At 64.5% G+C, this 82,100-nt stretch carries 73 protein-coding genes and 1 tRNA gene (1 of these 74 running past the window's edge); 27 read left to right on the top strand and 47 right to left on the bottom strand.

What is annotated here, in order from left to right:
* Positions 1-71: 71 nt before the first annotated feature.
* Together LB565_RS12235 and LB565_RS12230 are read right to left on the bottom strand one after the other, a co-directional pair.
* On the bottom strand, positions 72-968 hold the full coding sequence (locus LB565_RS12235; protein ID WP_224584192.1) for an MBL fold metallo-hydrolase: 897 nt from the start codon (positions 966-968) through the stop codon (positions 72-74).
* A gap of 10 nt (positions 969-978) precedes the next feature.
* A complete protein-coding gene (locus LB565_RS12230; protein WP_224584190.1) occupies positions 979-2,028 on the bottom strand; it encodes a threonine aldolase family protein in 1,050 nt (349 codons plus the stop codon).
* A 491-nt stretch (positions 2,029-2,519) separates the two neighbouring features.
* On the opposite strand from LB565_RS12230, the gene gltB reads away from it, so the two are divergent.
* Both gltB and LB565_RS12220 read left to right on the top strand, forming a co-directional pair.
* Positions 2,520-7,256 (top strand): glutamate synthase large subunit, encoded by a 4,737-nt coding sequence (gene gltB, locus LB565_RS12225; protein WP_224584188.1) that lies wholly within the window; start codon positions 2,520-2,522, stop codon positions 7,254-7,256.
* 199 nt (positions 7,257-7,455) lie between these two features.
* Complete coding sequence (locus LB565_RS12220) at positions 7,456-8,910, top strand: glutamate synthase subunit beta (protein ID WP_224584186.1); 1,455 nt, start codon at positions 7,456-7,458, stop codon at positions 8,908-8,910.
* Between the two features lie 176 nt (positions 8,911-9,086).
* On the opposite strand, the gene LB565_RS12215 is transcribed toward LB565_RS12220, so the two are convergent.
* Both LB565_RS12215 and LB565_RS12210 read right to left on the bottom strand, forming a co-directional pair.
* Positions 9,087-10,304 carry a DUF459 domain-containing protein gene (locus tag LB565_RS12215; protein ID WP_224584184.1) on the bottom strand — a complete coding sequence of 406 codons (1,218 nt, stop codon included), beginning with the start codon at positions 10,302-10,304 and terminating at the stop codon, positions 9,087-9,089.
* A gap of 114 nt (positions 10,305-10,418) precedes the next feature.
* Positions 10,419-11,639, bottom strand: coding sequence for a lytic murein transglycosylase (locus LB565_RS12210; protein WP_224584182.1), 1,221 nt, complete (start codon positions 11,637-11,639; stop codon positions 10,419-10,421).
* Between the two features lie 237 nt (positions 11,640-11,876).
* Here LB565_RS12210 and galU point away from each other — a divergent pair, with 237 nt between their 5' ends.
* Positions 11,877-12,782, top strand: a complete 906-nt coding sequence (gene galU, locus LB565_RS12205) for a UTP--glucose-1-phosphate uridylyltransferase GalU (RefSeq protein WP_224584180.1) — start codon at positions 11,877-11,879, stop codon at positions 12,780-12,782.
* A gap of 223 nt (positions 12,783-13,005) precedes the next feature.
* On the opposite strand, the gene LB565_RS12200 is transcribed toward galU, so the two are convergent.
* A complete protein-coding gene (locus LB565_RS12200) occupies positions 13,006-14,808 on the bottom strand; it encodes an outer membrane beta-barrel protein (RefSeq protein WP_224584199.1) in 1,803 nt (600 codons plus the stop codon).
* 159 nt (positions 14,809-14,967) lie between these two features.
* Here LB565_RS12200 and LB565_RS12195 point away from each other — a divergent pair, with 159 nt between their 5' ends.
* Complete coding sequence (locus tag LB565_RS12195; protein ID WP_224584178.1) at positions 14,968-15,969, top strand: SIS domain-containing protein; 1,002 nt, start codon at positions 14,968-14,970, stop codon at positions 15,967-15,969.
* Between the two features lie 36 nt (positions 15,970-16,005).
* On the opposite strand, the gene LB565_RS12190 is transcribed toward LB565_RS12195, so the two are convergent.
* The 11 genes from LB565_RS12190 to LB565_RS12140 all read right to left on the bottom strand — a co-directional run bounded on the left by LB565_RS12190 (position 16,006) and on the right by LB565_RS12140 (position 28,903).
* Positions 16,006-16,470, bottom strand: a complete 465-nt coding sequence (locus LB565_RS12190; protein ID WP_224514558.1) for an NfeD family protein — start codon at positions 16,468-16,470, stop codon at positions 16,006-16,008.
* Positions 16,471-16,491: 21 nt separating this feature from the next.
* The gene (locus LB565_RS12185; RefSeq protein ID WP_224514556.1) at positions 16,492-17,442 is read right to left on the bottom strand and encodes an SPFH domain-containing protein; all 951 of its coding nucleotides are present in this window, start codon (positions 17,440-17,442) and stop codon (positions 16,492-16,494) included.
* A gap of 123 nt (positions 17,443-17,565) precedes the next feature.
* Positions 17,566-18,630, bottom strand: coding sequence for a ferrochelatase (gene hemH / locus LB565_RS12180; protein ID WP_224584176.1), 1,065 nt, complete (start codon positions 18,628-18,630; stop codon positions 17,566-17,568).
* A gap of 144 nt (positions 18,631-18,774) precedes the next feature.
* Entirely contained in the window at positions 18,775-20,898 is a 2,124-nt protein-coding gene (locus tag LB565_RS12175; RefSeq protein WP_224584173.1) for a bifunctional metallophosphatase/5'-nucleotidase, read from the bottom strand.
* A 190-nt stretch (positions 20,899-21,088) separates the two neighbouring features.
* Positions 21,089-21,460, bottom strand: coding sequence for a hypothetical protein (locus LB565_RS12170; RefSeq protein ID WP_224584172.1), 372 nt, complete (start codon positions 21,458-21,460; stop codon positions 21,089-21,091).
* 86 nt (positions 21,461-21,546) lie between these two features.
* A complete protein-coding gene (locus LB565_RS12165; RefSeq protein ID WP_224584170.1) occupies positions 21,547-22,992 on the bottom strand; it encodes a homospermidine synthase in 1,446 nt (481 codons plus the stop codon).
* Between the two features lie 132 nt (positions 22,993-23,124).
* Positions 23,125-24,060 carry a heme-dependent oxidative N-demethylase family protein gene (locus tag LB565_RS12160; RefSeq protein ID WP_224584168.1) on the bottom strand — a complete coding sequence of 312 codons (936 nt, stop codon included), beginning with the start codon at positions 24,058-24,060 and terminating at the stop codon, positions 23,125-23,127.
* Between the two features lie 39 nt (positions 24,061-24,099).
* Positions 24,100-24,762 (bottom strand): aminotransferase class IV family protein, encoded by a 663-nt coding sequence (locus LB565_RS12155; RefSeq protein ID WP_224584166.1) that lies wholly within the window; start codon positions 24,760-24,762, stop codon positions 24,100-24,102.
* Complete coding sequence (locus LB565_RS12150; protein ID WP_224584164.1) at positions 24,711-25,856, bottom strand: aminodeoxychorismate synthase component I; 1,146 nt, start codon at positions 25,854-25,856, stop codon at positions 24,711-24,713. Before LB565_RS12150 ends, LB565_RS12155 begins: the two co-directional genes overlap by 52 nt.
* 151 nt (positions 25,857-26,007) lie before the next feature.
* Positions 26,008-26,712: a proton-conducting membrane transporter gene (locus tag LB565_RS12145; RefSeq protein WP_224584153.1), complete on the bottom strand. Its 705-nt coding sequence runs from the start codon at positions 26,710-26,712 to the stop codon at positions 26,008-26,010.
* 352 nt (positions 26,713-27,064) lie between these two features.
* Positions 27,065-28,903: a M3 family oligoendopeptidase gene (locus LB565_RS12140; RefSeq protein ID WP_224584151.1), complete on the bottom strand. Its 1,839-nt coding sequence runs from the start codon at positions 28,901-28,903 to the stop codon at positions 27,065-27,067.
* A 159-nt stretch (positions 28,904-29,062) separates the two neighbouring features.
* Between LB565_RS12140 and LB565_RS12135 the strand changes: the two genes are divergently transcribed.
* From LB565_RS12135 to LB565_RS12125, 3 genes are all read left to right on the top strand, one after another.
* Positions 29,063-30,607, top strand: a complete 1,545-nt coding sequence (locus LB565_RS12135; protein ID WP_224584149.1) for a sigma-54-dependent transcriptional regulator — start codon at positions 29,063-29,065, stop codon at positions 30,605-30,607.
* A gap of 377 nt (positions 30,608-30,984) precedes the next feature.
* The gene (locus LB565_RS12130; RefSeq protein WP_224584147.1) at positions 30,985-32,841 is read left to right on the top strand and encodes a DUF882 domain-containing protein; all 1,857 of its coding nucleotides are present in this window, start codon (positions 30,985-30,987) and stop codon (positions 32,839-32,841) included.
* Positions 32,842-32,916: 75 nt separating this feature from the next.
* Positions 32,917-32,990 (top strand) — tRNA-Gln (locus tag LB565_RS12125).
* A gap of 50 nt (positions 32,991-33,040) precedes the next feature.
* Here LB565_RS12125 and LB565_RS12120 read toward each other — a convergent pair.
* Positions 33,041-33,931 (bottom strand): AraC family transcriptional regulator, encoded by an 891-nt coding sequence (locus tag LB565_RS12120; protein ID WP_224584145.1) that lies wholly within the window; start codon positions 33,929-33,931, stop codon positions 33,041-33,043.
* A gap of 218 nt (positions 33,932-34,149) precedes the next feature.
* Here LB565_RS12120 and LB565_RS12115 point away from each other — a divergent pair, with 218 nt between their 5' ends.
* Positions 34,150-34,896, top strand: coding sequence for an SDR family NAD(P)-dependent oxidoreductase (locus LB565_RS12115; protein WP_224584143.1), 747 nt, complete (start codon positions 34,150-34,152; stop codon positions 34,894-34,896).
* A gap of 9 nt (positions 34,897-34,905) precedes the next feature.
* On the opposite strand, the gene LB565_RS12110 is transcribed toward LB565_RS12115, so the two are convergent.
* The gene (locus LB565_RS12110; protein WP_224584141.1) at positions 34,906-35,544 is read right to left on the bottom strand and encodes a 2-dehydro-3-deoxy-phosphogluconate aldolase; all 639 of its coding nucleotides are present in this window, start codon (positions 35,542-35,544) and stop codon (positions 34,906-34,908) included.
* Positions 35,545-35,714: 170 nt separating this feature from the next.
* On the opposite strand from LB565_RS12110, the gene LB565_RS12105 reads away from it, so the two are divergent.
* The 3 genes from LB565_RS12105 (at position 35,715) to LB565_RS12095 (ending at position 38,474) form a co-directional block, all read left to right on the top strand.
* On the top strand, positions 35,715-36,632 hold the full coding sequence (locus tag LB565_RS12105) for a rhodanese-related sulfurtransferase (protein ID WP_224584139.1): 918 nt from the start codon (positions 35,715-35,717) through the stop codon (positions 36,630-36,632).
* A gap of 122 nt (positions 36,633-36,754) precedes the next feature.
* Positions 36,755-37,486, top strand: a complete 732-nt coding sequence (locus LB565_RS12100) for a tellurite resistance TerB family protein (RefSeq protein WP_224584137.1) — start codon at positions 36,755-36,757, stop codon at positions 37,484-37,486.
* Positions 37,487-37,712: 226 nt separating this feature from the next.
* On the top strand, positions 37,713-38,474 hold the full coding sequence (locus tag LB565_RS12095; protein ID WP_224584135.1) for an SDR family oxidoreductase: 762 nt from the start codon (positions 37,713-37,715) through the stop codon (positions 38,472-38,474).
* Positions 38,475-38,486: 12 nt separating this feature from the next.
* Here LB565_RS12095 and LB565_RS12090 read toward each other — a convergent pair whose 3' ends face one another.
* Positions 38,487-39,671, bottom strand: a complete 1,185-nt coding sequence (locus LB565_RS12090) for a pyridoxal phosphate-dependent aminotransferase (RefSeq protein WP_224584133.1) — start codon at positions 39,669-39,671, stop codon at positions 38,487-38,489.
* Positions 39,672-39,753: 82 nt separating this feature from the next.
* Between LB565_RS12090 and LB565_RS12085 the strand changes: the two genes are divergently transcribed.
* Genes LB565_RS12085 through denD form a run of 4 tightly spaced genes read left to right on the top strand, consistent with a single transcriptional unit; the run spans position 39,754 to position 42,728 of the window.
* Positions 39,754-40,440: a GNAT family N-acetyltransferase gene (locus LB565_RS12085; protein WP_224584131.1), complete on the top strand. Its 687-nt coding sequence runs from the start codon at positions 39,754-39,756 to the stop codon at positions 40,438-40,440.
* A 57-nt stretch (positions 40,441-40,497) separates the two neighbouring features.
* The gene (locus tag LB565_RS12080) at positions 40,498-41,493 is read left to right on the top strand and encodes a cation diffusion facilitator family transporter (RefSeq protein WP_224584129.1); all 996 of its coding nucleotides are present in this window, start codon (positions 40,498-40,500) and stop codon (positions 41,491-41,493) included.
* A 51-nt stretch (positions 41,494-41,544) separates the two neighbouring features.
* Complete coding sequence (locus LB565_RS12075; protein ID WP_224584127.1) at positions 41,545-41,751, top strand: hypothetical protein; 207 nt, start codon at positions 41,545-41,547, stop codon at positions 41,749-41,751.
* Positions 41,752-41,753: 2 nt separating this feature from the next.
* Positions 41,754-42,728, top strand: coding sequence for a D-erythronate dehydrogenase (denD, locus tag LB565_RS12070; protein ID WP_224584124.1), 975 nt, complete (start codon positions 41,754-41,756; stop codon positions 42,726-42,728).
* 64 nt (positions 42,729-42,792) lie between these two features.
* Here the strand turns inward: denD and LB565_RS12065 are convergent, their stop codons facing one another.
* The 4 genes from LB565_RS12065 to LB565_RS12050 all read right to left on the bottom strand — a co-directional run bounded on the left by LB565_RS12065 (position 42,793) and on the right by LB565_RS12050 (position 46,965).
* A complete protein-coding gene (locus tag LB565_RS12065; protein ID WP_224584122.1) occupies positions 42,793-44,016 on the bottom strand; it encodes a nickel/cobalt transporter in 1,224 nt (407 codons plus the stop codon).
* A gap of 103 nt (positions 44,017-44,119) precedes the next feature.
* Positions 44,120-44,788 (bottom strand): DUF1007 family protein, encoded by a 669-nt coding sequence (locus LB565_RS12060; protein WP_224584120.1) that lies wholly within the window; start codon positions 44,786-44,788, stop codon positions 44,120-44,122.
* Positions 44,789-44,866: 78 nt separating this feature from the next.
* On the bottom strand, positions 44,867-45,766 hold the full coding sequence (locus LB565_RS12055; RefSeq protein ID WP_224584118.1) for a LysR family transcriptional regulator: 900 nt from the start codon (positions 45,764-45,766) through the stop codon (positions 44,867-44,869).
* 2 nt (positions 45,767-45,768) lie between these two features.
* On the bottom strand, positions 45,769-46,965 hold the full coding sequence (locus LB565_RS12050) for an amidase (protein WP_224584116.1): 1,197 nt from the start codon (positions 46,963-46,965) through the stop codon (positions 45,769-45,771).
* Positions 46,966-47,507: 542 nt separating this feature from the next.
* Between LB565_RS12050 and odc2 the strand changes: the two genes are divergently transcribed.
* Positions 47,508-48,641 (top strand): ornithine/lysine decarboxylase, encoded by a 1,134-nt coding sequence (odc2, locus tag LB565_RS12045; protein WP_224584114.1) that lies wholly within the window; start codon positions 47,508-47,510, stop codon positions 48,639-48,641.
* 277 nt (positions 48,642-48,918) lie between these two features.
* Complete coding sequence (locus tag LB565_RS12040; RefSeq protein WP_411970641.1) at positions 48,919-49,482, top strand: GNAT family N-acetyltransferase; 564 nt, start codon at positions 48,919-48,921, stop codon at positions 49,480-49,482.
* A gap of 119 nt (positions 49,483-49,601) precedes the next feature.
* Here LB565_RS12040 and LB565_RS12035 read toward each other — a convergent pair whose 3' ends face one another.
* From LB565_RS12035 to flhA, 8 genes are all read right to left on the bottom strand, one after another.
* Positions 49,602-49,886: an SCP2 sterol-binding domain-containing protein gene (locus tag LB565_RS12035; protein WP_224514514.1), complete on the bottom strand. Its 285-nt coding sequence runs from the start codon at positions 49,884-49,886 to the stop codon at positions 49,602-49,604.
* A 195-nt stretch (positions 49,887-50,081) separates the two neighbouring features.
* Complete coding sequence (locus LB565_RS12030) at positions 50,082-50,612, bottom strand: hypothetical protein (RefSeq protein WP_224584113.1); 531 nt, start codon at positions 50,610-50,612, stop codon at positions 50,082-50,084.
* A gap of 31 nt (positions 50,613-50,643) precedes the next feature.
* Positions 50,644-51,063 (bottom strand): hypothetical protein, encoded by a 420-nt coding sequence (locus LB565_RS12025; RefSeq protein WP_224584112.1) that lies wholly within the window; start codon positions 51,061-51,063, stop codon positions 50,644-50,646.
* A gap of 8 nt (positions 51,064-51,071) precedes the next feature.
* The gene (locus LB565_RS12020) at positions 51,072-51,641 is read right to left on the bottom strand and encodes a rod-binding protein (protein WP_224584110.1); all 570 of its coding nucleotides are present in this window, start codon (positions 51,639-51,641) and stop codon (positions 51,072-51,074) included.
* A 156-nt stretch (positions 51,642-51,797) separates the two neighbouring features.
* The gene (locus LB565_RS12015; RefSeq protein WP_224584108.1) at positions 51,798-53,324 is read right to left on the bottom strand and encodes an FAD-dependent oxidoreductase; all 1,527 of its coding nucleotides are present in this window, start codon (positions 53,322-53,324) and stop codon (positions 51,798-51,800) included.
* A 176-nt stretch (positions 53,325-53,500) separates the two neighbouring features.
* Complete coding sequence (locus tag LB565_RS12010) at positions 53,501-53,884, bottom strand: hypothetical protein (RefSeq protein WP_224584106.1); 384 nt, start codon at positions 53,882-53,884, stop codon at positions 53,501-53,503.
* A gap of 2 nt (positions 53,885-53,886) precedes the next feature.
* Positions 53,887-54,639 (bottom strand): flagellar biosynthetic protein FliR, encoded by a 753-nt coding sequence (gene fliR, locus LB565_RS12005; protein ID WP_140746540.1) that lies wholly within the window; start codon positions 54,637-54,639, stop codon positions 53,887-53,889.
* Positions 54,636-56,723 carry a flagellar biosynthesis protein FlhA gene (flhA, locus tag LB565_RS12000; protein ID WP_224584094.1) on the bottom strand — a complete coding sequence of 696 codons (2,088 nt, stop codon included), beginning with the start codon at positions 56,721-56,723 and terminating at the stop codon, positions 54,636-54,638. The genes fliR and flhA overlap by 4 nt, the downstream gene beginning before the upstream one ends.
* Before the next feature lie 122 nt (positions 56,724-56,845).
* On the opposite strand from flhA, the gene LB565_RS11995 reads away from it, so the two are divergent.
* Positions 56,846-57,145 (top strand): putative quinol monooxygenase, encoded by a 300-nt coding sequence (locus tag LB565_RS11995; protein WP_224584093.1) that lies wholly within the window; start codon positions 56,846-56,848, stop codon positions 57,143-57,145.
* 13 nt (positions 57,146-57,158) lie between these two features.
* On the opposite strand, the gene LB565_RS11990 is transcribed toward LB565_RS11995, so the two are convergent.
* On the bottom strand, positions 57,159-57,632 hold the full coding sequence (locus LB565_RS11990) for a MarR family winged helix-turn-helix transcriptional regulator (protein WP_224584091.1): 474 nt from the start codon (positions 57,630-57,632) through the stop codon (positions 57,159-57,161).
* A 62-nt stretch (positions 57,633-57,694) separates the two neighbouring features.
* Here LB565_RS11990 and LB565_RS11985 point away from each other — a divergent pair, with 62 nt between their 5' ends.
* The 9 genes from LB565_RS11985 to LB565_RS11945 all read left to right on the top strand — a co-directional run bounded on the left by LB565_RS11985 (position 57,695) and on the right by LB565_RS11945 (position 66,969).
* Positions 57,695-58,423, top strand: coding sequence for an NAD-dependent epimerase/dehydratase family protein (locus tag LB565_RS11985; protein WP_224584089.1), 729 nt, complete (start codon positions 57,695-57,697; stop codon positions 58,421-58,423).
* 230 nt (positions 58,424-58,653) lie between these two features.
* Positions 58,654-60,435, top strand: a complete 1,782-nt coding sequence (locus tag LB565_RS11980) for a chloride channel protein (protein ID WP_224584087.1) — start codon at positions 58,654-58,656, stop codon at positions 60,433-60,435.
* Positions 60,436-60,554: 119 nt separating this feature from the next.
* Complete coding sequence (locus LB565_RS11975; protein WP_224584086.1) at positions 60,555-61,223, top strand: helix-turn-helix domain-containing protein; 669 nt, start codon at positions 60,555-60,557, stop codon at positions 61,221-61,223.
* 38 nt (positions 61,224-61,261) lie between these two features.
* Complete coding sequence (locus LB565_RS11970) at positions 61,262-62,335, top strand: extracellular solute-binding protein (RefSeq protein ID WP_224584084.1); 1,074 nt, start codon at positions 61,262-61,264, stop codon at positions 62,333-62,335.
* 22 nt (positions 62,336-62,357) lie between these two features.
* Positions 62,358-63,227: an ABC transporter permease gene (locus LB565_RS11965; protein ID WP_224584083.1), complete on the top strand. Its 870-nt coding sequence runs from the start codon at positions 62,358-62,360 to the stop codon at positions 63,225-63,227.
* Positions 63,227-64,024 carry an ABC transporter permease gene (locus tag LB565_RS11960; protein ID WP_224584077.1) on the top strand — a complete coding sequence of 266 codons (798 nt, stop codon included), beginning with the start codon at positions 63,227-63,229 and terminating at the stop codon, positions 64,022-64,024. The genes LB565_RS11965 and LB565_RS11960 overlap by 1 nt, the downstream gene beginning before the upstream one ends.
* Positions 64,021-65,133, top strand: a complete 1,113-nt coding sequence (locus LB565_RS11955; RefSeq protein WP_224584075.1) for an ABC transporter ATP-binding protein — start codon at positions 64,021-64,023, stop codon at positions 65,131-65,133. The genes LB565_RS11960 and LB565_RS11955 overlap by 4 nt, the downstream gene beginning before the upstream one ends.
* A gap of 79 nt (positions 65,134-65,212) precedes the next feature.
* Positions 65,213-66,598, top strand: coding sequence for an NAD(P)/FAD-dependent oxidoreductase (locus tag LB565_RS11950; protein WP_224584065.1), 1,386 nt, complete (start codon positions 65,213-65,215; stop codon positions 66,596-66,598).
* Between the two features lie 2 nt (positions 66,599-66,600).
* A complete protein-coding gene (locus LB565_RS11945) occupies positions 66,601-66,969 on the top strand; it encodes a cupin domain-containing protein (RefSeq protein WP_224584063.1) in 369 nt (122 codons plus the stop codon).
* 56 nt (positions 66,970-67,025) lie between these two features.
* Here LB565_RS11945 and LB565_RS11940 read toward each other — a convergent pair whose 3' ends face one another.
* The 15 genes from LB565_RS11940 to fliF form a co-directional block, all read right to left on the bottom strand.
* Positions 67,026-68,669: an MFS transporter gene (locus LB565_RS11940; protein WP_224584061.1), complete on the bottom strand. Its 1,644-nt coding sequence runs from the start codon at positions 68,667-68,669 to the stop codon at positions 67,026-67,028.
* A 226-nt stretch (positions 68,670-68,895) separates the two neighbouring features.
* A complete protein-coding gene (gene fliQ / locus LB565_RS11935) occupies positions 68,896-69,162 on the bottom strand; it encodes a flagellar biosynthesis protein FliQ (protein WP_040989996.1) in 267 nt (88 codons plus the stop codon).
* 23 nt (positions 69,163-69,185) lie between these two features.
* Entirely contained in the window at positions 69,186-69,593 is a 408-nt protein-coding gene (flgD, locus tag LB565_RS11930) for a flagellar hook assembly protein FlgD (RefSeq protein WP_140632323.1), read from the bottom strand.
* 1 nt (position 69,594) lies between these two features.
* Positions 69,595-70,032 (bottom strand): flagellar biosynthesis repressor FlbT, encoded by a 438-nt coding sequence (gene flbT / locus LB565_RS11925; protein ID WP_224584059.1) that lies wholly within the window; start codon positions 70,030-70,032, stop codon positions 69,595-69,597.
* Positions 70,029-70,376: a flagellar biosynthesis regulator FlaF gene (flaF, locus tag LB565_RS11920; RefSeq protein ID WP_140746484.1), complete on the bottom strand. Its 348-nt coding sequence runs from the start codon at positions 70,374-70,376 to the stop codon at positions 70,029-70,031. The genes flbT and flaF overlap by 4 nt, the downstream gene beginning before the upstream one ends.
* Positions 70,377-70,407: 31 nt before the next feature.
* On the bottom strand, positions 70,408-71,457 hold the full coding sequence (locus LB565_RS11915; protein WP_224584057.1) for a flagellar hook-associated family protein: 1,050 nt from the start codon (positions 71,455-71,457) through the stop codon (positions 70,408-70,410).
* Positions 71,458-71,460: 3 nt separating this feature from the next.
* Positions 71,461-72,912 carry a flagellar hook-associated protein FlgK gene (gene flgK, locus LB565_RS11910; RefSeq protein WP_224584055.1) on the bottom strand — a complete coding sequence of 484 codons (1,452 nt, stop codon included), beginning with the start codon at positions 72,910-72,912 and terminating at the stop codon, positions 71,461-71,463.
* Positions 72,913-72,941: 29 nt separating this feature from the next.
* Positions 72,942-74,198 carry a flagellar hook protein FlgE gene (locus tag LB565_RS11905; RefSeq protein ID WP_224584054.1) on the bottom strand — a complete coding sequence of 419 codons (1,257 nt, stop codon included), beginning with the start codon at positions 74,196-74,198 and terminating at the stop codon, positions 72,942-72,944.
* A 91-nt stretch (positions 74,199-74,289) separates the two neighbouring features.
* Positions 74,290-74,958, bottom strand: coding sequence for a response regulator transcription factor (locus LB565_RS11900; protein WP_224514477.1), 669 nt, complete (start codon positions 74,956-74,958; stop codon positions 74,290-74,292).
* Positions 74,959-75,170: 212 nt separating this feature from the next.
* Complete coding sequence (locus LB565_RS11895) at positions 75,171-75,761, bottom strand: transglycosylase SLT domain-containing protein (RefSeq protein WP_263488449.1); 591 nt, start codon at positions 75,759-75,761, stop codon at positions 75,171-75,173.
* The gene (locus LB565_RS11890) at positions 75,691-77,055 is read right to left on the bottom strand and encodes a flagellar hook-length control protein FliK (protein WP_224584052.1); all 1,365 of its coding nucleotides are present in this window, start codon (positions 77,053-77,055) and stop codon (positions 75,691-75,693) included. The genes LB565_RS11895 and LB565_RS11890 overlap by 71 nt, the downstream gene beginning before the upstream one ends.
* Positions 77,052-78,482, bottom strand: a complete 1,431-nt coding sequence (locus LB565_RS11885) for a chemotaxis protein MotC (protein WP_224584051.1) — start codon at positions 78,480-78,482, stop codon at positions 77,052-77,054. The genes LB565_RS11890 and LB565_RS11885 overlap by 4 nt, the downstream gene beginning before the upstream one ends.
* Positions 78,479-79,897: a MotB family protein gene (locus LB565_RS11880; protein WP_224584049.1), complete on the bottom strand. Its 1,419-nt coding sequence runs from the start codon at positions 79,895-79,897 to the stop codon at positions 78,479-78,481. The genes LB565_RS11885 and LB565_RS11880 overlap by 4 nt, the downstream gene beginning before the upstream one ends.
* Entirely contained in the window at positions 79,894-80,520 is a 627-nt protein-coding gene (locus LB565_RS11875) for a hypothetical protein (protein ID WP_224584047.1), read from the bottom strand. Before LB565_RS11875 ends, LB565_RS11880 begins: the two co-directional genes overlap by 4 nt.
* A gap of 3 nt (positions 80,521-80,523) precedes the next feature.
* On the bottom strand, positions 80,524-82,100 hold the 3' portion of the coding sequence (gene fliF / locus LB565_RS11870; protein WP_224584046.1) for a flagellar basal-body MS-ring/collar protein FliF. The gene runs 70 nt beyond the window's last position; 1,577 of the gene's 1,647 nt are visible here — the last part of the coding sequence; its start codon lies beyond the right edge, outside the window; its stop codon occupies positions 80,524-80,526.

Below are 82,100 nucleotides of genomic sequence, written 5' to 3'. Positions count from 1 at the left end.
CCATCGAGGCAACCGAATGCAAGAACTACTTCGAAAACGCCGGATACGCTTCCGTCAAAACATGAAAGACTCTAGCGATCGGCTTTTGCCGCGAGAACAGCCGCGACGTTCTGCTGGTGAACGGCTTCGTAAGGCGCGAAATATTCGGCCGCTGTCGCGGCGAACATGTCGGCGCCGAAGGTCTTCAGGTCCTGCCTTGCCAGGTCCGGGTCTTGTCGGCAGGCAAGCAGCTTTCGGATATAGGTCTGTGTGGCGGCGATGAGGCTTCTGTCATAGCCACCTGCTTCGATCGCCTGCAAGGAACCGTGGTTGGGCAGGATCCGGTCGAACTGCCAGCCGGCCATGCGCTGGAGGTCGACCAGATGTTCGCTCAGGCGCTCCGGTTCCGAGACAAAGGTGACGGAGTCTTCCAGCGTGTCGCCCGCCAAAAGCAGGCCGGCGTCGGGCATCAGCAGCACCGTGCCGTCATGGCTGTGGATTTCGACCTGGCGCAGTTCGATCGGGATCGCTCCCACCGCCAGGCGGAGGCTGTTGTCGAACGTCCTGTTGGGCAGCACGAGCGGCTTGATCGGCGGATTGCCGCCTTCGATGTCAGTCCGGCCGCGTTCGAGCGCCGCGGCGGTGAGGCGGTTGGCGATGATCTCGCAATCCTTAAACACCTCGTTGCCGGCGATATGGTCGTCATGCCAGTGGCTGAGCACGACGCGTATCGAGGTCACGCCCATCTCCTCGAGGGTCCGCCGGATAAAGCGGGCATGGGGCAGGGAGATGTGCGTGTCGTAGACAAGCGCCTGGGATCCGTCGACGATCGCATAGGTGCAGATGCCGAGGGTATAAGCGCCGTCGTCGAGCCAGTTCGGCTCGTCCGACCAGATGCGGACGCCATCGACGCGGCCGTCATAGAAGCCCAGCACGTTCGGCGCCGGACGGACCGGCCGCATCGTCGAGCCGAGAGGCGGCAACGTCATGGCGGGAAACTCAGGCGAGCAGCTGACCGAGACGGTCGATCTCTTCCGTCGTGGTCGCGAAGCTGGCGACGAAGCGGTAGATCGCTTCTTTGTCGCCGAGATGGCCATCGAAACCCTGCGGAACGCCCCATTCGTAGAATTTGGCGCCGGCTGCCTGCAGCTTGTCGGCCGTTTCGCGGGTGAGGATCGCGAACACCTCATTGGCCTGCGGCAGCCAGGCGAGCTTGCCGACGGGCGCGTCCTCGATGATCTCGGCCAGGTGTGCCGCCATCTGATTGGCGTGCCTCGCCACACGCAGCCACAGATCGCCGGTGAGATAGGCCTCGAACTGGGCCGAGATGAAACGGGCCTTGGAGAAGGTCTGTCCGGCGCGCTGGCGCAGCAGGCGCAGATCTTTGCCGACGTCCGGATTGAGGATCACCACCGCGTCGGCCATCCAGCAGCCATTCTTCGTGCCGCCGAAGGAGATGATGTCGACGCCGCTCTTCCAGGTCATTTCGGCCGGGCTGACGCCGGTCGCCGCAATCGCATTGGCGAAGCGCGCGCCATCCATGTGCAGCGGCAGCTTATGGCGGCGGCTGACCTCGGCGATCGCCTTGACATCGTCGACGCTGTAGACCGTGCCGACCTCGGTCGCCTGGGTGAGGGTGACCGCCATTGGCTGGCCGGCGGGGGCCAGATCCTGCGAATAGCGCTTGATGGCCCGGTCGAGAGCCTCCGGATTCATGCGCCCCAGCGGTCCCGGCACCGGCGCCATGCGCGCGCCGCCGGTGTAGAAACCCATCGCGCCGAATTCGTCGACATTCATATGCGCCTCGGAATGGCAGAGCGCGATGCCGCCTATTCGGTTCAACGCAGCCATCGAAAGCGCGTTGGCCGCGGTGCCGGTCGCGGCGAAGAAGACCTGCACCTCGCGCTCGAAGATCTCGCTGAAGCGGCGATAGACGGCGCGGTCCAGATCGCCGTCGCCGTAGGCGACAGCGGTGCCGGCGGCATGGCGCGACAGGTTGGCGGAAATGTCGGGGTGGACGCCGGCCCAGTTGTCGGATGCAAAGAACATCGATAGGTCCATATCGTGATTGGCGAAAGCGGCGGGACTTGACCGCTTCGGCAGTCGAAGCGCAAGAGCCAATCGACGGCAAAGCGGTGAAGCCAGCGCGTCGCCTCGAAAGAGCCGGACCAAAGCTTGCGTTTCGGACGCTCGTCACGAAACTTTGTGTCGCAGCGCGCCCAAGTTTTTTGTGAATCGGTCTTGTGCGGCTTCTCGATTTCTGCCATAAAAAATTTAGGACAGTAGTGCTGTCTTATTTTGTCGCACAAAACAGGCTGGACTGGCGTATCATTGCTGCCATTCCGGCCATTGTCGCGCGCGGCGGGTAGACGGCCCGGCTCTGGCCTGTACGATACCGGATGCGAACCGGGCGTATAGCCGTATGGTTCGATGGATTTCGCAAGACGTGCAGCAGGATGAAGGGGAAGCACTCTCGCTTCCCAAGGCAAACCAGCGCCCTGAGACAGTCGGGGTCAAGGTGGAGAACGGAGGATAGGACGATGACGGAACTGACGCCATCTGCGATCAACGGCCAGGCCGCGCAGACGAAAGCGGCAGCCGTTAAAAATACCGTCCCGGCCAAAGAGCTGCGAACTGCCAACGGCATGACCGCGCAGGGCCTCTACGATCCGCGCAACGAGCATGACGCCTGCGGCGTCGGCTTCATCGCCAATATGAAGGGCGTGAAGTCGCACGGGATCGTCGAGGACGGTCTGGCGATGCTGGAAAACCTCACCCATCGCGGCGCCGTCGGCGCCGACCCGCTGGTCGGCGACGGCGCCGGCGTGCTGGTGCAGATTCCGGACGCTTTCTTCCGCGAAGAAATGGCGGTCGTGGGCGTCGAACTGCCGCCGGCAGGTCAATACGGCGTCGGCCACTGGTTCATGCCGCAGGACGCGGCGCTTCGCGCCCATATCGAAGAGATCATCGCCGAATCGGCGCAGTCGGAAGGGCTGCCGCTCATCGGCTTCCGCGACGTGCCGGTCGACAATTCGTCGCTGTCGAAGGCACCCGATATCGTGGCCTCCGAGCCGTTCCATCGGCAGGTGTTCATCGGCCGCACGGCCGACATCCCGGACGACGAGGAGTACGAGGCGCGGCTTTATCTGCTGCGCAAGGTGATCTCGGGCCGGATCTATGCCGAGAACGACAACAAGGATGTCGGCGCCTATTGCGTGTCGCTGTCGGCGCGCACCATCGTCTATAAGGGCATGTTCCTGGCCTACCAGGTCGGCGCCTATTACAAGGACCTCAAGGATCCGCGCTTCGAAACGGCGCTGATCCTGGTTCACCAGCGCTTCTCGACCAACACCTTCCCGTCATGGAAGCTGGCGCATCCCTATCGCATGGTCGCGCATAATGGCGAGATCAACACCGTGCGCGGCAACAACAACTGGATGGCGGCGCGCCAGGCCTCGGTCGATTCCGAGCTGTTCGGCAACAACATCTCCAAGCTCTGGCCGATTTCCTATGAGGGCCAGTCGGACACGGCGTGCTTCGACAACGCGCTCGAGTTCCTGTTCCAGGGCGGCTATTCGCTCACCCACGCCATGATGATGCTGATCCCGGAAGCCTGGGCCGGCAACAAGCTCATGGACGCCGACCGCAAGGCTTTCTATGAGTACCATGCGGCGCTTATGGAGCCGTGGGACGGGCCTGCGGCGGTGGTGTTCACCGACGGGCGCCAGATCGGCGCCACGCTCGACCGCAACGGCCTGCGCCCGGCGCGCTATATCGTCACCGACGACGACCGCGTCATCATGGCTTCGGAAGCCGGCGCGCTGCCGGTGCCGGAGGAAAAGATCGTGCAGAAGTGGCGGCTGCAGCCCGGCCGCATGCTGCTGATCGACCTCGCCAAGGGCCGCATCGTCTCCGACGAGGAGATCAAGTCGGAGATCGCGACCAGGCACCCCTACAAGACCTGGCTCGCCAACACGCAGCTCATCCTCGAAGACCTGAAGCCGGTCGAGCCGCGCGCGCTGCGCAAGGATGTCAGCTTGCTCGATCGCCAGCAGTCCTTCGGCTACACGCAGGAAGACACCAAGCTTCTGATGGCGCCGATGGCAACTACCGGCCAGGAAGCGGTGGGTTCGATGGGCACCGACACGCCGATCTCGGCGATGTCGGACAAGTCGAAGCTGCTCTACACCTATTTCAAGCAGAACTTCGCCCAGGTCACCAACCCGCCGATCGACCCGATCCGCGAGGAGCTGGTGATGAGCCTGGTGTCGTTCATCGGGCCGCGGCCGAACATCTTCGACCTCGTCGGCACGTCGCGTCGCAAGCGGCTCGAAGTGCGCCAGCCGATCCTGACCAATGGCGATCTGGAGAAGATCCGCTCGATCGGCCACACCGAGGACCGTTTCGACACCAAGACGATCGACATCACCTATGGCTCGAACGAGGGCGCCGCCGGCATGCAGGGCGCCATCGACCGGCTCTGCGAGCGCGCCGAGGCGGCGGTCGCCGGCGGCTACAACATCATCATCCTGTCTGACCGCCAGGTCGGGCCGGACCGCATCGCCATTCCATCGCTGCTGGCGACGGCGGCCGTGCACCATCACCTGATCCGCAAGGGCCTGCGCACCGCGGTCGGCCTCGTGGTGGAATCCGGCGAGCCGCGCGAGGTGCATCATTTCTGCTGCCTGGCAGGCTACGGCGCCGAGGCGATCAATCCCTATCTCGCCTTCGACACGCTGCTCGACATGCACAAGCGCGGCGAGCTGCCGGAAGAGGTCGACGAATACGAGGTGGTCTCGCGCTACATCAAGTCGATCGGCAAGGGCATCCTCAAGGTGATGTCCAAGATGGGCATCTCGACCTACCAGTCCTATTGCGGCGCGCAGATCTTCGACGCCATCGGGCTGAAGTCCGATTTCGTCGAGAAGTATTTCACCGGCACCGCGACGCTGATCGAAGGCGTCGGCCTGGACGAGATCGCCACCGAGACGCTCAGCCGTCACAGCGATGCCTTTGGCAGCGACCCGGTGCTGCGCAACAATCTCGAGGTCGGCGGCGAATACATGTTCCGCATGCGCGGCGAGGCGCATATGTGGTCGCCCGATGCGGTCGCCAGCCTGCAGCACGCCGTGCGGCAGGGCTCCTGGGATACGTTCAAGGAGTATTCGGCGCAGATCGACAGCGCGACAGCCAGAGCGCAGACCATCCGCGGCCTGTTCAAGATCAGAACAGCGGAAGAGACCGGCCGCAAGAGGGTCGCGCTCGAAGACGTGATGCCGGCGGCCGAGATCGTCAAGCGCTTCTCGACCGGGGCGATGTCGTTCGGCTCGATCTCCAGGGAAGCCCACACCACGCTGGCGCGCGCCATGAACGCCATCGGCGGCAAGTCCAACACCGGCGAGGGCGGCGAAGAAGCCGACCGCTATCTGCCGCTGCCCGGCGGCGGCAAGAACCCAGAACGCTCTGCGATCAAGCAGGTCGCCTCAGGCCGCTTCGGCGTCACGGCGGAATATCTGGTCAATTCCGATGTCATGCAGATCAAGATCGCGCAGGGCGCCAAGCCCGGCGAGGGCGGTCAGTTGCCTGGACATAAGGTCGACGCCACCATCGCCAAGGTCAGGCACTCGACGCCCGGCGTCGGCCTGATCTCGCCGCCGCCGCATCACGACATCTATTCGATCGAGGATCTGGCGCAGCTGATCTACGACCTGAAGAACGTCAATCCGGCTGCCGACGTCTCGGTCAAGCTGGTGTCGGAGGTCGGCGTCGGCACGGTCGCGGCGGGTGTTGCCAAGGCGCGCGCCGACCACATCACCATCTCCGGCTATGACGGCGGCACCGGCGCTTCGCCGCTGACCTCGCTCAAGCATGCCGGCAGCCCGTGGGAAATGGGCCTTGCCGAAACGCACCAGACGCTGGTGCTCAACGGCTTGCGTTCGCGCGTCGCGCTGCAGGTCGATGGCGGCTTGCGCACCGGGCGCGACGTCATCATCGGCGCGCTGCTCGGCGCCGACGAGTTCGGCTTCTCGACCGCGCCGCTGATCGCGGCCGGCTGCATCATGATGCGCAAGTGCCACTTGAACACCTGCCCCGTCGGCGTGGCGACGCAGGACCCGGTGCTGCGCAAGCGCTTCAAGGGGACGCCCGAGCACGTCATCAATTTCTTCTTCTACGTGGCGGAAGAGGTGCGGGCGCTGCTTGCCGAAATGGGCTACACCCATCTCGACCAGATCATCGGCGACACCGATCTCCTGGAAAAGCGCGATGTCATCCAGCACTGGAAGGCGCGCGGGCTCGACTTCTCGAAGATGTTCTTCAAGCCGGACGCGCCGCATGAGGCGCTGCACTGGACCGAACGGCAGAAGCATCCGATCGACGACGTGCTCGACCGCAAGCTGATCGAACTGGCGAAGCCGGCGCTGGATGCCAAGCAGCCTGTCACCATCGAGCTGCCGATCCGCAATGTCGACCGATCTGTCGGCGCCATGCTGTCGGGTGAAGTCGCCAAGCGGTTCAAGCACAAGGGCCTGCGCGAGGACACGATCAAGGTGAAGCTCACCGGCACCGCCGGCCAGTCCTTCGGCGCCTTCCTGGCGCGCGGCGTATCGTTCGAGCTCGTCGGCGCCGGCAACGACTATGTCGGCAAGGGCCTGTCGGGCGGCCGCATCGTCATCCGCCCGCCGGAAGAAGCCAAGATCGTCGCGGCTGACTCGATCATCGTCGGCAACACGGTGCTTTACGGCGCCACCGAGGGCGAGGCCTATTTCGCCGGCGTCGCCGGCGAGCGTTTCGCCGTGCGCAATTCCGGCGTGGCCGCCGTCGTCGAAGGTGTCGGCGACCATGGCTGCGAATACATGACCGGCGGCATCGTGGTCGTGCTTGGCAAGACCGGCCGCAACTTCGCGGCCGGCATGTCGGGCGGCGTCGCCTATGTGCTGGACGAAAAGGGCGATTTCGCCGAACGCTGCAACATGGCGATGGTCGAGCTCGAGCCGGTACCGGAAGAGGACGACCTGATGGAGAAGCTGCTGCATCACGGCGGCGACCTCGACCACAAGGGCCGCGTCGACGTGTCGGGCGACATGACCAGCCATGACGAGGAACGGCTCTATCAGCTGATCTCGAACCACGTGCATTTCACAGGTTCGGTGCGCGGCCGCGAGATCCTCGACGACTGGCAGAATTTCCGGCCGAAATTCCGAAAGATCATGCCGGTCGAGTATCGCCGCGCGCTGATCGAAATGGAACGCATGCGCATGAGCGTGGCGGCGGAATAGGCTTCGGGCGCGGCCGGGGAGATGAATTCCCGGCCGGCATCCTCACCAACAATCCTGACCCCGCGAGCATGACCCCGAAAAGTGGGAACCAGTTTTCGGCGAAGGTTATGCTCCAACAAGGTGCGGTTGCCATGGCAGCCTTAAGGGGTTAACGGGTGCGCGACAAAAAAGCGTGCCTTCGGACAGCAGGGACTGGACTATGGGCAAGGTAACAGGCTTTCTCGAGATCGACCGGCAGGTGCACAAGTATCAGCCGGCCTCCGACCGCATCCGGCATTTCCGCGAATTCACGCTGCCGATGTCGGACAAGGAGGTCGAGAAACAGGCCGCGCGCTGCATGGATTGCGGCATCCCGTACTGCCACGGGCCGACCGGCTGCCCGATCCACAACCAGATCCCCGACTGGAACGATCTCGTCTATAATGGCGATTGGGACAGCGCGATCCGCAACCTGCATTCGACCAACAATTTCCCGGAATTCACCGGCCGCATCTGCCCGGCGCCTTGCGAGGAAGCCTGCACGCTGAACCTCGAGGACATTCCGGTCGCCATCAAGACGGTCGAGCAGGCGATCGCCGACAAGGCCTACGAGACCGGGCACATCCGGCCCTATCCGCCGGAGAAGAAGACCGGCAAGCGTGTCGCCGTCATCGGCTCCGGCCCGGCCGGCATGGCGGCGGCGCAGCAGCTCGGCCGCGCCGGCCATGACGTGCATGTCTATGAGCGCGAAAGCCGTCCCGGCGGGCTGATGCGCTACGGCATCCCCGATTTCAAGATCGAGAAGCACTATATCGACCGGCGCATCGAGCAGATGCAAGGCGAAGGGGTGACTTTCCATTGCGGCGTCAATGTCGGCATTGACATGAAGGCGGCCGATCTCATCGATGAATTCGACGCGGTGCTCTATTGCGGCGGCTCCGAAACGCCGCGCCCGGCCGGCATTCCGGGCGGCGACCTCAGCGGCGTCTATGACGCGATGCCCTATCTCGTGCAGCAGAACCGCCGCGTCGGCGGCGAGCCGATCCAGTCGGTGGCCTGGCCATCGCACCCGATCATCGCCGGCGGCCAGCATGTCGTCGTGGTCGGCGGCGGCGACACCGCATCCGACTGCATCGGCACCGCTTTCCGCCAAGGCGCGGTGCGCGTGACGCAGCTCGACATCCGCCCGCAGCCGCCGGAGAAGGAAGACAAGCTGGCGGTATGGCCCTACTGGGCGACGAAGATGCGCACGTCCTCCTCGCAGGCCGAGGGGGCCGAGCGCGAATTTCAGGTGGCGACGCTCGAATTCATCGGCGAGGATGGCCAGTTGACCGGTGTGCGCTGCTGCGAGGTCGACGACAAGCGCAAGCCGATCCCCGGCACCGAGTTCGTCATCCGCGCCGATCTCGCCTTCATCGCCATCGGCTTTGCCGGTCCTGCGGGCGACAGCCTGATGAAGGAGCTCGACGGCAAGATCAAGGTCGTCACCGACAGCCGTCGCTCGAAGAATGTCGAGGCGAACGACCACGACTACAGGACCAGCGTCGACAAGCTCTATGCGGCCGGCGACGTGCGGCGTGGCCAGTCGCTGGTGGTCTGGGCGATCCGCGAGGGCCGACAGGCCGCGCGCTCGATCGACGAGGCGCTGATGGGATCGACGGTACTGCCGCGCTGAGACCGTTTAGAAATTCTACTCCTGCGGCCCGCTGATCTGCGCTTACGGCCTTCGCCGGCCGAAGCACTGACAAGTCTCCGCCCGATCGAGGTTACGGCCGGCGTAGGCCGGTTCTCGAAAACACCACCATCTGACTCCCAGGAGCGAATTTCAGAAACGGTCTCCGAGCCGAAGAGCTACCGATTGACGCCCGCCGCCGTGTCGGGTTGAGCGGCGGCGGTCGCCGGTGGCTTCGGCGGCCAGGAGAAATCGTCGGCGCGGCCGGCCGAAGCGGTCGGCGCCTTGCCTTCCTGGATCAGCTTTTCGCCAGGCAGATTCGGATCGGCCCTGGCCGGCTGCGCTGCGCCGAGCAGTTCGGTGCCGCCGTCGAGCGCCGGGTCGCCGAGCAGCATCGGCGCGGTGCGGTCGACTATGACGGGCGCGGTGGCCGGCTTGGGCGCTTCGACCGGGGCGCCGGCCGGCGCCGACACGGTCGTGACGCTTCCCGGCGCGGCCAGGCCGAGGATCTTTGCCAGCGGCTTTTCCGTGTAGAAAGCAAGCTTGCGCTTACCGGCCTTGGTGACGTTGATGCCGTCGTCGGAACGCAGGCGAACCGGCTGGCCGTTAATGTCCGGGCCGGAGGTGACGAAAGCGCCGTTCTCGTCGACGAAGCCGTCCCATACATCGACGAATTCGCCACCATGTTTTTCGGCGGCCGAGTGATAGATGTCGTTGAAGGCGAGCATGTCGGAGTTCATCTTCGATACACCGAAAGCCGGCATGCCGACCCACAGGAACGGCACCTTGGTGTCTTGCATGGCCTTGCCGAGCGCATCGGTGCGGCGCTCATATTCCTTGGTCCAGTTCTCCGAGCGCGGCTGCTCGCGCACGTCGCCGACCTTCATCTGCTGGCGGTCGTTGGAACCCAGCATGATGATCACGGCCGCCGGTTTCTCGGTTTCGATCAGCGATTTTATCTGGGCTGGCCAATTGTAGACGTCGTCGCGAACGAAGCCGGACGAACCGTTGGCGCGCGAGACGATCCTGACGGCGGGATTGTCGGCAAAGGCCGTGTCCAGGCCCTCGGCCAGCCCGCCCGCCAGAAAATCGCCGACCACCAGCACCACGCGGGCGTCGTTGGCCTTCTCGACGATCGGGGTTTCCGGCTCCGCGGGCGGGCGCGGCTTGGCTTTCTTCTTCGGTTTCGGCCTTGGTTTTTGAACTTCGATCGGCGGCTCAATGCGTTCGCTGCGGCGCGGGAACAGAAGGTCGCGCAGCGACCAGCCGCGGCTTTCCTCCTGCGCGAACGCAGGGGCGTGGAAAGCGCCGGCGGCAGTGACGACAAGCACGGCAAGGGCGAGAATCAGGACGGGCGCCCGGCGAATGCTCTGCCTGATACGCGCAACCGAAACCAAACACCTCTCCATCCCTTGGCGCATGACCAGACAGACATGGCAAAGTCATGCGCAAGCCGAAGCGCTACAGCATCCGTGCCGTCTTTGAAAAGACGCCTGATGTTTCCGCAGGCTCTACTGCTTGCGGAGCCATTTGAGCACTTCCAGGCTCGGATAGCCATCCTGGGTCAGGCCGACCTTTGCCTGGTAGGCCATGATGGCGGCCTTCGAGCCGTCGCCGATCTTGCCGTCGAACTTGCCGTCATAATAGCCGTGCTCGGAAAGCCGCTTCTGCAACTCCTGGCGCTCCTCGAAGCTGAGCTTGGTGAAGGGCCGCTGCCAGTCCTGCACAAGGCCGGTGCCGCCGGCGATCTCGTCGGCGAGCAGGCCGACGGCCAAAGCGTATTTGTCGGCATTGTTGTAGGCTTTGATGACAGAGAAATTCCTGATCATCAGGAAGGCGGGGCCACCCTGGCCATCCGGCACTTTCAGCGTCGCCTTGTCGGTCAGGTTCCTGAACGGCTTGCCGTTGGCCCTGACGACGCCGAGCGCCTGCCATTGGGCGATCGTCTTCGCTCCGCCGGGCAGTTTGCCGGCCGGGATAGTGACCTCATAGCCCCAGGTCTTGTCGGCCTGCCAGCCGTTCTTCTTGAGCAGATTGGCCGAGGTCGCCAGTGCGTCGGGGATCGAATTCCAGATGTCACGCCTGCCGTTGCCGTCCATGTCGACCGCATAGCGCTGATAGCTGGTCGGAATGAACTGGGTCTGACCCATCGCGCCTGCCCAGGAGCCCATCAGATGGCTTTCGTCGATGTCGCCGGTCTGCAGGATCTTCAAGGCCGCGATCAGTTGGGTGCGGGCATATTTCGAGCGCTTCGCATCGCCATAGGCGAGCGTGGAAAGCGAACGGATGACATTGCGCATGATGTCGTCGCGCTTGAGGATCTCGCCATAATTCGATTCCATCGACCAGATCGCGAGAAGGATATTGCGGTCGACACCGAACCGCGCCTCGATCCGATCGAGCCAAGGCTTCCATTTCTTCGCCATCGCCCGGCCGCTGGCCACCGACTGGTCATGTACGCGGTTGTCGAAATAATCCCAGGCGGGGGCGGTGAATTCCGGCTGGGTGCGGGCCTTTTCCAGTACGACCGGGTCGGGCTCGATGCCTCTCATAGCCTGATCGTAGACAGCGCCCGAAACGCCGCCGGCCACCGCGGTGGCGCGAAAACCCGCGACCCACTGGCGGAACCCGGCATCGGCGAAAGCAGGACCGGCGGGCATCAACAAGGCCAGCGCGAGGCCGGCGGCCGTCGCCAATGCCGTCAGGCGCCTCGCGGTGTTGCGAACGGACATCATTTCCTCCTTCGACAAATCAGGAAGGATCATTCAACGCCGAACCGGGTTAGTATTTAGTTTACCATAGGAGCCACCGGGAACGAAAAGAGGTATCGCGGCTTTTAGCTGTTACGTTCACTGCTCGCCGTTAATCCAACATTCCGGCGTGAAAATGATTCCGTCGTGAAAATGTTTGAGGGGATTGCGGAGCGTGCCGCCGAGCGGATAATTGGCCAAAACGCAGGGGGTATCAGCATGAAGCGCGTTCGCAAGGCAGTTTTCCCGGTCGCCGGCCTCGGCACGCGGTTTCTTCCGGCCACCAAGGCCATCCCGAAGGAAATGCTGACCGTCGTCGACCGGCCGGTCATCCAGTATGTGGTAGACGAGGCGCGCGAGGCCGGCATCGAGCATTTCATCTTCGTCACCGGGCGCAACAAGGCGGTCATCGAGGACCATTTCGACGTGCAGTTCGAGCTCTATGACACGCTCGCCCAGCGCGGCAAGGACGACCAGCTCGCGCGCCTGCAGCGGCTGCAGCCGGCGCCGGGAGAGACGAGCTTCACGCGCCAGCAGGTGCCGATGGGCCTCGGCCACGCCGTCTGGTGCGCCCGCGAATTGGTCGGCGATGAACCCTTCGCGCTGCTCCTGCCGGACATGATCATGCAGTCGGAAAAGAGCTGTATGAGGAGTATGGTCGAACTCTATGCCGAGACCGGCAACAACATCGTTGCCGTGCAGGAATGCGATCCGGCGGAAGCGCATAAATACGGCATTGTCGGCCGCGGCGAGGACGCGCATCACGGCTTCCGCATCACCGCCATGGTGGAGAAGCCGAAACAGGGCACTGCGCCGTCCAACCTCTACATCAACGGCCGCTACATCCTGCAGCCGGAAATCTTCGGCATCCTGGAAAGCCAGGAGCGCGGCGCCGGCAACGAGATCCAGCTGACCGATGCGATGCTGAAGCTGGAAAAACAGCAACCCTTCTACGGCTATCACTACAAGGGTCGCACCTTCGATTGCGGCTCGCCTGAAGGCTTCGTCGAGGCCAACGTCGCCTTCGCGCTGTGGCGCAGCGACATGAACGCAAGCATGGCCGGCGTCATCCGCACCCTGCTGGACGAGGTGCGGCCGGCGGAGCGCCGCGGCGCGGCGTTCTAGCCTATGCCGATATTCAGGTGAGGCCGGTCTGCCAATGGCAGGTTCTTGCGCTTCCGGTGCTCACCTACTTTGAGTACGCTCCGCTCCGGCCTTCGCCGGCCGAAGCCCTCATAAGTGTGTCCGCTCGATAAAGGCTTCGGCCGGCGCAGGCCGATACTCGGAACCCACCGTTCTCGACTCCGCTGACCTGAATCTCGGCATAGGCTTGGGCCGTTGCTGCTCTTCAGCGCTGGACCTTCAATCCGAGATAGACGCTGTTGGCCGTGTAGTCGCGTCCAGGCAGGTTGCTGGTCAGCTTCTCGGTCCTGACGCGGGTGGTAACCCCGGCATAGCGGTTCAGCCACCAGGTCAGCCCGGCCTCGGCGCTCAGGATCATGTCGTGGCCGTCGGAGCCGGTGTAATCGCGCCAATCGAGGCCAAGCGCCGAGTTCGCCGTCAGATTGGCGCGGATTTGGCGCTCGCCGGTCAGACGTCCGGAATAGAGGATGTCGCCGCTTTCGCCGGCGGTCGTGGTGGTCTCGACGTTGGTCTTGCCGGTGAGCCCGATGGTGGTGCCGCGCTCGGGCGACCATTTGAGGTCGGCATTGATGGACGGCCCGGCGATTGCCGGCAGGCGGCTGTCGTCGATCGCCTCGCGCAACCAGCCGACGGAGAATTCGCCCGATAGCTTCTCGCCCATGTCGAGCTCGAGGCCGGCGCGCGCCCCGAGCCGCTTCGAGGAGCGCTCAAAGCCGTCGGTATCGACACGCTGATCATAAACCCTGCGGCCGAGTTCGACTTCCGTGAAGGGGGTGAGCGCCGGCGAGATGTCATAGCCGGTGCGCAAAGTGGCGGTGTAGAGCGTATTGTTGCGATCTTTCTGCGATATCGTGGTGCCGTCGGTGAGCTCGGCATCGCCATAGAAGTCATGCGAGACCGCGCCGGTCAGCGTGTAGCGCATCTTGCCGACACTCTTTTCGAGACCGAGGCTGCCATCCAGGGTCTGGCGCAACGGCTGTTGGTTGACGCCGGCGATCGCGTCCGGCGAGGAAGCCGATTCCGGTGCTGCCTCATAGCCGAGCTTGGCGATGGCGCGCAGCTCGTTGCCGAGATCGACGTTGAGCTGGCCTTCGATGCGGCCCTGCGCATCGTTGATCTTGTCGCCCGAGACCGTGTTGCGGAACTGGCCGTAGCCGGTGATCAGAGCCGAATTCTCGCGCCAGTCGGAGGTCGCGGTGAAACGCAGCGCCGTCTCGGATAGAACCGCCGATTTGCCTGTGCTGCTGGAATCGGCATTGGAGGTCGCGGTGAAGCCTTGCTCGAGCGTCGGCCGGAAGAGAAAGGTGCCGACCTTGACGCCGGGAGCAGCGAAGGGATCCTCCTCCGGCTTGACCTTCCGGCCTTCGATGGATGCGGTGCGCTCCTGGCCCGGGTCGAGCTTCTGCTTGTCGACGCTGTCGATGGTCACGGCGCGGCGGTTGCTGCCGTCGTCGTCGGTCGCCGCGGTGTCGGTCTGGCCGCCGGTGGCGGCGGTCGCGGCGGTGGTCGTGCTGTCGGTGGCTTCGCCCGCCTTCTTCTTGGCCTTCTTCTTGTCGGCGGTCTTGGTGTTCGCCTTGGCGTCCGTCTTGGTGTCCTGCGTGCGCCGATTCGCAGTCGAGGGCCGGCGCGGTTTTGCCGGCGTTGTCGTAACGGCCAATGGATCCTCTGTTGCCTGCTGCTGGTCGAAGATGCTGTCCGTCGCGCCCGCCGTCTGATCATCATCGGGAACGGCGCCGGGGCTCGACGGCTGGTAGGTCGTCGGTGCCGTGTCCTGGGCGGCCGCGGCGGCCGGCTGGGTCTGATCCAGCGACCCTTGCGCCCGCAACTGCCTCGCCTTGCGCTGCTGGTCGGCGAGTATGGCCGATTCGGAGACCTCGCCGCGCAGCTCGGTTTCCTGCGAAAACGCAGGCGCCGGGCGCAGCAAGGCAAGCGCGCTTGCCGTCAGCAGCAGTGCTGCAACGGCAATGCCCTTCCGACCGATTTTCGTTTCAGGCTGGCCCCCGGACATCGTCACCACTGCTTGCGCGGCGCGGTTGCGCCATACTTACCGAACCGTAAATGCGGATGGTTAACGGAGGGTTGAGAGAGCCGCCTCAGAGCCCCTCCAATCCGAGGATAAGGCAATTCTGTTGGACAGGGGCGCGGCAAAGCGCTAATCGCTTCGCCTATGCATGCGGGGTCCCCAGAAAGAAAGCAGCCGGACAGGCAGGCTGCGATCGAATCGGCGCTGCGAACGGTGGCGACGGAGCAGGCGGGTGTGGCTGCCCTGGCCGCCGCGCTCGCAGACGGGCTGGCCGCGCCTTTTGCCGCCGCGATCGGCCTGATCTCGCGGATCGAGGGCCGCGTCATCGTCACCGGCGTCGGCAAGAGCGGCCATATCGGCTCCAAGATCGCCGCGACGCTTGCCTCGACCGGCACGCCAGCCTTTTTCGTCCATCCGGCCGAGGCCAACCACGGCGATCTCGGCATGATCGCGAAAGATGACGCCATCCTCGCTATGTCGTGGTCGGGCGAGAGCAAGGAATTGATGGGCATCGTCGCCTATTCAAGGCGTTTCTCCATCCCGCTGATCGCCATCACGTCCGGCGAGAACTCGGCGCTGGCGCGGGCCGCGGACGTCGTCCTGCTCCTGCCCGCTGTGCCTGAGGCCTGTCCGCATGGGCTGGCGCCCACAACCTCCGCCTTGCTGCAACTCGTCATGGGCGATGCGCTTGCCATCGCGCTGCTCGAGGCGCGCGGTTTCACGCCGGATCATTTCCGCACCTTCCACCCGGGCGGCCAACTTGGCGCCAATTTGACCCAGCTGCGCGAGATCATGCATGTCGGCGAAAGGCTGCCGCTGGTGCCATCGGGAACCGGCATGCGCGAGGCGATCCTGGAATTGTCGCGCAAGGGTTTCGGCTGCGTGGCGATCACCGGCGCCGACGGCGCGCTGGTCGGCATCATCACCGATGGCGACATCCGCCGCCACATCGCCAGCGACCTTCTGTCCATGAGTGTCGATCAGGTGATGACGAAGAAGCCGAAGACCGCAAGCCCGGAGACGCTAGTGGCGACGGCGCTGCAGACCATCAACACCTCCGCCATCACCAGCCTGATGGTCGTCGAGGGTGGACGGCCCGTGGGATTGGTGCATCTGCACGACCTGCTGCGCATCGGCGCGGCATAAGATGCATTGATAATTCAGGTGAAGCTGGTCACCTGCTCAAACCGCCTCGACGGTCAGTTCAAGATCAGTATCGGCGGCGCCGGTCACACGCACCTGCGTGCCGGCCGGCAGATCCGGGCCGGACACGCGCCATAGTGTGTCGCCGAGCTTGATGCGGCCACGGCCGTCCTTGATCGGTTCGGCCAGGGTCGCCATCTTGCCGATCATTTGGGCGCCGCGGCGATTGAGCAGCGGCTGGTCGGTTGGATCCTGCCGCCCGCCGACCAGCTTCGAGCCGACATAGGCTGAAACCAGCGATAGTGCGAGAAAGGCGAGAACCTGGATTTGCCAGGTCCAGAACCCGGCGTCCCAGATGAGCAGCGATACGGCGCCGATGATCAGGGCGGCAATGCCGATCCACAGCATGAAGATACCCGGCGCAACGACTTCCATTACGAGCAGGGCGATACCCAGAACCATCCAGTTCCACGGGCCCAATTCGGAAATAATGCGGTCGAGCATGTGAGTGTGCTCCTTAAGACATCAATTCTCGCTCGGGCGCACCACCGGCGGTCGGGCGGCCTGCCTTTGCGCGCCGGCCGTGCCTTCGTTCCTGAAGACTTCCTTGGCGATCTCGCCGATGCCGCCGAGAGTGCCGATCAGCGAGGAGGCCTCCAGCGGCATCAGCACGACCTTGCTGTTCGTGGCAGAGCCGATCCTGGTCAGAGCCTCGGTATATTTTTGGGCGACGAAATAGTTGAGGGCCTGGACGTCGCCCTTGGAAATCGCCTCCGACACGACTTGCGTGGCGCGGGCTTCGGCCTCGGCCGAGCGCTCGCGTGCCTCGGCATCGCGGAAAGCGGCTTCCTTGCGGCCTTCGGCCTCAAGGATCTGCGACTGCTTGAGACCTTCGGCAGCCAGGATCTGGGCGCGCTTGTTGCGCTCGGCCGTCATCTGCCGTCCCATCGATTCAATGAGATTGGCCGGCGGATTGATGTCCTTGATCTCGACGCGGGTGATCTTGATGCCCCATGGATGCGCGGCTTCATCGACGACGCGCAGCAGGCGCTCGTTGATGGCGTCGCGGTTCGACAGCAGCTCATCGAGATCCATCGAACCCATGACCGTGCGGATGTTGGTCATGGTGAGATTGAGGATGGCGTTCTGCAGGCCGGAGACCTGGTAGGCAGCCTGCGCCGCATTGAGTATCTGGAAGAACGCGATTCCATCGACGCCGACGATGGCATTGTCGCGGGTGATGATTTCCTGACTGGGAACGTCGAGCACCTGCTCCATCATGTTCATCTTGGCGCCGATGCGGTCGATGAACGGAACGATGAGATTGAGACCGGGGCTTAATGTCTTGGTATAACGGCCAAAACGCTCAACCGTATAGTTGTAGCCTTGGGGTATTGTCCGAATGCCCTTGAAAAGCACCAAAACGACAAGTGCAACAAGAACCATAATCGCAATGTCGAAACCGCTAAAGCTCATTTCGCTTCTCCCTCAAAGGCGGCGACCTCACGGAATCACTTAAGTGTGTTTCCGCAGCGTTACAATCAGGTGATCGTTAGCGAAGGCTTTTGCGCACCGGTTTCAGCCTGTCGGTGAAGCCGGTCACACCCAGCCGGAGAGCTCGCGCCGCACCAGTGCTTCGATTACGGCCATGCCCTCGGCACTGTCGTTGAGACAGGGGATGTGGGCGAAGTACTTGCCGCCGGCATGATGGAAGGTTTCGGCCGCTTCGCGGCCGATCTCGTCCAGCGTCTCGATGCAGTCGACGGAAAAGCCCGGATTGACGATGGCGATCGATTTCACGCCGTCCTTGGCCAGATTCTCGACCGTGATGTCGGTATAGGGCTGCAGCCATTCCTGCGCGCCGAAACGCGATTGGAAGGTGGTGATGAGCTTGTTCTCGTCCCAGCCGAGCCTTGCCCGCAGCAACCGCGTCGTCTCCAGGCAATGCGCCCGGTACGGATCGCCCTTGTCGGAATAGGGTTTCGGAATGCCGTGATAGGATGTGATCACCACCTCCGGCACGAAATCGAGCGTCGCGATGTGCTGCTCGATCGAACGGGCGAGCGCCTCGATATAGACCGGCTCGTCATAATAGGGCGGCACGCTGCGGATCGCCGGCGCGTTCCTGATCTTCATCAGCGCGCGGAACAATTGGTCGTTGGCGGTCGCGGTCGTCGTCGCCGAATATTGCGGATAGAGCGGGAAGGTCAGGATGCGCTCGCAGCCCTGCTCGACCAGTCTTTGGGCGACGCTTGCCGTCGAGGGATTGCCGTAGCGCATCGCCCAATCGACCATCACATCGGGCAGATCGGCGAGTGCGGCGGCGAGTTTCTGACCTTGAGCGCGGGTGAACGTGCGCAGCGGCGACTCGTTCATCTCCCGGTTCCAGATACGGGCGTAGTTGGCGCCGGACTTCTTCGGCCGGGTGGTCAGCACCAGTCCATACAGGATCGGATACCAGATCGCCTTGTTGAGTTCGATGACGCGCGGGTCGGAGAGGAATTCGCGCAGGTAGCGCCACATCGGCTTGAAGTCCGTGCCGTCGGGCGTACCGAGATTGACCAGCATGATGCCGATCTTGCCCCGCCTGACCGGCGCGGCGTCGGCGGACAGCGGACCGACGGCCTTTGCGGCTTTGGCATCGGTGGGGTTGGCAAGCGTCATCAACAGTCTCCGGTAGCGCCGCGAAACTAGCGATGCCCCGCCGGGTTTCAATGCCGCGTCTGGCCGCACCTTACCGCGTTACGATCTGAAAAAGGAACACCCGCCCGGTTGCCCGAGCGGGTGCCATGGATTCCGGATGATCGGTTACTTCGCGGCCGGCGGAATGGTCAGCGTCGCGCCGAGCGGCAGGCGATGCGGCTTGTAATCCTTGTTGGCTTCGGAGATGAGCTTCCACTTGCTGGCGTCGCCATAGGCTTTCTTGGCCAGGTCCCAATAGGTATCGCCGGCGGCGATGGTGTGGCTGGTTTCTGCCGACTTCGCTTCAGCGGACTTGGCCGGTTCGGCGGCGGGAGCAGGGGTTGCCGGGGCAGCCTCGGCAGGCTTTGCCGGTTCCGCGGCCGGCGCCGCAGGCGTCGTCTCAGCCGGCTTCGCGGTCTCGGCAGGCGCGGCCGGAGCGGTCTCAGCCGAAACGGCCGGCGGCGTGCCGGCAATGTCGCTGGAACCGGAAGGCAGAGCCGGCATAGCCGGTTCGCGGTTTGCCGGCGCAGCCTCGGCCGGTTTTGCTGCCTCGGCTGCAGGCGCCTGGGTGGTGGCGGGAGCGGTCTCGGCAGGCTTTGCCGGTTCCGCAGGCTTGGCCGGCTCAGCCGCCGCCGTCGTTGCCGCAATCTCGGTGATGCGGCCGTCGAGCTTGGGCGTGTAGGGCCGATGCGCGCCGAGATAGTCGGCCACCACCTGTTCGAGGCCCGGGCCGTAGTCATAGGCGTCCGTCGCCTTGTCGGCGAAGACCTTGTAGCCGTCGCCGCCCTGCCGGACATAGTTGTTGGTGGCGACGAGATACTGCTTGTCGGGATTGATCGGCGTCCAGGCGCCGTTCTCCATCACCTCGACCGATTTGACGCGCCCGGCATTGGGCGCGACCGACTTGTCGAAGGAATATTTCAGCCCGGCAACCTGCGGGAAACGACCGGCGCCGTCCTCGACCTGGCTGAGACCGCTTTCGAGGCCCGCAACCAGGTCCTTGCCGGAAATCTTGAAGGTGGCGAGCGTGTTCTGGAAGGGCAGCACGGTCAGCACCTCGCCCATGGTCACCGTGCCCTGGTCGATCGAGGCGCGCAGGCCGCCGCCGTTCGAGATGACGATTTCGACGCCCTGGCCCTTGGTGCGGTCGAGAATGGCGTCGGAGACGAGATTGCCCATCGCGCATTCGCGCGCGCGGCAATTCTCGCGGCTGCCGTCGATCGCCCTGGTGGTCTCGGCCACCTCCTTGTTCTTCAGAGCCTCGATCGGCGCGCCGAGCTCCTTGATGCGGGCAAGGACAGCGGGATCGGGCGTGATCGACTTGTCGAGATGGATCGGGGCGCCGCTGGCTTCTTTGACGACGCCGTTGTCGTCGAACACGACCTTGAACTCGCCGAGATATTTCGAATAGGACGCGGCCTGCACGACCGGCACCTTGTAGCCGTCGGGGTTGTCGACCATCGTCGGGTACGGTCCCTCGGCCTTCGGATCGGTGTTCGACAGAAGCGTGTGGCTGTGGCCGCCGACCACCACGTCGATACCCGGGATCTTGGCGATGACGTCGCGCTCGCGCCGATAGCCGATATGGGTGACCGCGATGATCTTGTTGATGCCTTGCGCCTTCAGCTTCTCGACCTCGGCGGTGATCGCCTTGACGTCGTCCGTGATGGCGATGTTCGGACCGGGCGAGGCGAGTTCCGGCGTGTCGTTGGTGACGGCGCCGACGATGCCGATCTTCTGGCCGCCGACCTCGACCACGATCGACGGCTTGATCTTGTCCTTGGCGCCGGACTTGCCGTTTGGCACGACATTGGCGCTGACTATCGGGAACTTCGCCTTGTCGAGGTAAGGCACCAGCGCGCTCTCGCCGTCGTCGAATTCGTGGTTGCCGAGCGTCACCGCGTCGGGCTTGATCTGATTGAGGAATTCCTCTTCCGCCGCACCCTTGTAGGTGGTGTAGAACAGCGATCCCTGGAAGCTGTCGCCGGCATTGAGCAGAAGCACGTTCTGACCTTCGAGCTTCTTGCGCTCCTGAGCGATCGCCGTGATCAGCCGTCCGGCGCCGCCGATGCATTCGCCCTTGGTCTCTTCGTCCGCCGAACAGGTCGACTCGTATTTGTTGTTGCCTTCGATGCGGCTGTGCCAATCGTTGAAATGCAGGATGTTCAGCGTGTAGTCGGCAAAAGACACGCCTGCCGACAGGCCGAGCGCCGAGGCCGACAGGGCCAGGATCGCGGCAATCTTCTTCATCTTCGTCTCCCGGATAAGCTGACTTCGAATATGCTTAACGCCCTCGCTTGACTGGAAAATAACAGTCAGCCTTAGACCATGTTCACATCGGGTCCTGGGCGATGCAAGCACAAATCAGGGAGATGTTTGCCGGCATAAAAAAGACGGCGGCTCACGCCACCGTCCCTGTCATTGAGACATTCGCCAGCCCTCAGGCCCGGCGCGTCAGCACGAAGTTCTGGCCGCTGGCGCTGGTGCAGTTGAGCTGGCTGGTGGAGATCATCAGGCAGTTGAAGCTGACCGGCGTCTGGCGGATCAGCGAGGTGCCGTGGATCTCAACCGAGGTCGGTCCGGTCATGGTGTAGCTGCCTTCCGACAGTTTCTGCCCGGTGTCGGTGGCGACGGTGGTGAAATTACCGGCCGTGAAGGTCGACAAGCCTGTACCCTTGGCGTCGATCCAGTTGCCCTCGACGCCCTTGGGTGCGGCGGCCGGTGGTTGCGAAGGTCCGGTGGTGGTGCAGGCTGCCGCAGCCAGAAGGCTTGCCGCGGCGCCTGCCGACAGCAGTTTGCGCGCAATGGTCATTCTGAAAATCCTCTCCTCAGTCCGCCGATACTCAATCGCCCGATTTCCGGGCGATTGCAAGGCGGTGAGAGCCGTCAGGCTGGCTGCTATCGGACCAGAATGTTGCGGAACTGCCACGGGTCGTCCTTGTCCAGGTCCTCGGGGAAAAGGCCCGGCCGGTCATCCAGCGGCGTCCAGTCGGTGTAGTAGCCCCTGACCGGCCCAAGATAGGGCGACTGCACTTCGAGGCAGCGCCGGTAGTCCATCTCGTCGGCCTCGACGATGCCGGCGGTCGGGTTCTCCAGCGCCCAGACCATGCCGGCGAGCACAGCCGAGGTCACCTGCAGGCCGGTGGCGTTCTGGTAGGGGGCGAGTTTGCGCGCCTCGGCCAGCGACAGCTGCGAGCCGTACCAGTAGGCGTTCTTGTCGTGGCCGTAGAGCAGCACGCCGAGCTCGTCGATGCCGTCGACCAGTTCGTTCTCGTCGAGCACGTGGTGGACCGGCTGCGACTTGCCGGCGGCGCCGAACATCTCATCCAGCGACAGCATGGCGTCGTTGCAGGGGTGGTAAGCGTAGTGGCAGGTCGGGCGATATTGGACCTTGCCCTTCTTCGACCGCACGGTGAAGAAGTCGGCGATCGAGATCGACTCATTATGCGTCACCAGCAGGCCGTATTGCGGGCCGGGCGTCGGGCACCAGCTGCGCACACGCGTGTTGGCGCCGGGCTGCTCCAGATAGATCGCCGCCTTGGAGCCTTGCTTGTGCTTCTTGCCGTTCTTCGGCATCCAGTTCTCATGCGTGCCCCAGCCGAGCTCGGCCGGCTGCAGGCCCTCCGATATGAAGCCTTCGACCGACCAGGTGTTCCAGAACACGTTCATCGGCTTCGGCTTCTTCGTGCGCTGGGTGTCGCGCTCGGCGATATGGATGCCCTTGACGCCGGCCTTCTTCATCAGCCTGGCCCACGCCTCGCGATCCTCCTGCGCGGGCTCGGAAAACTCGAGACCGAGATCGGTGGCGAGGTTGACCAGCGCCTTCTTGACGAACCACGAGACCATGCCGGGATTGGCGCCGCAGGTGGAGACCGCCGTCGGGCCGCCGGGCTTGTCTTGCTTTTCCTTGATCATCGCCTCGCGCAGCGCATAGTTGGTGCGGCTGGCATTGTCGGCCTCGGTGTCGAAATAGAAGCCGAGCCACGGCTCGACGACAGTGTCGATGTAGAGCACGCCGAGCTTGCGGCACAATTTCATCAGGTCCACCGAGCCGGTGTCGACCGACAGGTTGACGCAAAAGCCCTGGCCGCCGCCATTGGTCAGAAGTGGCGTGAGCAGCTTCTTGTAGTTCTTCTCGGTCACCGCGTCCTGCATGAAGGTGATGCCGCGCTCGTCGAGCAGCTTGCGGTCGGTGTCGCGCGGGTCGATGACCGTCATGCGCGACTTGTCGAACCTGAAATGGCGCTCGATCAGCGGCAGCGTTCCCCGCCCGATCGAGCCGAAGCCGATCATCACGACGGGACCGGTGATTTCACCGTAAACGGGCCAGTTTTCATTCGCCATTTTTTCGCACACTCCTTCAAACACGCGCAAAACCGGGGCCTTTTGCCCGACGGCCAAGCGCTACAACCACAGATCATTGTCATAAACCAGCGAAAAGCACCAATCGCCGGCCAGGCCTGCCTGGAACCTTGGTTAAGGCGTACAGGCCATGTCGCTGAGGAATTCGACCAGCCCATCGCGGTCGGCGGTCAGGCCCTTGTAGTCGAGTTGCTGCTGGTCGAGGGCCAGGAGCTGCTCCGCGAAGGAGGCGGCCAGTGCTGCCCGGTCCGGATGGCGGATGAGCAGCTTGAGCGGGTCGAGATGGATGCGGATGGTGAAGAGGATGTCGCGCGACAGGGGAAGCTTGCGCAGCGTCTGGCGTTCGACGCGGATGAAGGCATGGGCTTTGACGTCGCCGTCGGGGAAGCGGCTCGGGCGGTTCGTTGCGCGGTCGATGCGCTCGACATTGGAAAGCGGATGATAGAGCGCATCGTTGGCTTGGATCGACCAGTTGAAGCGCTCGACCGCCTGGCCCTGCAGGCCATCGAACATGCGGTTGATGAGATCTGCCGGCCGGGTGCCGGGGCCGAATCCAGGCACCGGTTCGTGGATCTCCTGCAACGGCTTGCCAAATTTCTCCTGCAGCGACCAGGACGACGGGAAGCAGAGCGACCCGGCGGCGAGCCGCCAGCCGCGCTCGTCGCGACGCATCAGGATCAGATCTTCCTGGACGAGCAGCGAGGCCTTTGCCAGCGGCGCCTCGCGCAGGGCAGGAAGCAGCCTGTCGATCGTCCCCTCGAAACCGATCGGCTCGACATCCACTCCGCTGCGGCGGTGCGTGCCGGGATGCGTGGCTTCGAGATGCGCGACGAGCAGGTCCAGCACTTCGCGCTGAGCGTCGCTTGTGCCGTCTTCCTCGACGAAGACCTTTCTCGGGATTTCCGCATAGAGCCGTTGCTTTTCGGCCAGATGCGGCAAAAGGAATTCATCGACCTCGATCCAGCGGTCGAAGTCGAGCGGCTTCAGCCCAATGGTGAAGAGTTTCGAGGAACCGTCATAGGGCGTGTGGGTCGGCTGGCGGACGGTCATGCCTGTTTGGGTATTATCCAGTTTATGTCTCCAGGGCGGTCAGCCGAGTCGCGCCGGGATCAGCCCGCGCAGCGAGTTGCCGACGAAGATCGCCTTCGCCGCCTTCAGATCGTCGAAGCTGTAGATCGCTTCCACGGCGCGGCCTTCGTCCAGAAGCTCGCCGCGCAATATTCCAGGCAAAAGGCCGCAGTCGAGGCGGGGCGTGGCGAGCGGCCCGTCGCCGAAATCGCCGAAGAGATTGGTGATCGTGCCCTCGCAAAGCTCGCCGCGCTCATTGGCCAGAAGCACTTCGTCGGCGCGGGTGGCGAGATATTCGCTGCGCGCCTGCGTGTAGACCTGGCGCAGGCTTGTCTTGTGGCGCAGCAGCGTGTTGGCGGAATCGAGACGGATGCGCGCCAGCTGCAGCCGCCAGACCTTGTCGGCCGGCAACGGTTCATAGGCTTGAGCGGCGGCTGCCGCTTCGCCATTGCGCTGCAAGGTAAGGCGCACGCGCAAAGCAACTCCGTGTCCGCCGACGGCGCTGGAAAGCACCTGGCCGATCCGCGCCGGATCGCAGGCGAAACCGAGTTCGGCGGCGGACGCATAAAGCCTCGCGAGATGGCGCTCGAAGCGCAGGAAGCCCGAGCCTGGCTCCCAGCGCATGGTCTCGATCAGCTCGAAGCCGGCACCGTTCCCGTCGCGAAGCGCGCTTTCAACAGACACTCCCGATACTCCTCTTCGGCGGTGGAATCGAAGACGACGCCGCCGCCGACATTGTAGACGGCCTCGCCGTCGGCAAAGAGCGAGATGGTGCGGATCGCCACCGAAAAACGCATCCTGCCGCCCGGCGCGATCCAGCCGATGGCCCCGCAATAGACATCTCGCGGTGCGTCTTCCAACTCGTGCAGGATTTCCATGGCACGGATTTTCGGCGCACCGGTGATCGAGCCGCAAGGGAAGAGCGCGGCGAAGACTTGGCGGATGCCGATGTCCGGCAAAAGCCTTGCCCGCACGCGGCTCACCATCTGGTGCACCGTCGGATAGGTCTCGATGCGGAACAGTTCCGGCACGTCGAGCGTGCCGACTTCGCTGATCAGCGAGATGTCGTTGCGCAGAAGGTCGACGATCATCCGGTTCTCGGCCTGGTTCTTTTCGTCGTTGCGCAGGAAGGCCTTCAGCCGTGCGTCTTCGGCCTTGGTCGCGCCGCGCGGCGCGGTGCCTTTCATCGGGTGGGTTTCGATCATGCCGTCGGCATCAATCTCGAAGAACAGTTCGGGCGAGCGCGACAGGACGATCGGATCGCCGAGCGAGACCAGCGCGCCATATTTCACCGGCTGGCGTTCCGTCAGCGCGTCGAAGGCCGCAAGCGGATCGCCCGACCACTGCGCACGAACCGGGAAGGTAAGGTTGCCCTGATAGCAATCGCCTTTGCGGATGTGGTTGTGAAGGCGCGCGAAGCGGCCGGCATAGTCCTCGGCCGACCAGGCTGCGCGGGCATCGAAGATCGGGCCGTTGCTGGCTGGCGCCAGTGACCGCGGGACCTCCTGCTCGTCGGGCGCATCGAAGACGCCAAGGCAGACCAACGGCGCGCGGCGGCCTTCGGGCAGCAGCGGCACCAGTTTCGGCTCGAGCAGGTAGCCGGCTTCGTAGGAGAAATAGCCCGCCAACCATTTGCCGGAATCGGAGGCGGCCTGCGCCCTTTCAAGCGCGGGCGCGAACTCTTCCGCGTCGTGCGCGACGATGATCTCGCGCGGCCTGTCGAAGACCAGCTGACGAGCGGTTGCGTCGTTGCGGAAGATGGCTGCGGGCAGGGACATGAACATTGGGTGCGGACAATTCAGTCGACCGCTCTATATGGGGGTTCGGCGAGGTGCAATCGAGGGAACGGCGTCGGGCGGCGCAAAGGCGGCTGGCCCAAACAAAGACGGCGCCCGTCGGGACGCCGCCTTACGCCAACAGGCGGATCGTTCAGCTGTTGCTTGCGGTTCCAGCCGAGGGGAACTGGCGGGCGAATTCGGCCTCGTCGCCGGCGGCCAGCAATTTCGCCTGCTCGATCCATTTTTCGCGCGCAATGCGGCCGTCGAAATTGAGCACGTCCTCGACGCGTTTGACGTCGGCATCGGTCCAGGCGGCGATCTGGGCATAGGTGGTGACGCCCAGGCCCTTAAGCAGTCTCTCGTTGACTGGCCCGATGCCGATGAGGCGGCGCAGATTGTCGGCCTTGCCTGTCGTCGGCGCGCCAGCTTTCTTTGCCGCGGGGGCCGCCGTTTTCTTGGGCGCAGCAGCCTTGGCAGCCGGCTTCGGCGCCGTCGCGGTCTTCGTTGCCGCCGGTTTCTTTGCGGCGGCCGACTTCGCCGGAGCGGCCTTTGCCGATGTGGCGGGCGTGGGCGTCGACATCAGCGCCGCCGGCGCCGGCGCGGCGGCCTTGCCGGCGCCCGCCTTGGCGGCAGGCGCATCGCGCAGCCGGTTTTCGAGATCGGCGCGGGCACGGCCGCAGGCGTCGAGCTCGCCCTTCAACCGATCGCTGTCGGCGCGCAGCCCGTCGCGCTCGCTTCGCGTGCGGTCGAGATCGCCACGCAGATTATCGAGCTCTCCGCGCAGGCGGCCCCAGATGAACCAGCCAACCAGGATACCCACAACGAACGCCAGGAGCATGTAGAAGAAAGTGCTCATTTCCCTCTCCAGTCCGATCTGTCGGCCGAGGCCCGGAAAGGCGAGCGCACGCCAAGGATCGTCAAAGGTTCCGTGACTGGCGGAACCGCCGGCTTCAATCGAGCCATCGGCGTTCGGCCTTGTCCGGGGCCGACGGCCATCATCGCATTCGCCCTGGCGCGCCGCGACCGGCCATCTCTGGCCTGCGCGATGCGTCCGGCTCAGCTTGAGGCCGGACGCTATCATATGGCTTGTCGAAAGCCAGTTGAAAATGCGCCGGAGAGTTATTCAAGAACAGCTATTTAGAGCAAGACTAGATCTTGCTAATATGCGCCTTGGCTAAACTATAGCTGCCGATACACTTCGTTGCTGTTCACTTCTCGAGCGCTTCCAACTCGTCGATCAGCGAACCGATCACGCCAAGGCCGATCTGCCAGAAAGCGGGATCAGTGGCGTCGAGGCCGAAGGGCGCCAGAAGCTCGGAATGATGCTTCGTGCCGCCGGCGCGCAGCATCTCGAAATACTTCTCCTGAAATCCGCGCTCGGCGTTCTGATAGACGGCGTAGAGCGAGTTCACCAGGCAATCGCCGAAGGCATAGGCGTAGACGTAGAAAGGCGAGTGGATGAAATGCGGGATGTAGGTCCAGAAGACTTCGTAGCCCTCGCGCAGCTTGATTGCCGGCCCCAGGCTCTCGGCCTGCACCTCCAGCCAGAATTCGCCCAGCCTGTCCGAGGTCAGCTCGCCGTTCTTGCGCTCGGCATGCACCTTGCGCTCGAACTCGTAGAAGGCGATCTGGCGCACGACGGTGTTGATCATGTCCTCGACCTTCTGGGCGAGCATCGCCTTGCGCTCGCGTTTGTCGCCGGTCTGCTCAAGCAGCGAACGGAAGGTCAGCATCTCGCCGAAGACGGAGGCGGTCTCGGCCAGCGTCAGCGGCGTCGAGGCCATCAGCGCGCCCTGGCCAGCGGCCAGCACCTGGTGCACGCCATGGCCGAGCTCATGCGCCAGCGTCATCACATCGCGCGGCTTGCCCATGTAGTTGAGCAGCACATAAGGATGCGCCGACGGAACCGTCGGATGAGCGAAGGCGCCGGGCGACTTACCCGCCCTGACCGGTGCGTCAATCCATCTGCGGTCGAAAAAGCCGCGGGCGATTTCGGCCATGTCCGGCGAAAAACGCTGGTAGGCGGAGAGCACCGTGTCCCTGGCATCGTCCCAGCTGATCACCGCCTGCGGCGTCTCCGGCAGCGGCGCGTTGCGGTCCCAGTGGTTCATCACCTCCATGCCGAGCCAGCGCGCCTTCATCGCGTAATAGCGGTGCGACAGCCGCGGATAGGCCTCGCGCACGGCCGCGGCCAGCGCATCGACCACTTCGCGCTCGACGCGGTTGGCGAGGTGGCGAGAGTCGGCAATGTCCTGGAAGCCGCGCCAGCGGTCGGAGATTTCCTTGTCCTTGGCTAAGGTGTTGGTGATGAGGGTGAAGGTGCGCAGGTTCTTGCGGAACGTGGCGGCGAGCGCCTCGGAGGCGCGGCGGCGCACCTCGCCATTGGCATCCTGCAACCGGTTGAGCGCCGGCTCAAGCGTCAGCTCCTCGCCGTCGACATCGAAGCGCAGGTCGGTCATCGTCTCGTCGAACAGGCGGTTCCAGGCGCCGCGACCGGTGACCGACTTTTCGTGGAACAATTGCTCGACACGATCCTCGAGCTGGTAGGGCTTGTCCTTTCTGAGATCGAGCACCCAGGGCCGGTAGTGGCCAAAGGTCTTGTCGGCGGCCAAAGCGCTCTCGATCGCCGCATCGTCGATCAGGTTGAGTTCGAGCGCGAAGAACAGGAGATGCGCGCTGGCATCCGTCATCTTTTCCTGGACGTCGCCATAGAGCTTGGCGCGCTGCGGATCGGCGGTGTTGCCGGCATAGACGAGGCCGGCATAGGAGACGATGCGGCCGATCAGTTCCTCGAGCGCCTCGTAGGTTTTGAGCGCCTCGCCGAGCCGGCCGGCGGCGCCGCGTCCGGCTTCTGCGGCAAGGGTGCCTTTCCAGCGGGTTTCGAAGGCGACGGCGTCGGCGGCCGCCTTGGCGATGTCGCGCTTCAACTCGGGCGCTTCCATGCCGGAGTAGAGATCGGCGAGATTCCATTCCGGCAGGTCACCAAGCCCCGCAGCGCCCTGGCCGGATATTGGCGCCGCAAGCCGCCGACCAAACATCATGCGCATCAACGATACCTTCTTAGAACCAAGGGGTCAGAATCAAAGGGAAAGGAAAAGCCGGTCAAATCCTAAGGAATTCGTTCACCGGCTTTTTTGAAACCTTATTTAGAACCCTGTGCCAAGATGATCCATGGGGATTTTCTCGGGCGGACAACTCGAACAGTCATGACAGGTTCCATACTCATAGTCGATGACGATCCGGTGCAACGCAGGCTGGTCGAAGCCGCGTTGACCAAGTTCGGCCATAGCGCGATCGTCACGGATGGCGGCGAGGCCGGTCTCGACGTGCTCGACGGGCCGAACGCGCGCGAGGTCTCCGTCGTCATTCTCGACCTTGTCATGCCTGGCCTCGACGGCATCGGCGTGCTAAAGGCGATGCGCGAGCGCGCCATCAACATTCCCGTCATCGTCCAGACGGCGCAGGGCGGCATCGAGACGGTCGTCTCGGCAATGCGGCACGGCGCCTTCGACTTCGTCGTCAAGCCGGCGTCGCCCGACAGGCTGCAGACCGCCATCTCCAACGCGCTCAAGGTGGAAGCCGTCGAGGACGAGGTGAAGCGCGCATCGCGGCGGCGCGGCGGCGGCCATCTCACCTTCAAGGACATGATCACGCGCAGCCCGGCAATGGACCGGGTGATCCGCCTCGGCCAGAAGGCTGCGGCCTCCAACATCCCGATCCTGATCGAGGGCGAGTCCGGCGTCGGCAAGGAACTGGTGGCGCGCGCCATCCAGGGGAGCGGCGATCGTCGCTCGAAGCCCTTCGTCACTGTCAATTGCGGCGCCATCCCGGACAATCTCGTCGAATCGATCCTGTTCGGCCATGAGAAGGGCTCCTTCACCGGCGCGACCGATAAGCACACCGGCAAATTCGTCGAGGCAAATTCCGGCACGCTGTTCCTCGACGAGATCGGCGATCTGCCGCTCGACGTCCAGGTCAAGCTGCTGCGCGCCGTGCAGGAAGGCGAGGTCGATCCGGTCGGCGGCCGATCGACCATCAAGGTCGACATAAGGCTGATCTCGGCCACGCACCGCAACCTTCTGCAGCAGGTCAAGGACGGCAAGTTCCGCGAGGACCTGTTCTACCGGCTGAACGTCTATCCCATCTTCGTGCCGCCGCTGCGCGACCGCCGCGACGACATTCCCTACCTCGTCCGGCATTTCATGGAAAAGGTCGCTCCGACCGATCCGCGCCGCCGCCTTGCCGGCATATCGGCCGCGGCGCTTGCGATGCTGCAGGCCTATGACTGGCCGGGCAACATCCGCCAGCTGGAGAATGCGGTCTTCCGCGCTTCGGTCCTCGCCGAGGGCGATGTGCTGACCGAGGAGGAGTTCCCGCAGATCCGGGCGCAGGTGGAAGGAACGGTCAATCTCGGAGCGGAACCGACATCCGCCGTCGCCAACACGGTTGCGGATGCCCCCCTGAATGAGGATGAGGTTGCCGACACGACGGGGCCTGCCTTGTCCGACGACGAGACGACAGTCAGGCCGCAGCCGCGTTTCGGAACGCTCCGTGCGCTGGATGAGCGCGGCAATGTGCGGGCGCTGGCGGACGTCGAACTCGAGATGATCAGGCTCGCGATCGACCATTACAACGGCCAGATGAGCGAAGTCGCCCGGCGGTTGGGCATCGGCCGCTCGACGCTCTACCGCAAGTTGAAGGAATATGGCATTGATCCCGAAGCTGGTCGCGTCGACCGGCTTGCCTCATAAGGGGGCAAGCCTCGAACCAGCTTGCCTGCCTAAAATCCGAGTCAAATTGTCGCTTTGAAGATGAAAACGCGGAGTTCTCAGCGTTAGCGTTGCCGAGGATCACGCATTAACGCTAACGGTAACAGATCGTGTTCTGGCCGGAACCAGATTCTTGATCTAAACCAGCGGTTTACCACGAAATGCCGTGCATCATTTTTGACGGGATATCGCCACGGTGTTACCGCATTTCGGCTTCAATAAACGATGATTAACCATTAGGATCGATATTCGGATGTGAAAACCACGCATCCGTTGGTCAAATCCGGGGACAAACGGCAGCCTGAAAGCCATTTGATTTGAACAAAATCGAACGACACAAAGACGGGCGGCATTTTCATATGAACGTCTGGCCGAGGTGGCTGACGTTCGTGATTTTGGCCGTCGGGTTCCTGTCCGCGGCGACGTCTGGCGCCCGGGCTGAAGTTCGTACACTCAAGCTCTATCACCTGCACACGCACGAAAAGGCCGAGATCGTCTACAAGCGCAATGGCCGCTACGATCCGGAAGGCCTGCGCAAGATCAACATCATCCTGCGCGACTGGCGCCGCAACGAGCCGACCAAGATGGATCCGCGGCTGCTCGACCTGGTCTGGGAAGCCTATCGCGAAAGCGGCGCTACCGACTATATCCAGGTCGTCTGCGGCTACCGTTCGCCGTCGACCAACGCGATGCTGCGCTCGCGCAGCCGGGGCGTCGCCGAGAAGAGCCAGCACATGCTGGGCAAGGCGATGGACTTCTACATTCCCGGCGTGCCGCTGAAGAAGCTGCGCAACATCGGCCTCAAGATGCAGGGCGGCGGCGTCGGCTATTATCCGAGTTCCGGTTCGCCCTTCGTCCATATGGATGTCGGCAATGTGCGCCACTGGCCGGGCATCAGCCGTCAGGAGCTGGTCAGCCTGTTCCCCAATGGCAAGACGCTGCATGTGCCCAGCGACGGCAAGCCGCTGCCTGGCTATGAGCAGGCGCTGGCCGCTTATCAGGCGCGCAAGGGCGCCGGCACGCCCAATATCGAACTGGCCAGCGCCGGTAGCTCGACCAAGCGGTCCGGCGGCCTGTTTGCCTGGTTCCGTGGCGGCGGCGCCGACGAGGCCGACGACGAAGCCGATGAAAGCGCCCCGGCGCCGCAGCAGAAAGCCGTGAAGCAGGTCCAGGTCGCGAGCGCCGCAACGGCCCGCACCAGCAATCTTCCGGGTATCGCGATCGTCGCGCCGAAGGATGCCAAGCGCGCCAGCATCCCGCAGATCGCGGATGACAGCGCCGACGATTCGCAGCCGCAGCAGGATACGCCGGAGACGATCATCGCCGCTCTGCCGCCCAAGGAAATCCCGCTGCCCGATTTCGCGCTTCGTCCGAAGGTCGATGTCGGCCAGCAGACGCCGCAGAACGTGCCGTTCGCCATGGCGGATGCGTCGGCGACGACGGAGCAGGCAGTTTCGACGGCACAGGCACCCGTGCCGGACAAGGTTCCGTTCGGCGCAGCCAGCGCGGCGGAGGCTGCGAGCACCGATCCGGCGCAGGTGGCGGTCAACAACATCCCGCTGCCGACCTGGCGGCCCGACCGTTCGACGCCGGCCGACCTGGCGCCGAAGGACAAGAGCGTGCTTCTGGCGCTGGCCGAAACGGCGTCGCAGGACAAGAGCGCGACCGACGCGTTCTCCGTGCTGCCGACCGCACGGCCGCAGCCCGGCAAGCAGGATGAGGTCAAAGCCGTTCTCGAACAGGCCAATGCGACTGTCGAAGCCGGTGGCGCCGGCGCCGAATATCAGCTTGCGTCGCTGACCGAGCCGGAGCCGCGCTCCGCCTTCAACGATCCGTCAGGCGTCGACGCGGCCTCGCCGCGCAAAGCCATCGCTGCGCTGCCGGCCGGGACCGATCCCGTGCAGGCGATCGGCGGCGGTGTGAAGACGACAGCCAAGGAGGGCAGGGCGTCCGCCCAGGGCCTGAAGCCAGGGCCCAAGGCCATGGTGGTGGCGCCGCCTCCGCAAGCCGCGCGCTGGGCGCTGGGCAGCGGCGTCAACATCGCCTCTGTTTCCGACCCGACGACGGCCCCGCGCTATGCCTACAACATCGTGCACACGCCGCCGAGCGAAGTGTACACGGCCGGCTTCCAGATGGATGGCCAGGTGCCGGACGCAAGCCGCTTCACCGGCAATGCGGTGAAGTTCCTCTCGGTCGCGCGCTTCCAAACGAAATAGGCGAGCCAGCGTGGCCGCCGAAAAGCCGCGTTGGCCTGCCAGCGCGGCTTTTGTTTTATGGCATGCGCCTGCACTTCCCGCTTCGTCTAATGGTAGGACAGCGCCCTTTGAAGGCGTGAATCGTGGTTCGAATCCATGAGCGGGAACCAGACATGGCAATAGCTCAGTCGGCGTTCCGTGCGCGTATGTTCACGCCAGGCTAAACTTCCAGCGTAGCCGCTTCGCCCTTGGCCAGGAGCCGCGCGGCGTCGCGCGCGGGCGGCAATCCGAACTGGCGCGCATATTCGCGGCTGAACTGGGAAGCGCTTTCGTAGCCGACAGCGAAAGCAACCTGCGCGGCGTTGCCCGGTTGCGCAATCAGCAGATGGCGCGCTTCCAGCAGTCGGAGCTGCTTTTGATACTGGATCGGGCTCATTGCCGTCGCCGCCTTGAAGTGCCGATGAAATGCGGCATTGCTCATATGCGACAGCTCGGCCAGTTGCGTCACATCGATCGGCTCGTTGTAGTGCGCCCGGATCCAGGCCGTGGCGCGGCGGATCTGCGACAGGCGCCCGTCGGCGCGGGCGAGCTGGCGCAGCTTTTCGCCTTGCGGGCCTTGCAAAAGCCTGAACGCGATCTCCCGTTCGAGCATGGGCGCGAGAACAGGAATCTCGGCCGGCTTGTCAAGCAGCCGCAGCATCCGGCGCCACCCATCGAGCAGCAAGTCATCGGCTTGATTGGTCACGAAGCTATCGCCATCGATCGCCGGCTTGTGGTCGACGAGCAGGCCGGCGATCAGCTCGGTATCGATCGAGAAGGCGATTGCCATGTAAGGTTGCGCGACGCTCGCCTCAACCAGTTGGCTGGTGGCGGGTGTTTCAACCGCATAGACGAAATAGCTGCCGGCGCTGTAGGCAAGTCTGCGGTGGCCGATCAGCACCGTCTTGGTTCCCTGCAGGACGAACAGCGCGGTCGGCTGGCAAAGCTCGGGCAGCGGCGGCGTCGGAACCTCACTGCGGCCGATCGTAACGCGCGGGATAGCCGCCTTCGTCCGCCGTCCGCGCGCATGCTGGCTGGCGATCGCGATCAATTCCTGAAGCGCTTCGTGCATCCTTGCAGCATTGCCGATCCCCTGCCGCCAAGCAACCACAGCCAGGCCGTGACGCGCACCTGGTGACGCGAAGACGCGCACTTGGGTGACGCGAAGACGCGCACTTGGGTGACGCGAAGACGCGCACCTGAGAGGATTAGGCAAGAGCATGAGAGCTTTTGGCGCGCAAAGCGGCCCGGCTCCCGTCATGTCTAGGTCACCGAACAGGAGACCTGGATATGACGACGAAGAATGCGCTGGTGACCGGCGCCAACAAGGGCATCGGCCGCGAGACCGTCCGGCGACTGGCGGCACTCGATTACAAGGTGTGGCTCGGTGCTCGCGACGCCGGGCGTGGAGAGACCGCTGCGCAAGCACTGCGTGGCGAAGGGTTCGACGTCGAGTGGCTCGAGCTCGATGTCGCCAGCGACGAGAGCGTGGCGGCCGCGGTCAAGACAGTCGCGGCGCGGGCGCGTGCCCTGGAGGTGCTGGTCAACAATGCCGGCATTGCGTCCGGCTATGTCGAGGCGCTCGGCCCGGATGGCCGCTATGAGCGGCCGCCGAGCCGCGAGAATATCGCGGATATGAAAGCCACCTATGACGTGAACGTCTTCGGCCCGGTGCGGGTCACGCAGGCGTTCCTGCCGCTGCTCACGGCATCGCCCGCTGCTCGGATCGTCATGGTGAGCAGCTATCTCGGATCGCTGGCGCGCGCGTCCGGCAATGACCAATCGCCCAATGTCATGGGCTATGGCAGTTCGAAGACGGCGCTCAATGCCGTAACACTGGCCTTCGCCCGGGAACTCGCGCCGCGCGGCATCATGGTCAATGCCGCCGCTCCCGGCTACACCGCGACGGACCTCAACGCGCACAGAGGTGGCCGCACGGTGCAACAGGCGGCCGAGATCATCGTGCGGCTGGCGACGCTGGCGCCAGGCGGACCGACGGGCGGCTATTTCGATGAGAACGGCGCGCTGCCCTGGTGAAAGCGCTGATTACTTCTTGAGCTTGCTCGCCTCACGCGCCAGCGCTTCGATCTCATCCCACTTGCCCGCCTTGATGAGATCGTCGGGCGCGACCCAGGAGCCGCCGACACAGATGACGTTGGGCAGGCTCAGATAGTCGGCGGCGTTCCTGGCCATGATGCCGCCGGTCGGGCAGAATTTCACGTCCGCCAGCGGCGAGGCGAAAGCCTTCAGCGAAGCGATGCCGCCGGACTGCTCGGCCGGGAAGAATTTCAGGAAGCGCAGGCCGGCTTCGCGCGCGGCCATGATCTCGCCAGGCGTGATGGCGCCGGGCAAAAGCGGCACGGGGCTGTCCTCGGCCGCGTCGAGAAGCTCTCTGGTGATGCCCGGGCTGACGATGAATTTCGAGCCGGCGGCGGCTGCCTCGTCGAACTGACTGGCATCGAGGATGGTGCCCGCGCCGACGACCGCTTCTTCGACCTCGGCCGCGACGCGGCGGATCGCTTCCAGCGCATCGGCGGTGCGCAAGGTGATCTCGATCGCCCTCAAGCCACCGCGCGACAAGGCGCGGGCGAGCGGCACGGCATCTGCCACATTGGCGATCTTGAGCACCGGGATGACCGGCTGACCGTTGAGGAGCGACAGGAGCTTTTCGGTCTTGCTGGTCATGTGCTGGTCTCCATTTGGATCGTTTTAAACCGATTAGCAGAAGGGATATGCCAAGTCCACGAAGCCCGGCGTGTCGTGATGCCGCGCAGCGGATCGCCGCCGGCCTTTGAGTCTCCTTCGCCTTGAAACCGCTTTCACCACGGTCTAGTGGCATGACCATGACAACAGCCATGGAAATTCAGCCAGTCCGGGTCGCCGCGCTCTATAAATTCGCGCGCCTCGACGGATGCGAGGCGCTGCGCGCGCCGCTCGCCGCCTTCTGTTGCGGGCGCGGCATCAAGGGCACGCTGCTTCTGGCGCGTGAAGGCATCAACGGCACCGTTGCCGGCAGCGAGGAAGCGATTGCCGCGCTTGTGGACCATTTGCAGGCCATCGAAGGCCTGGCCGGTCTGGAAGTCAAATACAGCAGCGCCGCCGAAATGCCGTTCCACCGCATGAAGGTGCGGCTGAAGCGCGAGATCGTCACCATGGGTGTCGAGGATATCGATCCGGCAACCAGCGCTGGCACCTATGTCGCGCCGGCCGACTGGAACGCGTTGATCTCGGATACCGACACCGTCGTCATCGACACCCGAAACGCCTACGAGGTCTCGCTCGGCACCTTCAAGGGCGCGGTCGATCCGAGGACCAGCAGCTTCCGCGAGTTCCCGGCCTGGGTGGAAGAGCACCGTAAGGAACTCGAAGGTCGCAAGGTGGCGATGTTCTGCACCGGCGGCATTCGCTGCGAGAAGGCGACGGCGTATGTGAAGTCGCTCGGCCTCAAAAATGTCTTCCATCTCAAGGGCGGCATCCTGAAATATCTGGAAGACGTGCCGGCCGAAGAGAGCCTCTGGCAAGGCGAATGTTTCGTGTTCGACGAGCGGGTGTCCGTCTCGCATGGTCTTGCCGAGGGCGAAGCCGAACTCTGCCGCGCCTGCCGACATCCGCTGACGGTCGAGGACAGGCTGTCGCCGAAATATGTGACCGGCGTTTCATGCCCGCATTGCTTTGAGGCGCGGTCCGATGCTGATCGCGAGCGCTATGCCGAACGCCACCGCCAGGTCGAACTTGCGCAAGCGCGCGGCGGCAAGCGCCATATCGGCAGTTAGAGCGGCCAACTGCGCGACCGAAAAGTCGCCCCTTCATTGTAATGTCAGTGCGCGGGGCCTACCTCTTGCCGGTCCGAAACCTCGCCCGGGCATATTCGGCCGGGCCAATTCTGGAGGCATTGATGCTCGACCCCAAGAAGCTGCTCGACGACCTTCTCGGCTCGCAAGTCCCTGGGACCGGCTCGACTGTCCGCGACAAGGCGGGGCAAGCGGTGCAGATGGCGAAGGACAATCCGCTTGCCGCCGGCGCGCTTGCCGCGGTGCTGCTCGGCACCGGCACCGGGCGGCAGGTGACGGGCGCGGCCATCAAGCTCGGCGGCCTGGCCGCCATCGGCGGCCTCGCCTACAAGGCCTACCAGAACTACAAGGCCGGCAAAGCGCCGGAGCAGGCGCCTTCGTCCGGCGAACCGGAGTTGCTGCCGCCGCCGGCCGACACCGCCTTCCATCCCTCGCAGGCGCCGCAGGGTGAGGGCGAGTTCACGCTGACGCTGGTCAGGGCGATGATCTCGGCCGCAAAGGCCGACGGCCATGTCGATGATGAAGAGCGCAAGAAGATCGCCGACAAGCTCAAGCTCGCCGGCATCGGCGCTGAAGCGGAGAAATTCCTGCTTGCCGAGCTCGAAAGCCCGCTCGATCTCGACACGCTGGTCGCCGGCGCCAACACCGATGCGCAGAAGCTCGAGCTCTACACCGCCTCGCGGCTTACCATCGATCCCGATACGCGCGCCGAGCGCGGTTATCTCGACCTTCTGGCCGGCCGCCTCGGCCTGCCGGACGCCCTCGTCGATCATGTCGAGGCGACGGTTTCGGCTGCCAAGGTGCCCGCCGGAAGCGCTCCAAGTTCGGCTTGGTAAACGCCAGGGTTAGCGGGTGCGGTTGCCGTTAACTTCTCGTTCACCCAGCAAGCGCATCATTCTAATCAGTCGGACCGGCTTTTCCTCCTCCCAAGCGCGGTTCAGATCGGGGCGGTCGCCAATGGCCGCCCTTTTTGTTGGCCTTTTCTTTATTGCCAACAGTGGCTTGCCATGACCCCAGGCATTTGCGATGCCACGTCTTTCCATGCATGACCGGAGGACGGCGATGACAGCCATAGTAGAGAAAACCGCCATCGTTACCGGCGCCGGCACCGGCATCGGCAAGAGCGTCGCCACGGCGCTGCTCAAGGCAGGCTGGAACACGGTGTTCTGCGGGCGCCGCAAGACGCTGCTGGAGGAGGCGATCGCCGAGGCGGGCAAGACGCAGGCCAAGGCGCTGGCCGTCGCTTGCGACATCAGCAAAGCCGAGGAAGTCGACGACATGTTCGAGACGGTGCTCGAGGCTTTCGGCCGCGTCGACCTGCTCTTCAACAATGCCGGCATGGGCTACAAGTCGACGCTGATCGACGAGATCCCGGTCGAGGTCTGGAACGATGTCGTGGGCGTCAACCTCACCGGCTCGTTCCTGTGCGCCCGCGCGGCTTTCGGCGCGATGCGGAGGCAGAAGCCGATGGGCGGCCGCATCATCAACAACGGCTCCGTGTCGGCCTATGCGCCGCGCCCTGGCTCGGCGCCCTATACGGCGAGCAAGCACGCGATCACCGGGCTCACCAAGACGCTGGCGCTCGACGGCCGGCCCTTCGACATCGCCTGCGGCCAGATCGATATCGGCAATGCGCTGACCGACATGGTGCAGCCGACGACGGTCGGCGTGCCGCAGGCCGACGGCTCCATCGCCGCCGAGGCGGTAATGGATGTGCAGCGCGTCGCCGACGCGGTGCTGCATATGGCGAGCCTCCCGCTCGACGCCAATGTGCTGTTCATGACCGTGATGGCGACGAAGATGCCGTTTGTCGGGCGCGGGTAAGCGCCTGACGGGTCATTTCGTCAGGAACGCTTCGATCCGCTCCAGCGCGCGCAGGATGTTCTCCTCGGAATTTGCGTAGGAAAGGCGGATATAGCCTTCGCCGAGAACGCCGAAATCGGGGCCGCCGATGAGCGCCACGCCGGCATCCTCCAACAGCGCCGAGGCAAGCTTCTTCGCCTTCCAGCCGGTCCTCGAGACATTGGGGAAGGCATAGAAGGCGCCCTTCGGCGTGATGCAGGAAATGCCCGGCAGCGCATTCAGCCCTTCGACCACGATCTTCCTGCGATTGTCGAAGGCGCGCATCATCTTTTCGACATCGTCCTGCGGGCCGTCGATCGCGGCGATGCCGGCATACTGGCTCGGCGCGTTGACGCAGGACCAGCAATTCACCGCCAGCTTGCGCACCTTGTCGTAGAGGTAAGCGCCCTTTTCGCCATTCGGCCAGATCGACCAGCCCATGCGCCAGCCCGTCATCGCCCAGGTCTTTGACCAGCCGTTGAGCACGATCAACCGATCGCGGATTTCGGGGAAGTTGAGCAGCGAGCAGTGGGTCTCGCCGTCATAGGTCATGACGTCGTAGATCTCGTCCGACATGATGGCGACCTGCGGGTGCTTCTCCAGGCCCTTGACCAGCTTCTCGATCTCGGCGCGCGGGGTGACGCCGCCGGTCGGATTGGCCGGCGAATTGAGAATGAGCAGCCTGGTCTTGGGCGTAATCAGCGCCAGCGTCTCGTCGGCCGAGAAGGCAAAGCCATTCTCCTCGCGGATCGGAACCGGCACCGGCGTGGCTCCGGTGAACTCGATCATCGAGCGGTAGATCGGAAAGCCCGGATCGGGATAGAGGATTTCGGCGCCGGCCTCGCCGAACATCAGGATCGCGCAGAACATGGTCGGCTTGCCGCCAGGCAGGATCATCACATTCTCGGGCGACACCTCGACGCCGGTGGTGGTCAGCGTGCGGCGCACGACTGCCTCGCGGGTGGCCAAGAGCCCATTTGCCGGCGTGTAGCCGTGGTGGCCGTCGCGCAGCGCCTTGATCGCCGCCTCGACGATATGCTGCGGCGTCTTGAAGTCGGGTTGGCCGATGCCGAGATTGATGATGTCGCGGCCCTGGTGGGCAAGCGCGGTGGCCCTGGCGAGCACCGCGAAGGCATTTTCCTCGCCGAGCCGGTCGAAGGCCGCGATCGTGTGGAGCATTTTTCCCGTCCCTGTGGTTCTTTCTGTAGGCGAGCGTTTTTGTGACCGTCCGCCAGCAAAAGTCAAACGGATTGGAGTGGCCGTGCCGGAAGATCTGAAGAATTGGCAGCCGCGCCCGCGGCCGGAACGCAAGGCGATCGAGGGACGCATCGTCAGGCTCGAGCCGCTGAGCGCGGCAAAGCATGGCGACGGCCTCTACGAGGCCTCCTCGGTTTCGGATGCCGGCGGACGTTTCGCGTGGCTGCCCGACTATCCGCCGGAAACCCGCGCCGCCTTCCAGCCTTGGCTCGACAAGGCCGAAGCCAGCGAGGATCCGCTGTTCTTCACCGTCATCGACAAGGCGAGCGGCAAGATCGCCGGGCGCCAGACGCTGATGCGCATCGACGCCAATAACGGCGTCGGCGAAATCGGCAACATCTATTGGGGTCCGCTGATCTCGCGCAAGCCGGCAGCGACCGAGGCGCAGTTCCTGTTTGCGAAATATCTTTTCGACGATCTCGGCTACCGCCGCTACGAGTGGAAGTGCAACAACCGCAACGAGCCCTCGAAGCGCGCTGCCGAACGCTTCGGCTTCAAGTTCGAAGGCATCTTCCGCCAGCATCTTGTGGTCAAGGGTGAAAACCGCGATACGGCGTGGTATTCGATCATCGACAAGGAATGGCCGGCCTTGCGCAAAGCCCATGAAGCCTGGCTCGATCCGGCGAATTTCGACAGCGAAGGCGGCCAGAAGCGGCGGCTTGAGGATTTTCGCGCCGAGTTTGGCGCGTAGACCACGATCTCCGGAAGCGGAAAACCGCTTGCGGCAGGTCGGACAGGAGTTTCGGCAATGGCGCACGACCACGCTTCGCACGATCATGACTCGGCCGGTCACAGCCATGCCGCTGGCCATGTGCATGGCTCGACCGACAAGAAGCGGGTGCTGATCGCGACCTGCCTGACCGCGGGCTTCATGGTCGCCGAGGCGCTCGGCGGCTGGCTGACCGGATCGCTGGCGCTGGTCGCCGATGCCGGGCACATGCTGGCCGACGCCATAGCGCTTGGTCTTGCCTGGTATGCCTTCCATCTGACGGGCCGTCCGGCTACTGGCCGTCTCACCTATGGCTTCGCCCGGGTGAAGACGCTGGTCGCCTACACCAACGGCATCGCCATCTTCGTCATTGCGCTCTGGATCATCTACGAGGCCTGGGGGCGGCTGATGAATCCGGCGCCGGTGCTCGGCGGGCCGATGCTGGTGGTGGCGGTGGCAGGGCTCATGGTCAACATCGCCTCCTTCTTCGTGCTGCATGGCGGCGATCGGGAAAGCCTCAACATGCGCGGCGCCATCCTGCATGTGCTGGGCGATCTGCTGGGTTCCGCGGCGGCGATCGTCGCCGCCATCATCATCGTGGCGACGGGGTGGACGCCGATCGATCCGATCCTGTCGGTGCTGGTGTCGCTGCTCATTCTCTCGACGGCATGGTCGCTGATGCGCGAGGCGGCCCACGTCCTGCTGGAAGGCGTGCCGGCAAGCCTCGACCGCGACATGGTCGCCAAGGACATCGAAAGCGCGGTCAAAGGCGTGCGCGAGGTACATCACATGCATGTCTGGTCGCTCGACGGGACGTCCAACATGGCGACGCTGCATGCCTGCCTGAACGACGGCGTCGATCCGCATGTGGCGGTGAGCGCCATCAAGAAGCGGCTTGCGGTCAAGCACGGCATCGATCATGCCACGGTCGAGCCCGAATTCGGACAATGCGCCGACAGCCATGACCAGCACGACCATCACCATGATCACGACCACGCGCATGGCGCGCCTGCCGATCGCCGGCATTATCACTGATCCCGCCGTGACGATGAAACCGAACAGCCTCGAAATGAGGACCTTCCGCTGATGGATCGTGACACAAAGAACGCGGCGTTCGCCGCGGCGGTGATACTGCTCCTGTTCGGCCTCGCCGCCTATTTCCTGCCGGCAATCATGCTGGCCGCGGGCAAGGTGTCGACGGTGCTGGCGGCCGTCATCGCCGTTGTCTTCATGGTCGGGCTGTTCGTCGTCCTGTGGCTGCGCGGACGCAGCCAACGCAAGAAAGGTCTCTGAAGATGAGAATTCTGATCACGGGCGCGGCCGGCATGGTCGGCCGCAAGCTTATCGCGCGGCTCGCCAAGGACGGCACGCTGCGCGGGCGCAAAATAACGGCGCTCGACCTGCATGATATCGTGGCGCCGCCAGCGCCGCCGCTCACGGGCGTCGATGTCTCGATCCACACTGGCGACCTGTCCGCGCCCGGCGCCATGGCGGCTCTCGTAGCTCCGCGCCCGGACGTGATATTCCATCTGGCGGGCATCGTGTCGGGCGAGGCGGAAGCCAATTTCGATCTGGGCTACCGGGTCAATCTCGACGGCACGCGCGCGCTGTTCGACGCGGTGCGTCTGGCGGCCTTCGCGCCGCGCCTCGTCTTCACCTCGTCGATCGCCGTGTTCGGCGCGCCGTTCCCGGATGTCATCCCGGATGAGTTCCATCCGACGCCGCTCACCTCTTACGGCACGCAGAAGCAGGTGAGCGAAGCGCTGCTCGCCGACTATACGCGGCGCGGCTTCTTCGACGGTATCGGCATCCGGCTGCCGACGATCTGCGTTCGCCCCGGCAAGCCGAACAAGGCGGCGTCGAGCTTCTTCTCAGGCATTATCCGCGAGCCGCTCGCCGGGCAGGACGCGATCCTGCCGGTGCCGCGCTCGGTGCTGCACACCCATGCCAGCCCGCGCTCGGCGGTGAATTTCCTCATCCATGCGGCTGAGATAGACGGCGACAAGGTCGGTCCGCGCCGCAACCTCACAATGCCAGGCGTCGCCGTCACCGTCGGCGAGCAGATCGAGGCGCTGGAGCGCATTGCCGGCGTCGAGGTCGCGAAGCGGATCCGCGAGCACCCCGACGAAACCATCTGGGCGATCGTCAAAGGCTGGCCGACGCGATTCGAGGCCAGGCGGGCGCGGGAACTCGGCTTTGCCGCCGAAAGCAGCTTTGACGAGATCATTCGGGCGCATATCGAGGATGAGCTTGGCGGAAAGATCGCCTGACGTCTGTCGATACCAAGTGATGCCGGCCTGACCCGAAGCTCAATACAATTTGGGCACTGCCTGGTCAGGCGCCGCCCGACAGGCCGGCCGACAGAAGCAGCAGTCCGACCAGGAAGATGAAGGCGGCGCCGCCGATCTCGACGATGGAATGGATACGGTTGCCGATGCGTCCATCGCCGGCGAAATAGACGGCCCAGTTCTTCGCCAGCACCGCGATCGTCGCCAGCGCCGAGACGGTGATCGCGGTACCGATCGACATCGCAAGCACCGACAGCAGCCCTCCCACCCACAGTCCGTTGAGCAGAGCGAAGCTCAGCACGATCAGCGCGCCGGAGCAGGGGCGGATGCCGACGGCGGCCACCGCCGACCAGGCGGTCTTCCAATCAAAGCGGTCACCCGACAGCATCGCCGGATCCGGGGCATGCGAATGGCCACAGGTCTCGCAGACTTCGCCAGGGCCATGGTCGTGGTGGACGTGCCCGTGGTCGTGGTCGGCGTGATGGTGGTGATCATGCGCACCATGATCGTGGCCTTGCGAATGGTCATGATGAACATGGTCGTGATCGTCATGCGCGTGCAGTGCATGGGAATGCGCGGCGTGCGCATGCGCACGAGCGTGAGAACGGCTGGCATGGGAATGCGCAGGAGCATGCGAGTGGCCCGCCTGCCCGCCATGCGAATGGCCGGCATGGGCGGCCGACAGGCTGTAGGCAGGCGTCCTGCCGAACAGGCGCAGGATCGACGGACCGAGCTTGCGCCACAACAGCCAGCCGCCGAACAGGGTGACCAGCACATAGCTCGAGATTTCCAGGAACCAGGCCGCGTCGGTCATCGAGATCGCGGTGCCGCGCAGCACGAAATAGGCGAGCATCATGACGACCACCGCCGTCAGGCCCTGCAGCAGCGCCGAGACGAAGGAGAGCATGATGCCACGCTTCAGCGCCACTTCGTTGGCGACCATATAGGAGGAAATGACCGCCTTGCCGTGGCCGGGGCCGGCGGCGTGGAAGATGCCATAGGCGAAGGAAAGCCCGATCAGCAGCCAGAGCTTGCTGCCGTCCTGGCGCATCGCCTTCATGGCGGCCGCGAGCGAATGGTAGAATTCCTGCTGCCTGAGATTGATCCACATCAGGATATGGGCGAACGGACCCGTGGTGGTCGGCGCCATGCCGTCATTGGTGCCGATGCCGAGCGAGCTTTGCGCATGCGCCACGACAGGCAAATGGGTGATCACCAGGGTGACGGCCAAAAGGCAGAGCGCCAGTCGGATATTCGTGGGATGTCCCACGAATATCCGCTTAGATTCCCTTGTTTGTCGCAGGATCCGATCGCAAAACCGTGAGACACTTTTGCGGAACCTGCTTGCGCGCAGCGGTGGTTTCATCACCAAATCATCCTTCCGGCGGGCAGTTCAACTCGAGCTTGGTGGCGAAGATCTTGCTCATGTTGGTGCCTGTCGGATCGTTGAAGAACGCCTCCGTCAGGGTCTTCTGGTTTTCCTTGATCGCCTCGTCAGGATCGGGCCGGATGACTTTCTTGGTGCAGGTCGAGGGCAGGCCTTCGACGGCAAGGTTGGCGTCGTCGGTAAAGTCGATCGCCGTGTAGAAGGTCGGATCGTAGACGCCGATGTCGACTTTGCCGGCGAGCTTGATCGGGGTCTTCGGCTGCGACTCGAACAGGATGATCAACTGGTCGTTCTCGAAGTTCGCCATCAGATGCGGCGGCGGCACCATCGGCACGTCCTTGCCGTCCTGGGTTACGAGCTGGAAGTAATTGAACTCGGCCAGCGAGGAATGGACGGTGTCGGCCACTTCCTTGAGCTCTTTGTCGTCAAGTTTCAGATCGGAGTTCTTATCGAACTCCATCATCACTGTACTCGAAAACAGGTCGTCGAAGCGCCAAAGGTGGCGCAGCGCCGTCACACTTTGGTGATCCTGGCTGAGGATGACGTCGAGGCGCGCCTCGGCGAAGACATGCGGGTGCACTTCGGCCTGCTCGACCGAGGCGAACATGACCGCGAGGGCCGAAGCCAGCATGGTTGCTTGCTTTTTCAGATGCATTCGTGGCCGCGATTCCATCGACTTCGGGAGCGGGGCCCGAGAGTTAGCATAAAGGGGGCGAAATTGGGACGCGGGTCATCACGCTGTGTCGCGCGTCTTGAACCACTGCACCAGGAAATCGACGAGGACCCTTACCTTGGCCGGCAGATAGCGGCGGTGCGGGTAGACGGCGAAGATGCCGGTGCCCGCCAGGAGACGATCGTCGAGCGCAGTGACCAGCTTGCCGGATGCGACGTCGGAGGCGGCGATGAAATCCGGCAGCATGGCAAAGCCGAGGCCGGAGAGCGCGGCGGCTCTCGCCACGATCGGGCTGTTGACCTCGATCGGACCCGAAACGGCGACGCTGATGGAGTCCTCGCCCTCGCCCTTGAAGCGCCAGTTGGATAGCGAGCGGCCGTTGGTGTCGACGATGCAGGGCATATTGGCGAGATCCTGCGGACGTGTCGGCTTGCCATGCTTGGCGATCAGCTCCGGCGACGCGCAAAGCCTGACCGAGAATGGCGCCAACCGCCTGGCGATCAGCGAGGAGTTCTCCAGCCGCGAGATGCGCACGGCAAGGTCGAAACCTTCCTCGACGAGGTCGACGAAGCGGTCGTCGAGATGGATGTCGAGCACGATGTCGGGATGCTGCCTGGCGAAGTCGACCAGCGACTGACCGATCGGCGCATCGGCGAAGGTGCGGGCGGCCGACAGCTTGATCCTGCCGCGAACGTCGCCGGAAGACTGGCGCACAGCCTCGGCGAGGCTGTCGACCTCGCGCACGATTTCGGAAGCGCGCTGATAATAGGTGTGGCCGGCTTCGGTCAGCGAGAATTGGCGCGTTGTGCGGTTCAAGAGCAGCGCGCCAAGCTCGTCTTCCAGCTCGCGCACATATTTCGACAAAAGCGCCTTGGAGCGGCCGATCTTGCGCGCCGCGGCCGAAAAGCCTTCCGCCTCGACCACGTCGATGAAGGCGCGCATGCGCGTCAATGTATCCATGGTCAGACCTTTCGTGCCGCGTCGAGAATTCTGCGGCCGAGCCGTATCAGGGCAACGTCGCTGCCGGAAGGGCCGAGCAGCGAAAGACCGAAAGGTGCGTCGTCGACGGAGCCGATCGGCAAGGTGATCTGCGGAAAGCCCGAAAGACCGGAAAGGCACAAGAGGTGCAGCGCCCTTTCGCGATAGGCCTGGAACTGTTCCGGCGTGCTGGCGGCGAGCGGTGCTGCGCCGGGAACGGTGGGCAGGACCAGAAAGCCGTCGTTGCCGAGCAGCGCCCCGAATTCGGCCCGGAACGCCAGGCGGCGAGCGGCTTCGGTGGCGGCAGTTTTGGCGTCGATGGTGCGACCGAAGCCGAAACGCTCCTCGACGCCGGGGCTGAGCCGGCCGCCGGCCGAGATCCAGGGGCCATGCTCGCGCCAGGCCTCGAAGGCCTGCAGGCGGCGGAAGCACCAGTAAAGCTCGTCCGGGAACGAGGCGAAGGCGTATTCGGTCTCCACCGGCTGGCCGATGACGCCGGCCGCCAGCGCCTTCATGCGCGCATATTCGGCGGCTTCCGCCGGGCCGGTGACGAAGGCATCAAGCCAGCGGATCGACAGCGGGCGGTTGAGCGGGTGCTGGTGCGGATCGCGGCCGAGCAAAAGCTTGCCGACCGCCTCATAGGTCTCGATGTCGTCGGCGAACCAGCCGAACGTGTCGAAGCTCGATGCCAACTTCATCGCGCCGTCGAGCGGAATGCGGCCATGGGTGGTGCGCAGCCCGATCAGGCCGCAGAAGCTCGCCGGCGCGCGGATCGAGCCGCCGGTGTCGGAACCGGTGGCGATGTTCGCCAGCCCGCCGGCAACCGCGGCCGCCGAGCCGGAGGAGGAGCCGCCGGTGACGCGGTCAGGCGCGGCGGGATTGACCGGGTAGGCGAAATGCGCGTTCTGGCCGAATAGCGAGAAGGCCAACTCGTCGGTCTGGGTCTTGCCGACGAATCGCGCGCCGGCATCGAGGATCGTCTGCACTGCTTGCGCCGTGCGCGAGGCGGCGTGCGCCTCCTCGAATTTTTGCGGATTACCGCAGCCGGTGCGGTAGCCGGCGACGTCATAGATGTCCTTGACGGCCAGGCGCAGGCCGGCGAGCGGGCCCAATTCCGCATTCGCCACAGGCATTTGGCGCAGATCGAGGAAGGCGTTCAGCGGTCCTTGAGTTCCTGGCATCGTTCGATTTCCGGATACGGTGCGATCAACATTGTTCGGTGCCAGAAATTTTACAACCTTGGCTTACGATTTTTATTGATTGTGAAACCCTTCGCTCTTATATCGCGCTTGCCCAAAGTCGCACGTGCCTGTGGGTGTCCGCCGATCCTCGAATGGTGAGGGCAATCGGTAAGGTAACTGGAGCCAACCCCTCCAGTCGGTCAGTGGCCAACCACAAGACCGAGGACACCTTGAAGCAACGACGGTGCGGGCCTTTCTGGTTCTCTTCCGGTTGTCCAAAGACCGGGGTTACTAAAGAGGCACACCTTCATTGCCGGCAGTGCGGACGGGGTCTCCCATCCAAGCCAAGGCAGACAAAGCGAACCGAGGCCGGGCAAGGCCAAGGTTCACCGCCGCGAGATGGCATTTCATGGTTCCGGGGTCTCCACCGGCTGGTCCCATGGATTTTCCGTCCCGCCTTTGTCCACCGCGAGTTCGCGAGGCTGAGCGCCCGCGTTCCGTAGCCTTTGTGCGCGCCGAAAGGCGCCAATGGAGAGACCTCGATGGCCACTCAGCGCATCCTTGATTTCCTCGCCACCCGACGTCCGAACGGCCCTTGCCTCGTCGTCGACCTCGATGTCGTGCGCGACAATTTCCGCGCCTTCGAGAAGGCATTGCCCGATTCCAGGATCTACTATGCGGTGAAAGCAAACCCGGCGCCGGAAATCCTGCGCCTGCTTGCTGCGATGGGCTCGTCCTTCGACACCGCGTCGGTCGCCGAGGTCGAGATGGCGATGGATGCCGGCGCGCCGGCCAACCGCATTTCCTTCGGCAACACCATCAAGAAGGAGCGTGACATCGCACGCGCCTACCAGCTCGGCATTCGCCTTTTCGCCGTCGACTGCGTCGAGGAGGTCGAGAAGATCGCGCGTGCCGCTCCCGGCTCGCGCGTGTTCTGCCGCGTGCTGACCGACGGCGAAGGCGCCGAGTGGCCTCTGTCGCGCAAGTTCGGCTGCGTGCCGGCGATGGCCGTCGACGTGCTGCGCCATGCCAAGGGCCTCGGCCTCGACGCTTATGGCGTGTCGTTCCATGTCGGCTCGCAGCAGACCGACCTGTCGGCCTGGGATCGGGCGCTGGGCGACGCCAAGACGGTGTTCGCGACGCTCGCCGAGGAAGGCATCGTCTTGAAGATGGTCAATATGGGCGGCGGCTTCCCGACCCGTTACCTGAAGGACGTGCCGGCGGCGCAGGCCTACGGCCAGGCAATCTTCTCGGCGCTGCGCAAGCATTTCGGCAACGCGCTGCCCGAGACGATCATCGAGCCGGGCCGCGGCATGGTCGGCAATGCCGGCGTCATCAAGTCGGAGGTCGTGCTGATCTCGAAGAAGGCCGACAACGACAACGTACGCTGGGTGTTCCTCGACATCGGCAAGTTCGGCGGTCTCGCCGAGACCATGGACGAGGCGATCCGCTATCCGATCGTCACCCGGCATGACGGCTCGGAGACCGCACCTTGCGTGCTCGCCGGCCCGACCTGCGATTCGGCCGACGTGATGTACGAGAAGACGCCTTATCCGTTGCCCTTGTCGCTGACCATTGGCGACGAGGTGCTGATCGAAGGCACCGGAGCCTACACGACCACCTATTCGGCGGTCGCCTTCAACGGCCTCGAGCCTCTCCGATCCTACGTGATCTGAGCGGTTCGCAAGAACCGCTCAGATCGACCGGGTGGGTGCCTGTCATCCGCCCGGGCTCGCTTGTGGAACAGATCTCCGCTCGTGAAGGATCGCGGACATGGACATTGCAGATTTCATCGTAGAGGGCGCAGCACGCCGGGTAATCTCCCCCCTTGAGGGGGAGATGGCCGCGCAGCGGCCAGAGGGGCTCGTCTCACATAGATCGCCGGCGGCGTCTCTTGTCGTTGAGGGCATCGGCGCTTCACGCGCGGCGACCCCCTCTGTCGCCTTCGGCGACATCTCCCCCTCAAGGGGGGAGATTGCGCGCGCCTTTGCGATCGTCGGCGAACGCGTGGGCGACGCCGCGGCGCGCGAAGCGCTGCTTGACCGCGCCATGGGGCCGAAGCGCAAGAAGAAGTCGTCGGAGAAGCTGCGGCGCGGCCGCCGGCCTTCGGAAGGCCTGGCCTTTGTCGCCCGCGATGCCTCGGGTGCGGTCGTCGGCACGGTGCGGCTGTGGGATGTGAGGTTGGGCGAGGGCGGTCCGGCGGCGCTGCTGCTCGGCCCGCTCGCGGTCGAGCCGGGTTTGAAGTGTGGCGGCATCGGCTCGGCGCTGATGCGGCATGCGACCGTCGAGGCCGCGCGGCTGGGCCATGGCGCGATCCTGCTCGTCGGTGATGCGCCGTATTATGGACGCTTCGGCTTCTCGGCCGACCGCACCGGGGCGCTTGCCATGCCCGGCCCCTATGAGCGGCACCGGCTTCTGGCGCTGGAGCTGAAGGAAGGCGCGCTGGACGGCGCCAAAGGCACGATCAAGGCCGCCGGCCGCAAGATCAAGGGACAGGCGCCGGGCTTCGTCGCCTGAAGCCTTTGTTTTCACGCAATTCCGGACGGAAAACCGCTACGCACTTTTCCTGGAATTGCTTTAGGTTCGACAAAACAGCAACGCCGCCCATCGGGCGGCGTTGCTGTTTTTGCGAAGGATCAGCCGAGCAGCTGGCTGAGCGCCATGGCGACCGTCATGTCACCCTCGACCTTGAGCTTGCCGGCCATGAAGGCCATGGTCGGGTTGAGGTCGCCTGCGATCAGCGATTCCAGATCGTCGAGCGACAGCTTCACGGTGCAGTCGGTCGGCGCATCGGTGGTCGAGACGGTTGCGCCGTCGATGACGATGACGCCGTCGCTGCCGGTGTCGAACTTGACCGAATGCTCGAAGCCCGCGCTTGCCACACGCGACCTGATCTTGTCGGCAATCTCCTGAACGCCCATGGCGGTTCTCCTCGTTGGTTGCGTTGACGCGCACCGGCGCTTGGCCGCTGGGCGAGGTAGGCGCGCCGCGCCTATGCGGTCGCCTGTCACCGGCGCATATAGCTTCGAGTTGACGTAAACGTCAACGCGGTCACCATGCGTCATATCGCTTAGGGGAACTGGCCATGTCTATCGCCGCCGGACGCGGCCAGGCAGTCAATGCTCCGGCGCTGCCTGGAAAGGCTTGGTCATCGCCGCCGCGGTGTCGCCGGCATTCTTGCGGCGGCGAAGCGCGTTGTCGCGGATATCGTCCTTGGAGAGGAAGTTGACCTGATCGATCAGCACCTCGTGCACCAGCTCGACGCCGACGCGGGCGTTGATGGTGTCGCGGATCGACTTGCGGAAAGCGTCGAGATCGATCGATTCCTTCTTGGTGAAATCGATCTGCGGGTTGGAATAAAGATAGGAATAGACCTGATCGGTCATCAGCGCCTGCGCCGGGACCGACAGCTTCTTTATCTGTTCCGGCTCGACCGTGTAGACAAGCTTGGTGAGGAAATAGCCGTCGATCGTGCCGTCGCGCAGCAGCGGCACCGAGATCATGTCGGTCTTGACGTAGTCGAGGCCGCCCAGCATCGGCTTCGGCGGTTCGGCCGCGCCGCGCTGGCCGGCCGCCTGGAAGGAATAGAAAACCGCGCCGAGCGTCACGGCGCAAATCCACAACGCAGCGGCGATGAATTTTATCACCGGGTCTGTCCTTGCGCCTCGGTCATTTTTGTCAGGCCCGTGCCATGCCGAACTCGCCGGCCGAATAGGTGCCGTCGGTATCGGCGCGCTGGATGGCGTTCCTCAACAGCGTGGCGACCTCGTTGACGGCGTTGAGATGGGCAAGGATCGCCGCCTCGTTCTTCGCCAGCTTCTGGCGCAGCCGCAGCAGACCTTCGCGATGCTGCTCGAGGAACTCGATCTCGTTGGCGCCCTTCAGGGCACGGTTCAGCTCGTAGAGATACCGGCTTTTGCGCGCGTTCGAGGCCCTGAGGTCATAGGCCGTTCCGCTGCGGATGCCGGCGGTCTCCTCGTCCACGACTTCCTCGATGCGGCCGATGATGGCGGCGAGATTGCCGGGTCGTGCGGCGGCAGATGCCTCCATCGTGTTGGTGCGTGCGGGAAGGTTGGAAAGGTCCGTTTGGTCGGCCATGTAGGTCCCTAGATCTTGATGTCCGTTTTTATGGTTGTTTCGTCGCCGGTCATCGACCGTGCGGCTTTGCGCTCAAGCTCCTCGATCATCGAGGTCGAAAGCCGGGTCTGCTGGTCAAGCTCGGCTTTCTGCGGTCCGCCGGTAACAGGACCGACCGGCACCTTGCGCTTGCCGTCGAGATAGTGGTCGGCGAGCATCGATCGGGCGATGCCGATGCCGCCATGGGCGGCCATGACATCGGCCACCTTTTCGGCGAGCTGCGACTTCCACATGTCGCCGGCCAGGCCTTTGCCGTAAACGCCCTCGGTGTCCTTGGGCATCATGTTCTGGATGAAGGTCGTCAGCACCATCGCCTCGAAGCGCTGGAACTTCTTCGCCGGATTGGCGGCTTCCGCCTTGTCAGCCGTTGCGCGTGAGAGAATGGAGCCGGCATCGACCGCCGCGGAGGGATCGACAGAGAATGGCGCCGAGGCGCCATTCGCCCTTTTCGCGAGCGCCGCGCGCGCAGCCTCGACATCGGCCGGCTCCGCTGCGCGGGCAACGTCCATGACGATGTCGCTGGGTGGGGAAATGGCCAAGAAAGCTCTGCCTTTTGCCGGTTTTGTCAGTTGCACAATGACCGAAGAAGCTTGTGGCAGGCTTGCGGTGATCGGATCGTGCGTTCGCCACGCGCACAGTCACGGATCTCTGCCCCCGGCTCTCACCAGGAATTCGACAATTTGGATATCGCGCCGTTAAGCCATGGAGACTTCCCAGGCCAGCGCTTGCACGTCACGACCTATGGCGGCGACAGCGACAATCCTGCCGCCCTTCTTGTAGCCGACCAGGCAATTGCGATCAGCAATGCTGCCGTCGATCTCGATCACGTCCCATGACCGGGCGTAGCCCACATAACGGATCGATACGTCGTAATGCTCGCTCCAGAAGAACGGAACGCTCGAGAAGGGCTGCCGAAGGTCAAGCATGTTTTGCGCCGCGATCTGCCCTTGGCGTTGCGCCACGACCCAATGCTCGACGCGCCGCGATTCAGCCGAGTTCAAATCAAACCACTGAGCGACGTCGCCGGCAGCGAATATGCCAGCCACATTCGTCTCGAGGAATTCGTTCACGAGCACACCCCGGTCAACGGCGATGCCTGCGTCGGCGGCCAGCGAGATGCGCGGCTTCACGCCAGCGCCAACGACGACAAGATCGGCGTCGATCGCGCTGCCGTCGCTCAACGCAACGGCCTGGGAGGTTATCCTTTCGGCAGTGGCGCCCAGATGGAAAACGACGCCGTGCTCTTCGTGCAGCGAGCGGATGAATGTGCCGAGTTCCGGTCCAAGAACAGATCCGAGCGGATAGTCTTCCGGCGCGACAATATGGACCGCGAGGCCGCGCTTGCGAAGGGCGGCCGCGACTTCCAGGCCGATGAACCCTGCGCCAAGCAAGACCGCCGTCTTCGAGCCCTGGGCGTGCTCGACGACGGCGCGACTGTCGGCCAACGACCGCAATGTGAAGACGTGATCACCATCGGCGCCGGCAACCGGCAGGCGCACCGGCTCCGCTCCGGTCGCCAGCAGAAGGCGGTCGAAGGGAAAAACGCGCCCGTCGTCCGCAATCACCGCCCGTCCGCCGACGTCGATGCGCCCGACCGTTGTTCGCAACTGGAGATCGATCTTGTTGCGGGCGTAGAATTTGGGGCCGCGCAGCGGGATCCATGATTCTGGCGCGGTCCCGGCAAGATAATCCTTGGAGAGGTTGGGGCGGTCATAAGGTGCGTCGTCATCCGAGCTAAGCATAGTGATTTCGCCTGCGAACCGGCGGCGGCGCAGCATTTCAGCTGCCGCGAACCCGGCAGCACCACCGCCAACAATGACGATGCGCTCCTGTTTGCCAACCGCTTCGGGCTGTGACGACGGTGCGGCCTCCCCGTCCGCCGGAACCTGTCCGGTCACGACGATAAGATCGCCTCGGCGCCCAACACTCCACCGCTGCAGCGGGTTGAATGCTGGCGCGGCGAGTGCCTCGCCGGAACGGAGATTGAAGCAGGCGTGGTGCCAGGGGCATCGAACGGTGTCATCGACCAGGATCCCTTCGGCCAGCGGCCCACCGTAGTGAGTGCATTTGCCTGCAACCGCCAGCACCTCTTCCCCGACACGTGCCAGAAGCACAGGCTCGTCGCCAACATGCCCTGCAAGCAGCTCCCTGTCGCCAAATGCAGCAATCGGCACTCCGACCGTCAAGTCGGGACCCATATCCGAATTTTTCTGCGTGGCCATGGTGGCTCTCCCTTCGGGGCATTTGCCGACGATCCATCAGTGCGATGTCGGACCCGGAATTGACGCCGCGCCAGCCCAAAGGTTCCTGAGATTGATGACCGGCGCAATCCTTGTCGAATAGCCGCGCATAATGATCGCAGACATCGGCATCGAATGGGAAGCGGGAATTCTGGACGCTACCGGTCCCGCTGCTTCTGCATGATCAAATCGAGGCGCTCGCGGTCGGAGCGTTCGCGCTCGTCGCGGCGGCGCTCGTCCTTGTAGGCGCGTTCGACCATGTTGGTGCGCGCCGTCGCGGTGGCGATCAGCGATACTTCCTGGCGGGCATTCTCGAGGTTCCGTTCCTGACGGCCGAGCGCGTCGGTAATGCGGCGATGATAGATTTCCGGAAAGAGGGAACCCAGCGAGCTGTCGGTGTCGAAGCGCTCGATCAGCTCCCTGGCCTCCGCTTCGGCCTTGACGGCGGCGGCGAGGAAGCCGGCATGGCGGGTCTCGTGCAGCGCCTTCAACTGCTCCTGCACCTTGACCAGTTTCTTCAGGCGGTCTTTGCGCGCGGTCATGGCTATCTTGCCAGCGTGAGGTCGACGAAGCCGTCGACGAACAGCGACAGCAGCGTGCCGACGGCGAAATAGAAGATGATCATGCCGCCGGCGATGACAAAGGGCAGCGAGATGAAATAGACCGGAATCTGCGGCGTCAGCTTGTTGACGAAGCCGATCGTCAGATTGACCAGGATGGCATAGGCGACGAACGGGCTACCGAGGCGGATGACCAGGAAGAAGGCATCCGATACCGTGTCGGTGACGTCGACCAGGGCGGCCTGCGGATTGAAGAACACGTTGACCGGAGCGACCTGATAGGAGGCGACGAGCGCCTTGACGATCTCGTGGTCGAAGTCGAAGACGAAGAGCAGAAGCAGCGCCGAGAACGAGATGATGGCGGCAAGGGCCGCTTGCGGTTCCGGTTCCTCGATCGCAGGCCCGCCAGAGCCGCCATAGCCGATCATCATGGCGATGGCCGAGCCCATGAAGCGCAGCGCCTCCATATAGAGCCTGGTCATGGCGCCGATCAGGCCGCCGACCAGGAGCTCGGAGACGATCATCGGCGCCAGGATCTGCGGGCGCGGATCGACAAACGGATAGATGCGGTCCCACAGGAAAGCGAGCAGGCCGCCGGTCGCCGCCACCGAGACGAAGAGTCGGATCTGGATCGGCACGCGGGCGCTGGACAGGCCCGGCATCAGCATGAAGCAGGCGCCGATACGGCAGAAGGCGAGGAAGGCGGCGATGACGACGCCTTGCGAGAGCGCGTTCACGAGATGGTCCCGAGCACCTTGATCTCGACGCCCTTGGCGATCTCGACATGGCTGAGAACGGGAAGCGTCGTGAACAGCCGCTCGATGATCATGCGCACATAGGGACGGGCGTCGGGCGCGGTGACGAGCACGAAGCGCTCGCCGGCCTCGAGATGCTTGCGGATCGCCTTGGTGGCGTCCTGGCCGAATTCCTCGAGCTGGCGCGGATCGATGTCGAACTCGCGCACTTCGCCCTTGGCATCGCGCTTGAGGCTCTGGTGGAAGGCGAGGTCCCAGCGGTTGCCGAGGCGCAGCACCTTGAGCGTGCCGCCTTCGGAGAGGTCGCCGCAGATCTGCTGCGCCATGCGGATGCGCACATGCTCGACGATCTGCTCGGTGCGGCGCACATGCGGCGCGATCTCGGCGATGGCCTCGATGATCAGATGCAGGTTGCGGATCGAGACGCGCTCGGCGAGCAGCAGCTTCAGCACGGCCTGCAGGCCGGGATAGGAAATGTGCGAGGTGCAGATCTCGTCGGCGAGCTTGCGGTATTCCGGATCGAGCCGTTCCAGGAGCGCCTTCATGTCCTTGTAGGACAGGAGCTGCGGCAGGTTGTTGCGGATGACCTCGGAGAGATGCGTCAGCAGCACCGACATGTTGTCGGCGAAGGTGAAGTTCTCGCGCTTCAGGTCCTCGGCGAAGGTTTCGAGCACCGAATAGGCGCGCATGCCGAAGGCCGGCTCGCGGATCTCCTCACCGGGGATTTCCGGCACGCCGCGCGTGCCGAGCAGCACCATGATCTCGCCGACGCGCATCTGGTATTCGGCGACTACCGTGCCGTGCACCTTGATCTGGTAGCTTTTAGGCGGGATGGCGAAGTCGTCGGCGACGCGCACCTCCGGCACCACGAAGCCGTATTGCTGGGCGAATTTCTTGCGCATCTTCGACATGCGGAACACCAGTTCCTGATGCGCCACCATCAGCCTTGTCGAAAGCTGCTTGCCGATCAGAAGCTCGATCTCGGCGGTGACCAGCGAGGCTTTGACCGAGTTCTTCTCCTCCTCGACCTTGTTCGCCTTTTCCTGCGTCTTCAGGGCTTCCGCAGCGGCGCGTTCGCGGCTCTGGCGCAGCGGGATGATGTAGCCGAGGCCGGCCATGCCGCCGGCGAGCGCGAAGAAGGGGAACAGCGGCAGGCCCGGCATCAGGCCGAGGATGACGAGCAGCGAGGCGGCGACGTAGAGGGCGCGCGGATGCGCGCCGAGCTGGCCGAACACCGCCTGGTTGGTCGAGCCGCGCGTGCCGCCCTTGGAGACCAGCATGCCGGCGGCGAGCGAAACGATGAGGGCGGGGATCTGGGTGACGAGGCCATCGCCGACCGACAGCTTGATGAAGACGTCGGCCGCCTGGCCGAGGCCCATGCCGTGGCGCAGATAGCCGATGGCGATGCCGCCGACGATGTTGATGGCGGTGATGATCAGGCCGGCGATGGCGTCGCCGCGGACGAATTTCGAGGCGCCGTCCATCGAGCCGAAGAAGGAGGATTCCTCTTCCAACTCGCGGCGGCGCAACTGCGCCGTCTTGTCGTCGATCATGCCGGCGGAAAGGTCGGCGTCGATCGACATCTGCTTGCCGGGGATGGCGTCCAGGGTGAAGCGCGCGCCGACTTCGGCGATACGGGTCGCGCCCTTGGTGATGACGATGAAGTTCACCACGATCAGGATCATGAAAACGATGAGGCCGATAACGAAGTCGCTCGACATCACCAGCTTGGAGAAGCCGGAGATGACGTAGCCGGCCGCATGCGTGCCCTCATTGCCGTGCGACAGGATCATGCGCGTGGTGGCGATGTTGAGCGAGAGCCTGAGCATCGTTGCGATCAGCAGCACGGTCGGGAAGGACGAGAAGTCGAGCGGACGCTGGATCCACAGCGCCACCATCAAGATCAGCACCGAAAGCGCGATCGAGAAAGCGAGGCCGATATCGATGAGGAAGGCGGGGATCGGCAGGAACAGCACCGCCAAGATGATGACGATGCCGAGCGCGAAGAAAACGTCGCGCCCGTTCTTGGCTACCGCGCCAGGCACAAGTGTTTCGCTGATTGCCATATCGTCCCCAAATCCAGAACCGCCACGTAGAGGGCAGGCCCTCGACCGTAGCCCTCCAAGCTTGCGCGAAAGTGGGAGAATGGCTACGGCACCTCGTCCCCGCTTGGCGAAAGGAAAGTCACATGCTCCTGATCATCGGCACCGTTCGGTTGCCGCCCGGCAAGCTGGAACAGGCAAAGCCTGTGATGCAACGCATGATCCTGGCAAGCCGCGCCGAGCCGGGCTGCCTCGGCTATTCCTACGCGCAGGATGTGCTGGATGCCGGCCTCATCCACGTCTCGGAGGCCTGGAGCGACCGCGGCGCGCTCGAAGCGCATTTCAAGTCGGCGCATATCGCGGAATGGCGCGCGAGCTGGGCGGAACTTGGCATCGGCGACCGCAAGCTCTCGCTCTTCGAGACGGACGGCGGCGCGCCGACCTGATCGTCTGAGCTATTTACGGCTGTGCCGCGTCCGCGGTCGCGACGGCGACCAGCCAGCGCCGTACGGCGCGTTCCTCCTCGGCGGAGAAGCCGGCGGTCAACTCGCCTTCGAGCTTGTAGACGCGTTCCCGGCATTTTTTCAACAAGGCACGGCCGCTGTCCGAGAGGTCGAGATGCTGGATGCGGCCATGGACGGCATGCGGCCGGCGGATAAGCGAGCCGGCCCTTTCCAGATTGCCGACAATCACGCTCGCCGTCTGCGGCGTCAGCACCGCGAGCCGGGCCAGGTCGGCATTGGATAGGCCGGGATAGGCCGAGATCATGGTGAGGGCCGCGAACTGCGCCTGCGTCACGCCGAATTCATCCAGCGCCCGCTCCACCTTCAGGCGATAGGCGCCGGCCGCCTGGCGCAGCAGATAGCCCAGATAGCCTTGCTCGCCGCGCTTGCCTTCACCGGCGGACGGAATGGATGGATTCCCCTTGCCCATGATATCAGAGCTCTTATATGTTGTTCGTACTCTGATATTATCGCAGCAAGGAGCGAAAGACGATGGGCCATCGCATTTTTCTCGCGGGCGCTGCGGGCGCGATCGGTCGCCGGCTGGTGCCACAGCTGGTGGCGGCCGGTCATCAGGTGACGGCGACGACGCGCCAGATGGCAAAAACGGAAGACCTGCGCAGGCTTGGCGCCGATCCGGCAGTGGTCGACGTGTTCGATGCCAACGCACTGTGCGCCGCGGTCGTGGCAGCGAAACCGGAGATCGTCATCCATCAGCTCACAGACCTGCCGCCCGGGCTAGATCCCTCCAAAATGGCTGAAGCAACCATACGCAACGCTCGCATTCGCGACGAGGGAACGCGTAACCTCGTCGAGGCGGCGAAGGCGGCTAATGCGAAGCGGCTGATCGCGCAGAGCATCGCCTGGGTCTATGCGCCGGGCGCAGAGCCGCATGCGGAGACCGATCCGCTGGACAGCGGCGCCGAGGGCACACGAGCCGTCAGCGTCGGCGGCGTCATTGCGCTGGAGAAGCATGTGCTCGGCGCCTCGCCGATCACCGGCATCGTGCTGCGCTACGGCCACCTCTACGGGCCAGGCACCGGCGCGGAAAGCGCCGCGGAGCCGGCCGTCCATGTCGACGCTGCCGCTTATGCGGCACTGCTTGCCGTCGAGCGGGGCGTAAAGGGCGCCTTCAATGTCGCGGAGCCGAACGGTCACATCATGACCGACAAGGCCGTCAGCGAGCTCGGCTGGCGGGATGGCTTTCGCCTGGCCGAATGAAGGAGGTTGCCGTCATGACCGCAGCTTCCCGAAGCCTGGCGCTGCTCGCTGAACATTCCAGTCCCTGACTAAGTCTATCTCCTTGGTTGCGGCGACTAGCCTTTCGTAACGCTAATTGGCGCAACGCCAAAATGGCGCCACATGCGGTCGGCATTGCGATTGCCACGTAAAGCCGCCGCGCGTATCAGGCTCGGCAGCTGTTTTCTTTCGCATACCGGCGAGCCGTTCCGTTGCCTGCCAGAAACGACCCACAAGTCTACGCCCGTCGGCTTCGCGCGGTGCTGATCAGTTCGATTCCCGTGCTCGAGGCACGCGGCATCGTGATCGTGCTGATGGCCGGCGTGGTCGGCGTCATCGCAGGCGCGGTGGTCACCGGCATGAGCGCGCTGGTGCAGGGCATGCATTGGCTGCTGTTCGACGTGCAGCCGGGCGGCCGGCTTTCGGCGATGTTCTCGCTTGCCGACCCGGTGCAGGCGATGTTCCCGGCGATCGGCGGCCTGCTGCTCGGGCTTTCCGTCATCTGGCTTAGAAAGCGCAAGTTCCGCACGCCGGTCGACCCGATCGAGGCCAACGCGCTCTATGGCGGCCGCATGTCGCTCACCGACACGTTCATCATCGTGGCGCAGACGATGATCTCCAGCGGCTTCGGCGCCTCGGTCGGATTGGAAGCCGGCTACACGCAGATCGGCTCCGGCATTGCTTCCCGACTTGCCCGCGCCTTCCACCTGCGCCGCAATGACGTGCGCATCCTGGTCGGCTGCGGCGCGGCCGGTGCGATCGCCGCCGCCTTTGACGCGCCGCTCACGGGCGCCTTCTACGGTTTCGAGCTGGTGATCGGCATCTACTCCGTCGCCAATGTGGCGCCAGTGATGACGGCGGCAATCTCGGCCTCGCTGACGGCGGAAGTCTTCGGCGGCGTGCCGTTCCCGCTGGAACTGTCGGGTTTGCCGAATTTGACCGCCGGCGAATATGTGCCGTTCCTGCTTCTGGGACTGCTTGGCGGGGCAGCCTCGATCGCCATCATGCATCTGGTGAGCATCGTCGAGCGCCTCTTCGTGCGGTTGTCGGTCGACGCGTCGATCAGGCCTTTCATCGGCGGCATCTTCGTCGGCCTGCTCGGGCTGGTCACGCCGCAGGTGCTCTCCAGCGGCCATGGCGCGCTGCACCGCGAGTTCGCCATGAACTACGCGCTGCCGGTGGTGGCGAGCGTCTTCGTGATGAAGCTGGCGGCCTCGGCCATCTCGCTTGGCTCCGGCTTCCGCGGCGGCCTGTTCTTCGCCTCGCTGTTCCTGGGCGCTTTGCTCGGCAAGGTCTTTGCCGGCGTCATGGCGCTGACCGCGCCGTCGGCCGGTATCGACCCCGCGGTCGCCGCCGTCGTCGGCATGACCTCGCTTGCGGTCGGCGTCGTCGGCGGTCCACTGACCATGACGTTCCTGGCGCTGGAATCGACTCGCGACCTGACGCTCACCGGCGTCGTGCTGGCGGCCTCGATCATGTCGGCGATCCTGGTGCGCGAGACCTTCGGCTACTCCTTCTCGACCTGGCGTTTCCACCTGCGCGGCGAGACGATCCGCAGCGCGCACGACGTCGGTTGGATGCGCAGCCTCACCGTCGGCTCGATGATGCGCAAGGATGTCCGCACCATCCCTGCCTCGACCACGCTTGCCGAATTCCGCAAGGAGGTGCCGCTCGGCTCGGGGCAGCGCGTCATCGCCGTCGAGCAGGCAGACCAATATGTCGGCATGCTGCTGGTGCCGGAACTGCACAGCGATCGCTCCGACGGCGATATGCCGGTGAGCGCGCTGGCCCACTTCAAGGATGCGGTGTTGGTGCCTTCGATGAACGTCCAGACCGCGGCCGAGACCTTCCAGCGCACCGGGGCCGAAGAGCTGGCGGTGGTCGAGGACTTCGACGAGCGCATCGTGCTTGGCCTGCTCACCGAAAGCCATCTGATGCGCCGTTATGCCGAAGAGCTCGACAAGGCGCGCCGCGATCTGTCGGGCGAGGGCTAGCCCTCTCTTTCCACTGAAGCCCCGGCGCGGCGGCCGCGAGGATGCGGCCCGACCGCGCAACCCTGCCTCTTGCCATCTGTACAGTGGCACTGTACAAGATGTTCAGTGGAGGAACATGAATGCCCAAGGCATCTGGCAATGGTCAGGCGCAGGCGGCAAACGCGGCCGGTGCGGCCGCAACGCTTGCCCATCAGGCTCTGGGGATGCGCCTCAAGAGCCTTCGCCTTGCTCGCCGCCTGTCCTTGCGCGACCTCGCGGAGGCGACCGGAACCAGCGCCAGCTTCATCAGCCAGCTCGAACGCGGCCTGACCGGCGCCAGCACGGCATCGCTCAATCAGATCGCTTCCGCGCTGGGGGTCAGCGTCGCGCTGCTGTTCGCGGAAAGCGCGGCTCAAAATCACCACGGCGTGCTCAGGCGCAGCGAGCGGCCAAGCCTGCCGCCCAGCGACGGCTGCCGCAAGATGCTCTTGTCTCGGCCGCCGCTCAGCGACATGGAAGTCTATGTCGGCGAGTTCGAGATCGGCGGCTCGACCGGCTCCGACCAATACACGCATGGCGATGCGCATGAGATGCTGATCGTGCTGCGCGGCATTGTCGAGGTGTCGCTCGGCGAGGCGCGCCATGTCCTCGAAGAGGGCGACAGCGTCGAATACACAACGTCCACCCCGCATCGCACGGAGAACATCGGCAGCGGCCGGGCCGAAGTGATGTGGATCATCGCGCCGCCGACCTCGGCGCGCGCCGAGCTCGATCAATACACGACCTGGAAACCGCCCGCCGCCAGGTAACCGACCAAAACGCGGGCATGAATGGGAGAGTCATCGTTATGCTGAAACCGAGATATGGCATCGGCGCCGTCCTGGCGCTTGGCGTTCTGACCGGCGCGGCCTTCGCGCAGGACAAGCCCGTGGCGGGCGGGGTGAAGGAAGGCTCGCTCGAAGGCAAAACCCTGACCTTCGTCTCCTATGGCGGCATCTACCAGGACGGTCAGACGGCGGCGCTGAAGGAGTTCGTCGACAAGTCCGGCGTCAAGCTGCTCAATGACGGCCCGACCGAGATCGCCAAGCTGCAGGCGCAGGTCGAATCCGGCAATGTCACCTGGGACGTCGTCGATACCGACGACCTGCCGCCCTACGTCTATTGCGGCAAGCTGTTCCAGAAGCTCGATCTGACGAAGCTCGACGTGTCGAAAATCCCGGAAGGCCAAGTTGGCGAATGCTCGGTGCCGGCGATGAATTACGGCGTCGTGCTGATGTACAACAAGGAGAAGTACAAGGATAATCCGCCCAAGAGCTGGGCCGACTTCTTCGACACCGAAAAGTTCCCGGGCGTGCGCGGGATCGACGGCTCCGGCAGCCCGACCGGCGGCCTGCTCGAACAAGCCTTCAAATATGCGGGCGGCGACCCGAGGTCGATGACGGTGGCCGATATCGACAAGGCCATCGATGTGGTCCGCAAGCTCGGCCCCGACACCATCTTCTGGAAGACGGGCGCTGAATCGCAGCAGCTCGCCGAATCCGGCGAGGCCGACATGCTGATGATGTGGACCGGCCGCGCCATGACCGCGGTCAAGAACGGCGCGAAATACGCGCCGGCATGGCAGGATTGGCTGGTGGTGATGGACCAGATGACGATCCCGGTCGGCGTCAAGGACACGGATGCCGCTTACGCGCTGCTCAACGCCTATCTCGGCAAGAACGCGCAGGAGATCCTGACCGAGAAGACCTCCTACACGCCGATCAACAGCGAGGCGCAGCCCAAGGTCGACGCTTCCGTCGCCGCCTTCCTGACCAACACGCCGGAGCGCCAGAAGCAGGGCTATAAGCAGAACTTCAAGTTCTGGGTGCCGAACTTCGCCGTGGCGCAGGAGAAGTGGTCCGCGCTGATGGCCGGCAACTGACCGGCTGAGAGAGGCGAAGTCCGTGAGCGCGCTCGAACCGACGACGCCCTCCGCCCTGCAACGGGCGGGCTGGGCATGGCGGTCTTACGCGCTCACGCTGCCGGCGCTCCTCCTGCTGGTGGCCGTGATCGGCTACCCGCTGCTGACCATCGTGCTGCGCAGCCTGTCTGAGCCGCAATGGGGCCTGCAGAACTACGCCTGGTTCTTCGGCGCGCCCGTCAACCTGACGGTGCTTCAGCGCACCTTCACCATCTCGGCCTGGGTGACTGTGGTGTGCGTGCTCTGCGCTTACCCTTACGCCTATCTGATGACCGCGGTCGGGCCGCGCGTGCGGCTCGTCCTGGTGCTTTGCGTCTTGATCCCGTTCTGGGTGAGCGGCGTGGTGCGCACGCTCTCCTGGGTGATCCTGCTGCAGGATTCCGGCGTCATCAATTCGCTGCTGAGATCAGCCGGCTTCGACGGCGTCCGGCTGATCCGCACCCAGACCGGCGTGGTGATCGGCATGGCGCAGGTGCTGCTGCCCTTCATGATCCTGCCGCTCTATTCGGTGATGAAGGGCATCGACCTAAGGCTGGTGCAAGCGGCGCGAAGCCTGGGCGCGCGGCCGTCGCGCGCCTTCTTCACGGTCTACCTGCCGCTGTCGCTGCCGGGCGTCTATGCCGGCGCGATCATCGTCTTCATCCTGGCGCTGGGCTTCTATATCACGCCGGCGCTGCTTGGCGGACCGCGCTCCACCATGCTGTCGACGCTGGTGCAGACGCAGGTGCTCAGCCTGCTGCAATGGGGGCGCGGCGGCGCCATGGGTGTGGTGCTCCTGATCGCGACTTTCGTGCTGCTCGCATTGGCGGCACCGGTGATGCGGTCCAGATATCGCGACGCGGGGCGACGCTGATGGAGATGAAGCCGCTCACCCGCCTCATCCTCGGCCTCGTCTGCCTGCTGGTGGCGATCTGGCTTGTGGCGCCGACGCTGGTCGTCGTGCCGATGTCGTTCAACGAGAACAAGTCGCTTGCCTTTCCGCCGCAGGGCTTTTCCTGGCAGTGGTACCAGAACTTCGCCACCAATCCGGAATGGTCGACCAGCTTTCTCAACTCGCTCAAGGTCGCTTCGCTGGTGGCGGTGCTGGCGACGGTGCTCGGCACGCTGGCCGCCTTCGGTCTCGACCGCATGAAGGCGCGTCCGGCCAATCTCTTGCGCATGCTGATGCTGACGCCGATGGTCGTGCCGGGCGTGGTTCTGGCCATCGGCATCTATGCCGTGTATCTCGATGCGCAGCTCGTCGGCACGCTGACCGGCTTCGTGCTCGCGCATACCATCCTTGCGCTGCCCTTCGTGCTGATCGCGGTCTCGGCCAATCTCGAAGTGTTCGACCGGCGGCTGGAGACGGCGGCGGCAAGCCTCGGCGCCGGCGCGCTGACCACGTTCCGCACGGTGACGCTGCCGCTGATCCTGCCCGGCATCCTGTCGGGCCTGCTGTTCGCCTTCGCTACCTCCTTCGACGAGATCGTGGTGTCGCTGTTCATCACCAACCCTTACCTCAAGACGCTGCCGGTGCAGATATTTTCCTCGATCACGCGCGACGCCGATCCGACGGTCGCGGCCGTCGGCACCATCCTTTTGTTCGCCACCACGATCCTGATCGGCGGCGGCATGCTTCTCCTTGGCCGCGAGCGGAAGGGACGCCTATGAACCCGAGAGCGGAGAATCGCGGCGCCGCGATCGACCTCGATACGGTCAGCAAGGCCTATGGCTCCTTCAAGGCGCTGGACGGCGTCTCGCTCAGGATCGAGCCCGGCGAGTTCATGACGCTGCTCGGACCGAGCGGCTCGGGAAAGACGACGACGCTGAACGTGATTGCCGGCTTTACCGACGTGACCAGCGGCAGCCTGCTGGTCGGGGGAAAGAGTGTCGTCGGCGTGCCCGCGCACAAGCGCAATATCGGCGTCGTCTTCCAGCATTACGCGCTGTTTCCGCATATGACGGTCGGCCGCAATGTCGCCTACCCGCTGACATTGCGCGGCATCAAGCAGGACGAGCGCAAGAAGCGCGTCGCAAGAGCGCTCGACATGGTCAAGATGGGCGACTTCGCGCATCGCTATCCGAGCGAGTTGTCGGGTGGCCAGCAGCAGCGCGTCGCGCTGGCACGCGCCATCGTCTTCGATCCGCCGCTGCTTCTGATGGACGAGCCGCTCGGCGCGCTCGACAAGAAGCTGCGCGAATGGCTGCAGCTCGAGATCAAGCGCATCCATCGCGAGCTCGGCACCACCTTCGTCTATGTCACGCACGACCAGGAGGAGGCCCTGGTGCTGTCGGATCGCATCGCCGTCTTCAATCGCGGGCGCATCGAGCAGGTCGGCACCGGCCGCCAGCTCTATGACGAACCGGCGACTTTGTTCGTTGGCCGCTTCATCGGCGATTCCACCGTGCTGCGCGGCGAGGTTAAGAGCGACGGCACAAGCACGGCGCTGACCATCGCCGGCGAGACGGTCAGCGCGCCGCGTCGCCTCGCGGGCGAAGCCCATCCGGTGATGCTGCTGCGGCCGGAAAAAGTTGCCATCCGTCGACCGGGCCAGGATGCCGCCGGCACGAACCGGCTGTCGGGAACGATTGCCGAGGCGATCTATCTCGGCTCGGGGTCGAAATATGAAGTGAAGCTCGGCGACGGCTCGACCGCGATCGTGCGTTCGCCGCTCGCCGGCGAGAGTTTCGGCCTCGGCGAAAAGGTCGAGCTGTGCTTCGACGGCGCCGATGCGAAACTCCTGCCCGACGACAGCACGGCCGACACCACGCTCACCTGATCACCTCTTTGTTTAACGCAATTCCCGGACGGAAACCGTTTCACACTTTTCCTGGAATTGCTTTGGCGGAAACCATCGCATGCAAGTCAAGCGCAATGGCGACATCTCGTTCTGGTATACGGATCTGGGTCACATCCCCGCGCCACGTCCGTCTTTGCCGGGCGAGATCGAGGCGGATGTCGCGATCGTGGGTGCCGGCTATACCGGGTTGTGGACGGCCTACTATCTGAAGAAGGCGAAGCCATCGCTGCGCATCGTGCTCATCGAACGCGAGTTCGCCGGCTTCGGCGCTTCGGGGCGCAATGGCGGCTGGCTGTCGGGCGGCTTCGGCTGGTCGCGCGAGAAGTATCTGAAGACCTCGACCCGGCAAGGCGTCACCGCCATGCAGAAGGCGATGGCCGGCTGCGTCGACGAGGTGATCCGGGTGGCGACGGAAGAGGGCATCGATGCGGACATCCGCCGCGTCGACAATCTGACGGTCGCCACCAACCCGGCGCAGCTGGAGCGCGTGCGCGAGGAATGCGAGACGATCCGCTCCTGGGATGCCGATCCCGAACGCATCGAGCTGCTCGACGCCGACGCCACGCGAGCGCGCATCAACATCCGGAACGTCATGGGCGGCTTCGTCATCCACGGCCAGGCGCGCGTGCAGCCGGCCAAGCTGGTGCGCGGGCTCGCGGCAGCCGCCGAGCGTCTCGGTGTGTCCATCTACGAGAAGACGACGGTCACCGCGATCGCCAAGGGCGTTGTGACCACAGATCGCGGCACCGTGCGGGCCGAAACCATCATCCGCGCCACCGAAGGGTTCACCGCCGGCATTCCTGGCGAGGAGCGGACGTGGCTCGCGCTCAACAGCGCGCAGATCGTCACCGAGCCGCTGTCGGAAGAGCTCTGGCGCAAGATCGGCTGGGAGGGACACGAGCTGCTCGGCAACGCCGCGCATGCCTATTGCTATGCCCAGCGCACGCGCGAGGGGCGCATCACCATGGGTGGACGCGGCGTGCCCTACCGCTACGGATCGCGCACCGACGTCAACGGCCAGACGCAGCAGGCGAGCATCGACCAGCTGCACACGATCCTGACGACGCTCCTGCCGCAGACGGCTGGGTGCCGCATCGACCATGCCTGGTGCGGCGTGCTCGGCGTGCCGCGCGACTGGTGCACCACGGTCGGGCTCGACTCCAAAACGCGCATCGGCTGGGCCGGCGGCTATGTCGGGCTCGGCGTGTCGAGCTCCAATCTGTCGGGGCGCACGCTCACCGATCTCGTGCTCGGCCAGGATACCGAGTTGACGCGGCTGCCCTGGGTCAACCGCAAGGTGCGGCCCTGGGAGCCGGAGCCGTTACGCTGGCTGGGCGTCCATTCGATGTACCAGCTCTACCGCATCGCCGATAACCGCGAGGCTGCGGGGCTCGCGCATACCTCGAAGCTTGCCGCCCTGGCGGACAGCCTCACCGGTCATTGATCATGGAGACCAGCTTGATCGATCCTTCGACTTTCCACGACCTCGCCAAGGCCGACATCGGCGCCTTTTCACCGAAGCCGACCTCGATCGAAGGGGATCAGCTGGAGGCCGCGCGATCCTTCTTCCAGTCGCCGGACGGGAGCGTCGACATCGGCATCTGGGAATGCACCCCCGGCCGCTTCACCGCCGATCGCACGAACTCGTCGGAGATCTGCCACATCATCTCCGGCCGCGTCGAGGTGAGCCGCGCCGATGGCGAGATGCGTGAGCTGGGACCGGGAGACCTTCTCGTCCTGCCGCAAGGGTGGAAGGGCGAATGGCGCATCCACGAGACCACGCGCAAGCTCTACATGATCCAGAGTGCCGGCTGATCCTTGATCTTCGGCGCATGTCGTTTGCCCCGAAGCATGCTTCGCATGACGCGCGATCAGTGATCGATCGGGCCTTTCGGCGAGACAAGCGTCGTGCCCGCAGTGGTTGGACGCTCGATCATGCGGCGCACGCGCGGCGGGCTGTCGCCGCTGTGCAGCGCGCGGATGCGTTCGCCGACCACGGCGTCGGCGTGGGTGGCGCGCCGGTTGTGGCGGATATACTCGACCCAGGTCGGCGTGTGGTAGTGCTCGATCCACACCGACGGATTTTCGAGGTCGCGGGCCAAAGTCCAGTTGCGGGCGCCATCACGGCGGCGGATGCGGCCGCGCTCGGCCATGGTCGCCAGGAATTCCGGCACGTCCTGCTCGCGGATGATGTATTCGATCATGATGGCGATCGGGCCGCTGCGCGGCTTGAGGTCGAGCGCCAGCATCGGTTCCTTGAAGCGGTTGAGCGGATCGAGGTTGAGCACCGTCTGCCGCGGCAAGGGCAGGACCAGGCCGATGGCGCCGCCGGCGAGCATCGCGATCGCCGCCGCGGTCAGCGCGATTTCCGCGCCATGCGCGTCGGCGACGACGCCCCAGATCCAGCTGCCCAGCGCGATGCCGCCGAACGTCGCCGTCTGATAGATCGACAGCACGCGGCCGACCACCCAGCGCGGCGTCGACATCTGCACCGTGACGTTGAAATGCGAGAGCGCGATCACCCAGCAGGCGCCGCCGATGAGCAGGCCCGCCGATGTCTGCCAGGCATTGTGGCTGACGGCGGCGTTGAGGGCGCAGAGCGCGAAGCCGCAAAAGGCCATGCGTACCATCGTCTCGCTCGACAGCAACTGCCTGAGCCGCACGCTGATCAGCGCGCCGCCGACCGCGCCGATGCCGAAGGCGCCAAGCATGATGCCGTAGGTCAGCGCGTCGCCCTTGACCACGTCGCGCGCCACCAGCGGAAGAAGCGCCAGCACCGCGCCGGCGCTGAAGCCGAAGGCAGAACCGCGGACCAGCACCTTGGCGATGTTGGGCGACATGGCGACATAGCGCAGGCCGGCGCCCATCGCGGCGCCGAGCGACTCGCGCGGCAGGGTTTGCTCGGGCAGCGCCGGCTTCCAGCGGGCAAGCACAGCGATCAGGCCGATATAGCTGACGGCGTTGGCGGCGAAGGCGGCCGCGGCACCCGCGGCGGCGACGATGACGCCGCCGATGGCCGGGCCGACGCTGCGGGTGATGTTGAAGCCCAGCGAATTGAGCGCGACCGCCGCCGGGACCTTGGCGCGCGGCACCATGTCGCCGACCGAGGCCTGCCATGACGGGCTGTTTAGCGCCGTGCCGCTGTCGATCAGGAAGGTGAAGGCAAGCAGTGTCCAGGGCGTCATCCAGCCTCGCCAGGTGAACAAGGTTAGCAGCGCCGAGACGACCAGCATGAAGGTTTGCGCCACAAGCATCACCTTGCGGCGGTTGAAGCTGTCGGCGATGGCGCCGGCAACGAGCGCGAACAACATGATCGGCAAGGTGGTCGAGGCCTGGACCAGCGCCACCTGGTAGGGCGAGGTGGCGATCGTGGTCATCATCCAGGCGGCGCCGACGCCCTGGATCAGGCCGCCGAAATTCGACACAAGGCTGGCTGACCACACGGCGCGGAAGATGCCGTGCCGGAACGGCGCCAGCGCGGAGACGCGTTCGCTTTCCGGCTCGTCGTCGATCATGATTGCGCCTTCGTCCGCTATGCAGGCTCGCCGCGCCCGAAGCGGCGGGCGACTCGCCAAAGAGTGCGACCCAACAACAGGATGGCAAAGGCAAAAATGCGTCGGCGAAGCTTTAAACCAAGCATCTCGCCGGTCTGGACCAAGATTTCGCTAATTCGCGCCTTCAACCTCGGCTAAGCCTATCTCTCGCTGCTCACGCAAAGCCCGAGTGCATGCCGACAAGGCGTCAGAAGCCGTGTTCGATGCGCTCGAAGATGACGTTGGTGAAAGCCGAGATCTGGCTGCCTATGAACGGGCCGGTGAGCGCCACCACAAGCATGATGGCGACGATCTTCGGCACGAAGGTCAGCGTGATTTCCTGGATCTGGGTCAGCGCCTGGATGAGCGCGATGCCGATGCCGACCACCATCGCCACGAGCACCACGGGGGCGGAAGCGGTGAGAACCGTCCACACCGCATACTGGACGATATCGAGGGCATCTGCCTCGTTCATCGGCTGTCCCTTATGCGAACCGGCTAGGCAGCCGGCTTGATCGACACGCCGGCGCCGACCGGAACCTGGGTGCCATCCTGCAGCACCGCGATCAAGCCGCTGCTGGAGAGCGTCACCGAAGCCACCGTGCCGGTGGTCTTGCCGTCGGCCGACGTGATCGAGCGGCCGATCAGCGCGTCGGCTTGCGATAATGCTGAGGACTGCATGATCTGGTCAAGCTTGGTGTTGGTCTGCACCGATTGCTCGACCTGGGAGAAGGTTGCGAGCTGGGCGACATATTGCGTGGAATCCATCGGCTTGGTCGGATCCTGGTTCTTCATCTCGGCGATCAGGAGCTTCAGGAATGACTGGTAATCCACCGCCGTCTTTGAGGTCTTCTGGCTGGCCTGATTGGCGCCAACCGGGATCGTTGTCGTCATGTCGACGGCCATCTTATGCTCCTACAGCCAGCGCGCGCGGCGTTTCGGGAATGTCGTCATTGCTTTCGAGCGCCTTGCGCTCGAGCGGATAGAGCGCGCGGATCGCCTTCAGCGCCTCATAGATCTCATCCTCGCCGACCATGCGGTCGATCTGCTTCAGGCTGTTGCAGATGTCCTGGTTGTCGAAGCTCGCGATCAGCATCGGCAGAGAGCGGCGGAACATGTCGCGCGCCTCCGCGGCGCCCACCGGGTTGATCAGCATGATCTGCACGATGAAATAAAGCTGCCTGAGCGGCGTCGAGGCTTGGTCGGCCTGGATGACGTGGCTTTCGAGCAGGAACTGCACGTCGTTCATCAGCTCGATGGTGACCTTGCGGTCGACGCGGATGACCGCGCCGTTGATGTAGATCTTCTCGTTGGGCTTCAGCGAGATCTTCAGCGTGTTGGTCATTGGATGCCGTCTCGGATGATCTGGGAGACCTCGATCAATCCTTCGAAATTGTTGGTGCGGCCCTGGCGGATGTCCTCGGTCTCGCGCAGCAGCCAAAGGCCGATGGAGATCAGGTTGGCGCGCAGCTCCTTGGGCAGGGCGTTGTCGCTGGAGCCGAGATCCTCGACGAAGGCGGTCCAGACGCGGTTGGTGAAGTGCAGCGCCTCGACCGCTTCCATCGAATCCGTGCCGACGGCGGCTGCCGCTGCCAGCATGTCGATCGAACGGGTGAGCAGCTGCCGCTCCCGATCCTTGGCATCGGCGACGGAGTCGGTCTGGATGTCGGCGTAGGAGAATTGATACATCGTCGGCGCTCTGGCGTTCCGGTTTACGTGTTCAAGTCAGATAGTTGAGCAGGCTGAGCTGCTGCAGACGCGCGGTCAGGGCGAAGGACGTCTCGATATGCTGCGTCAGGTCGGCGACGCGGGTCGCGGCCTCCGCGGGATCGACGCCCTCGAGATCGACGATATGCTTCTCGAAGAGGTCGACCTGGGTCTTCATGCGGTCGCTGGCATCGGACACGCGCTGCTGGGCAATGCCTGTCTGAGCCCGTATCTGGGTGATGCCGCCGATGGCTTCGCCGACCAGCGCCTGCGCGCGGCTGACGACGGCGTTCCGGGCGGCATCGCTGATGCTGCCGGTAAGCAGGCTGCTGACCATGGCGGACGCCATGGCGAGCTTGCGGATGCCCTGCTCGTTGGCGCTGACCGAGGTCTGGGTGGTCTCGTTGAGCGAGATGCGGCTGGTGATCTGCTCGTCGGTGGCGCTCGACCAGTTGGCCTGCCAACCGGCGCCCAGGAATTGCGGCTCGACCTTGGTGGTGATGAAGTCGTCCATCTGCGCGGCAGTGATGTTGGCTGCCGCCGGGTCGGTCTGGGCAAAGCCGAAATAGCTTGAGAAGGCCGCATCGAAGGCTGCCTTGGCCGGCGAGCCGGCGGCGTTGAAATCGTCGATCGGCTTGACGTCGGTGTTGGTGCCGGCAAACAGATATTCGCCGTTTACGCTGGTGTTGAGGATGCCCGTCATCTGCTGCAGCGCCGAGGCGCCGGCGGTCTGCAGGATGCTGGTCGAGGAGTCGCCCGACACGCCGCTGGTCAGCGCCGACAGGAAGCTCTGCGCGGCACCTGCGATCTGGCCGAGCGAATCCTGGGTCGATGTCAGGCGCGCTGTGACGAGCGCGTTGGAATCGACGATGCCGTTCAGCCGGTCGAGGTCGCGCTGGAAGGTGACGGCCTGGGTCGTGCGGCTGCCCAGCGCCAGGCCGACATCGGCGACCGAACCGGTCTGCGATTCCTTGGTTGCCTTTATGAGGTCGGCCTGCATCTTCGCTTGCTGGTAACGCAGCGCGTTGGAGATGGCAGCAGAGGAAACGCCTGTCGCTTTCATGAATTATCCCACCGCGCTCATCAGGGCGTCCAGCATGTCGCTCACGGTCTTCATCATATGCGCCGAGGCCTGATAGGTATGCTCGAGGTCGAGTAACAGGGACATTTCCTGGTCGACATTGACCCCGGTATCGTTGGACAGCGCCTCGGCCGTGCGCGCCGCCAGCGCCTGCTTGCTGTCGGCATTGGTCGAGGCCTGCTGGCGCACGCCTTCGAACCAGCCGATGGCATTGGCCGCGTAGTCGGAGACGCCGGAGCTGACGGCGATGCCGGCGGAGCTGTCAAAGGCCATTGGCTGATCGAGCCTGTTGCCGTAGCTGATCAGAAGGTCCGCATAGGATGCGCCGCCGGTGTTGACGACGTAGGCCGCGCCGTTGGCGCCGCCGTCGCGCAACAGCGCGGGATTGCCGCCGGCGCTCGGATCGAAGGCGGCGTTGACGCTGATCGTGCCGGCGAGGCCGTCGACCAGGGTGCCGGCGGCCGGAATCGCCGGAGCGCCGGGCCAGGTGAACAGGCCGGCCGCATTGGGCTGCGATGGCGCGGTTTCGGCAAATGCCGTGACAAGGCCGCGCGCGATTTCGTCGAGCTGGCTCTGCATGGTCGAGGCCACGCCGTCGCGCAGCTTCAGAAGGCCCGCAAGCTTGCCGTCGGCAGTGATGTTGTCGGCAGTGCCAGCCGAGACCGGCACATTGTCGATGTAGACCGTGTTGCCAGGTGTGCCTGCCGAGTAGCCGGCCGACGGCGTGAAGGTCACCGAGCGCGGTACGGTCTCGAACAGCGTCGCGCCGTCCTTGGTGGTGATGACCATGTCGTTGTCGCCGCGCGTGAAGGTCGAGACCGGGACGTATTCCGATATCTTCTTCAGGAGCGCGTCGCGCTGGTCGAGCGCGTCGGAGACGTCGGTGCCGGAACGGGTGCCCGAGATGACGGCCTTGTTGGCGTCCTGGAACTGGCTGAGCAGCGAATTGAGATCGTTGACGGCGGTGGCGATCTGGCTGTCCGCCTGGGTGCGGAAATCCTGGATCGCCTGGGTGCCGCTGTTCAGCGAACTCACCACTTGCTTTGCGGCGTCGACGACGCTGGTGCCGAGGTTCTGGTTCGAGGGCGTGGTGGCGTAGAGCTGCAGGGCTTTCTGCAGGTTGGCGATCGCGGTGGAGGGGGACGACGCATTGTCGACCCCGTTGACCGACAGATCGAGTTGATCCATGCCGTTGTAGAGCGCGCTCTGGCCGCTCCATGCCGACAGCGCCGAGAGGTTCTGGCGGAACAGGAGATCATTGGCGACACGCTGGATTTCCACCGCCCTGGCGCCGGGCGCCGTGCTGGTCACCACGGCGATGCGGCGAGTGTAGTCCGGGTTCGACGCATCGGCCACATTGCGCGATACGACGCTGGTCTGCTTGGACGTGGCCAGAAGCGCCGATTGGGCAATGCTTAGTGCGGAGGAAAGCGACATGCTGATCTTTCACGGGCGGCGCCCGTCGTTTATCTCTTCAGGTTGACGAGGACGTCCATCAGGTCCGAACCGGTCTGGAAGACCTTGGAATTGGCGGTGTAGCTGCGCTGCGCCGCAATCATGTTGGTCAGTTCCTCGGCAATATCGACATTGGAGTTTTCAAGCGCGCCGGAGACGATGGAGCCGAGCTTGCCCTCATTGGCAAAGCCGATGCGGACGGCGCCGGAATCGGTGCTCTGCACATAGACGTTGCCGGGCATGGCGGTGAGGTTGTCGGGGCTCTGAACGTCGGCCAGCGGGATCTTGTAAAGCGCCTTGGTCGAGCCATCCTCGAACTGCGCGTAGATGATGCCGTCCTGGCCGATCTGCACCTTCTGGATGGAGCTCGGCGCGTTGCCGTTGACCTTGGCGTCGGCGACGGTGAAGCCGGTGCCGAGCTGGGTCACCTTGGAGAGGTCGAGGTTCAGCGTCGAGCCGCCCGGCACGGTGAAGGAGATGCTGTCGGTTGCGCCGGTGAGCTTGCCCGTGGTGGTGTCGAAGGTGAGGTTCGTCGACGCCAGCGCGCCGCCGGCGTAGGGGAAGGAGGTGCCGGGCGTCGCCTTCGACTGATCGAAGACCGAGACTTCCCAGGTGCCGGCGCCGGTGTTGGTAAAATAGACGTCGAGCAGCTTCTTGTTGCCCAGGTTGTCATAGGCGACCAGCGAGGTCTTCGACGTATATTGGGCCGAAGCGCTGTTGGTGGAGGGCAGGCTGCCGGCCGCGACCGGGGTGGCGCCCGCGGGCAGGTTGCCGCTGAAGGTGCCTTCCGTGCTCGGCGTCGCCGTCATCTCCTGATCGGAGATCTGCACCGGGACGAGGCCTTCGAAGCCGTTGGCGGTCGCGGCTGGATCGCCGTTGGCGTAGCTGTAGGCCATGAGCTGGTAACCCGCGGCATTGACCAGCCTGCCTTGCGCGTCCGGAACGAAGGAGCCGGCACGGGTGAGATAGGGCGTGCCGCCGGCATCCTGGACGACGAAGAAGCCGTCGCCGTTGACGGCAAGGTCGGACACCGAGGTGGTGTAGGTCATGACACCTTGTGTGCTGACGGCCGAGCGGATCGTGGTGGTCACGCCGCCCGAATTATAGGCACCGCCGGTGCCGGGCATGATCAGGGACGAGAACTCGGCCGAAGAGCGCTTGTAGCCGGTGGTGTCAGAGTTGGCGATGTTGTCGGCCACCGCGGAGAGGCGGTTGGCCTGCGCGTTCATACCGGAAACGCCGGTCCGCATCATTCCGTAGAGGCTCATCGATGGATCTCCGCAGTGCCTTGGTAGCAGGCCATGAAATTAGGCCTCGTGTCTTGCGCGAGGCTGGCGCGAGACGTGCCTGGCGCGGCCATCAAAACACCAGCCGGTAGCCGAGGAACCTCTTGGAATCGATGGGATCGTGACCGAGCTTCTCGCGCAGCTTCTTGCGCAGCTTCGAGATGTGGCTCTCCACCACGTTCTCCTCGACCTCTTCGTCGAAGATGCCGTAGATGGCGTTGAAGACCTGCGTCTTGGTCACGCGCCGGCCGCGGTTGCTGGCCAGATATTCCAGGATGCGCCGCTCGCGCCGCGGCAGCGGCAGCGGCTCGCCGTCGATCTCCGGATCGCGGCCGTCCATGAAGATGCGCATCGAGCCGACTTCGGTATAGGCGGCTTCTTCGGAACCGCGACGGCGGATGGCGGTGATACGAGCAAGAATCTCGCGTATATGGACGGGCTTGCGAACGACGTCGTCGACGCCGCTTTCGAACAGCCGCAACGTATGTTCGAGCGAATGATGCTCGCTGAGCGCGATCACCGGCGCGCCGGTGCGGTCGCGGATCTGGCGCGGCGATATCGCGCCCTCGCGGCAGTCGCCGATAAGAAAGGCCCTGACGGACCTGAGATCGGTGTCGGCGGCGGAACTCACCCATTCGCCGAATTCGCCTGGCGCGAAGCCGGCCGTGGCCACTCCCTCGCGATCGAAAAGTGAAGAGTAGCCCTCTGTCACGAGCTCCCGCTCGTCAACGATCACGATCATCGGCCCGCCCTCCGAATCAAATTCACTTGCCCCGTGCGGAAAGGGGTACCCGGCTCGGTGAATCCTGAAAAACCATCATTTCTTGTAACTATTTTCTTGGGAGTTTTTTTTGGGAGCCGTAATAAAGGCGGTTCGGCAGGTGTACTCGCGCCGAACTGCGGCTGACGAAATTGGCGCCCGCGAGCATGCCGACGAAGGTAGAGGATTGGCAACTATTGGTTGCAGAAAGCGCTGGCATTCGGCGTCCATTTGCCGAAGCCGGTGGCGACCATGTTGGCGATGACACGGCAGACATAGACCTTCTGCGCCGGGTCGTTGTCGGGGCCGGCATGATAGCGGGCGACGGCCATCGACCAGGTCATATGCCGGGCATGCAGGCTCACTAGGAAGCGCGCCGCGTAGTCGACATTCTGATGCGGGTCGAGCATGTCCTCGACGCTGCGGAACTGCGCGCCGTGATAGCGATGGTTGATCTGCATGCAGCCGAGATCGATCAGCGTCTTGCCTTCGCGACGCGCATTCTCGAATGCGGCGAGCGCTTCGGTGCGGCTGCGAGGAAAGACGGCTTTTCCTTCTATATTCAATGCATTGGGCTGGAGGCTGCCCTTCTTTCCGGTCTCGGTCAGCCCAACCGCATAGAGAATTCCGGCCGGCACGCCGTAGCGGTCGGCGGCGCGCAGGATCTCAGGCTCGCAGGGGTTGGCGGTGGCGCCGACCGTGCCGAGAGCGAAACTAGATATACATATCGTCGTCAGCACGCTCGCGAAGAGGCGAAGCGGCACGAGCGAATTCCTGTGCGCCATTGCCATCGTTCCTTCCCGGTTGCCGGTCGCCGCCCGCGCCGCTGCCGCCCGAATTCCCGGGCTGGAACGAAGGCTGGTCGCGGCCTGTCGACATCGGCATGCCGCCGCTTGCGTCGGCGCGGCCGGCCGCATGTGCTGCTATCGAAGGTTGCAGGATCGTAACCTTGTCGACGTCGAAGCCGAGGCTGCGCATGGACTTGACGATGGCGTCGCTGTCGGCGGTGAGACGGCGGTATGCCTCGTGTGTCTCGGGCTTCATCTCAATCGAAAGTTGCTCGCCTGAGAGGCGCAGGCTGGCGGTGACGGATCCGAGCTCCGAAGGGTGGAGCTCGATCTTCAGCACATGTGTCGGAACGGCAACAGAATTGGTCGTCTGCAAGCCTGCCGAGGCGCTTGTGAAGGCTTGCTGAACGCCCTTGTCGGAGGCAAGCGCTTCAACCAGCGCCGATGCCGTCTGGCCGATCGGATTTTGCGCCGGCGCCGGGAAGCTCTGCTGGCTGACGACTTCCATGCGTGCGGCGGAAGAAGACGGCTTTCCCGGTGTCTGCTGCGCGGCCGATTGCGATTGTAACGAAACCTTGGAGGAGGAAGCCGACCGCCAGCCTTGCGGCGGCACCGCGCTGTCGGCCTGCGGCTCGTCTCCTTGCGCCGGTACGATTTTGGCATCTCTGCGGCCTGGCATGTCGAGAGCCACGTCAGCCTTCACCGGCTTCTGCCCGAAGTCAGGCCCGTGATCTTCAGCCGCCGTCGAACGGACGGATCGCGACTGCGTCTCGCCGGAACCGTGGATCGCCGCGCGCTTGCCCACGCGCAGCGGCAATTTAAGCGGTCCGCGCTCGCCTGCGCCATCGTCACCGTCGGTGGAACTGTTGCCACCGGCGCCTGACGACTGCGCGAAATGCTTCATGTCGCTCAGCGCCATCAGCAACGGCAAGCGGTCCTGCAGCGGCACGGAATCCTCGGCTTGCGCCGGGGAATCTTTGTCCGTCGTCGGCTTGGCTTGATCTGTCCGGGCGCTGGCCTTCGCGGACTTTCCCGCGGTTGCTTTCTGCGAGCCGGTTTTAGCTCGCGCGTCGTGATCGGGCTCCTGATTGCCGTTGTCGGCCGATGAACGCGTTGCGGGATGTGGGGCCGGCAACACTAGCCCGGCCGCGGGCTTGTCCTGCGGCCGATCGGGCTTTTCCATCCCGTGCACCATCTCGCCGAAATTCTGATCGTTGTCCTTGCCGCCGGCGGCTTGCTGGCGGGGCCGGGTCGAAGCAAAGCCCGGCAAGGTCTGGCTGACGCTGGTCATTTGGGGGCTGCTCCGAGGAGTTGGTCGATCTGGTCGAGCTGACGCCGCGTGCTGGTCACTGCCGCATCGATCGGGTCTTGCGCGTCGGGCGTCGTCGCCGGTGCGGATGCCTGCACCACCGGTGCGGCGTCAGCCGGTGCTGGAGCGGCCGCTAGCGCTTCAGCCGATGTTTGCGCCGGCTGTGGAACAGAGGGCTGCGCGTCTTTCGCTTGATCACGCGGCGCGACCGCCGGATCGCTTGCCGCGACCGGTGGCTGGTCGGGCATCGCTCCTTCCACCGGAGGCAAGTCCGCATTGGCCGGATCGGCCGAGGCTTCCGTCGCGGACTTCGCATCCTCGCCTTTTGCGGCGGTTGCCGGTGCAGCGTCGATTTTCGCGGCCGCTTTCACCGGCGCCGTCACTTCGCCCGCGACCGCCTGTGCGGCGTCGAGCAGGTCGCGGTCGCCTTGCGAAAGCTTGCCACGATCAATTTTGCCGAGCTTGGCACGCACTTCGTCGACGTTGGCCGACGTCATGGTGGAGAGGCTCGAATAGAGCTGGGTGCGCGGGTCGTCCTGGTTGCGATTGCCGTTGCGGCCCAGCTCCGCCTTGGCGGAGGCGAAAGCCGAGAGCTCCGTCATGCCGTCGATCGCGGCGCGGCGCGCAATGCGCAGGTAGATCACTTTCTCGCGCTCGGGATCCATCATCGAGGTGATGTCGGCGATCTTGTCCTGGCTGATCGCCATGTGCAGCGTGATGACGCCGGAAACGAAGGCGTCGGCGAACTGGCTGGCGTAAGGCGAATAGAGATAGGACGCGACATATTGGGTCGAGGCCAGCGCGAAGCGGGCGGCGTCGCCTTGCGCGGCCGCGATGCCGACGGAGCGGCGGAGTGCAGCCTCCTCGACCAGCGTGCCGGGGCTGAGCAGGCGCGCCTCGTCGAGCAGCGTCAGCGCTGCCGCCGGGTCATCTGTTGCAAGCAGCGAGCCCTTGACCAGCGCCAGGAAGGCGCCGAGGTCGGCGGGCACGCTCATCGGATCGATCGGCTTCAGCGTTTCGATCGCCTCGGCCGGCCGGCCGTTCAGATAGGCGATGACGCCCTTGGCGATGGCCAGGCTTTGCGGGTCGGTCGTCGCGCGGGAAGCCGCCGCCGCGACCGTCACCGGATTGCCGCCGCTCATGCCATAGACGAGCAAGGCGCGGAAATTCTTCGGCTCCTTGAAATCCTCGGCATTGGCGTTGCGCATCCGGGCGTCGATCATTTCGAGGAGCTTCGCCTGCATCGGCAGCGCGGCATGGTCGCCGCCGGCAATGCGGTCCTGGATCAGCTGCAGCGAACGTACCAGCTGATAAGGCTGCAGCGCGTCCTGCGCGAAGGCCGCCGACGGCGACCCTGCCGCAAGCAATAGCAGCGCTACCGCGCCGCCGATGACGCTCCTGCCCTTCATCCGCCGGCCGTCATCAGGATTTCGATGCGCCGGTTCGCGGCCGCCATCGGATCGGAGGCGATCTTGGGCTGCCGGTCGGCGAAACCCGCGACCTCGGTGATGCGGCTTTCGTCGACGCCGCCACGCACCAGCATGTAATAGGCCGAATGGGCGCGCGCGGTCGACAGCCGCCAGTTGTCGTAAGTGTCGCTGTGGAACGGCCGCGCGTCGGTGTGGCCGCTGATGGTGATGGTGCCTTTCTTCTGGTTGATGATGTGGCCGATCTTTTCCATCGCCAGCACCAGCTCACGGCGCGGCATGGCCGAGCCGATCTCGAACATGCCGAAATCCAGCTGGTCGGTGATCGAAATGACGACACCCTTGTCGGTGGCCTCGACCGAGACGCCATCGGCCAGCTTTTCGCCCGGCAGGAATGCCTTGGCGAGTTCCTTCTTGATATCCGCCGCTGCCTGTAGAGCGGCTTTGCTTGGCGCCTTGTTACCTTTGTCGGCGGTCTGCTCGGGTTCGGCTTTTTCCGCCTTCGCAGTTTCGGCCTTGGTGTCGGCCGCTGCAGCCTCGCGCTTGTCGACTTCAGCTTTCCAGGTCTGGGCTTCCTCGGTCTTGCTTGTTTTGCCCGACAGCTTCTCGGCGTCGCCTTGCGCAGCTTTTAGTCCGCTCTTGGCGTCAGTCTTTTCTGCGGTTGCCAGCGGCTCCAGCGGCGCGGCCGTCAGCGCAGGAGCGGCCGGAACGATCTTCACCTTCGGCACCGCGACGGTGGCGACCTTCTCGCCGGGCCTGACCGGATCGCCTTCGATCTTGGCGCGTTCGGCGGTGGCCTCGGCGCCGGGCGCCGCCACCTGCTGCGACCAGAAATCCGGTGCGAACGGATCGCGATAGGATTCGCCGCCAGACGCGCCGGTTGCCGGACCGGCCGCCTGGGCGCCGCCTTCGCCCTTGGCGCTGACGTTCTGCATCACGCCCGTATTGGCGGCGATCTCTGCCAGCACCGCGTAGGGATCGGCAAACAGCTTTTCGTCGGAGAGCTGGGCATCCTGCGCCCCGGCTTTGGTCTGCCGGCGTTCGGAGGAGCCGGCGCCGCCCTTGCCGTCATCGCCCGCCTTGGTCGCGCCCTGCTGCGGGTTGTCCGCGGTCAGCCCGACCTTGCTCGGGCCGTCGCCGAGGTCCTCCAGGCCCTTGCGGCTGGAGTTGCGATCGATCAGCTCGACAGGGTTGAAATAGCTGGCGACGGCTGCCTTGGTCTGCTCGTTGGCGGCGTTGATCAGCCACATGACGAGGAAGAAGCACATCATCGCCGTCATGAAGTCGGCGAAGGCGATCTTCCACACACCACCATGGTGAGCGTCGTCATGACCGTCATGATTGCGCTTGACGATGATGATTTCGTGCCGGGGGTCGGCATGCTCGACGGCGCTCATGACAGGACCTCCGACAAGGACGCCGACCACTCGGCGATACGCGTCTCGAACACCGTTTCGTCAATGGTGACGGTCAGGTCGAAACCCGGCGCCTCGGTGAAGTCGAGATTGGCGGCGCGGGGTCCGAGCGCCGCCTTCAGCGGCTCGAACAGCGAGAGCGGCCCGCGAACACCGATACGCACGGCCTCGCTGTCGGCGACCGCCGCGTCGATCGCTTGCGAAAGCGCCTGCAGCGAACGTTGCTGCAGGTCGTCGCTGAGAAGGCCGCCGACGATGCGGGCCACGGTCGCGCCGGCAAGCTCGACAACGCGCCGTTCCATGGCTTCGATGCGCGTGGCGACGGCAGCGCCGAGATCGCCGCCGAAGCTTTCGAGGAAAGCTTTCGCCGCTTCGTCATTGGCCTGGCGCTCGGCGTCGAGCGCGGCCTGATGGGAAAGCGCAAGGCGTGCCTCGAGCGCCGCCTCCGCGTCGGCCACAGCTTCGGCGATCAGCGCGCCGATATCGGCCTGCGGCGTCGGCGCGGCCGGCATGTGCTGGATATCGCGATCCTTCGGCGCCTGGCTGGCTGCCGAGGTCCGCGACCCGAAATCGGGCAGGAGATCGAAGAGGGCCGCCGAAGCCATTGCCTAACCTACGGCTTCCGGGGCGGCAGCCCATTTGCGCAGGATCTGGGCGGTGCGTTCCTCGTTGAGATCGACCATGCGGGCAAGCCGCTCCTGCGGCGCCGGACGGATTTTCTGACGCAGGTCGTCGAGCGGAGTTGCGCCGGCGCGCGCGCCTGCTGGAGTCTCGGCGGTGATCGCGGCGACGGGCGCATCGGGCGTCGGCAAGGAACGCTGCACGTCGTCGAAGCTCGGGCCGGCAATGGCAGCGGGCTTCGCCGACGCCGTCAGCGCTGCGGCCATCGGCTTCAGACCGAAAAAGGCAACCAGGAAGACGACGACGATGAAGGCGCCGGCATTGATCAGCGTGCCGGTATAGGTGCCGATCGAGGCAAGGATGCCAGGCTGGTCGATCGGCTCGCCGTCGAGGCCGTTGATGAACTCGACCGCCGACACGTCGATGACGTCGCCGCGCTTGTCGTCGAAGCCTGTCGCCGAGGCAACCATTTTCTGGATATCGGCGACGCGCTTGGCGACCTGCTCCGGGGTAGCATCCTTGCCGAGGATGGTCTTCAGGCGATCCTGGTTGACGACGACAGCGATCGACATCTTGTTGACCGTGTAGCCGTTCGAAACGGTCGCGATCTTCTTGGAATTGATCTCGTAATTGGTGATCTCTTCCTTGCGATCGTTCTGCGAGGTGGATTGCGGTCCCTCGGTGGTCGTCGTCTGCGTTTCGGGAAGGTTCTGCTCGACGCTGGTCGGGGTCGAAGCCTGCTTTTGGTTGCTGGCTTCGTTGGTCTTCACCGATTGCACCGAACGCTCGACGCGTGAGTTCGGATCGAAGATCGTCTCCTCGGTCTGGCGGCTGTCGGTGTTGACGTCGGCCTTGACGCTGGCGCGGAAATTGTCCGGGCCGAGATAGGGCGTGAGGGCGCGGCGGATGTTGTCGCCGATCTGCGCCTCGACCGTCTGCTCGACGCCGAGCGTGCGCGCGGCGCTCGTGTTGGAAGGGTCGTCGCCGGCGGCCAGCAGGTTGCCGTTGGAATCGAGCACTGTGACCTTGTCGGCCGAGAGGCCCGGAACAGCCGCGGCGACGAGGTGGCGGATCGACATCGCGCTCTTCTCGGCATCGTTGCCGGCATAGCGGATGACCACCGAGGCGGAGGGCTGCTGCTCGTCGCGGCGGAAATTGGCGCGCTCGGACATGACGATGTGGACGCGCGCCGCCTTGACGCCGGAGATCGACTGGATGGTGCGCGCGATCTCGCCTTCCAGCGCGCGCACACGGGTGATCTGCTGCATGAAGGAGGTCAGGCCGAGCGAACCGACATTGTCGAACAGCTCGTAGCCGGCGTTGGCGCTGGTCGGCAGGCCTTTCTCGGCAAGCAGCATGCGCGCCTGGGCGGTGGTGCCGGCCGGCACCAGCACGGATGTGCCGTCGGAGCCGACATCGAAACCGATGCCGGCGTCGGCAAGCACCAGGCCGATCTGATTGACGTCGGAACGCTCGAGGCCGACATAGAGCGTCTCATAGGCCGGACGGTTGAGGTAGACCGACGCGATGCCGATGACGGCCATGACCAGGGCCGCGATGCCGC

The organism is Mesorhizobium sp. CA14, assembly GCF_020165195.1.
Classification (GTDB): Bacteria; Pseudomonadota; Alphaproteobacteria; order Rhizobiales; family Rhizobiaceae; genus Mesorhizobium.
Note: the sequence above shows the minus strand (reverse complement) of the source record. Positions and strands in the feature narration are given on the sequence as shown.

Bases quoted from the DNA above. Each gene is read 5' to 3' on its own strand.
- gltB (WP_224584188.1), top strand. From the start codon at position 2,520: ATGACGGAACTGACGCCATCTGCGATCAACGGCCAGGCCGCGCAGACG.
- LB565_RS12095 (WP_224584135.1), top strand. From the start codon at position 37,713: ATGACAGCCATAGTAGAGAAAACCGCCATCGTTACCGGCGCCGGCACC.
- galU (WP_224584180.1), top strand. From the start codon at position 11,877: ATGAAGCGCGTTCGCAAGGCAGTTTTCCCGGTCGCCGGCCTCGGCACG.
- LB565_RS11875 (WP_224584047.1), bottom strand. From the start codon at position 80,520: ATGGCTTCGGCGGCCCTCTTCGATCTCCTGCCCGATTTCGGGTCGCGG.
- LB565_RS12025 (WP_224584112.1), bottom strand. From the start codon at position 51,063: ATGGCCGACCAAACGGACCTTTCCAACCTTCCCGCACGCACCAACACG.
- LB565_RS11990 (WP_224584091.1), bottom strand. From the start codon at position 57,632: ATGGGCAAGGGGAATCCATCCATTCCGTCCGCCGGTGAAGGCAAGCGC.
- LB565_RS12120 (WP_224584145.1), bottom strand. From the start codon at position 33,931: ATGCACGAAGCGCTTCAGGAATTGATCGCGATCGCCAGCCAGCATGCG.
- denD (WP_224584124.1), top strand. From the start codon at position 41,754: ATGAGAATTCTGATCACGGGCGCGGCCGGCATGGTCGGCCGCAAGCTT.
- LB565_RS12035 (WP_224514514.1), bottom strand. From the start codon at position 49,886: ATGGGCGTTCAGGAGATTGCCGACAAGATCAGGTCGCGTGTGGCAAGC.
- LB565_RS11970 (WP_224584084.1), top strand. From the start codon at position 61,262: ATGCTGAAACCGAGATATGGCATCGGCGCCGTCCTGGCGCTTGGCGTT.
- LB565_RS11945 (WP_224584063.1), top strand. From the start codon at position 66,601: ATGGAGACCAGCTTGATCGATCCTTCGACTTTCCACGACCTCGCCAAG.
- LB565_RS11975 (WP_224584086.1), top strand. From the start codon at position 60,555: ATGCCCAAGGCATCTGGCAATGGTCAGGCGCAGGCGGCAAACGCGGCC.
- LB565_RS12170 (WP_224584172.1), bottom strand. From the start codon at position 21,460: ATGACCATTGCGCGCAAACTGCTGTCGGCAGGCGCCGCGGCAAGCCTT.
- LB565_RS12080 (WP_224584129.1), top strand. From the start codon at position 40,498: ATGGCGCACGACCACGCTTCGCACGATCATGACTCGGCCGGTCACAGC.
- LB565_RS12145 (WP_224584153.1), bottom strand. From the start codon at position 26,712: ATGAGCACTTTCTTCTACATGCTCCTGGCGTTCGTTGTGGGTATCCTG.
- LB565_RS11905 (WP_224584054.1), bottom strand. From the start codon at position 74,198: ATGAGCCTCTACGGAATGATGCGGACCGGCGTTTCCGGTATGAACGCG.
- LB565_RS12105 (WP_224584139.1), top strand. From the start codon at position 35,715: ATGGAAATTCAGCCAGTCCGGGTCGCCGCGCTCTATAAATTCGCGCGC.
- LB565_RS12050 (WP_224584116.1), bottom strand. From the start codon at position 46,965: ATGCCAGGAACTCAAGGACCGCTGAACGCCTTCCTCGATCTGCGCCAA.
- LB565_RS11895 (WP_263488449.1), bottom strand. From the start codon at position 75,761: ATGGCGCACAGGAATTCGCTCGTGCCGCTTCGCCTCTTCGCGAGCGTG.
- LB565_RS12190 (WP_224514558.1), bottom strand. From the start codon at position 16,470: ATGCTCGACCGCATTATTTCCGAATTGGGCCCGTGGAACTGGATGGTT.
- LB565_RS12195 (WP_224584178.1), top strand. From the start codon at position 14,968: ATGCATGCGGGGTCCCCAGAAAGAAAGCAGCCGGACAGGCAGGCTGCG.
- LB565_RS12165 (WP_224584170.1), bottom strand. From the start codon at position 22,992: ATGGCGAATGAAAACTGGCCCGTTTACGGTGAAATCACCGGTCCCGTC.
- LB565_RS12200 (WP_224584199.1), bottom strand. From the start codon at position 14,808: ATGTCCGGGGGCCAGCCTGAAACGAAAATCGGTCGGAAGGGCATTGCC.
- LB565_RS12100 (WP_224584137.1), top strand. From the start codon at position 36,755: ATGCTCGACCCCAAGAAGCTGCTCGACGACCTTCTCGGCTCGCAAGTC.
- LB565_RS11955 (WP_224584075.1), top strand. From the start codon at position 64,021: ATGAACCCGAGAGCGGAGAATCGCGGCGCCGCGATCGACCTCGATACG.
- LB565_RS12110 (WP_224584141.1), bottom strand. From the start codon at position 35,544: ATGACCAGCAAGACCGAAAAGCTCCTGTCGCTCCTCAACGGTCAGCCG.
- LB565_RS12235 (WP_224584192.1), bottom strand. From the start codon at position 968: ATGACGTTGCCGCCTCTCGGCTCGACGATGCGGCCGGTCCGTCCGGCG.
- LB565_RS11940 (WP_224584061.1), bottom strand. From the start codon at position 68,669: ATGATCGACGACGAGCCGGAAAGCGAACGCGTCTCCGCGCTGGCGCCG.
- LB565_RS12220 (WP_224584186.1), top strand. From the start codon at position 7,456: ATGGGCAAGGTAACAGGCTTTCTCGAGATCGACCGGCAGGTGCACAAG.
- LB565_RS11890 (WP_224584052.1), bottom strand. From the start codon at position 77,055: ATGACCAGCGTCAGCCAGACCTTGCCGGGCTTTGCTTCGACCCGGCCC.
- LB565_RS12010 (WP_224584106.1), bottom strand. From the start codon at position 53,884: ATGACCGCGCGCAAAGACCGCCTGAAGAAACTGGTCAAGGTGCAGGAG.
- LB565_RS11995 (WP_224584093.1), top strand. From the start codon at position 56,846: ATGCTCCTGATCATCGGCACCGTTCGGTTGCCGCCCGGCAAGCTGGAA.
- hemH (WP_224584176.1), bottom strand. From the start codon at position 18,630: ATGACGCTTGCCAACCCCACCGATGCCAAAGCCGCAAAGGCCGTCGGT.
- LB565_RS12185 (WP_224514556.1), bottom strand. From the start codon at position 17,442: ATGAGCTTTAGCGGTTTCGACATTGCGATTATGGTTCTTGTTGCACTT.
- LB565_RS11885 (WP_224584051.1), bottom strand. From the start codon at position 78,482: ATGAAGGGCAGGAGCGTCATCGGCGGCGCGGTAGCGCTGCTATTGCTT.
- LB565_RS11960 (WP_224584077.1), top strand. From the start codon at position 63,227: ATGGAGATGAAGCCGCTCACCCGCCTCATCCTCGGCCTCGTCTGCCTG.
- LB565_RS12160 (WP_224584168.1), bottom strand. From the start codon at position 24,060: ATGACCGTCCGCCAGCCGACCCACACGCCCTATGACGGTTCCTCGAAA.
- LB565_RS12210 (WP_224584182.1), bottom strand. From the start codon at position 11,639: ATGTCCGTTCGCAACACCGCGAGGCGCCTGACGGCATTGGCGACGGCC.
- LB565_RS12135 (WP_224584149.1), top strand. From the start codon at position 29,063: ATGACAGGTTCCATACTCATAGTCGATGACGATCCGGTGCAACGCAGG.
- flbT (WP_224584059.1), bottom strand. From the start codon at position 70,032: ATGACCAACACGCTGAAGATCTCGCTGAAGCCCAACGAGAAGATCTAC.
- LB565_RS11985 (WP_224584089.1), top strand. From the start codon at position 57,695: ATGGGCCATCGCATTTTTCTCGCGGGCGCTGCGGGCGCGATCGGTCGC.
- LB565_RS12060 (WP_224584120.1), bottom strand. From the start codon at position 44,788: ATGCATCTGAAAAAGCAAGCAACCATGCTGGCTTCGGCCCTCGCGGTC.
- LB565_RS12175 (WP_224584173.1), bottom strand. From the start codon at position 20,898: ATGAAGAAGATTGCCGCGATCCTGGCCCTGTCGGCCTCGGCGCTCGGC.
- LB565_RS12055 (WP_224584118.1), bottom strand. From the start codon at position 45,766: ATGGATACATTGACGCGCATGCGCGCCTTCATCGACGTGGTCGAGGCG.
- odc2 (WP_224584114.1), top strand. From the start codon at position 47,508: ATGGCCACTCAGCGCATCCTTGATTTCCTCGCCACCCGACGTCCGAAC.
- LB565_RS12140 (WP_224584151.1), bottom strand. From the start codon at position 28,903: ATGCGCATGATGTTTGGTCGGCGGCTTGCGGCGCCAATATCCGGCCAG.
- flgD (WP_140632323.1), bottom strand. From the start codon at position 69,593: ATGGCCGTCGACATGACGACAACGATCCCGGTTGGCGCCAATCAGGCC.
- LB565_RS11950 (WP_224584065.1), top strand. From the start codon at position 65,213: ATGCAAGTCAAGCGCAATGGCGACATCTCGTTCTGGTATACGGATCTG.
- LB565_RS12090 (WP_224584133.1), bottom strand. From the start codon at position 39,671: ATGCTCCACACGATCGCGGCCTTCGACCGGCTCGGCGAGGAAAATGCC.
- LB565_RS12150 (WP_224584164.1), bottom strand. From the start codon at position 25,856: ATGTCCCTGCCCGCAGCCATCTTCCGCAACGACGCAACCGCTCGTCAG.
- flgK (WP_224584055.1), bottom strand. From the start codon at position 72,912: ATGTCGCTTTCCTCCGCACTAAGCATTGCCCAATCGGCGCTTCTGGCC.
- fliQ (WP_040989996.1), bottom strand. From the start codon at position 69,162: ATGAACGAGGCAGATGCCCTCGATATCGTCCAGTATGCGGTGTGGACG.
- LB565_RS11900 (WP_224514477.1), bottom strand. From the start codon at position 74,958: ATGATCGTGATCGTTGACGAGCGGGAGCTCGTGACAGAGGGCTACTCT.
- LB565_RS12075 (WP_224584127.1), top strand. From the start codon at position 41,545: ATGGATCGTGACACAAAGAACGCGGCGTTCGCCGCGGCGGTGATACTG.
- LB565_RS12115 (WP_224584143.1), top strand. From the start codon at position 34,150: ATGACGACGAAGAATGCGCTGGTGACCGGCGCCAACAAGGGCATCGGC.
- flaF (WP_140746484.1), bottom strand. From the start codon at position 70,376: ATGTATCAATTCTCCTACGCCGACATCCAGACCGACTCCGTCGCCGAT.
- flhA (WP_224584094.1), bottom strand. From the start codon at position 56,723: ATGGCAATCAGCGAAACACTTGTGCCTGGCGCGGTAGCCAAGAACGGG.
- LB565_RS12015 (WP_224584108.1), bottom strand. From the start codon at position 53,324: ATGGCCACGCAGAAAAATTCGGATATGGGTCCCGACTTGACGGTCGGA.
- LB565_RS11915 (WP_224584057.1), bottom strand. From the start codon at position 71,457: ATGAAAGCGACAGGCGTTTCCTCTGCTGCCATCTCCAACGCGCTGCGT.
- LB565_RS12130 (WP_224584147.1), top strand. From the start codon at position 30,985: ATGAACGTCTGGCCGAGGTGGCTGACGTTCGTGATTTTGGCCGTCGGG.
- LB565_RS12230 (WP_224584190.1), bottom strand. From the start codon at position 2,028: ATGTTCTTTGCATCCGACAACTGGGCCGGCGTCCACCCCGACATTTCC.
- LB565_RS11880 (WP_224584049.1), bottom strand. From the start codon at position 79,897: ATGAGCGCCGTCGAGCATGCCGACCCCCGGCACGAAATCATCATCGTC.